Annotated in this window: 97 protein-coding genes and 2 pseudogenes; 64 read left to right on the top strand and 35 right to left on the bottom strand. The window is 68.4% G+C overall.

Annotated elements, in window-relative coordinates; translation table 11 throughout:
- The 30 genes and pseudogenes from tuf to ACFWZU_RS14190 all read left to right on the top strand — a co-directional run.
- Positions 1–182, top strand: a pseudogene (tuf, locus tag ACFWZU_RS14335) (elongation factor Tu); the annotation flags it as partial.
- A 384-nt stretch (positions 183–566) separates the two neighbouring features.
- A complete protein-coding gene (gene rpsJ, locus ACFWZU_RS14330; RefSeq protein WP_014402136.1) occupies positions 567–878 on the top strand; it encodes a 30S ribosomal protein S10 in 312 nt (103 codons plus the stop codon).
- A 20-nt stretch (positions 879–898) separates the two neighbouring features.
- Entirely contained in the window at positions 899–1,540 is a 642-nt protein-coding gene (rplC, locus tag ACFWZU_RS14325; protein ID WP_091340490.1) for a 50S ribosomal protein L3, read from the top strand.
- Positions 1,541–1,551: 11 nt separating this feature from the next.
- Complete coding sequence (gene rplD / locus ACFWZU_RS14320; protein WP_439702202.1) at positions 1,552–2,154, top strand: 50S ribosomal protein L4; 603 nt, start codon at positions 1,552–1,554, stop codon at positions 2,152–2,154.
- Positions 2,151–2,444 (top strand): 50S ribosomal protein L23, encoded by a 294-nt coding sequence (gene rplW / locus ACFWZU_RS14315; protein WP_439702201.1) that lies wholly within the window; start codon positions 2,151–2,153, stop codon positions 2,442–2,444. The genes rplD and rplW overlap by 4 nt, the downstream gene beginning before the upstream one ends.
- Before the next feature lie 20 nt (positions 2,445–2,464).
- Entirely contained in the window at positions 2,465–3,286 is an 822-nt protein-coding gene (gene rplB, locus ACFWZU_RS14310; protein WP_231324163.1) for a 50S ribosomal protein L2, read from the top strand.
- Positions 3,287–3,298: 12 nt separating this feature from the next.
- Positions 3,299–3,571, top strand: a complete 273-nt coding sequence (rpsS, locus tag ACFWZU_RS14305; protein ID WP_091340502.1) for a 30S ribosomal protein S19 — start codon at positions 3,299–3,301, stop codon at positions 3,569–3,571.
- A 1-nt stretch (position 3,572) separates the two neighbouring features.
- Positions 3,573–3,908 (top strand): 50S ribosomal protein L22, encoded by a 336-nt coding sequence (gene rplV / locus ACFWZU_RS14300; RefSeq protein ID WP_209619580.1) that lies wholly within the window; start codon positions 3,573–3,575, stop codon positions 3,906–3,908.
- 15 nt (positions 3,909–3,923) lie between these two features.
- Positions 3,924–4,673: a 30S ribosomal protein S3 gene (gene rpsC, locus ACFWZU_RS14295; RefSeq protein WP_439702200.1), complete on the top strand. Its 750-nt coding sequence runs from the start codon at positions 3,924–3,926 to the stop codon at positions 4,671–4,673.
- Between the two features lie 11 nt (positions 4,674–4,684).
- Positions 4,685–5,098, top strand: coding sequence for a 50S ribosomal protein L16 (gene rplP / locus ACFWZU_RS14290; protein ID WP_091340510.1), 414 nt, complete (start codon positions 4,685–4,687; stop codon positions 5,096–5,098).
- Positions 5,098–5,283, top strand: a complete 186-nt coding sequence (gene rpmC / locus ACFWZU_RS14285; protein WP_091340512.1) for a 50S ribosomal protein L29 — start codon at positions 5,098–5,100, stop codon at positions 5,281–5,283. Before rplP ends, rpmC begins: the two co-directional genes overlap by 1 nt.
- Before the next feature lie 12 nt (positions 5,284–5,295).
- Positions 5,296–5,556, top strand: coding sequence for a 30S ribosomal protein S17 (gene rpsQ, locus ACFWZU_RS14280; protein ID WP_439702199.1), 261 nt, complete (start codon positions 5,296–5,298; stop codon positions 5,554–5,556).
- 13 nt (positions 5,557–5,569) lie between these two features.
- Positions 5,570–5,938 (top strand): 50S ribosomal protein L14, encoded by a 369-nt coding sequence (gene rplN, locus ACFWZU_RS14275; protein ID WP_014402147.1) that lies wholly within the window; start codon positions 5,570–5,572, stop codon positions 5,936–5,938.
- 15 nt (positions 5,939–5,953) lie between these two features.
- Positions 5,954–6,268: a 50S ribosomal protein L24 gene (rplX, locus tag ACFWZU_RS14270; protein ID WP_439702198.1), complete on the top strand. Its 315-nt coding sequence runs from the start codon at positions 5,954–5,956 to the stop codon at positions 6,266–6,268.
- A 12-nt stretch (positions 6,269–6,280) separates the two neighbouring features.
- The gene (rplE, locus tag ACFWZU_RS14265) at positions 6,281–6,820 is read left to right on the top strand and encodes a 50S ribosomal protein L5 (protein ID WP_091340520.1); all 540 of its coding nucleotides are present in this window, start codon (positions 6,281–6,283) and stop codon (positions 6,818–6,820) included.
- Between the two features lie 31 nt (positions 6,821–6,851).
- A complete protein-coding gene (rpsN, locus tag ACFWZU_RS14260; protein ID WP_439702197.1) occupies positions 6,852–7,157 on the top strand; it encodes a 30S ribosomal protein S14 in 306 nt (101 codons plus the stop codon).
- A 207-nt stretch (positions 7,158–7,364) separates the two neighbouring features.
- Positions 7,365–7,760, top strand: a complete 396-nt coding sequence (gene rpsH / locus ACFWZU_RS14255) for a 30S ribosomal protein S8 (RefSeq protein ID WP_439702196.1) — start codon at positions 7,365–7,367, stop codon at positions 7,758–7,760.
- Positions 7,761–7,769: 9 nt separating this feature from the next.
- The gene (gene rplF, locus ACFWZU_RS14250) at positions 7,770–8,297 is read left to right on the top strand and encodes a 50S ribosomal protein L6 (RefSeq protein WP_439702195.1); all 528 of its coding nucleotides are present in this window, start codon (positions 7,770–7,772) and stop codon (positions 8,295–8,297) included.
- Between the two features lie 103 nt (positions 8,298–8,400).
- Positions 8,401–8,754, top strand: coding sequence for a 50S ribosomal protein L18 (gene rplR, locus ACFWZU_RS14245; RefSeq protein ID WP_439702194.1), 354 nt, complete (start codon positions 8,401–8,403; stop codon positions 8,752–8,754).
- Between the two features lie 102 nt (positions 8,755–8,856).
- Positions 8,857–9,366 (top strand): 30S ribosomal protein S5, encoded by a 510-nt coding sequence (rpsE, locus tag ACFWZU_RS14240; RefSeq protein WP_209619603.1) that lies wholly within the window; start codon positions 8,857–8,859, stop codon positions 9,364–9,366.
- On the top strand, positions 9,359–9,556 hold the full coding sequence (gene rpmD, locus ACFWZU_RS14235; protein WP_439702193.1) for a 50S ribosomal protein L30: 198 nt from the start codon (positions 9,359–9,361) through the stop codon (positions 9,554–9,556). Before rpsE ends, rpmD begins: the two co-directional genes overlap by 8 nt.
- Entirely contained in the window at positions 9,556–9,993 is a 438-nt protein-coding gene (gene rplO, locus ACFWZU_RS14230; RefSeq protein ID WP_342451969.1) for a 50S ribosomal protein L15, read from the top strand. The genes rpmD and rplO overlap by 1 nt, the downstream gene beginning before the upstream one ends.
- 4 nt (positions 9,994–9,997) lie before the next feature.
- Positions 9,998–11,323, top strand: a complete 1,326-nt coding sequence (gene secY, locus ACFWZU_RS14225; RefSeq protein WP_439702192.1) for a preprotein translocase subunit SecY — start codon at positions 9,998–10,000, stop codon at positions 11,321–11,323.
- 132 nt (positions 11,324–11,455) lie between these two features.
- Positions 11,456–11,812 (top strand): 30S ribosomal protein S13, encoded by a 357-nt coding sequence (gene rpsM / locus ACFWZU_RS14220; protein WP_017461853.1) that lies wholly within the window; start codon positions 11,456–11,458, stop codon positions 11,810–11,812.
- A 12-nt stretch (positions 11,813–11,824) separates the two neighbouring features.
- Complete coding sequence (rpsK, locus tag ACFWZU_RS14215) at positions 11,825–12,211, top strand: 30S ribosomal protein S11 (RefSeq protein WP_007513384.1); 387 nt, start codon at positions 11,825–11,827, stop codon at positions 12,209–12,211.
- A gap of 10 nt (positions 12,212–12,221) precedes the next feature.
- Positions 12,222–12,848 carry a 30S ribosomal protein S4 gene (gene rpsD / locus ACFWZU_RS14210; protein ID WP_439702191.1) on the top strand — a complete coding sequence of 209 codons (627 nt, stop codon included), beginning with the start codon at positions 12,222–12,224 and terminating at the stop codon, positions 12,846–12,848.
- A gap of 15 nt (positions 12,849–12,863) precedes the next feature.
- Positions 12,864–13,862 carry a DNA-directed RNA polymerase subunit alpha gene (locus ACFWZU_RS14205; protein ID WP_209619618.1) on the top strand — a complete coding sequence of 333 codons (999 nt, stop codon included), beginning with the start codon at positions 12,864–12,866 and terminating at the stop codon, positions 13,860–13,862.
- Positions 13,863–14,137: 275 nt separating this feature from the next.
- Positions 14,138–14,524 carry a 50S ribosomal protein L17 gene (gene rplQ, locus ACFWZU_RS14200; protein ID WP_439702190.1) on the top strand — a complete coding sequence of 129 codons (387 nt, stop codon included), beginning with the start codon at positions 14,138–14,140 and terminating at the stop codon, positions 14,522–14,524.
- A gap of 143 nt (positions 14,525–14,667) precedes the next feature.
- Positions 14,668–15,183: a disulfide bond formation protein B gene (locus ACFWZU_RS14195; RefSeq protein ID WP_439702189.1), complete on the top strand. Its 516-nt coding sequence runs from the start codon at positions 14,668–14,670 to the stop codon at positions 15,181–15,183.
- Positions 15,180–16,547, top strand: coding sequence for a class II 3-deoxy-7-phosphoheptulonate synthase (locus ACFWZU_RS14190; protein ID WP_439702188.1), 1,368 nt, complete (start codon positions 15,180–15,182; stop codon positions 16,545–16,547). The genes ACFWZU_RS14195 and ACFWZU_RS14190 overlap by 4 nt, the downstream gene beginning before the upstream one ends.
- Positions 16,548–16,556: 9 nt before the next feature.
- Here the strand turns inward: ACFWZU_RS14190 and bla are convergent, their stop codons facing one another.
- Both bla and ACFWZU_RS14180 read right to left on the bottom strand, forming a co-directional pair.
- Complete coding sequence (gene bla, locus ACFWZU_RS14185; RefSeq protein WP_439702187.1) at positions 16,557–17,450, bottom strand: subclass B3 metallo-beta-lactamase; 894 nt, start codon at positions 17,448–17,450, stop codon at positions 16,557–16,559.
- A 98-nt stretch (positions 17,451–17,548) separates the two neighbouring features.
- Positions 17,549–19,093 carry an amidase gene (locus tag ACFWZU_RS14180; RefSeq protein ID WP_439702206.1) on the bottom strand — a complete coding sequence of 515 codons (1,545 nt, stop codon included), beginning with the start codon at positions 19,091–19,093 and terminating at the stop codon, positions 17,549–17,551.
- A 180-nt stretch (positions 19,094–19,273) separates the two neighbouring features.
- Here ACFWZU_RS14180 and ACFWZU_RS14175 point away from each other — a divergent pair, with 180 nt between their 5' ends.
- Both ACFWZU_RS14175 and ACFWZU_RS14170 read left to right on the top strand, forming a co-directional pair.
- Positions 19,274–20,005 (top strand): c-type cytochrome, encoded by a 732-nt coding sequence (locus tag ACFWZU_RS14175; RefSeq protein WP_439702186.1) that lies wholly within the window; start codon positions 19,274–19,276, stop codon positions 20,003–20,005.
- Positions 20,002–21,285 carry a c-type cytochrome gene (locus tag ACFWZU_RS14170; protein ID WP_439702185.1) on the top strand — a complete coding sequence of 428 codons (1,284 nt, stop codon included), beginning with the start codon at positions 20,002–20,004 and terminating at the stop codon, positions 21,283–21,285. Before ACFWZU_RS14175 ends, ACFWZU_RS14170 begins: the two co-directional genes overlap by 4 nt.
- Positions 21,286–21,338: 53 nt before the next feature.
- Here the strand turns inward: ACFWZU_RS14170 and ACFWZU_RS14165 are convergent, their stop codons facing one another.
- Both ACFWZU_RS14165 and ACFWZU_RS14160 read right to left on the bottom strand, forming a co-directional pair.
- Positions 21,339–21,848, bottom strand: coding sequence for a mismatch-specific DNA-glycosylase (locus ACFWZU_RS14165; RefSeq protein WP_439702184.1), 510 nt, complete (start codon positions 21,846–21,848; stop codon positions 21,339–21,341).
- Positions 21,832–22,521 carry an ATP-binding protein gene (locus ACFWZU_RS14160; protein ID WP_439702183.1) on the bottom strand — a complete coding sequence of 230 codons (690 nt, stop codon included), beginning with the start codon at positions 22,519–22,521 and terminating at the stop codon, positions 21,832–21,834. Before ACFWZU_RS14160 ends, ACFWZU_RS14165 begins: the two co-directional genes overlap by 17 nt.
- A gap of 93 nt (positions 22,522–22,614) precedes the next feature.
- Between ACFWZU_RS14160 and ACFWZU_RS14155 the strand changes: the two genes are divergently transcribed.
- Positions 22,615–23,682: a mechanosensitive ion channel family protein gene (locus tag ACFWZU_RS14155; protein ID WP_439702182.1), complete on the top strand. Its 1,068-nt coding sequence runs from the start codon at positions 22,615–22,617 to the stop codon at positions 23,680–23,682.
- Between the two features lie 193 nt (positions 23,683–23,875).
- On the opposite strand, the gene ACFWZU_RS14150 is transcribed toward ACFWZU_RS14155, so the two are convergent.
- Entirely contained in the window at positions 23,876–25,225 is a 1,350-nt protein-coding gene (locus ACFWZU_RS14150; protein ID WP_439702181.1) for a sensor histidine kinase, read from the bottom strand.
- Positions 25,222–25,887, bottom strand: a complete 666-nt coding sequence (locus ACFWZU_RS14145) for a response regulator transcription factor (RefSeq protein ID WP_439702180.1) — start codon at positions 25,885–25,887, stop codon at positions 25,222–25,224. The genes ACFWZU_RS14150 and ACFWZU_RS14145 overlap by 4 nt, the downstream gene beginning before the upstream one ends.
- A gap of 140 nt (positions 25,888–26,027) precedes the next feature.
- On the opposite strand from ACFWZU_RS14145, the gene rng reads away from it, so the two are divergent.
- Together rng and ACFWZU_RS14135 are read left to right on the top strand one after the other, a co-directional pair.
- The gene (gene rng, locus ACFWZU_RS14140) at positions 26,028–27,500 is read left to right on the top strand and encodes a ribonuclease G (protein ID WP_439702179.1); all 1,473 of its coding nucleotides are present in this window, start codon (positions 26,028–26,030) and stop codon (positions 27,498–27,500) included.
- A gap of 39 nt (positions 27,501–27,539) precedes the next feature.
- Positions 27,540–31,421, top strand: a complete 3,882-nt coding sequence (locus tag ACFWZU_RS14135) for a YhdP family protein (RefSeq protein WP_439702178.1) — start codon at positions 27,540–27,542, stop codon at positions 31,419–31,421.
- Positions 31,422–31,572: 151 nt separating this feature from the next.
- Here ACFWZU_RS14135 and ACFWZU_RS14130 read toward each other — a convergent pair whose 3' ends face one another.
- Positions 31,573–32,703 carry a sterol desaturase family protein gene (locus tag ACFWZU_RS14130; protein WP_439702177.1) on the bottom strand — a complete coding sequence of 377 codons (1,131 nt, stop codon included), beginning with the start codon at positions 32,701–32,703 and terminating at the stop codon, positions 31,573–31,575.
- A 174-nt stretch (positions 32,704–32,877) separates the two neighbouring features.
- On the opposite strand from ACFWZU_RS14130, the gene tldD reads away from it, so the two are divergent.
- On the top strand, positions 32,878–34,317 hold the full coding sequence (gene tldD / locus ACFWZU_RS14125; RefSeq protein WP_439702176.1) for a metalloprotease TldD: 1,440 nt from the start codon (positions 32,878–32,880) through the stop codon (positions 34,315–34,317).
- A gap of 165 nt (positions 34,318–34,482) precedes the next feature.
- Here tldD and ACFWZU_RS14120 read toward each other — a convergent pair whose 3' ends face one another.
- From ACFWZU_RS14120 to ACFWZU_RS14110, 3 genes are all read right to left on the bottom strand, one after another.
- The gene (locus ACFWZU_RS14120) at positions 34,483–34,803 is read right to left on the bottom strand and encodes an H-NS histone family protein (protein ID WP_439702175.1); all 321 of its coding nucleotides are present in this window, start codon (positions 34,801–34,803) and stop codon (positions 34,483–34,485) included.
- A gap of 222 nt (positions 34,804–35,025) precedes the next feature.
- Positions 35,026–36,723 carry a proline--tRNA ligase gene (locus tag ACFWZU_RS14115; protein ID WP_439702174.1) on the bottom strand — a complete coding sequence of 566 codons (1,698 nt, stop codon included), beginning with the start codon at positions 36,721–36,723 and terminating at the stop codon, positions 35,026–35,028.
- A gap of 80 nt (positions 36,724–36,803) precedes the next feature.
- Positions 36,804–37,223: a DUF4124 domain-containing protein gene (locus tag ACFWZU_RS14110; protein WP_439702173.1), complete on the bottom strand. Its 420-nt coding sequence runs from the start codon at positions 37,221–37,223 to the stop codon at positions 36,804–36,806.
- Between the two features lie 123 nt (positions 37,224–37,346).
- Here ACFWZU_RS14110 and pssA point away from each other — a divergent pair, with 123 nt between their 5' ends.
- Genes pssA through rimI form a run of 3 tightly spaced genes read left to right on the top strand, consistent with a single transcriptional unit; the run spans position 37,347 to position 39,102 of the window.
- Positions 37,347–38,144, top strand: coding sequence for a CDP-diacylglycerol--serine O-phosphatidyltransferase (pssA, locus tag ACFWZU_RS14105; RefSeq protein ID WP_439702172.1), 798 nt, complete (start codon positions 37,347–37,349; stop codon positions 38,142–38,144).
- Positions 38,141–38,629, top strand: a complete 489-nt coding sequence (locus ACFWZU_RS14100) for a hypothetical protein (RefSeq protein ID WP_439702171.1) — start codon at positions 38,141–38,143, stop codon at positions 38,627–38,629. The genes pssA and ACFWZU_RS14100 overlap by 4 nt, the downstream gene beginning before the upstream one ends.
- Positions 38,629–39,102 (top strand): ribosomal protein S18-alanine N-acetyltransferase, encoded by a 474-nt coding sequence (gene rimI / locus ACFWZU_RS14095; protein WP_439702205.1) that lies wholly within the window; start codon positions 38,629–38,631, stop codon positions 39,100–39,102. Before ACFWZU_RS14100 ends, rimI begins: the two co-directional genes overlap by 1 nt.
- Before the next feature lie 78 nt (positions 39,103–39,180).
- On the opposite strand, the gene ACFWZU_RS14090 is transcribed toward rimI, so the two are convergent.
- Complete coding sequence (locus tag ACFWZU_RS14090; protein ID WP_439702170.1) at positions 39,181–42,009, bottom strand: valine--tRNA ligase; 2,829 nt, start codon at positions 42,007–42,009, stop codon at positions 39,181–39,183.
- 218 nt (positions 42,010–42,227) lie between these two features.
- Here ACFWZU_RS14090 and ACFWZU_RS14085 point away from each other — a divergent pair, with 218 nt between their 5' ends.
- From ACFWZU_RS14085 to ACFWZU_RS14075, 3 genes are read left to right on the top strand one after another with little or no spacing between them, the layout of a single operon-like run.
- Entirely contained in the window at positions 42,228–43,070 is an 843-nt protein-coding gene (locus ACFWZU_RS14085) for a DUF2167 domain-containing protein (RefSeq protein WP_439702169.1), read from the top strand.
- Position 43,071: 1 nt separating this feature from the next.
- A complete protein-coding gene (locus ACFWZU_RS14080) occupies positions 43,072–43,794 on the top strand; it encodes a hypothetical protein (RefSeq protein WP_439702168.1) in 723 nt (240 codons plus the stop codon).
- Positions 43,784–44,146, top strand: coding sequence for a J domain-containing protein (locus ACFWZU_RS14075; RefSeq protein ID WP_439702167.1), 363 nt, complete (start codon positions 43,784–43,786; stop codon positions 44,144–44,146). Before ACFWZU_RS14080 ends, ACFWZU_RS14075 begins: the two co-directional genes overlap by 11 nt.
- A 91-nt stretch (positions 44,147–44,237) precedes the next feature.
- On the opposite strand, the gene ACFWZU_RS14070 is transcribed toward ACFWZU_RS14075, so the two are convergent.
- The 6 genes from ACFWZU_RS14070 to ACFWZU_RS14045 form a co-directional block, all read right to left on the bottom strand.
- Positions 44,238–44,888, bottom strand: coding sequence for a DUF4328 domain-containing protein (locus ACFWZU_RS14070; RefSeq protein ID WP_439702166.1), 651 nt, complete (start codon positions 44,886–44,888; stop codon positions 44,238–44,240).
- A gap of 222 nt (positions 44,889–45,110) precedes the next feature.
- The gene (locus ACFWZU_RS14065; protein ID WP_439702165.1) at positions 45,111–45,461 is read right to left on the bottom strand and encodes a DUF3147 family protein; all 351 of its coding nucleotides are present in this window, start codon (positions 45,459–45,461) and stop codon (positions 45,111–45,113) included.
- A gap of 2 nt (positions 45,462–45,463) precedes the next feature.
- Positions 45,464–46,534 carry a uroporphyrinogen decarboxylase gene (hemE, locus tag ACFWZU_RS14060; protein WP_439702164.1) on the bottom strand — a complete coding sequence of 357 codons (1,071 nt, stop codon included), beginning with the start codon at positions 46,532–46,534 and terminating at the stop codon, positions 45,464–45,466.
- Between the two features lies 1 nt (position 46,535).
- Positions 46,536–46,796, bottom strand: coding sequence for a WGR domain-containing protein (locus ACFWZU_RS14055; RefSeq protein ID WP_439702163.1), 261 nt, complete (start codon positions 46,794–46,796; stop codon positions 46,536–46,538).
- Between the two features lie 150 nt (positions 46,797–46,946).
- A complete protein-coding gene (gene aroB / locus ACFWZU_RS14050; RefSeq protein ID WP_439702162.1) occupies positions 46,947–48,047 on the bottom strand; it encodes a 3-dehydroquinate synthase in 1,101 nt (366 codons plus the stop codon).
- Complete coding sequence (locus ACFWZU_RS14045) at positions 48,044–48,583, bottom strand: shikimate kinase (protein WP_439702161.1); 540 nt, start codon at positions 48,581–48,583, stop codon at positions 48,044–48,046. The genes aroB and ACFWZU_RS14045 overlap by 4 nt, the downstream gene beginning before the upstream one ends.
- Before the next feature lie 6 nt (positions 48,584–48,589).
- Here ACFWZU_RS14045 and ACFWZU_RS14040 point away from each other — a divergent pair, with 6 nt between their 5' ends.
- A complete protein-coding gene (locus ACFWZU_RS14040) occupies positions 48,590–49,435 on the top strand; it encodes an NAD-dependent epimerase/dehydratase family protein (protein ID WP_439702160.1) in 846 nt (281 codons plus the stop codon).
- A gap of 272 nt (positions 49,436–49,707) precedes the next feature.
- Here the strand turns inward: ACFWZU_RS14040 and ACFWZU_RS14035 are convergent, their stop codons facing one another.
- Entirely contained in the window at positions 49,708–50,538 is an 831-nt protein-coding gene (locus ACFWZU_RS14035; RefSeq protein WP_439702159.1) for a kinase, read from the bottom strand.
- A gap of 39 nt (positions 50,539–50,577) precedes the next feature.
- On the opposite strand from ACFWZU_RS14035, the gene pdxH reads away from it, so the two are divergent.
- The 3 genes from pdxH to ACFWZU_RS14020 are packed head-to-tail and all read left to right on the top strand — an operon-like array spanning position 50,578 to position 52,402.
- Entirely contained in the window at positions 50,578–51,165 is a 588-nt protein-coding gene (gene pdxH / locus ACFWZU_RS14030; protein ID WP_439702158.1) for a pyridoxamine 5'-phosphate oxidase, read from the top strand.
- Complete coding sequence (locus tag ACFWZU_RS14025; protein ID WP_439702157.1) at positions 51,162–51,602, top strand: secondary thiamine-phosphate synthase enzyme YjbQ; 441 nt, start codon at positions 51,162–51,164, stop codon at positions 51,600–51,602. The genes pdxH and ACFWZU_RS14025 overlap by 4 nt, the downstream gene beginning before the upstream one ends.
- Positions 51,602–52,402 carry an ABC transporter substrate-binding protein gene (locus ACFWZU_RS14020; protein ID WP_439702156.1) on the top strand — a complete coding sequence of 267 codons (801 nt, stop codon included), beginning with the start codon at positions 51,602–51,604 and terminating at the stop codon, positions 52,400–52,402. Before ACFWZU_RS14025 ends, ACFWZU_RS14020 begins: the two co-directional genes overlap by 1 nt.
- A gap of 70 nt (positions 52,403–52,472) precedes the next feature.
- On the opposite strand, the gene ACFWZU_RS14015 is transcribed toward ACFWZU_RS14020, so the two are convergent.
- Together ACFWZU_RS14015 and proC are read right to left on the bottom strand one after the other, a co-directional pair.
- Complete coding sequence (locus ACFWZU_RS14015) at positions 52,473–53,048, bottom strand: YggT family protein (protein ID WP_439702155.1); 576 nt, start codon at positions 53,046–53,048, stop codon at positions 52,473–52,475.
- Positions 53,045–53,878 (bottom strand): pyrroline-5-carboxylate reductase, encoded by an 834-nt coding sequence (proC, locus tag ACFWZU_RS14010; RefSeq protein WP_439702154.1) that lies wholly within the window; start codon positions 53,876–53,878, stop codon positions 53,045–53,047. Before proC ends, ACFWZU_RS14015 begins: the two co-directional genes overlap by 4 nt.
- 360 nt (positions 53,879–54,238) lie before the next feature.
- On the opposite strand from proC, the gene ACFWZU_RS14005 reads away from it, so the two are divergent.
- Both ACFWZU_RS14005 and ACFWZU_RS14000 read left to right on the top strand, forming a co-directional pair.
- Positions 54,239–55,276: a type IV pilus twitching motility protein PilT gene (locus ACFWZU_RS14005; RefSeq protein WP_439702153.1), complete on the top strand. Its 1,038-nt coding sequence runs from the start codon at positions 54,239–54,241 to the stop codon at positions 55,274–55,276.
- Between the two features lie 136 nt (positions 55,277–55,412).
- A complete protein-coding gene (locus tag ACFWZU_RS14000; protein WP_231351009.1) occupies positions 55,413–56,579 on the top strand; it encodes a PilT/PilU family type 4a pilus ATPase in 1,167 nt (388 codons plus the stop codon).
- A 106-nt stretch (positions 56,580–56,685) separates the two neighbouring features.
- Here the strand turns inward: ACFWZU_RS14000 and ACFWZU_RS13995 are convergent, their stop codons facing one another.
- From ACFWZU_RS13995 to gshB, 7 genes are all read right to left on the bottom strand, one after another.
- Entirely contained in the window at positions 56,686–57,069 is a 384-nt protein-coding gene (locus ACFWZU_RS13995; protein WP_301143825.1) for a BON domain-containing protein, read from the bottom strand.
- Positions 57,070–57,337: 268 nt separating this feature from the next.
- Positions 57,338–59,113: a hypothetical protein gene (locus tag ACFWZU_RS13990; RefSeq protein ID WP_439702152.1), complete on the bottom strand. Its 1,776-nt coding sequence runs from the start codon at positions 59,111–59,113 to the stop codon at positions 57,338–57,340.
- Positions 59,114–59,204: 91 nt separating this feature from the next.
- Positions 59,205–60,131 carry an aspartate carbamoyltransferase catalytic subunit gene (locus ACFWZU_RS13985; protein WP_439702204.1) on the bottom strand — a complete coding sequence of 309 codons (927 nt, stop codon included), beginning with the start codon at positions 60,129–60,131 and terminating at the stop codon, positions 59,205–59,207.
- Positions 60,132–60,185: 54 nt separating this feature from the next.
- The gene (gene ruvX, locus ACFWZU_RS13980) at positions 60,186–60,617 is read right to left on the bottom strand and encodes a Holliday junction resolvase RuvX (protein WP_439702151.1); all 432 of its coding nucleotides are present in this window, start codon (positions 60,615–60,617) and stop codon (positions 60,186–60,188) included.
- 37 nt (positions 60,618–60,654) lie between these two features.
- Positions 60,655–61,227, bottom strand: coding sequence for a YqgE/AlgH family protein (locus ACFWZU_RS13975; RefSeq protein ID WP_439702150.1), 573 nt, complete (start codon positions 61,225–61,227; stop codon positions 60,655–60,657).
- An 81-nt stretch (positions 61,228–61,308) separates the two neighbouring features.
- On the bottom strand, positions 61,309–62,175 hold the full coding sequence (locus ACFWZU_RS13970; RefSeq protein WP_439702149.1) for an energy transducer TonB: 867 nt from the start codon (positions 62,173–62,175) through the stop codon (positions 61,309–61,311).
- A complete protein-coding gene (gene gshB / locus ACFWZU_RS13965) occupies positions 62,172–63,134 on the bottom strand; it encodes a glutathione synthase (RefSeq protein ID WP_439702148.1) in 963 nt (320 codons plus the stop codon). The genes ACFWZU_RS13970 and gshB overlap by 4 nt, the downstream gene beginning before the upstream one ends.
- A gap of 378 nt (positions 63,135–63,512) precedes the next feature.
- Between gshB and pilG the strand changes: the two genes are divergently transcribed.
- From pilG to ACFWZU_RS13930, 7 genes are all read left to right on the top strand, one after another.
- Positions 63,513–63,869 (top strand): twitching motility response regulator PilG, encoded by a 357-nt coding sequence (pilG, locus tag ACFWZU_RS13960; protein WP_209620096.1) that lies wholly within the window; start codon positions 63,513–63,515, stop codon positions 63,867–63,869.
- Between the two features lie 36 nt (positions 63,870–63,905).
- Positions 63,906–64,277, top strand: a complete 372-nt coding sequence (locus tag ACFWZU_RS13955; RefSeq protein WP_091337433.1) for a response regulator — start codon at positions 63,906–63,908, stop codon at positions 64,275–64,277.
- A complete protein-coding gene (locus ACFWZU_RS13950) occupies positions 64,274–64,819 on the top strand; it encodes a chemotaxis protein CheW (RefSeq protein WP_439702147.1) in 546 nt (181 codons plus the stop codon). Before ACFWZU_RS13955 ends, ACFWZU_RS13950 begins: the two co-directional genes overlap by 4 nt.
- 118 nt (positions 64,820–64,937) lie before the next feature.
- Positions 64,938–66,968, top strand: coding sequence for a methyl-accepting chemotaxis protein (locus ACFWZU_RS13945; RefSeq protein WP_439702146.1), 2,031 nt, complete (start codon positions 64,938–64,940; stop codon positions 66,966–66,968).
- 77 nt (positions 66,969–67,045) lie between these two features.
- Positions 67,046–73,153 (top strand): Hpt domain-containing protein, encoded by a 6,108-nt coding sequence (locus ACFWZU_RS13940; protein WP_439702145.1) that lies wholly within the window; start codon positions 67,046–67,048, stop codon positions 73,151–73,153.
- Positions 73,146–74,945, top strand: coding sequence for a chemotaxis protein CheB (locus ACFWZU_RS13935; protein ID WP_439702144.1), 1,800 nt, complete (start codon positions 73,146–73,148; stop codon positions 74,943–74,945). Before ACFWZU_RS13940 ends, ACFWZU_RS13935 begins: the two co-directional genes overlap by 8 nt.
- Positions 74,942–75,433 carry a chemotaxis protein CheW gene (locus ACFWZU_RS13930; protein WP_439702143.1) on the top strand — a complete coding sequence of 164 codons (492 nt, stop codon included), beginning with the start codon at positions 74,942–74,944 and terminating at the stop codon, positions 75,431–75,433. The genes ACFWZU_RS13935 and ACFWZU_RS13930 overlap by 4 nt, the downstream gene beginning before the upstream one ends.
- A gap of 181 nt (positions 75,434–75,614) precedes the next feature.
- Here the strand turns inward: ACFWZU_RS13930 and ACFWZU_RS13925 are convergent, their stop codons facing one another.
- Together ACFWZU_RS13925 and ACFWZU_RS13920 are read right to left on the bottom strand one after the other, a co-directional pair.
- Positions 75,615–76,349, bottom strand: a complete 735-nt coding sequence (locus ACFWZU_RS13925) for a 16S rRNA (uracil(1498)-N(3))-methyltransferase (protein ID WP_439702142.1) — start codon at positions 76,347–76,349, stop codon at positions 75,615–75,617.
- A gap of 74 nt (positions 76,350–76,423) precedes the next feature.
- The gene (locus ACFWZU_RS13920; protein ID WP_439702141.1) at positions 76,424–77,803 is read right to left on the bottom strand and encodes an adenosylmethionine--8-amino-7-oxononanoate transaminase; all 1,380 of its coding nucleotides are present in this window, start codon (positions 77,801–77,803) and stop codon (positions 76,424–76,426) included.
- A gap of 49 nt (positions 77,804–77,852) precedes the next feature.
- Between ACFWZU_RS13920 and ACFWZU_RS13915 the strand changes: the two genes are divergently transcribed.
- Genes ACFWZU_RS13915 through mazG form a run of 5 tightly spaced genes read left to right on the top strand, consistent with a single transcriptional unit; the run spans position 77,853 to position 81,606 of the window.
- Positions 77,853–78,638, top strand: coding sequence for a type II secretion system protein N (locus ACFWZU_RS13915; RefSeq protein ID WP_439702140.1), 786 nt, complete (start codon positions 77,853–77,855; stop codon positions 78,636–78,638).
- Positions 78,635–79,420 carry an inositol monophosphatase family protein gene (locus ACFWZU_RS13910; RefSeq protein WP_439702139.1) on the top strand — a complete coding sequence of 262 codons (786 nt, stop codon included), beginning with the start codon at positions 78,635–78,637 and terminating at the stop codon, positions 79,418–79,420. The genes ACFWZU_RS13915 and ACFWZU_RS13910 overlap by 4 nt, the downstream gene beginning before the upstream one ends.
- A 9-nt stretch (positions 79,421–79,429) precedes the next feature.
- Complete coding sequence (gene nudE, locus ACFWZU_RS13905) at positions 79,430–79,984, top strand: ADP compounds hydrolase NudE (protein WP_439702138.1); 555 nt, start codon at positions 79,430–79,432, stop codon at positions 79,982–79,984.
- On the top strand, positions 79,981–80,805 hold the full coding sequence (cysQ, locus tag ACFWZU_RS13900) for a 3'(2'),5'-bisphosphate nucleotidase CysQ (protein WP_439702137.1): 825 nt from the start codon (positions 79,981–79,983) through the stop codon (positions 80,803–80,805). Before nudE ends, cysQ begins: the two co-directional genes overlap by 4 nt.
- Positions 80,806–80,808: 3 nt before the next feature.
- Positions 80,809–81,606, top strand: coding sequence for a nucleoside triphosphate pyrophosphohydrolase (gene mazG / locus ACFWZU_RS13895; protein ID WP_439702136.1), 798 nt, complete (start codon positions 80,809–80,811; stop codon positions 81,604–81,606).
- A 189-nt stretch (positions 81,607–81,795) separates the two neighbouring features.
- On the opposite strand, the gene ACFWZU_RS13890 is transcribed toward mazG, so the two are convergent.
- On the bottom strand, positions 81,796–82,308 hold the full coding sequence (locus tag ACFWZU_RS13890; RefSeq protein WP_439702135.1) for a hypothetical protein: 513 nt from the start codon (positions 82,306–82,308) through the stop codon (positions 81,796–81,798).
- A 117-nt stretch (positions 82,309–82,425) separates the two neighbouring features.
- Here ACFWZU_RS13890 and ACFWZU_RS13885 point away from each other — a divergent pair, with 117 nt between their 5' ends.
- Entirely contained in the window at positions 82,426–83,193 is a 768-nt protein-coding gene (locus ACFWZU_RS13885) for a GIN domain-containing protein (protein ID WP_439702134.1), read from the top strand.
- 97 nt (positions 83,194–83,290) lie between these two features.
- Here the strand turns inward: ACFWZU_RS13885 and ACFWZU_RS13880 are convergent, their stop codons facing one another.
- The 5 genes and pseudogenes from ACFWZU_RS13880 to ACFWZU_RS13860 all read right to left on the bottom strand — a co-directional run bounded on the left by ACFWZU_RS13880 (position 83,291) and on the right by ACFWZU_RS13860 (position 88,678).
- Positions 83,291–84,409 (bottom strand): SLC13 family permease, encoded by a 1,119-nt coding sequence (locus ACFWZU_RS13880; protein ID WP_439702203.1) that lies wholly within the window; start codon positions 84,407–84,409, stop codon positions 83,291–83,293.
- A gap of 18 nt (positions 84,410–84,427) precedes the next feature.
- Positions 84,428–85,013 (bottom strand): annotated as a pseudogene (locus ACFWZU_RS13875) (glutathione S-transferase family protein); the annotation flags it as partial.
- Positions 85,014–85,080: 67 nt separating this feature from the next.
- Positions 85,081–85,308, bottom strand: coding sequence for a hypothetical protein (locus ACFWZU_RS13870; protein ID WP_439702133.1), 228 nt, complete (start codon positions 85,306–85,308; stop codon positions 85,081–85,083).
- A gap of 39 nt (positions 85,309–85,347) precedes the next feature.
- Positions 85,348–87,828, bottom strand: a complete 2,481-nt coding sequence (locus tag ACFWZU_RS13865) for an ABC transporter permease (RefSeq protein WP_439702132.1) — start codon at positions 87,826–87,828, stop codon at positions 85,348–85,350.
- A gap of 145 nt (positions 87,829–87,973) precedes the next feature.
- Positions 87,974–88,678 (bottom strand): ABC transporter ATP-binding protein, encoded by a 705-nt coding sequence (locus ACFWZU_RS13860; protein ID WP_439702131.1) that lies wholly within the window; start codon positions 88,676–88,678, stop codon positions 87,974–87,976.
- Between ACFWZU_RS13860 and ACFWZU_RS13855 the strand changes: the two genes are divergently transcribed.
- The 3 genes from ACFWZU_RS13855 (at position 88,677) to ACFWZU_RS13845 (ending at position 91,144) form a co-directional block, all read left to right on the top strand.
- Positions 88,677–89,294, top strand: coding sequence for an arylesterase (locus tag ACFWZU_RS13855; protein WP_439702130.1), 618 nt, complete (start codon positions 88,677–88,679; stop codon positions 89,292–89,294). The genes ACFWZU_RS13860 and ACFWZU_RS13855 overlap by 2 nt on opposite strands.
- A 122-nt stretch (positions 89,295–89,416) precedes the next feature.
- Positions 89,417–90,142, top strand: a complete 726-nt coding sequence (locus tag ACFWZU_RS13850) for a response regulator transcription factor (RefSeq protein WP_209619864.1) — start codon at positions 89,417–89,419, stop codon at positions 90,140–90,142.
- 42 nt (positions 90,143–90,184) lie between these two features.
- Positions 90,185–91,144 carry a sensor histidine kinase gene (locus ACFWZU_RS13845; protein WP_439702129.1) on the top strand — a complete coding sequence of 320 codons (960 nt, stop codon included), beginning with the start codon at positions 90,185–90,187 and terminating at the stop codon, positions 91,142–91,144.
- Positions 91,145–91,232 lie beyond the last annotated feature (88 nt).

Below are 91,232 nucleotides of genomic sequence, written 5' to 3'. Positions count from 1 at the left end.
CCACGGACGTGACCGGCGCGGTCACGCTGCCGGAAGGCGTGGAGATGGTCATGCCGGGCGACAACATCAAGATGGTGGTGAGCCTGATCCACCCGATCGCGATGGACGAAGGCCTGCGTTTCGCCATTCGCGAAGGCGGCCGCACCGTCGGCGCCGGCGTGGTGGCCAAGGTCATCAAGTAAGGCCAGGCGGCGGTCCTCAGGGGCCGCCGCTTTTCGCCTGGGCGCCGGCAAGGCTGGCGTCTTGCGCAGATTGACTGTTATACTCGTCAGCTTGACGGCTCCGATGTTGCCTGGAGTCGATACCGCGAAATGAGGCGCAGGACGTGCTTCGAGTTCGCAGGCCGGGATGGCCCTCGCAACGCATCGATCCGTCGCAGACGACGTTCTGTTGACGTATGTGCGTTGTGCGACTTATAATTTTCTGTCTAGGCGAGCCAAATGTGCTCGCCTAGCTTTTTCGCCCGGCGCGCCCTGCGTGGCGGGTAGTTCCAAAAGGGTTGTGCGGGGCGGTGAGAAGCCACCCCGAAACAAGTATTTGTTCTTTCGATAACAGGACACGGTTTTATGGCGAACCAGAAGATTCGCATCCGCCTCAAGGCGTTCGATCATCGCCTGATCGACCGCTCGGCCAGCGAGATCGTCGAGACGGCCAAGCGCACCGGCGCTACGGTGCTCGGCCCCATCCCGCTCCCGACCAAGATCGAGCGCTACACCATCCTGGTCTCGCCGCACGTCGACAAGGACGCACGCGACCAGTACGAGACCCGTACGCACAAGCGTGTGCTCGACATCGTCGACCCCAACGACAAGACCGTGGACGCGCTCATGAAGCTTGACCTCGCCGCTGGCGTGGACGTCCAGATCAAGCTCGGCTGAGCGATAGACAGGATACGAAGATGAGTATCGGACTGGTTGGCCGCAAGTGCGGCATGAGCCGGCTCTTCACTGAAGATGGACGCTCGATTCCGGTGACGCTGATTGAAGCGACCCCGAACCGCGTCACCCAGCTGAAGACCGAAGACAACGATGGTTACACCGCGATCCAGGTCACCGCGGGCGTCAAGCGCGCCTCGCTGCTGACCCAGCCGGTGAAGGGCCACTACGCCAAGGCGAAGGTCGAGCCGGGTCGTGGCCTGTGGGAGTTCCGCGTTGCCGCCGAGGATCTCGGCAAATACAGCGTCGGTGCCGAGATCAAGGCGGACGAGATCTTCTCGGCCGGCCAGATCGTCGACGTCGCCGGCGTCTCGAAGGGCAAGGGCTTCCAGGGCACGATCAAGCGCCACAACTTCTCGATGGGCGATGCGACGCACGGTAACTCGCTGTCGCACCGCGCGCCGGGTTCGATCGGCCAGCGCCAGACGCCGGGCCGCGTGTTCCCGGGCAAGAAGATGGCCGGCCACATGGGCGCGGTGAACCGCACGCAGCAGGGTCTGGAAGTGGTCAAGGTCGACGCCGAGCGTCACCTGATCGCGGTCAAGGGCGCGGTGCCGGGTGCGACCGGCGGCGACGTCGTGATCCGCCCGACCACCAAGGGTTGAGGAGAGACGCCATGGAACTGAATGTCATTGGCGCCAAGCCGCTCAGCGTGTCCGACGAAGTGTTCGGCGCCGAGCTCAAGCAGGCCCTGATCCACCAGGTGGTGGTTGCGTACCAGGCCGGCGGTCGCGCCGGTACCAAGGCGCAGCTGTCGCGCGGTGAGATGTCGGGTACCACCAAGAAGTTCAAGAAGCAGAAGGGCGGCGGCGCCCGTCACGGCGACTACCGTGCTCCGATCTTCGTCGGCGGCGGTGTCACCTTTGCGGCCAAGCCCCGTAGCTTCGAGCAGAAGGTCAACCGCAAGGCTTACCGCGTGGCGATCCGCTCGATCCTTTCCGAGCTGAACCGCCAGGATCGCCTGAAGGTCGTCGACGGTTTCGGCATCGAGGAAGCCAAGACCAAGGCGATGGTCGCCAAGCTGGCCGAGCTGCAGGTCGGCGGCCGCGTGCTGCTGGTCTCCGAGGACGCCAACGAGGCGCTGTTCCTGGCCGCCCGCAACATCCCGTACCTGCACGTGGTTGACGTGATGGCGCTGAACCCGGTCAGCCTGGTCGGCTCCGACTACGTCGTGCTGACCGCCGAGGCCGTGAAGAAGATCGAGGAATGGCTGGCATGAGCAACGAACGCATTCTCAATACGCTGCGTGCGCCGCACATCTCCGAGAAGTCCGCGCGCCTGGCCGAGAACAACCAGTACGTATTCGTGGTCGCCCCCGAGGCGACCAAGGCCGACGTCCGCGCGGCGGTGGAACAGATGTTCGACGTCAAGGTCGAGCAGGTGAACCTCGTCAACGCCAAGGGCAAGGTCAAGTCCTTCCGTTTCCGCACTGGCAATCGCCAGGGCAAGCGCAAGGCCTATGTCCGCCTCGCCGATGGCCAGACCATCGACGTGTCGGCCAAGGCCTGAGCTCAAGGAGTTGAATTGAGATGGCACTGATCACTCACAAGCCGACCTCGCCGGGCCGCCGCGACTCCGTCAGCGTCCGCACCGAGGGCCTGCACAAGGGCGCGCCCTACGCGCCGTTGACCGAATCGCAGTCCAAGACGGGTGGCCGCAACCACTACGGTCGCATCACCACGCGTCACCGCGGTGGTGGCCACAAGCAGGCCTACCGCATCATCGACTTCAAGCGCGACAAGGAAGGCATCGCCGCCAAGGTCGAGCGCATCGAATACGATCCGAACCGCACCGCGCACATCGCGCTGCTGTGCTACGCCGATGGCGAGCGCCGCTACATCATCGCGCCGAAGGGCGTGGCGGTGGGTGATCGCCTGGTGTCCGGTTCCGACGCGCCGATCAAGGCGGGCAACAGCCTTCCGCTGCGCGCCATCCCGGTCGGTTCGACCATCCACTGCATCGAGATGAAGGCTGGCAAGGGCGCGCAGATCGCCCGCAGCGCCGGCGCCTCCGTGCAGCTGGTCGCCCGCGAGTCCGGTTACGCCACCCTGCGTCTTCGCTCTGGCGAGATGCGCCGCGTGCCCGTGGACTGCCGCGCGACCATCGGCGAAGTCGGCAACTCCGAGCACAGCCTGAAGAAGCTGGGCAAGGCCGGCGCCAAGCGCTGGAAGGGCATCCGCCCGACCGTGCGCGGCGTGGTGATGAACCCGGTCGACCATCCGCACGGTGGTGGTGAAGGCCGTACCTCCGGCGGCCGTCATCCGGTCAGCCCGTGGGGTACGCCGACCAAGGGCTACAAGACCCGCAACAACAAGCGCACGCAGCAGTTCATCGTGCGTCGTCGCAAGTAACAGGAAACGATCATGCCGCGCTCCCTAAAGAAAGGTCCGTTCATCGACCTGCACCTCGCAAAGAAGGTGGAAGCCGCCGTTTCCGCCAACAACAAGCGTCCGATCAAGACCTGGTCGCGCCGCTCGATGATCCTGCCCGAAATGGTGGGCCTGACCATCGCCATCCACAACGGTCGCCAGCACGTGCCGGTACTGATCAACGAGAACATGGTCGGGCACAAGCTCGGCGAGTTTGCGGTGACCCGTACTTTCAAGGGCCACGGCGGCGACAAGAAGGGTAAGTAAGATGAGCACCGAAGCCAAAGCGATCCTGCGCAGCGCCCGCATCTCGGCGCAGAAGGCACGCCTGGTGGCTGACCTGGTCCGCGGCATGCCCGTGGGTCGCGCCAGCGACGTGCTCCAGTTCACCAACAAGAAGGCCGCCCACCTTGTCCGCAAGGTGCTGCTCTCGGCCGTCGCCAACGCCGAGAACAACCTGGGCGCCGACGTCGACGAGCTGAAGGTCTCGCGCATCTTCGTGGACGAGGGTCCGTCGATGAAGCGCATGTTTGCCCGCGCCAAGGGTCGCGGCTCGCGCATCCTGAAGCGCACCAGCCACATCACCGTGGTCGTCGGCGAGTAAAGAGGACAGAAGACGATGGGTCATAAAGTTCATCCCACCGGTATCCGCCTCGGCATCGCCAAGGACTGGAATTCGAAGTGGTACGCCAACAAGGGCGATTACGCCCAGTACCTCGCGGCTGACCTGAAGGTCCGCGAGATGCTGCGCAAGAAGCTGGCGCAGGCCGGCATCTCCAAGATCCAGATCGAGCGTCCGGCCAAGACCGCCCGCGTGACGATCCATACCGCCCGTCCGGGCGTGGTGATCGGCAAGAAGGGCGAGGACATCGAAAAGCTGCGCAAGGAAGTCAGCGACATGATGGGCGTTCCGGCGCACATCAACGTCAATGAAGTGCGCAAGCCCGAGCTCGACGCGCAGCTGGTGGCCGAGTCGATCGCCCAGCAGCTGGAGCGCCGCATCATGTTCCGTCGCGCCATGAAGCGCGCCGTCGGCAACGCGATGCGCCTGGGCGCCCTCGGCATCAAGATCAACGTGTCCGGCCGTCTGAACGGCGCCGAGATCGCACGCTCCGAGTGGAGCCGCGAGGGCCGCGTGCCGCTGCACACTCTGCGCGCCGACATCGACTACGGTTTTGCCGAGGCGAAGACCACCTACGGCATCATCGGCATCAAGGTGTGGGTCTACAAGGGCGAGATCTTCGACCTGGCAGCAGCGTCGGCCGAGTCGAAGGACGAGCAGTCGCAGCCGCGCCGCGAAGGTGGCGAGGGTCGTCGTGAATCGCGTCGCGAGGGCGGTGAAGGCCGCCGCGAGCGGACGGCGAAGTAAGGAGAGTTGCCATGTTGCAACCGAAGCGAACCAAATACCGCAAGCAGTTCAAGGGCCGCAACGATGGCCTGGCCCAGTGCTCGAACCTCGTCAGCTTTGGCGAGTACGGCCTGAAGGCGACCACCCACGGCGCGCTGACCGCGCGCCAGATCGAGGCGGCCCGTCGTTGCATCACCCGTTTCGTCAAGCGTGGCGGCAAGCTGTGGATCCGCGTGTTCCCGGACAAGCCGATCACCAAGAAGCCCATCGAAGTGCGTATGGGCGCGGGCAAGGGCGGCGTCGAGTTCTGGGTCGCCCCGATCCAGCCGGGCCGCATGCTCTATGAAATCGAGGGTATCGACGAGGCAACGGCACGCGAGGCATTCCGCCTGGCCGCCGCCAAGCTCTCTGTGCAGACCCAATTCGTGACCCGGGCGGTGATGTGATGGCCACCAACGATCTGAACACCAAGTCGGCCGACGAGCTGAAGCAGCACCTGCTGGACCTGCGCAAGGAGCAGTTCAACCTGCGCATGCAGAAGGGCACCGGCCAGCTCAGCCAGCCGCATCAGCTGCGCCGCGTCCGGCGCGACATCGCCCGCACGAAGTTCGTGCTCGGCACGAAGAAGTAAGGGACCGCCGACATGAGCGAGAACACCAAGCAGGCGCGCACCCTCGAGGGTCGCGTCATCAGCAACAAGATGAACAAGACGGTCACCGTCCTGATCGAGCGCCAGGTGCAGCACGGCCTGCTGGGCAAGATCATCCGCCGGTCGACCAAGCTGCACGCGCAGGACGACCTGGGTGCGAACGAGGGTGACCTGGTCCGTATCACCGAGTGCCGTCCGCTGTCGAAGACCAAGCATCACCGCGTGGTCGAAATCGTCACGCGCGCGGCCGTCTGAGGAGGGTGCAGACATGATCCAGATGCAGAGCACGCTTTCCGCGGCCGACAACAGCGGCGCCAAGGAACTGATGTGCATCAAGGTGCTCGGCGGTTCGCACCGCCGTTACGCCGCGATCGGTGACGTGATCAAGGTCACCGTGAAGGATGCGATCCCGCGCGGCAAGGTGAAGAAGGGCGAGGTCTACAACGCCGTGGTGGTGCGTACCGCCAAGGGCGTGCGCCGCCCCGATGGCTCGCTGATCCGTTTCGACGGCAATGCAGCGGTGCTCCTCAACAACAAGCTCGAGCCGATCGGCACCCGTATCTTCGGGCCGGTCACGCGTGAGCTGCGCGGCGAGAAGTTCATGAAGATCGTCTCCCTCGCGCCCGAAGTGCTTTGAGCGGAGATAAGAACCATGAACCGTATCCGCAAGGGTGATCAAGTCCTCGTGATCGCCGGCAAAAACAAGGGCCAGCGCGGCGACGTGCTGCGCGTGGACGGCGACCGCGTGTTCGTCTCCAACGTGAACATCGTCAAGCGCCACACCAAGCCGAATCCGCAGGCCAACCAGGCCGGCGGCATCGTCGAGCGCGAGGCCTCGATCCACATCTCCAATGTGCAGCCGTTCAACCCCGCCACGGGCAAGGGCGAACGCGTCGGTGCCAAGTCGCTCGAGGATGGGCGCAAGGTCCGCGTGTTCCGCTCCACTGGCGAACAGCTGGACGTGTAAGGAACAAATGTCATGACGCGCCTTGAAAGCTTTTACAAAGAACAGGTCGTTCCGAAGCTCACCGAGCGTTTCGGCTACGAGAATGTGATGCAGGTTCCGCGCATCACCAAGATCACCCTGAACATGGGTGTGGGTGAGGCTGCCGGCAACAAGAAGATCCTCGAGAACGCCGTGGCGGACATGACCAAGATCGCCGGTCAGAAGCCGATCACGACCAAGGCGCGCGTGTCCGTGGCCTCGTTCAAGATCCGCGACGGCTGGCCGATCGGCTGCAAGGTCACCCTGCGTCGCGCCAACATGTGGGAATTCCTGGACCGCCTGATCAACATCTCGCTGCCGCGTACCCGCGACTTCCGCGGTGTGTCCGGTCGCGCCTTCGATGGCCGTGGCAACTACAACTTCGGCATCAAGGAACAGATCATCTTCCCGGAAATCGACTTCGACGCGATCGACGCGATGCGTGGCATGGATATCTCCATCACCACGACCGCCAAGACCGATGAAGAAGCCAAGGCGCTGCTGGAAGCCTTCAGCTTCCCGTTCCGCAACTGATCGCGCCGAACTAGAGAGCGAGAGAAACGCAATGGCAAAGACCTCGATGGTCAACCGCGACATCAAGCGGACCAAGCTCGTCAAGAAGTACGCCGCCAAGCGCGCCGAACTGAAGGCGATCGTGATCAACCCGAACGCCTCGTACGACGAGAAGATGGACGCGCAGTCCAAGCTGCAGAAGCTGCCGCGCGACGCCAGTCCGGTGCGCCAGCGCAACCGCTGCGAGCTGTCCGGCCGTCCGCGCGGCGTGTATCGCAAGTTCGGCCTGGGCCGCAACAAGCTGCGCGAAGCGACCATGCGCGGTGACGTGCCTGGTCTGCGCAAGGCCAGCTGGTAAGTAACCCAAGGCGGGCGCTCTGACGCCCGTCGCATCCCGGGCAGGCCGCCTCGGCCTGCCGGTGCTTTTTGGCACGGATGTTCGCTTGACCGGAAAAAGCTGCTATAGTCGCCCGTCTGTGTAATGCAGACAGGCGGTCAACGACCGCCTCACAACTTAGAAGATTTCCGGTTACTCGGATATCGGTGCACTCTGAAGGATGTTTTCATGAGCATGACTGATCCCATCGCCGATCTGTTTACGCGCATCCGCAATGCCCAGCTCACGGGCAAGCAGGCCGTAAGCATGCCGTCGTCGAAGCTGAAGTTGGCGATCGCCAACCTCCTCAAGAACGAGGGCTACATCCTCGACGCCAAGACTTCCGACCAGGAAGGCAAGCCGGTGCTCGAGATCAAGCTCAAGTATTTCGAAGGCCGCCCGGCCATCGAGGCCATTTCCCGTGTTTCCCGCTCCGGCCTGCGCGTCTATCGCGGCAAGGACGAGCTGCCGAAGGTGCTCGGCGGCATGGGTATCTCGATCATCTCGACTTCCGCCGGTCTGATGACCGATGCGCAGGCCCGCGCCAAGGGCCTGGGCGGCGAAGTCATCGGCCAAGTGGCGTAAGGAGTTCCCATGTCCCGCGTTGCCAAGAAACCGATCAACCTGCCCAAGGGCGTGGAACTGAAGTCCGACGCCAGCGGCATCTCCGTCAAGGGCCCGAAGGGTACGCTGTCCGTGCACGCTCTGCCGGGCGTTTCCGTGGCCGTGAATGACGGCGTTGCCAGCATCGCGCTGGCCGAAGGCGCCGACGACAAGTTCGGCGGCACCGCGCGCGCGCTGCTGGCCAACATGGTCAAGGGCGTGTCCGAGGGTTACGAGCGCAAGCTGGAGCTGGTCGGCGTGGGTTATCGCGCGTCGATGGCCGGCAAGGCCCTGAACCTGAGCCTGGGCTTCTCGCACCCGGTGGTGTTCAACGCCCCCGAAGGGATCACGCTCGAGACCCCGTCGCAGACCGAGATCCTGATCAAGGGTTCGGACAAGCAGCGCGTGGGCGAAGTTGCCGCCAAGATCCGCGCGTTCCGTCCGCCGGAGCCCTACAAGGGCAAGGGCGTGCGCTATGCCGGCGAGAAGATCACCCTGAAGGAAGCCAAGAAGGCTTAAGTACGCAGTCCCTGCGTGTGAAAGCGGCCATCCATGGCCGCACTCTTCACAAGAGCGCTGTACTGCCGAACTATCGCCGATCCGCTTTCGAGGAACCAGACAGATGAACAAGAACGAATCCCGCCTGCGCCGCGCCAAGTCCACGCGCGCCCACATCCGCAAGCTCGCCGTGGCCCGCCTGTCGGTGCATCGCACCGGCCAGCACCTGTATGCCCAGGTGTTCGACGCCTCCGGCGACAAGGTGGTGGCGGCTGCGTCCACCGTGCAGAAGTCGGTGGCCGAGGGCCTGAAGGGCACCAAGAACCTCGCTGCTGCGGCGGCGGTGGGCAAGGCGGTGGCCGAGCGTGCGCTCGCTGCCGGCGTCGAGTCCGTCGCTTTCGACCGCTCGGGCTTCCGCTATCACGGTCGCATCAAGGCTTTGGCCGATGCGGCGCGCGAGGCCGGCCTGAAGTTCTAAGGAGCCGGAGGCGGCTGCCTCCGGTCCTTGCAAGACACACAACAACAAGCGGCAAAGCCGCAAGCAAAAGTCCCGGATGGTCCGGGCACACGGAATAGAGAAATGTCTTCGAACGATCGCGAAAACTCCGACGGCCTGCTCGAGAAGCTGATCGCCGTCAACCGCGTGGCCAAGACCGTCAAGGGTGGCCGCCAGATGAGCTTCACCGCGCTGACCGTGGTCGGCGACGGCGAGGGCAAGGTCGGCTTCGGCTATGGCAAGGCGCGTGAAGTGCCGGTCGCCATCTCCAAGGCCATGGACCGCGCTCGCCGCAACATGGTGAGCATCGACCTGAACAACGGCACCCTGTGGTACGCCATCAAGGCCAACCACGGTGCTGCGCGCGTGTTCATGCAGCCGGCTGCCGAAGGTACCGGCGTGATCGCCGGCGGCGCCATGCGTGCCGTGCTGGAAGTGGTCGGCGTCAAGAACGTGCTGGCCAAGGCGGTCGGTTCGCGCAACCCGATCAACCTGGTGCGCGCCACCATCAAGGGCCTGCAGGCCATCGCCTCGCCCAAGCGCATCGCCGCCAAGCGTGGCAAGACCGTGGAAGAGGTGATGGGTAATGGCTAAGAACAACGAAACCGCCGCCACCGTGCGCGTGCGCCTGGTCAAGGGCCTGCGCGGCGTGCAGGCGCGCCACCGTCTCAGCGTCAAGGCGCTGGGCCTGAACAAGACCAACGACGTCCGTGAGCTGAAGGACAGCCCGCAGGTGCGTGGCCTGATCAACACGGTCTACTACCTGGTCCGGGTCGAGGAGTAATCATCATGCGTCTCAACGACATCAAGCCGGCTGCCGGTGCGCGCAAGACGCGCCTGCGCGTCGGTCGCGGTATCGGCTCGGGCCTGGGCAAGACTGCAGGCCGTGGCCACAAGGGTCAGCACGCCCGCGCCGGCGGCACCCACAAGTTCGGCTTCGAAGGCGGCCAGATGCCGCTGCAGCGTCGCCTGCCCAAGGTCGGCTTCCGCTCCAAGAAGAAGGCCGAAAGCCAGGAAGTGTTCCTGTACCAGCTCGCCAACCTGAAGGTGGACGTGATCGACCCGATCGCACTGCACCAGGCCGGCCTGGTGGACAGCAAGGCGAAGAAGATCAAGGTCGTCGCCAAGGGCGAAATCGGCCGTGCGGTCAAGCTCTCCGGCGTGCTCGCCACGGCCGGTGCCAAGGCGGCCATCGAGGCTGCCGGCGGCAGCGTGGAGTAAGACGGTGGCGCAAGCCCAGGGCAACGCGCTCGGCGCGCTCGGCAAGCTGACGGAACTCCGCCAGCGCATCTTCTTCGTGATTGGTGCGCTGGTCGTCTTCCGGCTCGGCTCGTTCATCCCGGTGCCGGGTGTCAACCCGGAGGCCATGACGCGGCTGATCCAGGGTGGTGGCGGCCTGTTGAACATGTTCAACATGTTCTCTGGCGGCTCGCTGCAGCGCTTCTCGGTGTTCGCGCTCGGCGTGGTGCCATACATCTCGGCCTCGATCGTGGTGCAGATGATGGGTTCGGTCGTGCCGAGCCTGCAGGCGCTGCGCAAGGAGGGCGAGGCCGGTCGTCGCACGATGACCATGTACACGCGCTTCGGTACGGTAGGACTGTCCGCGTTCCAGGCGTTCGGCATCGCCGCGGCGCTGCAGACGCAAACGGCCGCAGGTGGCGCGCCGGTGGTGTACACGCCCGGCTTCGGCTTCATCCTGGCGTCGGTCGTTGGCCTCACCGCCGGTTCGATGTTCCTGATGTGGCTGGGCGAGCAGATCACCGAGCGCGGCATCGGCAACGGTATCTCGCTGCTGATCTTCGCCGGCATCGTGGCGGGCCTGCCTGGCGCGGTGTCCAGCACTCTCGGCATGGCCAGCAATGGCGAGTTGTCGGTGCTGCGACTGATCATGGTGGTGGGCCTGGTGCTTGCGGTCACGGCGTTCGTGGTGTTCATGGAGCGCGCCCAGCGGCGCATCACCGTGAACTACGCCAGGCGCTCCGGTGGCCAGCGGGCGTACATGAACCAGACCTCGCACCTGCCGCTGAAAATCAACATGTCGGGCGTGATCCCGCCGATCTTCGCCTCGAGCCTGCTGATGTTCCCGGCGACTGCGGTGAGCTGGTTCGGTGCCGGGCACCAGTCGCGCTGGCTGCAGAGTCTGACCCAGGCCATCGCCCCGGGGCAGCCGCTGTACGAAATCATCTATGCGGTGCTGGTGATCGTGTTCGCCTTCTTCTACACGGCGATCGTCTTCAACTCGCAGGAAACGGCCGACAACCTCAAGCGGTCGGGTGCGCTGATTCCGGGCATCCGTCCGGGCCGGGCCACCGGTGAGTACATCGACGGCGTGATGACCAGGCTGACGGGCGTGGGTGCGATCTACCTGGTGCTGGTGTGCCTGGTGCCCACGTTCATGCAGAACTACTGGCACGTGCCGTTCTACTTCGGCGGCACCTCGCTGCTGATCATCGTGGTGGTGGTGATGGACTTTACCGCCCAGGTGCAGGCGCATCTGGTCAGCCATCAGTACGAAAGTCTGCTCAAGAAGGCCAACCTCCGCCGCAACTAGTGGCTGCTGGGGCGAACGGGGTTGGTCACGTTGGAAGGCAGGCGGCACGGTGCCGCGGGGCTTTCCTGTTAAGGTAATTCAGGTTAAAATTGCGCGTTTACCGCGCAAGAAACGCATCGGAGAAAGTACATCATGGCGCGCATCGCGGGTGTCAATTTGCCGGTCCAGAAGCATGTCTGGGTTGGCCTGCAGAGCATCTACGGCATCGGCCGCAGCAGGGCCAAGAAGGTCTGTGCAGATGCCGGGGTGGTTCCGACCACGCCGATCAAGTCCCTCAGCGAGGGCGAGGTGGAGAAGCTCCGCCACGAAATCGGCAAGTACGTTGTCGAAGGCGACCTGCGCCGTGAGGTGGGTATCGCGATCAAGCGCCTGATGGACCTGGGTTGCTACCGCGGCCTTCGTCACCGTCGTGGCCTGCCGGTGCGCGGTCAGCGCACGCGTACCAATGCACGCACCCGCAAGGGTCCGCGTCGCGCGATCAAGAAGTAACGGACACCAATTATGGCCAAGCCTGTCAAGACCAAGAAGAAGATCAAGCGCGTTGTCACGGATGCCGTGGCCCACGTGCAGGCCTCCTTCAACAACACCATCGTCACCATCACCGACCGCCAGGGCAATGCGCTGTCGTGGGCGACTGCCGGCGGCGCGGGTTTCCGCGGTTCGCGCAAGTCCACCCCGTTCGCTGCCCAGGTCGCTGCCGAGAAGGCTGGCCGCGCGGCTGGCGACTACGGCGTGAAGACCGTGGAAGTGCGTATCAAGGGCCCCGGCCCGGGCCGCGAGTCGGCCGTGCGTTCGCTGAACGCGCTGGGCTACAAGGTCCTCAACATCATCGACGTCACGCCGATTCCGCACAACGGCTGCCGTCCCCCCAAGAAGCGTCGAGTCTAAGGAGTAACCCATGGCCCGTTATCGTGGAGCTACCTGCAAGCTCGCCCGCCGCGAGGGTGCGGATCTCAGCCTGAAGAGCCCGGCCCGCGCGCTGGACTCCAAGTGCAAGCTGGAGAACAAGCCCGGCCAGCATGGCGCCAACAAGCGCATGCGCATGTCCGACTACGCCGTCCAGTTGCGCGAGAAGCAGAAGGTCAAGCGCATCTACGGTGTGCTCGAGCGCCAGTTCAGCAATTACTACACCAAGGCGTCGACCCTCAAGGGCAACACCGGTGAGAACCTGCTGCGCCTGCTCGAAAGCCGCCTGGACAATGTCGTGTACCGCATGGGCTTCGCGGTGACCCGCGCCCAGGCCCGCCAGCTGGTCGCCCACAAGGCGGTGCTGGTCAACGGCAAGAAGGTCAACATCCCCTCGTACCAGGTCAAGCCGGGCGACGAGGTTGCGCTGACCGAGCGCGCGCGCAACCAGCTGCGCGTGCAGGAAGCGGCGACCGTGTTCGACACCATGGACCTGCGTCCGATCTGGCTCGAAGTGGACTCCAAGAAGTTCACCGGCACCTTCAAGTCGGTGCCCGACCGCGGCGACCTGCCGTCGGACATCAACGAAGCCCTGATCGTCGAGCTGTATTCGAAGTAATTACCGGAGCCCTGCATGGCAGTTTCGTCAACTAGTGTGCTGCGGCCTCGTGGCCTCAGCGTCGAGCAGCTCGGAGCCAACCGCGCCAAGGTGGTGGTGGAGCCGCTCGAGCGTGGCTTCGGTCACACCCTGGGCAACGCGCTGCGCCGCGTGCTGCTCTCGTCGATCCCGGGCAGCGCCATCATCGAAGTCGAGATCGATGGCGTGCTGCACGAGTACACCACCCTCGAGGGTCTGCAGGAGGACGTGATCGAAGTCCTGCTCAACCTCAAGGACGTGGCCATTCGCCAGCATTCCGGCGACGAAGTCACCCTGACCCTGTCCAAGAAGGGCAAGGGCGTGGTGACGGCCGGCGACATCGTCGTCGACCACTCGGTGGAAATCGTCAACCCCGAGCACGTGATCTGTCACCTGACCAAGGACATCGCGCTCAACATGCGCCTGAAGGTGCGTCGCGGCGTCGGCTACCAGCCGGCCAGCGCGCGCCAGCATCCGGACGACGAAGCGCGTCCGATCGGCCGCCTGCAGCTCGATGCCTCCTTTGCGCCGGTGCTGCGCGTGGCGTACGAGGTCGACGCGGCGCGTGTGGAGCAGCGTACCAACCTGGACAAGCTGGTTCTCGATATCGAGACCAACGGCACTATCGGTGCCGAGGACGCGGTCCGCAAGGCCGCCGAGATCCTCAACGATCAGCTGTCGGTGTTCGGCGATTTCTCGCGCCGCGAGAGCTCCGCCGACAAGGCGGAGAAGGGCGGTTTCGATCCGCTGCTGCTGCGCCCGATCGACGACCTCGAGCTGACGGTGCGTTCGGCCAACTGCCTGAAGGCCGAGAGCATCTACTACATCGGCGACTTGGTACAGAAGACCGAAGTCGAACTGCTCAAGACCCCGAACCTCGGCAAGAAGTCGCTCACCGAGATCAAGGATGTCCTTGGCTCGCGCGGCCTGGCCCTGGGCATGAAGCTGGAGAACTGGCCGCCGCCGGGTCTCTCGCACGGCATGCAGCTGGGTTGATGTTTACGGCGGCGATCGCGAGGTCGCCGCCGGAGTTTCAGGCTGACGGTTCCCCACCGTTCCGCCAGTCGTGTTCTTGGAGCGGTCGTTTTGACTGCCCGTCGGAGGGCCGGTTTGGCCCATGCGGTCCTCGTGATCGCCATAGCAATAGACGGCCACCCATGGCCGCACTCCTCACGAGAGCCTGTTCTTAAAGGGCTCGGAACAGCGGGCAACCGCGGAAAGCCGGACACAATCGCCGGTTTTTCATAACAACAGACCGAAGAGAGTTCACCATGCGCCACCAGAAATCGGGCCGCAAGCTCAACCGCACCAGCTCGCACCGCGAAGCGATGTTCAAGAACATGGCCGCCTCGCTGATCAAGCATGAGCTGATCCGTACCACCCTGCCCAAGGCCAAGGAACTGCGCCGCGTCGCCGAGCCGCTGATCACCCTGGCCAAGGCCGACGGCGTTGCCAATCGCCGCCTCGCCTTCTCGCGCCTGCGCGACAAGGAAGCGGTCGGCAAGCTCTTTGTCGAGCTGGGCCCGCGCTACCGCGAGCGTCCCGGCGGCTACCTGCGCATCCTCAAGTGCGGCTTCCGCCCGGGCGACAACGCCCCGATGGCGTACGTCGAGCTGGTGGACCGTCCGCAGACAGCCGTCGCCGCCGACGTCGAGTAAGCGTCGCGCGTACGGGCGTCCAGACGTCCAAACGATCAACCCCGGCCGGGCCATCCGCCGGGGTTTTTCTTTTTCCGGAAGGCCTTGCTGACAGGGGCCCGGCAAGCGGGTAATGTCGGCTTTCCGCAACGCAGCACGCCGCCATGAATCCTCTGCATTGGTCGTACCGCATCAGCTTCCTCGTGGGCTTTCTCGTTTGCGTGGCGTTGCTGGGTTTCGCGCTGTACACCGAATACGCCTGGGGCCTGATTCCCTGTCCGCTGTGCATATTCCAGCGCATCGGCTTCCTGGTGATGGCGGCCTTCTTCCTCGTTGGCGCGCTGCATGCGCCGCAGCGCGGGTTGCGCTGGGTCTACACCGGCGGCGTGCTGCTGGGCGCCCTGTGGGGCATGGCCGTCGCCGGGCGGCACCTGTGGATCCAGTCGCTGCCCGCGGATCAGGTGCCCTCGTGCGGGCCGCCGCTCGATTACATGTTCGACGCCTTCCCGTTTGCGCAGGTGTTGCGCATGGTGTTCACCGGCTCGGGCGAGTGTGCCAAGGTCGAGCCGGTGCTGGGCCTGCCGATGCCCGCCTGGACCCTGCTGTGGTTCGTGCTGTTGGCGACCCTTTCGCTTGTCGCTACTTTGCGCCGCCCCACACCCGACCGGACAACGCCGTGAACGATCGATCCAACCACCTCGACTTGCCCGCCGATTGGCAGCCGGCGTCCTGGCAGCGGCGCGTGGCCCTGCAGCAACCACACTACGAAGACGCGGCGGAATTGGCGCGCGCCACTACGCAGCTGGCCGCGCTGCCGCCGCTGGTGACCTCCTGGGAGGTGCTGGCGCTCAAGCAGGCGCTGGCCGAAGCGCAGGAGGGCGAGCGCTTCCTGCTGCAGGGTGGTGATTGCGCCGAAAGCTTCGCCGACTGCACCAGCCCGGTGATCTCCAACCGGTTGAAGGTGCTGCTGCAGATGAGCCTGGTGCTCGTGCACGGCCTGAAGAGGCCGGTGCTGCGGGTAGGCCGATTCGCCGGGCAATATGCCAAACCGCGCTCGGCTGACACGGAGACCCGCGACGGCGTCACGCTGCCGAGCTTCCGTGGCGACGTGGTCAACGGCCCGGCCTTCACGGCCGAGGCACGCCGCGCGGATCCGCAGCGCCTGATCCAGGCGCACGCCCACTCGGCGCTGACCATGAATTTCGTGCGCGCGCTGATCGACGGCGGCTTCGCCGACCTGCACCACCCGGAATACTGGGACCTGGCCTGGGTGGAACATTCGCCGCTGGCGGCCGAGTACCGCCGGATGGTCGCTGCCATCGGGGACTCGCTGCGCTTTATGGAAACCCTGGCGGGACCGATCGCCAGCTTCTCGCGTGTCGACTTCTTCACCTCGCACGAGGCCCTGCTGCTGCACTACGAAGAGGCGCTGACCCGCCAGGTGCCCCGCAACCCCGGCTGGTTCAACCTTTCCACGCACTTCCCCTGGATCGGCATGCGCACGGCCGCGCTCGAGGGAGCGCACGTGGAGTACTTCCGCGGCATCCGCAATCCGGTCGCGGTCAAGGTGGGTCCCTCGGTGACGCCTGACCAGTTGCTGCCGCTGGTCGATGCGCTCAACCCGCAGGACGAGCCAGGTCGGCTCACCTTGATCCACCGCATGGGTAACGCCGCCATCGCCCGCGCGCTGCCGCCACTGCTGGAAGCGGTCAGGCGCGAGGGCCGGCGCGTGCTGTGGGTGGCCGACCCGATGCACGGCAATACCGAGAGTACGTCCAACGGCTACAAGACCCGCCGTTTCGACAACATCCGCGGCGAGCTGGACCAGGCGTTCGACATCCACGCGGCGGCCGGCACGCGGCTGGGCGGCGTGCACCTGGAACTGACCGGCGAAGACGTCACCGAGTGCATGGGCGGCGCACGTGACCTGTCCGAGACCGACCTCAAGCGCGCCTACAAGTCGATGGTCGATCCGCGACTCAACTACGAGCAGTCGCTGGAACTGGCCATGCTGATCGTGCGCAAGTCGGGCGGCATGGCCTAGGTCACCCGCTCAGCGGGGCGGCGCGCTTTCCTCGCGGATGCGCGCCTGCATGGACCGCTCGCCGAGCCCGGCGTATGCCTTGCATGCCCGGGCATCGCGCAGCGCGTCTGGCTCGCCCGCGTCGCGTTTGGCAAGGCGCTCCAGCAGGCCGCCCGCTTCGGGATGCGGCGTCATCAGGATGTCGCACGGCAGGGCGGAGAGCATCGCCAGGGCGCGTCGGAAATCGCCCAGGCGTTCAGGATGCGCCGGGTCGGTGTAGCGATAGTCGCCCGCGGCAAGCAGCGTAAGGCTGTCAGCGTAGACCATGGACAGGCAACGCGTGCCTTCGCAGGAGGTCCAGGTCCAGCTGGTGCTGCCGGGTGTATGGCCGGGTGTGGCATGTGCCTGGATCGCCAGGGGACCGACGCGCACGACGGCATCGTCGCCGATCACGCGCACATGCTCCACCTTCGGAAACAGCGGCGCGTCGCCATGCTGCGGATCGTCGACATCCTCACCGCCGTTGCGCAGCGCGCCAGCCTGGGACGCGCGGGCGGCCACCTTGGCACCGCTGTCGCGCACCAGCCTGGCGATGGCACCGGCATGGTCGCCGTGCGCATGGCTTGCGAGGATCATCCGGATGTCGCGCACGCGGAAACCGAGCGCGCGGATGTTCGCCTCGACCATCGCCGCGTTTTCCGCCAGCGTGCCGTCGATCAGCACGTGGCCCCGCGGCGAGGTGACAAGGATGGCGCTCAGACCATGGGTGCCCACGTACCAGGTATTGCCGTAGATCCGTTCCGGCGCCTGGGGCTGGCGCCAGGTGGCGCGCAACGCCGCACCTGGCGAGTGATTGTCGGCAGCGCCGGCGCCGGTCGCCAGCAGCAGGCAGAAGGGCAGGGCCAGGTGTCGGGCAAGGCGCATGCGTTGCTCCTCTCGTTGGGGAGCAACGCACGTTAATGTCCGCGGCGGGCGCCGATCTGGCCGTTTGCGGGCGCATCGGCGACGCCCGCGGACACGGGTCAATGCGCGCCCTGCGGCTTGCCGCCGACCGTGTCCAGGAAGCGCGGCGGCTGCCAGGCCTGGGCATGCTGCTCGAAGCCGTAGGCGATCGAGATCAGCGTGGGCTCGCTCCACTTCGCGCCGAACAGCACGATGCCCACCGGCAGGTCATGCGCGAAGCCGGCTGGCACGGTGATGGACGGATAGCCGGCCACTGCCGCCGGTTGCGATGCGCCGCCAACCGTCGGATCGCCGCTCACGATGTGGTCGCCGAGCACCAGGTCGGTGACGAAGGCCGGCCCCCACGACGGCGCCAGCAAGGCGTCCAGGTGGTCCTTGGCCAGTGCCGCGTCGATGCCCTCGGGGCCGGCCAGCCGCTTGGCCTTGGCCAGCGCGTCGGTGTAGTTCTTGTCGGTCAGTGGACCTTTGCCCTGCGCCTCCTCGAACAACTCCTGGCCGAACCAGGGCATTTCCTGTTCCGCGTGCGCCTTGTCGAAGGCGATCAGGTCGGTGAGCGTCCTCACCTTGAGGTTCGGCCGGGTGGCCAGGTAGGCGTTGATGTCGTGCTTGAATTCGTACACCAGCACGGTCATCTCCGGTCCGCCGAGGTCGGCCAGGTGCGGCACCGTCACCGGGTCGACGATGATCGCGCCTTGCGCCTTCATCAGCGCGATGGCCTGCGCCAGCACGCGATCGGCGTTGGGTTCGGCGCCCGCGAGCTGGCGCACCACGCCGATGCGCTTGCCCTTGAGGCCATTGGGGTCGAGGAAACGGGTGTAGTCGGTGGCGTGCTTGTCCGCTTCGGCGGTCGCCGGATCGCGCGGATCGCTGCCGGCGATCACGCTGAGCAACGCCGCAGCGTCGGCCACGCTGCGCGCCATCGGCCCGGCGGTGTCCTGGCTGTGTGCGATCGGCACGATCCCGCTGCGGCTGACCAGGCCCAGCGTGGGCTTGATGCCGACGATGCCGTTGCTGGCGGCGGGGCAGATGATCGACCCGTCCGTCTCGGTGCCGATCGCCACGGTCACCAGGCCGGCGGCCACCGCCGCGCCGGAACCGGCACTCGAACCACAGGGGTTGCGGTCGAGCACATAGGGGTTCCTGGTCTGCCCGCCACGTCCGCTCCAGCCGCTGCTGGCGTGGTTGGAGCGGAAGTTGGCCCACTCGCTCAGGTTGGTCTTGCCCAGCACCAGCGCGCCGGCCTTGCGCAACCGTTCGACCAGCCCCGCGTCGCGCGGTGCCGGCGCGTCGGCCAGCGCCAGCGAACCGGCGGTGGTGAGCATGCGGTCGCCGGTGTCGATGTTGTCCTTGAGCAGCACTGGCACACCGTAGAGCGGGCCGTGCTTGGCCTTGGCGCGACCGGCGTCGAGCGCGGCGGCGAGCTTGAGCGCGTCGGGATTGGTCTCGATCACCGAGCGCAAGGTCGGTCCGGCCTGGTCGATCTGCGCGATACGGTCGAGGAACTGCCGCGCCAGCGTGCGGCTGTCCAGCGTGCCGGCGTCCATCTGCTGCTGCAGCTGGTCGATCGAGGCCCAGGCAAGCGGCTTGACCGGTTGCGCCGCCATCGCCGGACCGGCGAGCAGCAGGGAGATGAGCAGGGCAAGTCGGGCGGGCGAGGGTTTCACGGCGGCCTCCGGTGGGTCGGTGTGCAATGGTGCATGACGGTGCGGCATGGTGTCGCGCCGGCGCAGCATATCCCTCCTGCGCGCCTGCCGCGCCTCCTGCCGCTACCTATAATCCCACGCATGAGCCTGCTTTCTTCCGTGTGCCTCGCGCCGGCACTGCTGGTCGTCGCGCTGACCGCCACCGCCGTCCGGGCCGCCGACGCGCCCAACGTGCCCGATACCCTCAAGCAGCGCATTGCCGCCTGCACCGCCTGTCACGGGGAGCACGGCGAAGGCACGCCCGAGACCGGTTTCTTCCCGCGCCTCGCCGGCAAGCCGGCGGGCTATCTCGCGCGCCAGATCCGCAATTTCCAGGACGGCCTGCGCAAGTACGCACCGATGGAATACACGGTGCGCGGCCTGACGCCCGGCTACATGCGCGAGATCGCCGGCTATTTCGCCGCGCAGCAGGTGCCTTACCAGCGCTCGCCGCTGCCGCGTGTCACGGACGAGGTCCTCAAGCGCGGTGAAGTGCTGGCTACCCAGGGCGACCCCGCGCGCAAGGTTCCCGCCTGCGCGGCCTGCCACGGCCAGCAGCTGATCGGCGTGGAACCGGACATTCCCGGCCTGGTCGGCTTGCCGTACGACTACATCAGCGCGCAGCTGGGCGCATGGCGCACGCACACGCGGGCGATGGTCGCGCCCGACTGCATGGCGACCATCGCCAGCCGCCTGAGCGACGCGGATATCACCGCCGTCTCGGCCTGGCTGGCTGCCCATGACGTGCCGGCCGACGTGCACGCCCAGCCGGCCGGCTCGGTGACGCCGCCGTTGGCCTGCGGTGTGCTCCAGGGTAAGGAGAGCTCGCGATGAAGTGGCTCCTTCGCGGCTTTTTTGCCCTGGTGGTGGTGGCCATCGCCGTGGTGGCCTGGTGGCTGGTCGCCCGGCACCATCCGGCCTTGCCGCCCGCGCAGACCACCGCGGCCCGGTTGCAGGATCCGGCGCTGATCGCCCGCGGCGCCTACCTCGCCACGGTCGGCGACTGCGCGGCCTGCCACACCGCACAGGGCGGCAAGCCCTACGCGGGCGGGCGGGCGCTGCCTACGCCGTTCGGCGAGGTGCCTGCGCCGAACCTCACGCCGGACGACGCCACGGGCCTCGGGCAATGGTCGTTCGATGCGTTCTGGCGCGCGTTGCACGAAGGCGTCGGACGCGATGGCCATGCGCTCTACCCGGCCTTCCCGTACACCTCCTACACGAAGGTCAGCCGCGAGGATGCGTTCGCACTGTTCGCCTACCTCAAGACCCTGCCGCCGGTGCGCAACCAGACGGGCGCGCCGTCGCTGCGCTTCCCCTACGACCTGCGGGCCAGCCTGGCCACATGGCGCACGCTCTATTTCCGCCCCGGCGAATTCGTGCCCGACCCGAAGCAACCGGCCGAGTGGAATCGCGGCGCCTACCTGGTCCAGGGCCTGGGCCACTGCAACGAATGTCACGTCGCGCGCGACAACCTTGGTGGCCTGCCCAGCAACGAAACGCTCACCGGGGGCCAGATTCCCGCGCAGAACTGGTACGCCCCCGACCTCAGCACGCACGCTCACGGCGGTCTGGAAGGCTGGAGCACGGACGACATCGTGACGCTGCTTCGCACCGGCCAGTCACGCAAGGGCGCCGCGTTCGGGCCGATGGCCGACGTCGTCATGCAGAGCACGCAGCACATGCGCCAGGACGACCTGCGCGCCATCGCCGTCTACCTGCAGTCGCTGCCGCCGCGCCCCGCGCCGGCGCAGGGCGGCAGCCGGGTGGACGCAACCGCGCTGCTCGACCGCGGCGCCGATCTGTACGACCGGCAGTGCAGCAGTTGCCACGGCAAGGACGGCCAGGGCGTCGCGGGCGTGTACCCGCCGCTGGCCGGCAACTCGTCGGTGATCGAGCCGACCGGCATCAACGCCATTCGTATCGTCCTGCTCGGCGGCTTCGCCCCCACCACCGCCGCCCACCCGCGCCCGTACTCGATGCCGCCGTTCGCGCAGCAGCTGAGCGACGGCGACGTCGCCGCGGTGGTGACCTACATTCGCCACGCCTGGTCGAACAACGCCGCGCCCGTGATGGAGCGCGACGTCGCCGCCTACCGGCACACGCCTGTCGAATAGCACCCGACAGGCACAGTGTTCGCGATGCATCGCGCCGCGCGAGGGGCGGGCGGCTAGTCGAGCCGGGCCTGCCTCGCCAGCACGCGCCAGGGCTCGATGTCCCAGTGGCGGCGGGCCTGGCCCGAGGGCGAGGGCAGGGCGAAGACACCGGTGGTGCCGATGCGCTCGGGCTGCGGTCCGTAGGCCTCGATCGGCCGGCCGAGCGCCGCCCGTGCGGCCGCCTTGCTGGTGAAAGCGAGCAGGCGCGGCTGGAAGCGTTCGATCTTGGCCATCATCGCCGGGACGTCGAAAGCATCGCGCGGCAGGTCGGCGTCGTTGCCGCTGTGTCGCTTGGCGAGGTCGGTCAGGCCGATGCCCAGTTCCAGCAGGTCCGGATATTCGGCCGGCGTGAAGCGGCGCGGCGTGATGCCCGCCTCGTGCAGCGCGCGCCAGAACAGGTTGCCCGGATGCGCGTAGTAGGCGCCGTCGCGCGCCGAGCGTTCCCCTGCGGCCGTCCCGCAGAACACCAGCGCCAGGCCCGGGCGCAGCAGGTCGGGCAGGATGTGCTCAGCCGGTCGGTTCATCGAGCAGGAAGTCGGTGAACTGGAAGCGCTCGTCGCGCAGCACCGACTCGCCGCGGCGCAGGCGCAGTTCGCGGGCGAACAACGGGCCGCCGCAGCTCAGCGTGTGGAACTCGCCGCGCTCTCCGCACGGGTCGACGCCGACCGGCAGGCTGTCGAGCAGCGCACCGTCGTAGGGGCGGCCGCAGTAGTCCGCCGCCAGCTGTTGCGTGTCCACGCAACACAGCAGCGCGCGATGTCCCTCGCCCACGAAGCGGCGCGACAGGGCCTGGGTGTCCTCGCCCCAGACGGGAAACACGGCGCGCCATTGCGCGCGGCCGAGCTGGCGCACGCGGTAGTCGCGCACGTCCTGCAGGAACAGGTCACCGAAGGCGCAGTGGCGGATGCCCGGCCAGCGCATCCGTGCCTCGGCCAGCGCACGCTCGTGCGCCCCTTCGTAGGCCTCGTTGCTGCCGGGCCAGTCCATCTCGACTTCAAGCAGCGGCAGGCCCAGCGCATCGGCCTGCGCGAGCAGGATGTCGCGCCGCACGCCATGCATGGCGATCCTTCCATAGGTGCGGTTGACGGTCGTCAGCAGCGCGACCACCTGCCACTGCGGATCGGCGCGCAGCCGCTGCAGGGCCATCAGGCAGTCCTTGCCGCCGCTCCAGGCGAGGAGGATGGGTGTGCCGCTCATAGGCCTACTTTACGGCAAGGCGGATGGCCGTCTGAACATTCCGACCATGACCCGCCCACGCGACGTGGACGCGCGAACCGGCAGGGTGGGCCGATGACGGAAAACCTGCTGGAGATCTGGAACGGCCAGCCCTGGATCCGCCTGGGCGTCACGGTGATCGTGGCGCTGCTGGTTGCGATCGTCGTCCACCGGCTGGTGCGCTCGCTGCTGTGGCGTGTCAGCGATGGGCACCCGATGGTGCGCGAGATGCTCAGGCAGGCGCGCTCGCCCATGGGCTGGCTGGTGCCGCTGCTGGTGCTGGTGGTGGCGCTGCATACGCGTTCCGAGGCGGACGAACTGCACATCGCCGCGTCGGCCGAGCAGATCCTGGTGATTGCCCTGATCGCCGTCGCCACCTGGCTGGGCGTGCGTTGCATCAACGCGGTCGAGTTCTTCTTTTCCCAACGCTTCCCGGTCCACACCGAGGACAACCTGCGCGCGCGGCGGGTGCTCACCCAGGCGCGCGTGCTGGGCCGCACGGCGAGCGTGCTGCTGATCCTGATCGGCCTGGCCGCGTGCCTGATGATGATCCCCGGCGTGCGCCAGATCGGCGCCAGCCTGCTCGCTTCGGCCGGCCTGGCCGGCCTGGCGGTGGGCCTGGCGGCCAAGCCGGTGCTGAGCAACCTGATCGCCGGCCTGCAGATCGCCATCACCCAACCGATCCGGCTGGACGACGTGGTGATCATCGAAGGCGAGTGGGGCCGCATCGAGGAAATAACCGGCACCTATGTGGTGGTGCGCATCTGGGACGAGCGGCGTCTGGTGGTGCCGCTGAACTGGTTCATGGAGAACCCGTTCCAGAACTGGACGCGCACCAGCTCGCAGCTGATCGGCACCGTCTACCTGTGGCTGGACTACCGCGTGCCGCTGGAACCGCTGCGCGAGGAGGTCAAGCGCCTGTGCAGGGAAGCGCCGCAGTGGGACGGACGCGTCTGCGTACTGCAGGTGACCGACGCCACCGAGCGCACGTTGCAGATCCGCGTCCTCGCCAGCTCGGCGGACTCCGGCAGCAACTTCGACCTGCGCTGCCACGTGCGCGAAGGGATGATCGCGTTCGTGCAACAGCACTATCCGGACAGCCTGCCGCGGGTTCGTGCCGAGGTGCGCGATCCGGCCGGCTGATGCCGATTGCGCTCAAGGGCGCCCGCCTGTCGACACCTTCCCCGCGTTCGCGGAGGAAGGCTCGAAAGTGTGCGGCGCCCCGTGTTCAAGCCCCCCGTACGCTGAGGGGACCCGGAAATGCAGCGTCGCGCCTCTGATCCTTCCCCCGTTGACGGGGGGAAGGTGCCCGAAGGGCGGATGGGGAAACCGTGCCTCAGCCCCACCCCAGCACGGCCGACAGCCGCCCATCCGCCAGTTCGAAGCGAACGTCCATGCCGAGCGCCTCGGCCGCTGCGTGGGCCAGCGCCAACCCGAGGCCCGCATGGCCGGCATGCGGCGGTTGCTTGCGCCAGAAGCGCTGGCCGAAACGCGCAAGGTCCGCGGGCTCCAACCCGGGCGCGGCGTTGCTGATGCGCAGGCTGTCCGTAGCCAGCCCGACCCTTACGGTGTCGCCGTCCGGCGCGTAGGCACAGGCGTTGCCGAGCAGGTTGCCCAGCACGACCTCAAGCAACGCGGGGTCGGTATGCAGGTGCGCCGGCGGCCTGCCGTCGACCACCAGCGCCAGGCCGCGCGAGGCGGCGTGCGCGCGGTGGCGGGGCAACTGGCGCTCGAGCCACGGGGCCAGTTCCAGCGGCTGGCGCTGCGGTTGTTCCAGGCCCGACTGCAGGCGGGTGAGCAGCAGCAACGCAGAAACGGTCGCTTCCAGCTCGGCGCCGATCTGGCCGATCTCGTCGAGGATCTGGCCGAGTTCCCGGCCGCTCGGGTAACGCGCCTCCACTTCCGCCAGCGCGCGCAGTTCGGCCAGCCGCGTGCGGGTCTCGTGCGCCAGGCCGCTGGCGAACTGGCGTTCGCGCGCGAGGCCCTCGTCCATCCTGGCCAGCACGTCGTTGAAGCGGGCGACCAGCGGGTCGAGCTCGCGCGTACCGCTGGCGGGCAGGCGCTGGCCGGGCGCGTGCGGACCGATGTCGCGCATGCGCTCGACCAGCGCGCGCACCGGTTTCAGGCCGCGCCGCACGATCAGCGGCACCGCCACCAGCGCGACCAGCAGCGCCAGTGCCGGGCCCAGCACGAGAATCCAGTCCAGCGTGGTCAGCAGGCGGTCGAACGCGCGACGGTCCTGCATGAACAGCAGCGCGCAGCGGCGCGTGGGCGGACGGGTGGCGGAGGGCTCCTCGAAGGCGAACATCACCGCGCCCAGCCGTCCGGCCCCGTTGCGCAGGTTGAGGAAGCGCGGTGTGGCTCCCGCCGCGGCCGGCCAGCCGGCGGGCGCGACCGGTGGCGGCGGTGTGCTGCGCTGGGGCGCCAGGCCCTGGCAGCGCAGCTCGTACCAGGCGTGTCCGCTTTCGCCGAGCAGTCCCGCGGCCGCTTGTGGCTCGCCGGCCGCCTGCTCGATCTCCACCACCGTGGTCAGGGCCTGGGCCTGGGTCAGCAGGTTTTCCCGGTACCGGCTTTCCATCGCCTGGTCGATGCGCCAGTCCATCAGCAGTCCGCCGCCGCCGAGCAGGGCCAGGCTGGTGCCCACCAGCAGCAGGGTGATGCGCGCGGCGAGCGAGGGCGGTTTCACGGGATCAGGTAGCCGGCGCCGCGGCGGGTCTCGATCAGGCCGGCCAGGCCGGCCGCGTCGAGCTTGCGGCGCAGGCCGAAGACCAGTACCTCGACGCTGCGGTCGGAAACGTCGGTGTCGCTGCCGGCGGTGCGCTCGAGGATTTCCTGGCGCGTGAAGGCGCGGCCGCGGTGGCGCAACAGCAGCCCCAGCACGGCGAACTCGCGCGGCGTAAGCGGCAGCGGCTGGCCATCCACGCTGGCTTGCTGGGCCAGCGGGTCCCACGCCAGCGTGCCCAGGGTCAGCACCACCGGCTGTGCCTGCAGCGGGCGGCGCGCCAGGGCGTGCAGGCGGGCGACCAGCTCGTCGAAGGCGAAGGGCTTGACCAGGTAGTCGTCGGCGCCGGCGTTGAGCGACTCGATGCGGTCGCCCACCTGGTCGCGGGCGGACAGCACCAGCACGCGCGGGCGACGGCCGCCCGGAGGCAGGCCGCGCAGCACGCCCAGGCCGTCCAGCCGTGGCAGCATCAGGTCCAGCACCACCAGGTCGTAGTCGTAGCTGGCCAGGAAACCCTTGGCCTCGATGCCGTCCGCCGCCGCGTCGACGGTGAAGCCGGCGCCCCGCAGGCCGTGCTGCAGGGTGGTGCGCAGGCGTTCGGAGTCTTCCACCAGCAGGAGTTTCATGGTGGCGGAGTCTACCCAGTGGGTGGCCGCCGTGCCCGTCGCGGCGGTGGCGCCGCCAAGTTGCCCGGTTCCCCGTGCGCTGGCGCATCGACAGTTTCATCGCCCACCCGCTATAAAGAGTCAGATCAACGGGGGTGGATGTGAGTGAAGAGATCCTGATCAACGTGACGCCCCGTGAGACCCGCGTCGGCGTGGTCGAGAACGGCATGCTGCAGGAGGTGCACGTCGAGCGTGCCTCCAGGCGCGGCTACGTGGGCAACGTCTACAAGGGACGCGTGCAGCGGGTGATGCCCGGCATGCAGGCCGTGTTCGTGGAGATCGGGCTGGAGCGTGCGGCGTTCCTGCACGCCTCGGACATCGTGCGCCCGCCGCTGCCCGAGGGTGCGGAGGTGCACGGCAACGGCCACACGCCCTCGATCAGCGAGCTGGTCCATGAGGGGCAGGACATCGTGGTGCAGGTGGTGAAGGACCCGATCGGGACCAAGGGCGCACGGCTGTCCACCCACCTTTCGATCCCCTCGCGTTACCTGGTGCTGCTGCCGCACGCGCGCACGCTGGGCATCTCCGCCCGCATCGAGGACGAGGCCGAGCGCGGACGCCTGAAGGACGTGCTCGGCGGCCTGATCGGCGAGAACCCGCTCGGCTACATCGTGCGCACCAACGCCGAAGGCCAGTCGGCCGAGTCGCTCGCCTTCGATGTGACCTACCTGAGCAAGGTCTGGCGCGTGGTGCAGGAGAACATCGCCAAAGCGAAGGTCGGCGAGCGCGTCTACGAGGAGCTCTCGCTGCCGCTGCGCAGCCTGCGCGACATGCTCACCGACGACATCGAGAAGGTGCGCGTCGATTCGCGCGAGACGCACGAGAAGGTCGTCAAGTTCGTGCACAAGTTCATGCCGAGCCTTGACGATCGCATCGAGCACTACACCGGCGAGCGGCCGATCTTCGACCTCTACGGCGTGGAGGACGAGATCCAGCGCGCGATGAAGAAGGAGGTGCCGCTCAAATCCGGCGGTTACCTGATCGTCGACCAGACCGAGGCGATGACGACGATCGACGTCAACACCGGCGGCTACCTGGGCACGCGCAACCTGGAAGAAACGGTCTACCGCACCAATCTGGAGGCCGCGCAGGCGGCGGCGCGTCAACTGCGGCTGCGCAACCTGGGCGGCATCATCATCATCGACTTCATCGACATGAACGATGACGAGCACAAGCGCCAGGTGATCCGCATGCTCGAGAAGGGCCTGGCGCGCGACCACGCCAAGACCACGGTCTACCCGATGTCCGCGCTCGGGCTGGTGGAAATGACCCGCAAGCGCACCACCGAAAGCCTGGAGCGGCAGTTGTGCGAGCCGTGCCCGGCCTGCGGCGGGCGCGGCACGATCAAGACCGCCGAGACGGTCACCTATGAGATCTTCCGCGAGATCACCCGCGCGGTGCGCCAGTTCAACGCCGAAAAGCTGCTCGTGATGGCCAGTCCCAAGGTCGTCTCGCGCATCCTCGAAGAGGAGTCGGCGGCGGTGGCCGAACTGGAGGAGTTCATCTCCAAGAGCATACGCTTCCAGCCGGAAGAGCATTACTCGCAGGAACAGTTCGATGTGGTCTTGCTGTAAGCGAAGGATTGCCCGCAGCGCCGGCCGGGACGGAACGAGGTGAACGCGCGCTGGCGACAGCGCCTGCACCTGGCACTGCGCGCCCTCGGCTGGGGCGCCGGCATCGTGGTGGTCACGCTGGCCGTGCTGGTGGCGCTGGCGCAATTGCTGCTGCCGCTGCTGGCGCGCCATCCGCAGTGGGTGGCCGCGCAGCTTTCCGAACGCCTGCACCGGCCGGTGAGTTTCGCCTCGATGGAGGGCCACTGGCGTGGCTCCGGCCCGCTGTTCGTGATGCGCGACGTCACCGTGGGCCCCGGGCCAGGGGGCGGCAGTCCGCTGCACCTGCCCGAGTCGGAGCTGAAGATCGATTTCGGCGCCTGGCTGCTGCCCTCGCGGCACATGCTCGACCTGCGCGCGCGGGGACTGGAACTGGACCTGAGCCACGACGCGCAGGGCCGCTGGCACGTCAACGGTATCGGCGGGCCCGATGGCGGTGCGCGGCAGGATTTCTCGATGGGGCCGGTTTCGCTGGGCGTCTGGCTTCGCGACCTGCGATTGATCGTCACCGACGAGACCAGCGGGCATCGCTACGCCGTGCGCGCCGACCAGTTACGGCTGAGCCGGCAAGGCAGCCGCGTGCGCTTCGGCGTGCTGTTGCAGCGTGAGGGCGCCCGCGGCCAATGGCACGGCGCCGGCAGCTTCCGCGAAGACGGCAGCGAAGGCCGGCTATGGCTGGCCGGCGACCGGATCGACCTGCGCACGCTGCTCGGAGACGTGGCGATGGACGGCTATGTAGCCAAACGCGGCACCGGCAGTCTTGCCGCCTGGCTGGACTGGAAGGACCGCAAGGTCGTGCGCGCCACCTTGCGCTTCGAACTTGCCGATCTTGCCGTCGCCGGCCCCGCGGGAACCGCCAGCGTGCCGGCGCTGCGGGGCCTTGCCGGCATCAGCCGGAGCGCCGACGGTTACCAGCTGCGCTATGCCGACGCCCAGGGCGGAGCGCTGGCGCTGGCGCTGCACGAACCGGACGGCGCCGTGCGCGTGGGCGTGGCGGCACGCGATCTGGACCTTGCGCCGCTGCTGCCGTGGCTGGCGCTCAAGCCCGGCCTGGCCCCGTCGCTGGGCGCCTGGCTCGGTAGCGGGCATCCGCACGTCCTGCTCGAACGGATCGCCCTGCAATGGTCGCGTGCCCAGGGCGTGCAGGGCCTGCAGGCGTCGTTCTCGAAAGCCGGCATCGATGCCGCCGGCAAGCTGCCCGGCATCAGCCGGCTCGCCGGCACCCTACGCGGCGATGCGCAGGGCTTCTCGCTGGAACTGCCGCCGCAGGCCACCGTGGTCGACCTCACCCCAGGCTTCCGCACGCCGTTCCTCATGCCACGGCTGGCTGGCACCATCGCCGCCTGGCATGCCGACGGGGCCTGGCGCATCGGCGTGGACCCGCTGGCGTTCCAGGGCCAGGGGTTTGCCGGCAGCGCGCGCGGCACCATCGCTTTGCCGGACGACGGCGGGCGTCCTTTCCTGGACTTCTTCGCGCACGTCGACCAGGCGCAGGTGACCGCCGCCAAGCAGTTCTGGCCGCTCGGCTCCATGTCGCCGCACGCCATCGAGTGGCTCGACCGCGCGCTGGTCGCCGGTACGGTGGACGAGGGCGACCTGGTGGTACGCGGCAGCCTGGCCGACTGGCCGTTCCACCACAACGAAGGCCGCTTCGAGGCTCACGCGCGGATCAGCGGGTTGACCTTCGACTACGGCGAGGGCTGGCCGCAGGCCACCGGCTTGTCGGTCGAGGCGAGCTTCGTCGACAACGGCATGCTGGCCCAGGCCCAGGGTGGCGAGTCGCTGGGAGTGAAGGTCGATCGCGCGGTCGCCCTGATCCCCGACTTCTCCGATACGACGGTCGATCTCAACGTTCAGGGCAACGGCAGCGGCGCCAGCCTGATCAAGTTCCTGCGGCAGAGCCCGATCGCACGCGACCAGGCCGACACGCTGGCCAAGCTGCGCCTCGGCGGCAGCGCCGCGTTCGGCTTCCACTTGTCGTTGCCGCTGAAGGACACCCGGGCGATGCGACTGGATGGCGATGCGCAACTGACGGGCATGGACGTGGATGCGCCCGAGTGGAAGCTGGAGCTGGACAAGCTCGCCGGACCGGTCAGCTTCGATGCCCACGGCGTGCATGCCGGTCCGCTGGCTGGCAGCTTCCGCGGCCAGCCCTCGTCGCTGGACCTTGCGATCGCCGATGCGACCGGCCGGCCCGACACCGAGCTCTCGGCGCGCCTGCAGGGGCGCTATGCGATCGCCGAGCTGGTGCAGGGCTTCCCGCAACTCCAATGGCTGGGCAAGGCAGCCGAAGGGCGCAGCACCTACACGCTCGGCTTCGACATCACCCGCGGCGGCGGCGGTTCGGTGCAGACACTGAGCGCCGACAGCACGCTCGCCGGCACCGCGCTGACATTGCCGGTGCCGTTGTCCAAGCCGGCCGACGCCGTGCTGCCATTGCACCTGACCCTGGGCGTGCCGGTGGAGAACGGCCGGCTCGACGTGGCGCTGGGCGACGTGATGCGCGCGCGTTTTCGCCTGCCGGCGGGCGACACGCAGCCGCTGGCCGCGGCGATCGCCTTCGGGACCGCGATGCCCGACAGCCTGCCCGACAAGGGCCTGCGCATCCGCGGCCATGCCACCGCGCTCGATGTGTCCGGCTGGGTGCAGCACGCGGTCGCCGGCAGCGGCAGCGACGGTCCCGGGCTGGAGAGCATCGATGCGCAGGCCGACCGTGCGCTCGTGTTCGAGCACGACTTCCCCGACATGCACATCAAGGCCATGCCCGGCACCGACGGCCTGGCCATCGACGTGGACAGTCCCGCGCTCGCCGGCCATGTCGACGTGCCGGGCGCCGACCTGCGCAAGCGCGGCATCACCGCGCGCCTGCAGCGGCTGTACTGGCCGCAGGCGGCGCCCCCGCCCACCGGCAAGCCTGTGGCGGTGCCCGCCAAAGGCGTCGAAACCCCCGCGCCCGCCGCGACCGCACAGGCGGCGACCGGGCCTGCCGCGGACCCGGCCGCCACGGGCATCGATCCGTCCTCGCTGCCGCCCTTCCACCTGTGGATCGGCGACCTGCGCCTGGGCACCGCCCGACTCGGCGAGGCGCGGCTGGAAACCTGGCCGACCGCGCAGGGCATGCATATCGACCAGCTGCGCGCACTGTCCCGGAGCGTGCAATTGAACGCCGGCGGCGACTGGAACGGCACCGCCCAGGCCAGCCACACGCACATGCGCATCGACTTCGCCGCGCAGAACCTGGGCAGCATGCTCACCGCCTTCGGCTACGAGGGCCTGTTCAGCGGCGGCAAGACCCATGCGGTGCTCGATGCCAGCTGGCCCGGCGCACCCACCTCATTTGCGCTGGCGAACATGGATGGCACGCTCGCCGTGGACGTCAGCCATGGCCGCATCCCGGAGGTGGCGCCGGGCGTGGGCCGCCTGTTCGGCCTGGTCTCGGTGGCGGAGCTGCCGCGACGGCTCACGCTCGACTTCGGTGATGTGTTCGGCAAGGGGCTCGCGTTCGATTCGATCAAGGGCGACTTCCGCTTCGCCGACGGCAACGCCTCGACCGACAACCTGAAGATTCGCGGCCCGGCCGCCGATATCGACATCCACGGCCGCACCGGCCTCCGCGCGCGCGACTACGATCAGCAGGTCTACGTGGTGCCGCACGTGGGCAACAGCCTGCCGGTGGTCGGTGCGGTCGTCGCCGGGCCGGTCGGCGCGGCGGCCGGCTTTGCCGTGCAGGGGCTGCTCGGCAAGGGACTGAACAAGGCCGCCAGCGCGCGCTACCACGTCACCGGCAGCTGGGACAAACCGGTGTTCACGCTGGTCGAGAAGCACGAGGCGCAGCCTGCGCCAGCCGCTTCGGCGCCGGCACCGGCGGCAAGCGCGGGGCGCTGAAACCGGCGTCGTCGCAAGACTGCCCCATCCGCCTGCCGGCACCTTCCCCCGCGTTCGCAGGGGAGGGCTCGATCCCTCGCCTTTGAGCCTTCCCCCGTTGACGGGGGAATGTGCCCGAAGGGCGGATGGAGGTTGCCTTGCGGGGACCGGCCTACTTCCGCCGAAACGGAAACAGCTGCTGCCGCAGGAACCCGTCGGGCATGTAGTCGCCCACCACGCCATACTTCTCCGGAAATACCCGGGGCGATTTCACCGCGGTGCCGAACAGGTGGTCGAGGAACGCGTAGTGCGCCGCATAGTTGCGGTCGATCGCCTCCTCGTCCGAGGCGTGGTGCCAGTGGTGGAAGTCGGGCGTCACCAGCAGGTACTTCAGCGGCCCCCACGGCAGGTGCACATTGGCGTGGTTGAACACCGCCTGGAATCCGACGATGAGGATGTAGCCGTTCATCACGGTCTCGGAGAAGCCGAGGATGTACAGCGGCGCCAGCACACACACCCGGGTGGCCACCAGCTCCAGCATGTGCTGGCGGGAGCCGGCCAGCCAGTCCATCGTCCTGACGCTGTGGTGCACGGCATGGAAGCGCCACAGGAACGGCACCTCGTGGTATGCGCGGTGCGTCCAGTACTGCGCCAAGTCCGCCACCAGCACGCACAGGAGCAGTTGCGGCACGAACGGGATGTGCTGCACGGCCTGCTGGAAGCCGCTGCTGACCAGCCAGCCGAACAGGTGGTGCAGCAGGAAGTTCACGCTCAGCAGCGCCAGGCCGACAATGAAGTGGTTGACCGCGAAGTGTTTGAGGTCCGTCTGCCATTCAGCGCGGAACAGCGTCTGTCCCTTGTACAGCGGGAACAGCTTCTCGATCACCACGAACACCAGCGTCGAGCCGAGCAGGTCCAGGATGAACCAGTCCAGCCCGATGTAAGGCGTGTGGTCGGGAAAGTTGCCCACCGGCACGCGCGAGCCGCCCAGCGCAGTAGCGGCAAGCACGAGCGCAAAGGCCACGAGGTTGAGGTTGCGCTGGCGTCCCAGCACCAGATTCCCCAGAGACATGCCGCCGGCGGCCAGCAGCGCCACCAGCAACACCTGGCGCATGACGTCGACCGAGTACTTGTGCCGCAGGTCCGGGGTGGTCAGGTACTGCGGGAAATGGAAGGCCAGCACCGCCAGCAGGGCGAGGAAGCCCAACGACAGGGCAGTCACGCTGCTGAGCTTGCCCGCGCCCGGGCGCAGGGCGCCGTGGCGTTGCAGCAGGTCGCGGGTTTCCTCGAGGGGCGCCTTCACGGCGTTGTCCAGCAGCCCCCGGGTAAGCCCTTGCCTGGTTCCCCTGCGCATGGTTCGCCTCTCCCTGGATATTGCCCCGCATGGTAGCGGCAGCCGGACACGGCGTGCTTTAAAGGATCGCTTGCGACCCCATGTGGGATAGTTACCCCTTTCGCTTCAAGGTTGCCGGCTCCCATGGATTCGCTCATCGCCCACGTCGAAAACAAGTTGCTGGCCCCCGGCGGCCTGGCCACCACCGACCTCGAGCGCGTGTTCGCGCAGCTGATGGGGCCGGGCATCGACGCGGCGGACCTCTACTTCCAGCATTCGCGCAGCGAGTCGTGGCTGCTGGAGGAGGGCATCGTCAAGGACGGCAGCCATTCGATCGAGCAGGGCGTCGGCGTGCGCGCCATCAGCGGCGAGAAGACCGGGTTTGCCTACTCCGACGAAATCGTGCTGCCGCAATTGCTGGACGCATCCAAAGCCGCGCGCGCAATCGCCCAGGGCGGGCAGGGTGCCGGCAAGCCGCTGGCGCTCAACGGCGCGCGGCAGCTCTACCCGGCGCTCGATCCGGTCGAGAGCCTGCCCAACGCGGACAAGATCGCGCTGTTGCGCGAGGTGGACGCCTACGCGCGTTCGCGCGACCCGCGCGTGCGGCAGGTGATCGTGAGCCTGGCCGCGACCATGGACACCGTGCTGGTGGCTGGCGCCGATGGCACCCTGGCGGCGGACGTGCGCCCGCTGGTGCGCCTGAACGTGCAGGTGATCGCCGAGTCCGGCGGCCGGCGCGAGCAGGGCAGCGCCGGCGGCGGCGGTCGCTACGGCTACCGCGAACTGATCGAGAACGGCCGCGCCCTGGCGTTCGCCGACGAGGCGGTCCGCCAGGCGCTGGTCAACCTCGATTCGGTGGATGCGCCAGCCGGCCAGATGACGGTGGTGCTGGGCCCCGGCTGGCCCGGCGTGCTGCTGCACGAGGCGATCGGCCACGGCCTGGAAGGCGACTTCAACCGCAAGGGCAGCTCCGCCTTCGCCGGCCGCCTCGGCCAGCGCGTGGCAGCCCCGGGCGTTACCGTGGTCGACGACGGCACGCTGCCCAACCGCCGTGGCTCGCTGAGCGTGGACGACGAGGGCACGCCGACCGAATGCACCACGCTGATCGAGGACGGCATCCTGGTCGGCTACATGCAGGACAAGTTGAACGCGCGCCTGATGGGCATGAAGCCCACCGGCAACGGCCGCCGCGAGTCGTTCGCGCAGCTGCCGATGCCGCGCATGACCAACACCTACATGCGCGCCGGCTCGCACGATCCGGCCGAGATCATCGGCTCGGTCAAGCGCGGGCTCTACGCCGTCAACTTCGGCGGCGGCCAGGTTGACATCACCAGCGGCAAGTTCGTGTTTTCCGCCAGTGAGGCGTACCTGATCGAGGACGGCAAGCTCACCGCCCCGGTCAAGGGCGCCACCCTGATCGGCGCCGGCCCGGAGGTGCTCACGCGCGTGTCCATGATCGGCAACGACCTGAAGCTCGACGAAGGCATCGGCGTGTGCGGCAAGGATGGCCAGAGCGTGCCGGTGGGCGTGGGCCAGCCGACGCTGAAGATCGACGGCATGACCGTGGGCGGCACGGCCGCCTAACAACCGTTTTGCGCGCACCGGCTGACGGCCTGTCCCTGCGCAGCGCCGAAGTGGGAGGTGCCGGGCAGTACCGCGCCCGCGCCTCTCCTGCTGAGAGAGGCTGAAGGGAAGCAAAAAAAACACCGGCGCAAGGCCGGTGTCTTTTATTGCGTTGGCAACGAGCAATCAGATCGCCAGATCCTTTTCCTTCTTGCCGGCCTTCAGCGCATCGTTGAACCAGCGCGGGCGCTTGCCGCGGCCGGACCAGGTCTGTTCCGGATTGCCCGGATTGCGGTACTTCGGCGCCACCGTACCGGTGCTGCGGCGGGCTTTGCGGGTGCCACCGAAAACATCCTCCATGGAGAAGCCCTCGGCCTTGACCATGGCATGGATCTTCTCGCGCAGCTTGGCGACCTTCTCCTTGCGCAGCTCGGTCTGGCGCACCTGCGCCTTGGTGATCAGTTCATTGAGCTGGTTGTGATTGAGGTTCTTGATGTCGACTGCCATGCGTGGGCTCCCGGTAAGTCTTCGATTATGTGTTTTTGCCTCTCGTCATTGAGAGCGGTGCTTCCTGTCCGGAGGCATTCTCGCCCAATGGCGGGGCCGATTGCAAAACGGTCGATTATTCCGTGGCGGGGAATAATGCGAGCCACCGCATAAAATCGACCGGTCGTATTGCCAAACTCGACTGCATAGAAATTACCGTCCAACGGCAACCGCCACTTACTTTCACGCGACCAGCGTGAACAATTCGTCCTCGGTAATGGCCCGGTTTTCCGATTCGGAGCGGCGACGGTATTCGAGCGTACCGGCAGCCAGCCCACGCTCGCTCACCACCACCCGGTGCGGAATGCCGATCAATTCCAGGTCGGCAAACATCTGACCGGGTCGCAGCCCGCGGTCGTCCAGTACCGCTTCGATACCGCGTTCCTCGAGTTTCCGGTACAGGTTTTCGGCCGCCTCGCGCACGTCGGGCAGGTTCTTGGGATTGATGATGCAAACTGCCACGCGCCAGGGCGCCATGGTTTCGGGCCAGATAATCCCCGCCTCGTCGTGGGACTGTTCGATCGCCGCGGCGACGATGCGGCTGACGCCGATGCCGTAGCAACCCATCAGCATCACCTGGGCCTTGCCCTGGTCATCGAGCACGGTAGCGCCGAGCGCCTGGGCGTATTTCTGGCCGAGCTGGAAAATGTGGCCGACCTCGATGCCGCGCGCCAGGCGCAGCGTGCCGTGGCCATCGGGCGAGGGATCGCCCTCGACCACCTGGCGGATATCTTCCACGCGGGTCATGCGCGCATCGCGTTCCCAGTTGGCACCGGTGTAATGGGTGCCATCGGCATTGCCGCCGCAGACGAAATCGGCGAGCACCGCCGCACTGCGATCGACGATGACGGGAATCGTCTCCGGCAGGCCGACCGGGCCGATGAAACCCGGGCGCGCGCCGGTTGCGGCGAGAATGTCTTCCTCGGAAGCCAGCACCGGCTCGTCCGTCAATTCGGCCAGCTTCCCGGCCTTGACCTCGTTGAGGTCGTGATCGCCGCGCAGGCACAAAGCGACCAGGCCCTCGCGTCCGCGCAGGAGCAGGGTCTTGATGCACTGCCGCGGCGAAACGCCCAGGAAGGCGCTGACCTCGGCGATGGTTTTCTGCGTCGGCGTATCCACGCGCTTGAGCGATGCCTGCGGAGCCGGGCGCTGGATGGCGGGCGCGAGCGCTTCGGCCTTTTCGATATTGGCGGCGTAATCGGAACCGTCGGAAAACGCGATCGCATCCTCGCCCGAATCGGCCAGCACCTGGAATTCGTGGCTGGCGTTGCCGCCGATCGCGCCGGTGTCCGCCTGCACCGCGCGGAACGAAAGGCCGAGCCGCTCGAAAATGCGCGAATAGGCCTGGTACATCGCGGCGTAGGTGTCGCCTAGCGATTCGGGCGACAGATGGAACGAATAGGCGTCCTTCATCAGGAACTCGCGCGCGCGCATCACGCCGAAGCGCGGGCGGATTTCATCACGGAACTTGGTCTGGATCTGGTAGAAATTGACGGGCAGCTGCTTGTAGCTCTTCAGCTCGTTGCGCGCGAAATCGGTAATGACTTCCTCGTGGGTCGGGCCGAAACAGAATTCCTGTTCCTTGCGATCCCGGATCTTGAGCAACTGGCCACCGAACTTCTCCCAGCGGCCGGTTTCCTCCCACAGCTCCTTCGGCTGCACCGCGGGCATCAGCAACTCGATCGCACCGGCACGGTTCATTTCCTGGCGCACCACGTTCTCGACCTTGCGCAGCACGCGCAGGCCCAGCGGCGTCCAGGTGTAGAGGCCCGAGGCGAGCTTGCGGATCATGCCGGCGCGCAGCATCAGCCGATGGCTGGCGATTTCGGCGTCGGCGGGGACTTCCTTGACGGTGGCCAGGTGGAATTGGCTGAGGCGCATGGCGGGTATTCCGGGGGTAAAGAGGCCGATTATACGTGGCCACCCCCGGCTTACGCGTCATGGACGCCGGTGCAAAGCCCTTACTGGCTGCAGAACTGCTGGTACTGCTGTTCGGCCAGGGCGATCTGCTGGCTGCGCTCAGTTTCGTCCAGCGGGACCGACTTGCCGCCCTGTTCGAGCACGACGCCCTCCTTGCCTTTGAGCAGGTCAAGATTGGCCTTGAGGGAGGTGCAGAGCTTGGCGCGGTTCTCCGGCGTATTGGGCAGCCCGCCGGTGCCCTCCGGGGCGGGCTTCGCGGCAGTGGCGTCGGGTTTGGCGGCAGGCGCGGGCGCGGCCGGTTGCTCCATGCCGTTGGTATCGATGCGCTTGTACTGGGTGCCCTGGGGCGGCGGGGTTTCGGAGTAGTGCACGGTGCCGTGGGAATCGGTCCACTTGTACACCTGCGCGGCGACCGCGGGTGCGAGCAGCAGCAACACGAGGGCGAGGGGCAGGCGGCGCATGGGATTCTCCAGGGGCATGGGGCCCCGGCACTAGTTAACACTCCGCAAGGCCGGACTCAAGCATGCCGGGGCCGTTGACGGGCGATGGTTTACACTCTCGCGCATTCCGTCACGGATCGTTGCATGAGCGAGAACACGCCAGTCCGCACGCCCCGCCACCGGGGCATTTACCTGCTGCCGAACCTGTTCACGACGGCGGCCATGTTCGCCGGCTACTACGCGGTGGTGGCGAGCATAGGGCATCGTTTCACGGAAGCCGCGATCGCGGTCTTCGTGGCGGCGCTGCTGGATGGCATGGACGGTCGCGTGGCGCGCCTGACCGGCACGCAGAGCGAATTCGGCGTGCAGTATGACTCGCTCTCGGACCTGGTCAGCTTCGGGCTGGCGCCCTCCCTGGTGATGTACAACTGGTCGCTGTCCTCGCTGCGCGAGTTCGGCCCGGTGTGGGGCAAGATCGGCTGGGCCGCCGCCTTCCTCTACGCCGCCTGCGGCGCGCTGCGCCTGGCCCGCTTCAACACCCAGGTCGGGGTGATCGACAAGCGCTACTTCCAGGGCCTGGCCAGCCCCGCGGCCGCGGCGGTGTGCATGTCCTTCGTATGGAGCGTGGAGAAATTCCGTGCCGAGGGATGGGCGGTCACCGGTCCGCAACTGTGTTTCGTCACGCTGGTGGTGGCGGTTGTGGTGGGCCTGTTGATGGTCAGCCGCTTCCGTTACTACAGCTTCAAGTCGTTGCCGATGGGCGAGCGCGACCGCGTGCCGTTCCTGTGGGTGCTGGTCGCGGTGCTTATCCTGGTGCCGTTCCTCATCGATCCGCCCCGGGTGTTGTTCGTGGTGTTCACGCTGTACCTCCTGTCCGGCCCGGCGGTGACCCTGTGGGGCCGTGCCGCGCATCGCCGGCGGATCCGTCGCGCCAGGCCATGACTGCCACGCCGGCCCACCGCGGAACTCTTGCGCGCCGCACGCGGGTGCTGCGCGTACTGGGCGTAACGCCCTTGGTGCGGCGCGCGGCCGCTGCGCCGGAGCCCGATAGCGCGACCGAACCGGCGGCCGCACCGCTCGTCCCGGCCGCCTCCTGCGTCGTGCTGTTGCCGGACGGTTGCGGCGCCCGCGAACTGGACCTGCTCGGGCGCGCACTGGCCGCCTATGGTCCGGAGCTGGCGCGCGCCGGGCGCATCCTGGTCAAGGACGGACGCCCCACTGCCCCCGTGCCGCCGGTGCGCGCCTACCTGGTGTTCGGCCAGGCGCAGGCGCACGCGCTGGGGCGCGAGTTGCCCGCGGCGGTGATGAACAGGGCGCAGATCGTGCTGGCCGACGAGCCGAACGAGGTGCTCGCGGGCGGGGCCGGCAAGCGCCGGCTGTGGACCGCGCTGCGCCAGTTGCGGCGTGCGCTGGCGGAAGGTGCGTGATGGTCGCGGTGGCGCGCCCGCGCATCGAGATACGCGCGATGCGCCGCGAGGACGTCGCCGCGGTCAGTGCGCTGGAGAACGCGTCCTATGACTTTCCCTGGTCGGCCGGAATCTTCGGCGACTGCCTGAAGGCAGGACATCCGTGCTGGGTCCTCTGTTGCGAGGGCGCAGTGGCGGGCTACGGCATCCTCTCGGTGGCCGCCGGCGAGGCGCACGTGCTGAATCTTTGCATCGGCCCCCAGTGGCGCGGGCGCGGTCTGGGCCGGCACCTGCTCGGCCGGCTGCTCGACGTGGCGCGCTGGAGCGGTGCCGAGCGGGTGTTCCTGGAGGTGCGCCCGTCCAATCCGGTCGCGCAGGAGCTCTACGCCTCGGTCGGTTTCAAGGAAATCGGCCGACGCCCGCGCTACTACCCGGCCAAGGGCGGCCGCGAGGATGCGATCGTGATGGCGCTGGACAGGGACGGCTCGCCCTGACGCCCCTTCTGTAGGAGCGCACCTGTGCGCGACCAGGATCCCGGTCGCGCACAGGTGCGCTCCTGCAACCGGCGTCCCTCAGCCGAGTTTGCGCGCCTGTTCCCGCAACGCTTCGAGCTGGGTACCCCAATCCACGATGCGCTGGCGCTCCTGCGCCACCACCTCGGCCGGCGCGTTGGCCACGAAGCTGGCGTTGCCCAGCTTGCCCTCGCACTTCCTGATCTCGCCCTCGATGCGTGCGATTTCCTTGGCGAGGCGCGCCTTCTCCGCGGTGAGGTCGATCAACCCGGCCAGCGGAATCAGCACGCGCAGGCTGCCGACCACCGCCGCTGCCGCAGCCGGTTCACCGGCGCCCGGCTCGATCCACTGCGGCGCGTCGGTGCGCGCGAGGAAGGCGATCTGCGCGGCGAACTTGGCCACGCGCGAGCGATCGCCCGCGTCGCCATCGGCGAACAGCAGCGGAATGGTCTTGCCGGGCGCGATGTTCATTTCCGAGCGGATGCGGCGGATGCCCGAAAGCACCGACTTCGCCCACTCGATCTCGGCGCTTGCAGCCTCGTCCGCCGGCAGTTCGGCGGCCTTCGGCCACGGTCGCTCCATGATGCTCGACGCGCCGATGCCCAGCCGGGGCGCCACCGCCTGCCAGATCTCTTCGGTGATGAACGGAATGACCGGATGCAGCGCGCGCAGCACGGTCTCAAGCACCACCAGCAACGTGTGGCGCGTGGATGCGGCGGCCTGCGCGTCGTCGCCGTTGAGCGCCGGCTTGGACAGCTCGAGGAACCAGTCGCAGTACTCGTTCCACACGAACTCGTAGAGTGCCTGCGCCAGCAGGTCGAAGCGGTAGGTGGCGAAGTGCTCCTCGACTTCGGTCAGCGTCTGCTTGACGCGGGTGAGAATCCAGCGTTCGGCCTCGGTGGCCGGCCATCCCGCGGGCGCCGGAACCTCGCCCTCAGGCAAATTCATCAACACGAAGCGCGCGGCATTCCACAGCTTGTTGCAGAACGCCTTGTAACCTTCGGCACGCTTGATGTCGAAGTTGATCGTGCGGCTGTAGCTGGCCAGCGCGGCGAAGGTGAAGCGCAGCGCATCGGTGCCGATCGAAGGAATGCCCTGCGGATAGTCCTTGCGGATGCGCTTCTCGACCTTCTCGCGCACCTGCGGGATCAGCAGCGAACGGGTGGACTTCTCCACCAGCGGTTCCAGCGCATTGCCGTCGATCAGATCCAGCGGGTCCAGCGTATTGCCCTTGGACTTGGACATCTTCTGGCCTTCGGCATCGCGCACGATGGCGTTGATGTAGACCTCGCGGAAGGGCACCTGTCTGGTGAAGTACAGGGTCGCCATCACCATGCGCGCGACCCAGAAGAAGATGATGTCGAAGCCGGTGACCAGCACCGCGCTGGGCAGGAACAGTTTGTCCTGCTCCCAATCGGCGACCACCTCGCCGCGCTCGTTCCTTACCGGCCCCTGCATCGGCCAGCCCAGCGTGGAGAAGGGCCATAGCGCGGAGGAGAACCAGGTGTCGAGCACGTCCTCGTCCTGGCGCAACGCGCCAACCACCTCGGTGGTGGCATGCCGCCGCGCGTCCTGCTCGTCTTCGCCAACGAAGATGTTCCCGGCTTCGTCGTACCAGGCGGGGATGCGATGGCCCCACCAGAGCTGGCGGCTGATGCACCAGTCCTGGATGTTGTCCAGCCACTGCGTGTAGGTGCTGGTCCAGTTCTCCGGCACGAAGCGGATTGCGCCCGAACGCACGGCCTCGAGCGCCGGTTCGGTGATCGCCGTGCGCCCGCCCGGGCGGCCATCGGCGAGCACCTCGGAGGTGAGGTCGACGAACCACTGGTCGGTCAGCATCGGCTCGATCACCGCATCCGAGCGCTGGCTCACCGGCACCTGCAGCTTGTGCGGCCTGGTCTCGACCAGCAGGCCGGTAGCTTCCAGGTCGGCCAGCACCGCCTTGCGCGCTTCGTAGCGGTCCAGCCCGCGGTATTTCTCCGGCGCGTTGTCGTTGACCTTCGCGTCGAGCGTGAAGATGTTGATCGGCTCCAGCCTGTGGCGCTGGCCGATGGCGTAGTCGTTGAAGTCGTGTGCCGGGGTGATCTTCACGCAGCCGGTGCCGAACTCGCGATCGACGTAGTCGTCGGCGATCACCGGGATTTCCCGGCCGGTCAGCGGCAGGTGCAGCTTCGCGCCGATCAGGTGTGCGTAGCGCTCGTCTTCCGGATGCACCGCGACCGCGACGTCGCCCAGCATGGTTTCAGGGCGCGTGGTGGCGACCACCACCGAGCCCGCGCCATCGGCGGTCATGTAGCGGATCGACCACATGTGGCCGTCGCGCTCGACGTTGTTCACTTCCAGGTCCGACACCGCCGTGCCCAGCGCCGGGTCCCAGTTCACCAGCCGGTTGCCGCGGTAGATCAGCCCGTCGCGGTACCACTGGACGAAAACCTTGCGCACCGCGGCCGAGAGCCCCTCGTCCATCGTGAAGCGCTCGCGCGACCAGTCGGCGGCCACGCCCAGGCGGCGCATCTGGTTGGTGATGGTCGAGCCGGATTCCTCCTTCCACTGCCACACGCGCTCGACGAACGGCTCGCGGCCCAGGTCGTGGCGGCTTTTGCCATCGGCGGCAAGCTGGTTCTCGACGATCTTCTGGGTGGCGATGCCGGCGTGGTCGGTGCCGACCTGCCACAGCGTGTTCATACCGCGCATGCGCTGGTAGCGGATCAGCATGTCCATCACGGTCTGCTGGAACGCGTGGCCCATGTGCAGCGTGCCGGTCACGTTCGGCGGCGGCAGCAGGATGCAGTAGGGCTCGCCCTGGCCGGTGGGCCGGAACGCGCCGCGCTTCTCCCAGTGCGCGTACCACTTCGATTCGATCTGGCCGGGTTCGAAACTCTTTTCCATCGGAGGCTCGCCATGGGCGCGCCGGGCGCGCGCGGGTAAAGGGAAGGCTGAACGGATCATTGTAAGGGGCCGGCGCGAGCGGCCCAAGCGCGCGGTGATCCGGGTGCTGCGCAAGTGCCGCGCGTTTGGTTAAGCTCGCGCACGGCAGGGGCAGGATGCCTGGTCGCCTCCTGCGCAGGGGAACGCATCATCCGGTCAGGCATGACACAGGGGGCTTTATGAAAGGGATACGCGCGGCAGTCGCGGGACTGCTGCTTCTCCTTGCCGCTACACGCAGTCATGGCCAGCAGAGTCCGGTCGCCCAGCTGCCCTGGCAGATGGGGCCGACCAAGGTGGAGGTCGGCAGCCACGCGACGCTCGACGTGCCCGAGGGTTACGCCTTCCTCGACGCGAAGGCTACCGAGCGCTTCAACGAGATGATGCACAACCTGCCCGATCCGACGCCGACCTACACGCTGGCGCCGACCGACCTGAACTGGGTCGCGATGTTCTCCTACGAGGACATCGGCTATGTGAAGGACAACGAGGACCTCGACGCCGACGCCATCCTGAGCTCGGTCAGGGAGGGCACCGACGCGGGCAACCGCGAGCGCGCGAAACGCGGTTGGGCCCAGTTGCACATCACCGGCTGGGGCCTGAAGCCCCGGTACGACCCGCAGATCAAGTCGCTGGCGTGGGCGATCCGGGCCAGCAGTTCGCAAAGCAACGAAGAGGTGGTGAACTACAACACCCGCCTGCTGGGCCGTTTCGGCGTGATGGACGTGGTGGTCATCACCGACGCGGACAAGCTGGCTGGCGCCGTGGCCGACTTCAAGAACAAGCTGCCCGGCTTCGACTTCGTTCCGGGCGAGACCTATGCCGAATACCGTTCCGGCGACCGCGTGGCGGAGTACGGCCTGGCTGCGCTGATCACCGGCGGCGCCGCCGCCGTGGCGGCCAAGAAGGGCCTGTTCACCGTCATCGGCGGGTTCCTGGCGGCTGCCTGGAAGTTCGTGGTGGCGGGATTCCTTGCCCTGGGTGCCTGGTTCAAGTCGCTGTTCAAGCGCAAGCAAGGCGCCTGAGATGGATCTGGGACTGCCCGCGCTGCTGGGCGGGATCGTGCTGATGTATCTGTACGATTCCGCCTTGCTGCTCTACCACGACGAGATCGCCTTCGAGACCCGCCGGGGAGGCATCGTGGCCGGCGGGCTGGTCCTCGCGCTGGGCGGGCGCCTGTTGTTCGTGCCCAATCCACTGACGCCGCACCGGCCGCTGTACCGGTTGAGCTGGCTCGCGACCGCGCCGGAGGCGGGCGGTGGTGCGGCAAGCCTGCGGCGCCTGGCAGGGCGATCGTCCGTGCTCGCGCCGTGGTGCCTGTGGTTGCTTGCGCTGTTCTTCATCGGGCTGCCGGCATGCCTGTGGTTGTCGGGCACGAATGCCGCCTTGCTGGCCTGGCTGGTGGCCATGTACGTCTCCATCCTCGCCGCGCTCGGGATGGCCGCCACCCAGCGTCGACGACTCGCGCTGACGAACCGGCAGCTGTGGTCGCTGGCGCGCGACGCGCTGCTCTGCCCGCCCTTTGCGCTCAACCTGCTCCGCAAGATCAGCCTGGAGCACGGCCGTCGCCTGGACCTGCGCGCGGTGCTATCGGACACGGCCAGCGCGGGCGCATCCGTGGCCCTGGCCGGCGTGGTGCACTCGCGCATCGCCACCAGCCTCACCTTCGCCGAGGTGGGAGGCGACCAGGAAGGCGCGTTGCGCGGGGCGATGGCGTTCTACGGGAGATTGGCCGGCGATGCGGGCTGAATGGGTCGTGGTGTTGCTGGGACTGATCGTGGGCTATTGCCTGGTGAGCTTCTTCATGTCGCGCGCAAGGGAGTCCGGCGCGTCCGCACGCCAGCCGTCCGGCGGCCCCGGGCAAGGACCGGTCTGGAGCGATGAGCGCCCCGGAGCCGACGCGCAGCGGTGGTTCGACGTGCTCGGCGTTTCCGAGTCGGCCAGCCGCGAGGAGATCGAGCAGGGTTATCGCCTGCGCATGGGCCAGTACCACCCCGACAAGGTGGCGAGGCTGGGCGAGGACATCCAGCGCCTGGCCGAGAAGCGGGCGAAGGAAATCAACGTCGCTTACGACCAGGCGATGCGCCGCTTCCCGCGATGATCGCGCCGCCCAACCCGTCGGTTGGGCGGTGATCATCGGCCAGCTCGCCCCTGGCCGGGCGCGAGCCAGGGGCGGTGTCACGGGTAGGCGGTCAGACCACGAAGGCGTCGGCCAGCGAGGACGCCTGCATCGACGGAGTTGCCTGCTGTTGCTCATGCTGCTCCATCTGCATGCGCGTCACGCGCGTCACGACCAGCAGGAACAGCGCCGCCGCGCACAGGTTCAGGCCCTGTCCGCCGATCAGCAGCCACTGCTGGGTGTGCAGCCCCTCGAACGTGTGCTCGGGCTTGAGGTACTGCGTGACGAACCAGTACGACAGGTTGCCGGCAATCCAGCACACCCACCACGCCCTCAGCAGCGACGGCGTCCCGAGCTTTTGCCAGCGCGCCGGCGCCTGGGAGCCCAGCCAGATCTGCGTCATCGCGCGCAGCGGCCGCACCAGGTTCATGACCGGCACCGCATACCAGCCGACCGCCCAGCCGGGCGAGTCGTCCAAACCCCGGGCTCCCAGCGCCCGTACGTTGCAGGCGACCCGGTACACCCAGCAGCCGGCCCAGATGTAGCAGGCCAGCATGAGCACCAGTTGCAGGCGGAACAGGTTCAACTGCAGCCAGCCGGCCCCCGCCAGCTTGTCCTGCAGCGCCGCGGTGATTCCGCTGTCGATGCCCTGCTGGAGCAGTTGCAGCCCGTAGGCCATCACGCCCAGGACCGCCAGCGTGAGCAGGACGAAGGCCCCGACCACGCCCCGGACCCCATTGCCGAGCGAGTTCGGAGAGCGGAAGACGTGTTGCCCCGATGAGGCCGAAGATTCGCTCGTGACCGAGCCCGGCGCACTGAAAGGATTGACTCGCGACATAACGGCACCCCCATGCCTTTTTGCCGACCGGCCAGTCGCCGGCAGCCCGACTATGCGCCTGAGGTATGGACAGGGCAAGCGGGGGTGTGGTAGCCGGAAATCGGGGGGTTAGAGCAGTTCGATCCCGAACCGGCGCACCGCCAGCGCGAACAGGCCGAAGCAGGCCACCGTGATGAGGGCGCAGGCCAGCAGGGTGAACCAGAAGCCCAGCCGCGGCAGCAGGGCGGGGAAGACCAGGAACATCGGCAGCGTGGGCAGCACGTACCAGAAGGTGTACCAAGCGTGGTTGGCGATCTTCTGTGCTGGCTGGTGCTCCAGGTAGAGCCAGATCAGCGCCAGCAGCGTCACCATCGGCAGCGCGCCGAGCAGGCCGCCCAGCCGGTCGCTGCGCTTGGCGGCCTCGGAGACGAGTACCACCACCGCGGCGGTGACCAGGTATTTGGTGATCAGCCAGGCCATGCTCAGCCAGTCCGCAACTGGCGGCCGTAGGCATGCACCTCGTCGACCAGCACCTTGACGTGTTGCGGTTCGACCTCCGGCGTGATGCCGTGGCCGAGGTTGAAGACATGGCCCGGGTGGTTGCCGTAGCTGTCCATAACGGCGCGAGCCTCGCGGCGGATGACCTCCGGGTTCGAACGCAGTACGGCCGGGTCGAGGTTGCCCTGCAGGGCAACCTTGCCTGCCACCGCGCGCCGCGCATCAGCGAGGTCGATGGTCCAGTCCACGCCCAGTGCCGCGCAACCGGAACCGGCCATTTCGGCCAGGTGCAGGTGCGCGCCCTTGGAGAACAGGATCACCGGCAGCTCGCGGGCGACCGGATCCGCCTTCAGCGCCGCCACCACCTGGCTCATGTATCGCAGCGAAAACTCGCGGAACGGGGCCGGGCCGAGCAGGCCGCCCCAGGTGTCGAAGACCATCAAGGCCTGCGCGCCGGCGGCAGCCTGCGCCAGGAGGTAGGCCGCGACCGAGCGCGCCAGCGTGTCGAGCAGCTGGTGGGCGAGCTTGGGCGCGTTCCAGCACATCGCCTTGAGCGTGGCGAAGTCGCGTGAGCCGTGGCCTTCGACCATGTAGCAGGCGAGCGTCCACGGGCTGCCGGAGAAACCGATCAGCGGCACGCGCCCGTGGAGTTCGCGGCGGATCAGCCGAACCGCGTCCATCACGTAACGCAGCTCGCCGTCCATGTCGGGCACCGCCAGCGCCGAAATGTCGGCGGCAGTGCGCACGGGACGGGCGAACTGCGGGCCCTCGCCCTGCGCGAAGGACAGGCCGAGGCCCATCGCGTCCGGGATGGTGAGGATGTCCGAGAAAAGGATTGCCGCGTCGAGATCGAAGCGCTCCAGCGGCTGCAGCGTCACTTCGCAGGCGAACTCGGGGTTCTGCGCCAGGCCCATGAAGCTGCCGGCGCGCTCGCGCGTGGCACGGTACTCGGGCAGGTAGCGGCCGGCCTGGCGCATGACCCAGATCGGCGTGGTGTCGGTGGGCTCCCGGCGCAGGGCGCGCAGGAAGCGGTCGTTCTTCAGCGGAGCGGTCATGTCAGCGTCCGTGCGGGCCGTCCAGGCCCTGGGCGAACATCACGCGGAAGCCGCGCTTCAACTGCGCGTCGCGCGTCTTCTCGAACGCCGCGATGGCCTCGTCGCGCTCGAGAAACTGCTCGCGCTTGAGCGTGGCCTTGCCGCCCTGCGTGCCGCTTTCGCGGTACAGCGTCCAGCCGCCCAGCAGATCCTGCTCGAGCACGATCTGCACGTAGCGCGGCGCCTCGGCGGAGGCGGGCATGGTTTGCAGGTAGAGGCGCATGGTGTCCGTGATGGTGCGGCAAGGGCGCCGCAAGCGCGACATTCTAAAAGGCCGCGGCCATGCTGGCGAGCGTCCACGCCTTGCAGGAGCCCGCTTGCGGGCGATGTTCCTGGTCTGCTGGAACGAAGCGCATCGCCCGCAAGCGTGCCTCTACCGGTGGCGGGCGGCATCGTCAAGGGTGGCCAGCACGGTGTTTTCGGCGACGCCGCCGACGATTTCCGCCCGCCCGATGCCGCGCCACAGGATCAACCGAAGCGTGCCGGCGGTGTTCTTCTTGTCCAGCCGCATCAGCGCAAGCAACCGCTGCGCGTCGGAATCGCCCGGCAGCGCGACGGGCAGGCCCAGACGCTCGAGCAGTCGCCGCAGACGCGCGGTATCGGCGGCGTCGCTCATGCCCAACCGCTCGGAAAGGCGGGCGGCCAGCAACATGCCGATGGCGACCGCCTCGCCATGCAGAAGCGCGGTGTACTGGCCGGCGGTTTCCAGCGCGTGGCCGAAGGTATGGCCAAGGTTCAGTAGCGCGCGTTCGCCCTGCTCGGTCTCGTCGCGCGCGACCACGCCCGCCTTGTACCGGACCTTTCGCGCGATGGCTTCCACCAGCGTGGCGTCGTGGCGGCCGGCGAGGGCGTCGGCGTTCGCCTCCAGCCAGGCGAAGAAACCCGCGTCGCCGATCGCCGCCCCTTTCACCACCTCAGCCAGCCCCGCGCGGTATTCGCGGTCGGGCAGGGTAGCCAGGGTGCCGATGTCGGCGACCACCGCGCGCGGCTGGTGGAAGGCCCCGGCCAGGTTCTTGCCGGCAGGAAGGTTCACGCCGGTCTTGCCGCCGACCGAGGAGTCGACCATCGCCAGCAACGTGGTCGGCATCTGGATGAAGTCGATGCCGCGCATCCAGCAGGCCGCGGCGAAACCGGCCAGGTCGCCGACCACGCCGCCGCCCAGCGCGATCACGCAGGCGTCGCGGGTGGCCCCCAGCGCGGCGAGCGCCTCCAGCGCGCGACCGACATTGCCGAAGGTCTTGTGTGCCTCGCCGTCCTCGAGCAGGAAGTGCGACCAGCGCAGGCCTTCGAGTCCCTGCGCGACGCGATCGAGATAAAGCGGCGCCACGGTGGTGTTGCTGACCACCAGGGCATGGCGGCCGCGCAAATGCGCACGCCAGCGGGCGTGGTCGCCGAGCAGGCCACGGCCGATGTACACCGCGTAGCGCCGCGCGCCGAGCGCGACCTCGATCGTCTGGATGTCGGTTTCGTTCATGCCGCCTGTTGCCGTTGCCAGTGCTGGTCGAGCAGCGCGACGCAGCGCTCGCTCGCAGTCGCCACGCCTTCGTGTTCGCCGGGCAGGCGCAGGTCGGCAATCTCGCGGTAGAGCGGGCCACGGACGTGCGCCATCGCGTCGAGCTTGCCGCGGCGGTCTTCGCCCGCCAGCAGCGGGCGCCTGGTATCGCGGGCCAGGCGTTCGAGTTGCTGTTCCACCGTGGTGTCCAGCCACAGCACGAAGCCGCGTTCGGCGAGGCGATGGCGATTGGCCGGGTCCAGCACGGCGCCGGCGCCGGTGGCCAGCAACACGCCGGCGCGCGCGCTGAGCGCATCGAGCAGCGCGCTTTCGCGCTGGCGGAAGCCCGCCTCGCCCTCGATCTCGAACACGCAACGCACATCCACGCCGCAGTGGCGCTCGATCTCCTGGTCCAGATCCAGGAACGGCAGGCCATAATGCGCGGCGAGGCGTCGACCGATCGACGTCTTGCCGGCACCGGTCGGGCCGATCAGGAACAGGTTGCAGGAGGGGTTCATCCGCGCATGCTAGCAACCACGGACGAACGCGTCTTGCTGGCCGGCTGTGGCGACGTGGGGCTGCGCGTGGCTCGCCAACTGCGCGCGCAGGGGCACGAGGTGCATGCCCTGCGTCGGCGTCCTCCGGCGGACAGCGACGACGGAATCCACTGGCTCGCCGGCGACCTCGCCGCGCCCGCCACGCTGGATGCACTCCCCGGCGGCGTCACCCGGCTGGTCTACCTGCCGGCGCCCGACGCACGCGAGCGGGCCGCGTATGAAGCGGTCTTCCTGACCGGGTTGCGCGCCCTGCTTGCGGCGCTCGACCAGACAACGTTGCGGCGTGTGCTGTTCGTCTCCTCCAGCGCGGTCTACGGCGACCATGCCGGCGGCTGGGTGGACGAGGACACGCCTGCCCGTCCACCGGGCTTCAACGGCAGCGTGCTGCTGGAGGCGGAGCGATGGCTTGCGGACGTGCCGGTCCAGTCCACCGTACTGCGGCTGGCCGGTCTGTACGGGCCGGGACGGCTCCAGCTGATCGAGCGCCTGCGGGCGGGGCTGGCACGCGTGCCGCGGGAGCAGGCGCACTGGGCCAACCGCATCCACGTCGACGATGCGGCATCCGCCATCGCCCATCTGCTGTTATTGCCCGACGCCGACCCGCTTTACCTGGGCGTGGACGACACGCCGCTACCCCTGGACGTCCTGTACGACCACCTGGCCGGACTGGTGGGCGCACCGCCTCCGCCCGACGGTCCGGCGCCGGCCGGGGTGGGCAGCAAGCGGCTCAGCAACGCGCGGCTGCGGGCAAGCGGGTTCGTGCCCCGCTGGCCGGATGCGCGGTCGGGCTATGCGGCGCTGCTGGCGATGTGATGGCTTGCCTTCCTCCTCCCCCAGGAGAGGTCGAGGTGGGAGACCTGGGTCCGCGGGGAAACGAGGGAAACCACCGCTCTGGCGTTGGTTCGTCGCAAGAGCGGCCTCTTACCCCAACCCTCTCCCCCGAAGGGGACAAGGAGTGAGGCGGCACGGCAATGCAGCCTCCTGTCCCCTCCGGGGAGAGGACCGGGGTGAGGGGCCGGCGCTCGCGGAGAAAGGTGCGCAAGCATGGCTTCATCCCGACGTCCCTGGCGGGGAGCCGGTGATCATCAGGCGTGGGCGAGGCCGGTGACGTGGCGCTCGTCGTCATACTCCACCACGCTGTCGGCCAGCGCGGGCAGGGTGGCCAGCGCGTGGCGGCTGAGGCGTTCGAAGTGCGCGAGGAAACGCACCATGGCTTCGGCGTCCATCGCCAAGGGTGCCTTGCGTGCCAGCAGCGCTTCTTCCTGTTCGCCACGCCAGCGACGCACGACATCCCAGCTCGGCGCCTGCAGCACGATCAGCGCATCGAGCTTGCGCCACAGCGGCTGGTAGGCGCGCAGCTGCTTGTTCACCCAATGACGCCAGCGGCCGTCCGGGTCGTCGTCGCGTTCGAGCGCGTTGACCGGCGTCTCCAGCGCCGCCTGCAACTGTGGTCGCAGGCCCAGCGCCCAGCCTTCCAGGATCACCAGCTTCGGCGGGCGCGCGACCTTGGGCCAGCGCGAGGGCGGCACGCGGGTATCGCGGCCCTTGTCGAAGCGCGGCCAGGTCACCGGCAGCTTCTCCGAAGCCTGCGGCAGGGCGGCCAGCACCGAGAGCAGCAACTCGATCTCGTGCGTGCCGGGCACGCCGCGCGTGCGCAGCAGCGGATGCACCTCGCGCGCCAGTGTCTCGCGCTCGCTGCGCGGGTAGTAGAAGTCGTCCAGCGTGAGCACGTCGGTCGGCCAGCCGCGGGCTTCGGCCTCGGCCTTCATCACCCGCGCCAGCGTGCTTTTGCCACTGCCCTGCAGGCCGGAGAGGCCGAGGATGTAGGGGCGGCGTGAACGCGCAATGCGGCCGGCATAGTGATCCAGAAGGTGGCCGGCGAGGGCGACGTTCTGCGTGCTAGCATCGTTGGTCATCCGCGCATGATGGCGCGGCGCCGCCACGATGCAAGAGTCATGCTCAAACGCGAGATCCTGGACACCTTCCGCAGCCTGCTCGACGAGGCCACCACCGGCGGCGACCCCGAACCCACCGCGATGAACCTGGCGACGGCCGATGCGGCCGGCCGGGTCAGCTCGCGTATCGTGCTGCTCAAGGGTGCCGACGAGCGCGGCTTTCGCTTCTTCACCAACTACGAAAGCGACAAGGGCGTCCAGCTCGATGCGCATCCGCAGGTCGCGCTGTGCTTCCACTGGAAGCAACTGCGCCAGGGCGTGCAGGTACGCATCGAAGGCGCGGCGCGCAAGCTGCTGGCGGAGGAGTCGGACGCCTATTTCGCCAGCCGTGCGCGCGGCAGCCAGATCGGCGCCTGGGCGTCGCTGCAGTCGCAGACGTTGCCGGATCGCGAGACCTTCGAGCAGCGCTTCGCGCGTTGCGAGAAGGAATACGACGGCCGCGACGTGCCGCGCCCGCCGCACTGGGGCGGCTTCGTGGTCGAGCCGGACATGATCGAGTTCTGGTACGGCGCGCAATTCCGCCTGCACGAGCGCGTGCGCTGGAGCCGCCACGGCCAGACCTGGACCAGCCGGCTGCTCTATCCGTGAGCCACGCCCAGCCCGCGCCGCACGTTGCCCAGAGTGGCTTCGTCGTGCACACGCGCGGCCGCGGATTCTGCGAGATCACCGGCAAGGTGGCCGAGGCGATCGCCGCCAGTCACATACAGACCGGGATCGCCAATGTCTTCGTCCTGCACACCAGCTGCTCGCTGCTGATCTGCGAGAACGCCGACCCGACCGTGCGCGACGACCTGGAGCGCTGGTTCGCGCGCGCCGTTCCCGACGGTGAACCGCTGTTCGAGCACGACGCCGAAGGCCCGGACGACATGCCTGCCCACGTGCGCTCGATCCTTACCGGCGTGAGCCTCACCGTGCCGGTCCACGGCGGCAGGCCGCAGCTGGGCACCTGGCAGGGCGTCTATATGTGGGAGCACCGGCGGGAGCCGCACCAGCGCCGGGTTTCAGTGACCGTGCTGGGCCATTGATGGACGGCTTCCCGCAGCGCATCGTCTGCCTGACCGAGGAACCGACCGAGGTGCTCTACGCCCTCGGCGAGGAGCACCGCATCGTCGGCATTTCCGGGTTCACCGTGCGGCCGGCGCGGGCGCGCAAGGAGAAGCCCAAGGTCTCGGCGTTCACCAGTGCGAAGATCGGCGAGATCCTGAAGCTGCAGCCGGACCTGGCGATCGGCTTTTCCGACATTCAGGCGGATATCGCGCGCGAGCTGGTCAAGGCGGGCGTGGAGGTATGGATCAGCAACCACCGCAGCGTGGAAGGCATCCTCGCCTATATCCGCCGCCTGGGCGCCATGGTCGGCGCCCACGAAAAGGCCGAAGCCTACGCGCGGCGTGCGGAGGCCCACCTGGCACGAGTCCGTGCAGCGGCCGCGGCGCTACCGAAGCGACCGAAGGTCTACTTCGAGGAATGGGACGAACCGCTCATTACCGGGATCCGCTGGGTGGCCGAGCTGATCGGTATCGCCGGGGGCGAGGACGCGTTTCCGGAGCTGGCGCGGGAGCCGCTGGCGAAACAGCGCATCCTGGCCGATGGCACGGAGGTCGTGCGCCGCGCGCCGGACATCATCCTGGGTTCCTGGTGCGGCAAGCGGTTCCGACCACAGCGGGTAGCGGCGCGGCCGGGCTGGGACGCGATTCCGGCGGTGCGCGACGGTGAGCTGCACGAAGTGAAGTCGCCGATCATCCTGCAGCCGGGACCCGCCGCGCTGTTCGATGGGCTGGACGAAATGCACCGCATCATCGCAGCCTGGGCTAACCGCGCCGTGTAGGAGCGCGCCTGTGCGCGACCGTGCACATCGCGGTCGCGCACAGGTGCGTTCCTGCAGTGGAACTCGACGCCTAGAACCCGCGCGCCAGCTGGTTGCCCCAGTCGAACAGCGGCGCCGCGACGAGGATGCGGGCGAGCAGCAGGCCGATCATCACCACCGCCGGCGAGAAGTCGAGCATGCCCACCACCAGCTTGCCGCGCAGCGGCTTGAGCAGCGGGTCGACGATGCCTTCCACCAGCCGAAGCACGGGGTGGTAGGTGTCCGCGGCGAACATGCTGAGCAGCGACCAGCCGAACACCAGCACCAGGTAGAACAGCAGCACGAAGTCGAGCAGGTCGGCCAGTGCGAGCACCAGCAGCCCGGCCACGTGCGGCAGCGCCCCGACCAGGGCGAACAGCACCACGCGCTTGACCAGCATCACCAGGTAGCACACCAGCAGGGCGGCCAGGTTGAGGCGGCGCCAGTTCGGCAGCACGCGACGGATCGGGGCAAGCACCGGGTTGGTGTAGCGGTAGACGAACTGGCTGATCGGGTTGCGGAAGTCGGCCCGCCCCGCTTCGGCCAGCAGCCGCAGTACGAACAGCGTCGCCACGACATCGAAGGCGATTTCAAGCAGCAGCGAGAGCGCGTTCAGCAGGTAGATCACGGGCGTGGCTCCTTGGCGTCCAGTTCGGCGGCCAGTTCGGCCCCACGGCGGGTGGCGGCGGCCACGGCGTGGGCGGCGATGCGCGGAAGGCCGTCGGCGGCGAAGCTTTCCAGCGCGGCCTGGGTGGTGCCGTTGGGCGAGGTTACCCGGCGGCGCAGCTCGCCCGGCGCTTCACCGCTCTCGACCAGCATGCGGCCAGCACCCAGGCAGGTCTGCGCGGCCAGCGCACGGGCGCTCTCGCGCGGCAGGCCCTGCGCCACCGCGGCATCCTCCAGCGCCTCGACCAGTGCGAAGAAGTAGGCCGGGCCCGAGCCGGACAGCCCGGTCACCGTGTCCATCAGCGCTTCATCGTCAATCCATCGCGTCATGCCGACCGCGTCGAGGATGTGCTGCGCCTGTGCCTTCTGCGGCGGGCTGACCCTGGCGTTGGCGCACAGGCCGGTCGCGCCGGCGCCGATCAGCGAGGGCGTGTTGGGCATGCAGCGCACGATCGGCAAATGGGCGCCGAACCAGCGTTCGAGCTGGTCCAGTCGCACGCCGGCGGCGATCGAGATCACCAGCGGACGCTGGCGCTGCAGCACGTCGCGCAGCTCCGCCTGCAGCGCCGGCATGATCTGCGGCTTGACCGCCAGCAGCAGGATCTCCGCGTCCTCGGCGGCCAGCCGGTTTTCGGCGAAGGTCGCCACGCCGAACTCGCGGGCGAGCGCCTCGCGCGCCTGCGCCTGCGGCTCGGCCACGCGGATGGACGAGGCCGAGGCGCCGGTCTTGAGCAGGCCGCCGATCAGGCTGCGCGCCATGTTGCCGCCGCCGATGAAGGCAAGTCGTGTCATGCCGGTCCCTTGGGTTGTGGGGCCCGATACCTTAACCCGAAGCGGCCGGCGGGCGGGTGACAAGGGCCACCCAACACCCAGGGGGCGCACCTGTACGCGACCGCCATGTCCGGTCGAGCGCAGGAAAGGCGCTCCCGCGGCGGACAAGCGAACCGGCGGGAAGCCATCGCAGTTTCCGCATCCGGAGGCGCCAACCCACTGGTCGCAAAGCCATTCGCGCGAGTAGTATCGGCTCGTTGCGAGGGGGTTGTCGGATGGCCGGTTCGAAGGCGACGGAGCGCGTGCGCGAGCGCGCGACCGGGCGGTCCCCTGCGCAGTACCGCTATTCATCCAGACGAACGTTTTAAGGGGAAACGCCCGATGGACATCGCCGAACTGTTGGCCTTTTCGGTCAAGAACAAGGCCTCGGACCTGCATCTTTCGGCCGGCCTGCCGCCGATGATCCGCGTGGACGGCGACGTGCGTCGCATCAACATCCCGCCGCTGGAACACAAGCAGGTCCACTCGCTGATCTACGACATCATGTCGGACAAGCAACGGCGCGACTACGAGGAGTTCTACGAGACCGATTTCTCCTTCGAGATCCCCGGCCTGGCGCGCTTCCGTGTCAATGCGTTCAACCAGAACCGTGGCGCCGGTGCGGTGTTCCGTACGATTCCGTCCGAAGTGCTGACGCTGGAAGACCTCGGTGCGCCGCGCATCTTCCGCGAACTGATCGAGCAGCCGCAGGGCCTGATCCTGGTCACCGGCCCGACCGGCTCGGGCAAATCCACCACGCTGGCGGCGATGGTGGACCACATCAACAAGAACGAATACGGGCACATGCTCACGGTCGAGGATCCGATCGAGTTCGTGCACACCTCGCAGAAGTGCCTGGTCAACCAGCGCGAGGTACACCGCGACACGCACGGCTTCAACGAGGCGCTGCGCTCGGCGCTGCGCGAAGATCCCGATTACATCCTGGTCGGCGAGCTGCGCGACCTGGAAACCATCCGCCTGGCGCTGACCGCCGCGGAAACCGGCCACCTTGTGTTCGGCACCCTGCACACCAGTTCGGCGGCCAAGACCATCGACCGCATCATCGACGTGTTCCCGTCCGGCGAAAAGCCGATGGTGCGTTCGATGCTTTCGGAATCCCTGCGTGCGGTGATCTCGCAGACGCTGCTGAAAAAGGTCGGCGGCGGGCGTATCGCGGCGCACGAGATCATGGTCGGCATCCCTGCCATCCGCAACCTGATCCGCGAGGACAAGGTCGCGCAGATGTACTCGTCCATCCAGACCGGCCAGCAGTACGGCATGCAGACGCTCGATCAGAACCTCCAGGACCTGGTCAAGCGCGGTCTGGTCGCGCGGCAGGAAGCGATCGGCTATGCCAAGAACAAGGACGTCTTCAAGTAAGACCAGGAATGGTGGATCGGGATCGGGAATCGCAAGCCCGTTCCCGGTCTCCCGGTGTGGCTCGCTCGGTGGATGACCGAGGGTGTGCTTCTGACGATCCCCGATTAACGAATTCCCGATTCCCGGACATCAAGCCATGAGCGATTTCGATTTCACCTCCTTCCTCAAGCTGATGGTGCACAAGAAGGCATCGGACCTGTTCGTCACCGCCGGCGTCGCGCCATCGATGAAACTGCAGGGTCGCATCGTGCCGATCACGCAGAGCCCGCTGTCGGTGCAGCAGGCGCGCGACATGGTGCTCAACATCATGACGCCGGCGCAGCGCGAGGAGTTCGAGAAGACCCACGAGTGCCAGTTCGCGATCTCCGCGCAGGGCGTGGGGCGTTTCCGCGTGTCGTGCTTCTACCAGCGCAACTGCGTGGGCATGGTGTTGCGCCGGATCGAATCGAAGATCCCCACCTTCGAGGAGCTGACGCTGCCGCCGGTACTGAAGACGCTGTCGATGACCAAGCGCGGCATCATCATCTTCGTTGGCGCCACGGGTTCGGGCAAGTCGACCTCGCTCGCCGCGATGGTCGGCTACCGCAACCAGAACTCGACCGGCCACATCATCACCATCGAGGACCCGATCGAGTACGTGCACAAGCACGAAGGCTGCATCATCACCCAGCGCGAGATCGGCATCGACACCGACAACTGGGACAACGCGCTGAAGAACACCCTGCGCCAGGCGCCCGACGTGATCCTGATCGGCGAGGTACGTACCCGCGAGACGATGGAGTACGCGATCAACTTCTCCGAAACCGGCCACCTGTGCCTTTGCACGCTGCACGCGAACAACGCCAACCAGGCGATCGACCGCATCCTGCACTTCTTCCCGGAGGACCGGCGCCAGCAGCTTTTCATGGACCTGTCGCTCAACCTCAAGGGCATCGTGGCGCAGCAGCTGATTCCCACGCCGGACGGCAAGGCGCGCCGCGTGGCGGTCGAAGTACTGTTGGGCACGCCGCTGGTGCAGGACTACATCCGCCAGGGCGAGATCCACAAGATCAAGGAAGTCATGAAGGACTCGGTCAATCTGGGCATGCGCACGTTCGACCAGAGCCTGGTCGAGCTCTACCACGCCGGCGAGATCAGCTACGAGGATGCCCTGCGCCACGCCGACAGCTCCAACGAGGTGCGCCTGCGCATCAAGCTGGCCCAGGGCGGCGACGCGCATACGCTGTCGCAGGGGCTGGAGGGCGTCGAGCTGGAGGAGACACGCGACAACAACCAGTTCGGCGGCGGCATGCTGCGGCGCTGACGGGCATCGAGAGTCGTCGCGACCGCCCGTCGTCCCGCAGAGGGACAGAAAAAAAGGAGCCCGAGGGCTCCTTTTTTGTTTGCCGCACGCGGGCGGCAGGGCAGCTTTACGGCGTATCGGCGCCCGCTGTCACGGTCAGGGCCGTGGCGTCGACGCTCTTCACGCCCTTGACGCTGTGTGCCACCTGGATGGCCTTGTTCTTGTCCATGTTGCTGGCCACCGTGCCGGTAAGCCGCACCATGCCGTCGTGGGTGTCCACCGAGATCTTGCTGGCGGGGATTTCGGACGTGGTCGCGAATTCGGACTTCACCTTGGTGGTGATCCAGGCATCGTCCACCTTGCCCGGGACGGTCTGGTTGCTGGACTGCATGCTGCCGCTGGACTGCGCGTCGGCGTCCTGTGCGAGGGCCTGCGCGAACGGCACGGCGGCCAACGCAGCGGTCAGGCCGGCGGCGATGAAGGCTCGATGGAACGCGGAATGGGTACGCATGGCACTCTCCTTCGGGTGACTGTCGCAACACGATGCGTTTGCACCGTGGAAACCATGGCAACAGGGCCGCCGTGAACAGGTTGTACGTCCGGCGCTTCGCCGTTCAGTGGCAATTACCGTTGTGAACGGCTGGCTGAAAGGAAGGTTGGGGCGGTGCGAAAGGAGGGTGAGCTGTCCGTTGTGCGCCCGGGTCGCGTGCGCTGCGTGGAAGCCGGAAAGCAGGCGGGGCGCCCCTGAAGGCGCCCCGCGCGGCAAGCCCAGTGCGGGCTTACTTGAGCGTGGTCTGGCTGCTGATCACCAGGCCGTCGCCGTCGACGTGTGCTTCGCCGTCCATCGATTCGATGCGCGCGGCCTGCGCACGCATGGCTTCGAACTGCGCCTTGGTGCGCGCCTCGGTGGCGGCCTTGTCGGCCGGGTCCTCCGCATTGGCGGCATCATCCTTGCCCAGCGCCGCCGCTGCCGAGGCCAGGGTGTCGGCCTTCTGCTGCATCAGGTTGACCCAGTCCAGGTACATCTGGCCATTCAGGTGCATGCGCAGCATCTGCCCCGCGTTGCCGATCGGTGCCTTGAGCGCGTCGGCAAGCTTGCTGTCCTCCCCCGCGCCGATGCCGAGCCCCAGGCTCTTGGGGCCCATCGCCAGCCAGGCCGGCTGGTGGAACATGTTGGCCAGGGTGGGCGGCAGTGCCACCGGCTTGCCATCGGCAGTGAGCTTCAGCTGCGCCAGGGCGGGAGTCATCATCTGGCCCATCGCAAGCAGACCGGCCGGGTTGCTGGTGCCAAGCACCAGTCGGCCCGTGAACTGCGGCATGGCATTGGCCTGGCCCGGCGTGAAGCTGTCCAGCGAAAGTCCCAGGCCCAGCAGGTCGCCGAACGGCGGGATGGCCGCCTGCTGCATGCTCTGACCGAGCTTGGCGAAGGTGTCGTTGAGGTCGGTCAGTGCGGGGCAGGTGAACGGCTTGGCCGCCACCGCGTCGGCCTGCGCGGTCCAGAACGCACGCACCTGCGCGACCGGTAGGCCCAGGAAGAACTCGAACGGCGAGGTCGCCTGCGTGGCGCCGAGCCCCGGCAGGTCGACCTTCAGCCCGCTGAAGGCCTGGGTGATGTCGCTGGCCAGCGAAACGTCCCAGCGCATGTCCTGGTGCTTGGCCTCGAGCCGGGTGTAGCCGAAGCTCAGCGCCGGCACGCGGCTGGCGAGGCGCGTGGCATCGGCCTGGCAGCTGGGCGGGATCTGCAGCTGGTTGGCCACCGGCTCGCCGGTCTTGGCCGACTCGGCCTGTGCGCGGGCCTTGAGCAGGGCGTTGAACAGCGGGTCCTTGCCGCTGGCGGCGAGCGGCAGGGCGCGGCTCAGGTCGAGTTCGCCCACGGCCCACTTCTCGTAGCCCTTGGCCTTGGCCAGCTTGGCCAGCCGGCCGTCGTCCTGCAGGTTCCGGGCTGGGCGATCCAGGCCCAGCGCCTGGCGCAGCAGCGACTGGGAGGCGTCGGCCGGCAGGATCGCGGCCACCGCCTGCTTTCCTACCACGGCCAGGATCAACTGGGTGCCCGTGGCGCCCGAAACGTGGCGCCGATAGCTCTGCTTGTCGAGGTTGGCGACGTCGAGTTTCTTGCCATAGGCGGTTTCCAGCCGGCCCACGAAGGCCTCGAACGCGTCGGTGTCGGTGAGCTGGAAGCGCAGCACCGGCGCCAGGCCAACGCCGTAGAGCGCGGAGTAGCCCTTGAGGTCCAGGCCGGCGCCCTGCGCGAACGACTCGACCGACTTGCCGTCCAGTTCCTTGGCGAACGCACGCAGCAGGTTGGCGGTGTCCGGGTCCTTCGCGGCCGTTTCGTCCGCGGCGGCACGCAACTGGGTCACTTCGGCCGGCATCTGGGCATCGGCCTGGGCCAGCAGGGCGGCGCGGGTGTCGTCGTCGAGCACGTCAAGGTTGGCCACCACGTAGGGCGTGTCCGCCGGCACGAAGGCCAGCGGGGCGTCCTTGTCCTTGTGTCCACATGCCGCCAGCAACAGGCCAGCCAAAGCCAGCGCGAGGGTGCGCTTCGTCGATCGCATGATTCGGTTCCCTGAAAAAAAGAAGAAAGGCGCGGCCATTATGCCGCGCCCTCGGTGTGGGCCGCCTGTGCCTGCCGTCGGGGGGGCGGTCTCAGCGGGCGAGCAGTTCGCCCAGCACCGCCATGCGCACGAACACGCCGTTGCCGACCTGTTCGAGGATCTTCGACTGGGCGCCATCGGCCACCTCCGAAGCGATCTCCACGCCGCGGTTGATCGGCCCCGGGTGCATGACCAGGCAACCCTTGGCGGCGAGCGCCAGGCGGCGGGTGTCCAGGCCGTAGCGGGCGAAGTAGGCCGCCTCGTCGGGAAGCTCGGTGGCGCTCATGCGTTCCTTCTGCAGGCGCAGCATGATCGCCACGTCGGCGCCGGCGATCGCCTCGTCGAAGTGTTCGACGAACACGCAGCGCGGGAACTCTTCGGGTGCAGGCATCAGCGGCGCAGGGCCGCACAGGCGGATCTCGCGCACGCCCATGGCGGTAAGCGCGTGCACGTCCGAGCGCGCTACACGCGAGTGCTTGATGTCACCGCAGATCACCACCGCCAGGTTCTCGAAATCCGGACGGTGCTCGCGGATGGTCATCACGTCGAGCAGGCCCTGGGTGGGATGGGCGCGGTTGCCGTCGCCGGCGTTGATCACCGACACGCCGCTCATCGCGTGGCGCACCAGTTCCTCCGGCGTGCCGGAGTTCTTGTGGCGCACCACGATGGCGTCCAGGTGCATCGCTTCCAGCGTGTGCAGCGTGTCGAACAGCTCCTCGCCCTTGGCGGTCGAGGAGAAGCCGATGTCGAAGTTGATCACGTCGGCGCCGAGCCGGCGCGCGGCCAGTTCGAACGAGGTGCGCGTGCGGGTGGAGGGCTCGAAGAACAGGTTGAGCACCGTGCGCCCGTTGAGCAGGTCCAGCTTGCGGGTGCCGTGGGCGCAGGCGTCGCGCATGGACAGGGCGCGGTCGAGCAGGCGTTCGATGCAGGCGCGCGGCAGGTTTTCCAGCGTGGTCAGATGGCGCAGGCGGGTGCCCATGGCGTGCGGTTCGAAAGCGCGGGAAGGGATGAACATGCGATGGCCTGGCTCAAGCTAGTGGGAGGCGGAGGCGGCGGCAAGCCAGCGTTCGAGGATCACCGCGGCGGCTTCCGCGTCGATGTTGGCCGCGTCGCTGCGGCGCTTGGTGCCGGCGGCGCGCGCGTCGGCGAAGCGCTGCGCGGCTTCCTGCGAGCTGTACTGTTCGTCCACCAGCGCGACCGGCCCCTGGTAGCGCTCGCGCAGGTGTTCGGCGAAGCGGCGGGCGAGCCGGGTGGCCGGCTGCACGGTGCCGTCGAGCGCCAGCGGCAGGCCGACGACCAGCGTGTCCGGCTGCCATTGCCTGTGCAGGTCGTCCAGCTGATTCCAGTCCGGTCCGCTGTCCCGGACGGGCACCACGGCCAGGGCACGGGCACTTGCGGTGATGGTATTGCCGACGGCCACCCCGATCAGCTTGCTGCCGACATCGAAGCCCAGCACGCAACTCATGCGCGGCGGTCCGTGCCGTCGATCGCCCGCCAGGCCCTCACGCGTGGCCTGCGTAGCCGGGAAGCTGCAGCGGATCGACACCGACCAGGCCGGCGGCGGCGCTCCAGCGCTCCTCCAGCGGCGTGTGGAACATCACCCGCTCGTTCGCTTCGGCGGTGAGCCAGCTGTTGTCCTTCAGCTCCTGCTCCAGCTGGCCGGCGCTCCAGCCGGCGTAACCCAGCGCCATCAGGGCGTCGTTGGGACCCTCCCCGGCCGCCATGGCGACCAGGATGTCGCGCGAGGTCGTCACCGACCATTCGGCGTTGATGCGGTAACTCGATTCCCAGTGCCCGTGCTCGCGGTGCAGCACGAAGCCGCGTTCCTGCTGCACCGGGCCGCCGATCAGCACCGGGCGGTCAGCCAGTTCCAGATCACTGCAGTCGAGCTTGAGCTGCGCCAGCACGTCGCCGAGCCGGTATTCGGAAAGCCGGTTCACCAGCAGGCCGACCGCGCCGTCCTCGTCGTGCTGGCACAGGAAAGCCACGCTGCGCGAAAACGGCGGCTCGGCCAGGCTGGGCATGGCGATCAGGAAATGTCCGGCGAGAGTCTGCAGGTTGGGGACGGCGCTCATGCGGCCATTGTAATGCGGAGGCGGGCATCCGTTGTAACGCGCGCGATGTGAAGCGGCCGCGTTGGGCCGGAGGCCAGCGCTTCAGCGATGGCGAAGCGTGTCGTCCGCGCCGAACTCCCACACCCGGTCGATGTAGAGGATGGTCGTGCCCTGCTTGTCCTGCGGCCACGGCGGGAACGGTGCCGACAGATGCACGATGCGCTTGGCCGCCTCGTCCAGCAGGGGCGAGCCGGAGCTTCGGATGATCTGGATCTCGGCGATGCTGCCGTCGCGGTTCAGGCCCACGCTGACCTCGAGGTCGCCGTGGATGTGCTCGCGCCTGGCCTCGTCCGGATAGTTGAGGTTGCCGATGCGCTCGACGCGCTTGAACCAGCCGTGGAGATAGGCCGCGTACATGCCTTCGGCGGTGTTGGCGGACAGGAACTTTTTCACCGGCCGCTTGGCATAGCGCTTGACCTTGCGGTCCCGTTCGGCGGTCAGCCGGGCTGCTTCCTGCCGGAGCTGCTCGAGGTCCGAAGGCGGCTGGTCGGTTTCCGGCCGGGCCTTGCTGGCCGTGTCGCTCGCCACCTTGTGCCGGCTGTTGCCGATGGTGGTCACCAGGCGGTCCGGCGTGGCTTGCTGGGCCTGCCGGTGCTGCTCCTGCCGGGGCACGGGGGCGACGCCGTTGCCCGGCACCGGCAGCAGGCCCGACAACCGCTCGGTCGGACGGCCGATCTCGTCGCTGTTGCCGCCGCCGCGATTGTTGGCCTGCGCCAGGAAGTCGGCCTGGTCGGGCGCTTCGCGGTTGGCCACGTCGACCAGGGTCACGTCCAGCGTCGGCAGGCTCGGTTTCGGCTTGACGAAATGGAAAGTCAGGCCGAGCACCAGCACGCCGTGCAGCAACAGGGAAAACAGGAAAGTCGCCCCGATCGGATCCGGGGTATCGGGGCGGCGGGCGGTGGCACTCACGCGGGGACGTTCTCGATCGCGTCGAACAGCAGTCCGGCGATATTAAGCCCGAACTGCGCGTCCAGTTCGCGCACACACGTCGGGGATGTGACGTTGATCTCGGTGAGGTAGTCGCCGATCACGTCCAGGCCGACGAAGCGCAGGCCACGGCGGCGCAGTTCGGGGCCCACCTGTGCGGCGATCCAGCGGTCGCGCTCGCTGAGCGGCACGCCGACGCCGCGTCCGCCGGCAGCCAGGTTGCCGCGGAACTCGTCGCCCTGCGGGATCCGCGCCAGTGCGTAGGGCACCGGTTCGCCGTCGACCAGCAGGACCCGCTTGTCCCCGGCGCTGATCTGCGGGATGAACTTCTGGGCGACGGTGAACTGCCGGCCCTCGCCGTGGGAATCGCCACCGACCAGCGTTTCGAGCATAGAGTTGAGGTTGGGATCGCCGGTTCGGACCCGGAAGATGCCGCGCCCGCCCATGCCGTCCAGCGGCTTGAGCACGACCTCGCCGTGCTCGGCGACAAAGCGGCGCAGCTCCGCGGGGTCGCGCGCCACCAGAGTGGGCGCCATGCACTGCGGAAAATGCAGCGCGAAGACCTTCTCGTTGCAGTCGCGTAGCGCGCGCGGGTCGTTGACGACCTGGACGCCGTCGCGCTGGGCTGCCTCCAGCACCATGGTGTCGTAGATGAACTGGGCGTCGACCGGTGGATCCTTGCGCATCAGCACGACGTCGATCCCGCGCAGCTCCCGCCATTGTTCCTGGCCCAGTTCGTACCAGCCTGCGGGATCGTCGCGGACGGACAGAGGCGTGAGCCGCGCGTGCGCGACGCCGTCGCGCAGCGCCAGGTCGCCCTGCTCCATGTAGAAGAGGGCATGCCCGCGTCGCTGGGCCTCCAGCAGCATGGCGAAGGTGGTGTCCTTGGCAATCTTGATGGCACGGATGGGATCCATCAGCACGGCGACCGAAAGCGGCATGAAACATGCTCCATGGCAGGGGAGGGCGACGCCGGGGAAGGGCGGGTGGCGGCGCGGCAGGTCTGGATGGTCGCCGAGGGGGCGCAATGCGGCAAGTTCTGACGCGCTCGCTCAAGAACTGACGCGTTTGCCGATACTGACCTTCAGCCGGCGCCACGCCTTGATTTTTGCTTGACGCCGCTTCTGTCAGGCGGTAAACAGCAACGCATCGAGTGCGTTGCCGGCAATCGGAACGCAACCACAGAACAAGTTGCGGTTTTTTTTGCACACTGGTCGGCATCCGCCCGGCCCGTGTGCCTTACCTGAGCCTCGGGCGGGCACCAGGGGGGTTGAGTGAACTTGAATACGAGCGACAACGGCTTGTCCGGTCTGAAGGTCATGGTGATCGATGACTCCAAGACCATCCGGCGCACGGCCGAAACCCTGCTCAAGAAGGAAGGCTGCGAGGTCCTCACGGCCGTCGACGGCTTCGAGGCGCTGGCGAAGATCTCCGACCAGAAGCCGGCGATCATCTTCGTCGACATCATGATGCCCCGCCTGGACGGCTACCAGACCTGCGCGCTGATCAAGAACAACCCGCAGTTCCGCGCCACGCCGGTGATCATGCTGAGCTCCAAGGACGGCCTCTTCGACAAGGCGCGCGGCCGCATCGTCGGCGCCGAGCAATACCTGACCAAGCCGTTCACCCGCGACGAACTGCTTGGGGCCATCCATCGTCACGTCAGCACGGTCTGAAAAACCACTGACTGCAGCGTCTTATAGGGGAGACCTGTGGCAAAGATTCTCATCATCGACGACTCACCGACCGACGTGCGCGTGTTCACCACGCTGCTCGAGAAGGCCGGCTACGCGGTCGCCGCCGTCAGCACCGCCGAGGAAGGCATCGAGCGCGTCCGCGCCGAGCTGCCGGACCTGGTCATCATGGACGTCATCATGCCCGGCATGAATGGCTTCCAGGCCACCCGCACGCTCACGCGCGACCCGGTCACCTCGAACGTGCCGATCGTGATGATCACCACCAAGTCGATGGAAACCGATCGCGTCTGGGGCCTGCGCCAGGGCGCGCGCGCGTTCATCACCAAGCCGGTCAACGAGAAAGAGCTGCTGACCTGCATCAACGACCTGTTGCCGAGCGCGGCATGAGCGAGAGCGCCAACCTCACGCCGTTCGAGATCCTGGCCCGCTACGAGCGGCTGTCGCTGGCGCACGCACAGGACGTGCAGGACCGGATGGAGGCGCCGGGCCTGTGGCGCGGCATCGGCTACCGCGTCGGTTCGCGCCTCTTCGTCAGCGCGATCGACGAGATCAACGAACTGCTGGCGGTGCCCGTGCTGACCCCGGTGCCGCTGACCCAGCCCTGGCTGATGGGTGTCGCCAACGTGCGCGGCAACCTGGTGCCGGTGATCGATTTCAATCGCTTCCTGTTCGGCGAGCGCACCCAGCCGACCGAGCGCACGCGCCTGCTGATCGTCCGCCAGGGCGGCGGCAGCGTCGCGCTGATGGTCGATGAGGTGTTCGGCCAGCGCACGGTAGACGAGGAGCAGCGCCGCGAATCCATCGCCGAGGAGGATCCGCGCCTGACCCGCTTCGTCGGGGAGCGGGTGGCGGTGGGCGAGCAGCGGCTGGGCGTTTTCAGCATGAACCGGCTCGTGCGCGCGCCGGATTTCCGCCAGGCAGCGGCCTGAACGGAGCGATATGTAGGGCCGGTGCCGCGCGTGGCCGGATACCAGGGGCGAGAGGTCCCGCCAGCGCAGCGCGGTCGAAGCGCGGCCCGGCAGGATGGAAGACGGACGAGGTGTAACGATGAGCACTACAGGGGGCATCGGCAAGGAACGGGGCTATACGGGCCTCATCGTCCTGCTGCTGATCGCGATCGGTTTCGCGGCGCTGGACTTCTTCCTGCTGAACCAGAAGAACGGCGAGGACCGCCAGGCGAGCGCGCTGACCACGCAGATCCAGGTGCTGTCGCAGCAGACCGCCAAGTACGCCCTCGAGGCTTCCGACGGCAACGTCGACTCCTTCAAGGAGCTCGAGAGCACCCGCAACGCGATCGACGCGGCGGTGCAGAAGCTGGCCAAGGGCGACCCCAAGGGCGGCATGGAGGCCTACGGCGACAACAACGCCACGCCGGCCGGCCGCAGCGTGACCGCACTGGTCAACGCGTGGGGTCAGCTTGACGGCGACATCCGGAAGATCCTGTCGAACAAGGCGGTCGTGCTGGATTCGGCCCAGCGCGCGGACAAGCTCTCGCAGCAGATGCCGCTGCTCAACTCGAGCATGGATCAGGTCACCAACATCCTGCAGCAGCGCAACGGCAGCGCCGAGCAGATGCTCGGCTCCTCGCGCCAGATGCTGCTGGCCGACCGAATGGTCCGCCGCGTGCAGGAGGTGCTGCAGGGCGGCGATTCCGCACAGGCCGCGGCCGACGGCCTGGCCCGCGACGCGCAGCTGTACGGCACCGTGCTCAAGGGCCTGACCGACGGCAACGCCGATGCCGGCGTCAAGGCGATGGGCGATGCCAACGCGCGCAAGATCCTCACCGACATGCAGGAGAACTGGGCGGCGCTCGCCGAGCCGATCGCCAAGCTCGTCTCCGCTGCCGCGCCGATCGCCGACGTGAAGAACGCCGGTAACCAGGCATCCCTGGATTCGCAGAACGTGCTGCTGCGCGCCAACGAACTGTCCGATCAGATCGGCAAGCTGCCGTTCCGCCGGCTGTTCCCGAACGTGTGGTGGGGCGTGCTGGGCGCTGCCGGTGCGGTGGCCTTCGCGCTGCTGCTGGTGGTCACCCTGGTGCGCGACCAGCGCAAGCGCTTCCAGGATTCGACCGAGCTGAACCAGCGCAACCAGGAGGCGATCATGCGCCTGCTGGACGAAATGGGATCGCTGGCCGAAGGCGACCTGACCGTAAAGACCACGGTATCGGAAGACATCACCGGCGCCATCGCGGACTCGGTGAACTACGCCATCGACGAGCTGCGCACCCTGGTGACCACGATCAACGAGACCTCCGAGCAGGTGTCTTCGTCGGCGCAGGAAACCCAGACCACCGCGCGCCACCTGGCCGATGCGGCGCAGAGCCAGGCGGCCCGTATCTCCACGGCGACCTCGGCGATCAACCAGATCGCCAGCCTGATGGACAACGTATCGAAGGATTCGGCCGAGTCGGCCGACGTGGCCGAGCGCTCGGTGCAGATCGCCTCGCGCGGCGCCGAAGTGGTGCGCGAGACGATCTCGGGCATGGACTCGATCCGCGACCAGATCCAGGAAACCTCCAAGCGCATCAAGCGCCTGGGCGAGTCCTCGCAGGAAATCGGCTCGATCGTGGAACTGATCAACGACATTGCCGAGCAAACCAACATCCTGGCGTTGAACGCGGCCATCCAGGCGGCCTCGGCCGGCGAGGCGGGCCGCGGTTTCGCGGTGGTGGCGGACGAAGTGCAGCGCCTGGCGGAACGCTCCGCCAGCGCGACCAAGCGAATCGAGACGCTGGTGCAGACCATTCAGTCCGACACCAACGAGGCCGTCAGCTCGATGGAGCAGACGACGTCCGAGGTGGTCGCCGGTGCCCGGCTGGCCGAGGACGCCGGCAGCGCACTGGGCGACATCGAGCGCGTGTCGCACGATCTGTCGGCGCTGATTCAGAACATCTCCACTGCGGCGCGTCAGCAGTCCGCGGCGGCGACCGACATTTCGCAGTCGATGAACGCGATCCAGGAAATCACTTCGCAGACCTCGCAGGGCGCGAGCCAGACGGCCGACTCGATCGGCTACCTGGCCCAGCTCGCCAGCGACCTGCGGCGCTCGGTGGCGCACTTCAAGCTGCCGGGTTGATCAACGTTTACCGACAGAGGGCAACCTCGAACGGTTGTGCGATGCGTGCGTAGCGCGCAGCCGCTCAAGAGGGGCGCATGAGACTTCAAGACCACATCGATTTCACCACCCTGCAGTGGGTCAAGCCGGAGCTCGACGAGACCCTGGCACGGGCCCGCGAGGCGCTGGAGTCCTACGTAGAGAACCCGGGCAAGCGCGAGGTCATGCGCGTCTGCGTGGATCATCTGCATCAGGTACAGGGCACTCTTCGCATGGTCGAGCTCTACGGCGCCGCGATGGTCGCCGAAGAGATGGAGACGCTGGCGATCTGCCTGCTGGAGGACCACATCCGCCAGCGCGATGACGCCTTCGGCGCGCTGATGCGCGGTCTGATGCAGCTGCCCGACTATCTCGAACGTCTTTCCGGCGGCCATCGCGACGTGCCGGTGGTGTTGTTGCCGCTGCTCAACGATCTGCGCGCAAGCCGCGACCAGCAGGCGCTGTCCGAAGCGGCGCTGTTCAACCCCAACCTGGAACAGGCGCTGCCGGTGCAGGCGCCCGGTGCGCAGGGCGAGGTCGACGTGGCCGCCCAGCGCAGCGCGATCACCACGCTGCGACTGCGTTTCCAGCAGCAGTTGCTGGCCTGGTTCCGTGGCCAGAACGCGCCGCAACAGTTGCTCGGCATGCGCGAGACCCTGCTGGGCATCGCCGGTCGCTGCTGGACCATACCGGGTCGTCGCCTGTGGTGGATCGCCGCCGGCGTGTTGGAGGGTCTGGAGCAAGGCGTGCTCAAGAGCCACGCGGCCGAGATCCGCCAGTTGATCGGCAAGGTCGACCGCAACATCCGCCAACTCGTCGAACAGGGCGAAGCCAGCCTGCGCGGCGGCGATGCCGACGAGCTTGCGAGCAAACTGCTCTTCATCGTGGCGCAGGCCCGTCAGACCAGCCCCCAGATGGCGCTGCTGAAACAGACCTACCGCCTGGACAGCCTGCTGCCCGACGCCGCAGAACTCGAACACGCGCGCGGCTCGATGGCTGGCCACAACCGTGCCCTGCTCGATTCGGTGTCCAAGGCACTGAAGGAAGACCTGCTGCGCGTGAAGGAAGCGCTCGACCTGTTCCTGCGCCAGAGCGATGGCGATCCCGCGCAACTGGCCGCGCAGGGCGAGGTGCTCGAGCGGGTCGGCGACACCCTGGGCATGCTGGCGCTGGCCGTGCCGCGCCGGGTGGTCAACGAACAGCGCCGCGTGCTGGAAGAGATCGCGCACAAGGTGCGTGCGCCGGAAGAGGGCGTACTGCTCGACGTCGCCGGCGCGCTGCTGTACGTCGAATCCTCGCTGGACGACCACATCGAGAGCCTGGGCGCCGAGGAAAGCCTGGCCGGCGAAACGCTGCCGGTCGAGGGCGAGGCGACTCCCGCGCTGCCGCGCAGCGAAGCCCGCAGCATTCTCGCCTCGCTCATGCAGGAGGCGATCGCCAACGCCGCCAAGGTGAAGGACGCCATCGTCGCCTTCGTCGAGGCTGGCTGGGACCATGCCCAGCTGCATGGCACGCCGGCACTGATGGACGAAGTGGCTGGCGCCATGCGCATGCTGTCCGCGCCACGTCCGTCCGAGCTGGCCGAAGGCATCGGCCGCTTCATCGGCAACGAAATGCTGGTGGACCGGCGCGTGCCGGGCAGCGCGCAGATGGACCACCTGGCCGACGCACTGGCCGCGCTGGAGTATTACCTCGAAGCCGCCCGCGAACATCGCGGCGGGCTGGAGCACATCCTCGACGTGGCCGAGCACAGCCTCGGTTCGCTGGGCTACTGGCCGCTGCCCGCCGCGCGCGCGGCGATGGCCTACGAGGCGCCCGCACCGGTCGCCGTCGCCGAGGAGCCGTCCGAGCCGGCACTGTCCGAACCGGTCAGCATGGCTGACGGTCGTGGTCTGGACGACCTGATGGTCGGCAGCAGCGAGCCGCTGCAGCCCAGCACGCACGAATTGGCCGGCCTGCGCCTGGCCCAGACCGAGCCGCTCACCGTCTCGCCGACTGCCGGCGAGGAGGGCGACTGGATCGAGATCGAGGAAGAAATCGTCGAGGAAGTGCCGGTCGCCGACGCGCTGGCCGGCAACGCCGGTTTCCAGCTCGGTACCGAGGGCATCGACGACGACATCCGCGAGATTTTCCTGGAGGAAATGCAGGAGGAGATCGACAACCTGCGCGGCGCCGAGCAGGCCTGGCTGGCCGATCCGGCGCAGCTTGCCGCGATCACCCCGATCCGTCGCTCCTTCCATACGCTCAAGGGCTCTGGCCGCCTCGTGGGCGCCAGCGTGCTCGGCGAGTTTGCCTGGAAGGTCGAGAACATGCTCAACCGCGTGCTGGATGCCACCATCCAGCCGCACGAGGGTGTGCAGGCCCTGGTCAGTGCCGCCATCGGCGCCTTGCCGCAGTTGCTTGCCGCGCTCAAGGGCGAGGGCACCCCCACGGCCCCGCTGGCGGCGATCATGGCCACGGCCGATCGGCTGGCCGCGGGCGAAATGGCGCAGATCAGCGACCATGCACCGGCCGCCACGGAAACCGTGCGCCGCATGGTGCGCCGTCGCGTGCCGCGCCTGGATGCGGCCGTCGAGGCCGTGCCGGCCGCTGCTCATACCGACCACACCGCGGCAACCCAGGTTCCGGTCGAACCGGCCCAGCCGGTCGAGGCGATCGCGCTGCCGGTGATGCCGCCGGTCGACCCGGTGCTGCTGGAAATACTGCGCAGCGAAGTGGCCCAATACCTGCAGGCGATCCGTGGTGCGCTTGCCCGCGCCGATGGCGAGCTGCGCATCGACGACGCCCTGCTGCGCGCGGTGCACACGCTGCACGGCGCCATCGCGATGGTGGACATCCCGCTGCTGACGCAGTTGCTGTCCCCGCTCGAAAGCCTGCTCAAGCGCCTGCGCGCGGCCAGCCTGCCGCTGTCGGAAGAAGGCACCCGCCTGCTCGCGCAGTCCGCCGACGTGGTCGACCACGTGATGGCTCAGTTCGATGCGGCCGATCCCCAGCTGCCCACGGTGGATGCGCTTACGGCCCGGCTGATCGAGCTTCGCGACAGCCAGCCCGAGCCGAAGGTCGCGCACGTGCTGTTCGACCCGCACGCTGAAGACCTGCCGACCGAGCTTCCGGACGACGCCGTCGCCGCCGCGCTCGAGGCTGGCCTGGGCGATGCGCTGGGCGAACCGGTCGCCGCAGACGCTTGCGATGAACCGGGCGAACACGACGAACACGATGCCTACGCGGGCGAGTTGCTGGCTGCGCTCGATGCCTTCGACCTGGATGCTGCCGAAGCCATCGGCGGCGAGGGCCTGTCGGTCGATGCCGGTCACGCGGAGGATGAACAGAGCCTCGCCGCGCTGCTGGACAGCCTGTTGAGCGAGCCGGCCGATGGCCAGCCGCTGGCGACGCAAGCGGATGTCGCAGCGACGGACGAGGGCGAAGCCGGCCTGGACGAAGCCCTGGATCTGACGCTGGAAGCTGGCGCACTGGAACCGGAGCTGGAGGCCTCTGACGAAGCGGACGCCGAGCTGGACGCCACGCTGCTGCGGTCCGAGCCGACGGATGTGCCGGACGAGTCCGTCGAGGCGGGTGTCGCCCCTGCCGGCGAGGACGCCGTCGAGGGCGGGGAGTCGCCGCTGGCGGAGACCACCGGGGATGAGGTTGCCGAACAGATCGTCGCGGCCGTTGGTGCCGAGGCGGCGGATGCACCCGTCACCGCCGGGGTCGACGCCGAAGCCGACGAAAGCCAGCCGACCGAGCCGGCGTTCGAACCGTTCGTGCCGCTCGTCGTGGAGAGCACGCCCGTGCAGCCATGGGTCGGCCAGATCGACCCGGACCTGCTCGAGATCTTCACCGAGGAAGCCAACGAACTGCTCGACCACGCCGACGGCCTGCTGGCCGAGTGGCGCGCCGAGCCGAGCGAGACGGCGCACGCCGCCGGTCTCCAGCGCGACCTGCACACTCTCAAGGGCGGAGCCCGCATCGCCGGCCTGGTGCCGGTGGGCGACCTGACCCACGCCATCGAGACCCTGCTCGAAAAGCCGGTGGCCGAGCGCGATACGGCGCAACTGATCGGCGGCCTCGAGGCCGGCTTCGATGCCCTTCACTCGCTGGTCAAGCGCGTCTCCCTCGGTCAGTCGATCGAGTACCCGCAGGCGTTGATCGATCGTCTGCTGGCCATGGTCGGCGAGGAAGCGCTGTCCGACGAAGGTCACGACACCGGGCCGGCCATGGCGCCTTCCGCCAGGCTGCCGGCCGCGCCGCTGCCGGAGTTGCTGCCCGACCTGCTGCCCGAGCGCGAGGAAGAAGAGGTTCGTTCCACCCAGGAACAGATCCGCGTCCGCGCGGAACTGCTGGACAACCTGGTGAACCATGCAGGCGAGGTCGCGATCTACCGCTCGCGCCTTGAGCAGCAGGTCGCCGGCTACCGTTTCAACCTGGTCGAGCTCGACCAGACCGTGCAGCGTCTGCGCAGCCAGCTGCGCATGCTGGAAATCGAAACCGAAGCGCAAATCATCGCGCGCTTCCAGCGCGAGCACCGCGAGGCGGGCATCGGCGTGTTCGACCCGCTCGAGCTCGACCGCTTCTCGCAGCTGCAGCAGTACTCGCGTGCGCTGGCCGAATCGGTATCCGACCTTGTCTCGATCCAGAACATGCTGGACGAGCTCACCCGCCAGTCCGAAACCCTGCTGATCCAGCAGTCGCGCGTCAGCGCCGAACTGCAGGACGGCCTGTTGCGCACCCGCATGCTGCCGTTCGACACGATGGTGCCGAACCTGCGCCGCACGCTGCGCCAGGCTGCGCAGGAAGAAGGCAAGAGTGCCCAGCTGTACGTCGAGGGCGCCCACGGCGAAATGGACCGCAACCTGCTCGACCGCATCAAGGCGCCGTTCGAGCACATGCTGCGCAACGCCATCGCGCACGGCATCGAATCGCCGGCCGACCGCCGCAAGGCAGGCAAGCCGACCGAAGGCGCGGTACGCATCCGCGTCGCCCGCGAAGCCACCGAGGTGGTGGTGCGCGTCAGCGACGACGGCCGCGGCCTGGATCGCGAGGCGATCCGCGCCCGCGCGATCGAACGTGGCCTGCTGCGTGCCGATTCGCGCCCCAGCGACGACCAGTTGCTCGGCCTGATCACCCAGACCGGGTTCTCCACCGCCAGTCACGTCACCCAGCTCGCCGGCCGCGGCGTGGGCATGGACGTGGTGGCCAACGAGATCAAGCAGCTGGGCGGTTCGCTCGCGATCGAGTCGCAGCAGGGCCAGGGCACCACCTTCATCCTGCGCCTGCCGTTCACCCTCGCGGTGACCCAGGCCATCGTGGTACGCATCGGGGAGGCGACCTTCGCCATCCCGATGACCTCGGTGCAGGGCGTGGCGCGGATCAGCCCGGACGACCTGGGTGCACGCCTGGGCGATGCCAACCCGACGTTCGAGTACAACGGCGATGGCTATGGCATCCACGACCTGGCCGATCTGCTCGGCCTGCAGCCGAACCCGGTGATCGAGGAAGAGCAGCTTCCGCTGCTGCTCACCCGCGCCGGCGACCTGCGCGCCGCGATCCGCATCGACGCGGTGATCGGCTCGCGCGAGATCGTGGTCAAGTCGGTCGGCCCGCAGGTCAGCTCGGTGCCGGGCGTGCTCGGCGCGACCATCATGGGCGACGGCTCGGTGCTGATCATTCTCGACCTGCCGCCGCTGGTCCGCCACGGCATCGCCCGTCGCGAGCAGCGCCTTGCCGACGGCCTGAGTGCGGTGGCCTCGCCGTTGATCGAAGAGCAGCGCGCCAAGCCGCTGGTCATGGTGGTGGACGATTCGATCACCATGCGCAAGGTCACCGGCCGCGTGCTGGAACGCCACGACTACGAGGTGTTCACCGCGAAGGACGGCGTCGACGCACTGGAGAAACTGCACGACCGCGTGCCGGACATGATGCTGCTCGACATCGAGATGCCGCGCATGGACGGTTACGAGCTGGCGACGCAGATGAAGGCGGACCCGCGCCTGCGCGAGGTGCCGATCATCATGATCACCTCGCGCACCGGCGACAAACATCGCCAGCGCGCCTTCGACATCGGCGTCGATCGCTACCTCGGCAAGCCTTACCAGGAAGCCGAACTGCTGGCGCAGATCGCCGAAGTGCTCGAGCAGCGCGCCATGGCGATGGAGGCAGTCCATGGCTGAGGCGGTACCGGCAGTCGCGCTGCTGTTCGACGACGCGGGTCTGGGTGAACAGTTGCGCAGCGCCCTGCAGGAACGCGGTGCGCGGATCGTGCACGAGGGGCCATTGAACGGTCTGAGCCGTGACCTGCTCTCTTCGGTCGAGGCCGACGTGCTGGTAGTCAACCTCGACGACGAGGACGACAGCGCGCTCGATCGCCTGGACGAAGCGCTCGAAGGCGACCGCCCGCGCGTGGTCTTCAATGACGCCCAGGCAAGCCGCCGGCTGGAAGGCTGGGACCGCGCGCGCTGGGCCCGTCACCTGGCGATGAAGGTGTTGGCCATCGGCGACGCCGATCCGCCGCGCCCACCGGCGCCGGCGGACGCTGCCAACGAAAGTCCAGCCAACGCGGCGGTGGCCGAACCGGAGCCGACGGATGCCGCGGTACACGGCCTGGACGAGCCGCAGGTGGACGAGGAGGCGCGCCAGGCGGCCGTATCGGAAACGCTCGCGGCCGAACTGGAGGCCTTGCTCGCTTCCGACGCACCCGCGGCGGAAGGCGACGATTTCGGCGCGGGCCTCAACTATGCCGCCGGGGAAGGCGGGGAACTGCATGACGGCGACTTTGGTGCCGCCTTTCCTGCAGAATCCGATGCCCGTGCCCGGGAAGGCGACCAGCTGGCCGCCTCGCCGATCGAGGCGGTCGACGAACCCCGTCCGCTCGCGGCGACGGAGTTCTCGCTGATCGATGAAAACCAGGCGGCCGCCGCGCACATCGACGCCAGTGTCCCGGCGCAAGCGCAGGCGCACGCCAGCTTCCAGCTCGACCATCTCGAGCTGGCGCCGATCGGCGAAGAAGCGGCTCCCGCCGCTGTTCGCACGGTGACCGAACCGGTCCCCGCGGCACGCCTTTCCGACAGCTGGACGTTGCTCGACGGCGACGCACCCGCGCCTGCCCCGGCAGCCCCGGTCGAGCACGCGGCGCCAGCCGAGTTCGGCATTGAAAAGGTCAGTGCAGTCGACTATCTCGCCCCCGATGCCGAAGCCGCCGGGCAGGTGAGCCCGGGCGAGTTCGGGATCGAAAAAGTCAGCGCGCTCGACTATCTGGCCCCCGAGGCCGACGAGGGGGCCTCGCCCGTCCTTCCGGGTCTGAGCCTGGAGCTGGTTTCGCTCGAGGAGGCCATCGCCCCGCAGGACTTCGCCCCTGCGCACGAAATGGTGCTCGAAGCGCCCGCCAGCGCACTGCCGCGGCTGGTGGTGCTCGGCGCCACCACCGAAAGCACCGCGTCGGTCGGCGAATTCCTTGCCGCGTTGCCCGCCGGCCTGCGCGCCACCGTGCTGCATACCCAGCATCTGGCCGGCCGTCCGGCCGATGGCCTGGTCGAATATTTCACTTCGCAGTGCGCGCTGCCGGTGCGACTGGCCGAAGCGGGCCTGCGCGCCGGCACGGGCGAGATCCTCGTGGTCCCCTCAGACCGCCAGGTGACCGTGCGTCGCGACGGTTCGGTCGAACTGCAGCCGATCGAGGCGGGTGCGGCGCACGCGCCGTCGATCGATGCGAGCCTGACGCAGGCCGCCGAGGCCTTCGGTCGTGATGTGATCGCCATCGTGTTCGCTGGCCGATCGACCGACGCGGTGGCCGGTTGTCAGGCCGTGCACGACCGCGGTGGCCAGGTCTGGGTCGAAGCCAGCGGTGGCCAGCACGCGTCCGACATGGTCAGCGGCGTGCTGGCCGAAAATCTGTCCCATCATGCCGGCACGCCCCGCGAACTGGCGGCGCGCCTGGCCGAGTACTCCCCGGAAGGTCAGCCATGAGCGAACAACCCCTGCCGCGCGAAATCCGCTGCGTGCTGGTGCCGGTGGGGCAGCTGCGCCTGTTGCTGCCCAATGCCACCGTCGCCGAAGTGATCACCCTGCCGACCCCCGAACCGGTCGAGGGCGCCCCCGAGTGGTTGCTCGGCCGCATCGCCTGGCGCGGCTGGCGCGTGCCACTGGTGTCCTTCACCAAGCTTGCCGGCGCACCCGAAGGCGATGCCGACCTGGCCGTTCGCGTGGCAGTGCTCAAGGCGTTGGGCAACAACGCCCGGCTGCCGTTCGTTGCGGTCGTGACGCAGGGCTTCCCGCGCCTGACCACGCTCAACGCCGAGCTCATCATTCCCACGCACGACGGCGCGCCGTTGCCGGCTGGCGTGAAGGCCCAGGTGCTGGTGCGCGACGACATCGCGGTCATCCCTGATCTGGAAGGCATCGAGGCGGAACTGGCCGCGCTGCTGAGCCTGGACGAGCAGGCCGGCGCCGCCTGAGCGGGTACGCCACGCGAGCGAAACCATTGCGCTGAGGGTCGCCGCAAGCCAGGTCGAAGCGTCCGCCCAGGCACGCGATCACCCTCCGGCCGAACTGCCTCATGGGCGGGTGTGACTTCGGGCGGAAGGTGAACGCCGGGGTCCGGGGCTGTCCGTTCCGCGCCGGATTGCAGAGCCGCGCCTAGATATCTCCGTGCAACGCCTGCAGCGCCGCCAGGGCTGCGAGCCCTGCCGTTTCGGTGCGCAGGATGCGAGGCCCGAGCCGCAGCCCGGCAAAGCCGGCGCCCGTGAGGCTGGCCACGTCGCGCTCGCCGAGCCCGCCTTCCGGACCCACGACCAGCAGGCCGCCGGCCGGCCCAAAGGCAAGCCCGCGTGGCGCCTGGTCGCCTTCGGGCAGCAGCGCCAGGCGCAGGGCGCCGTCCTGCGGCAGGGAGGCGAGCCAGGCTTCGATCGACTGCGTCGGCAGGATCAGCGGCAACCGGGCGCGACCGCTTTGCTCGCAGGCGCTGGCAGCGACAGCGCGCCAGTGGGCCAGACGCTTTTCCGCACGCGCAGGATCGAGGCGGACTTCCGAGCGCTCGGTCAGCAGCGGCACGATGCGGGCCACGCCCAGCTCGGTGGCCTTCTGGACAATCAGGTCCATCTTCTCGCCACGCGCCACGCCCTGGGCCAGCGTGAGCGGCAGCGGCGATTCGTTGGCGATCGCCTGCCGGTCGTCGATGCGCACGCGCACGTCGCGCTTGCCCGCCTGGATGATGACCGCCGCGTAGTCATGGCCGTCACCGTTGAACAGCACCAGCGGCGCGCCTTCGCCCAACCGCAGCACGCGTGCCACGTGCTCCCCCGCCTGGGGCGGAAGGCTCAGTTCGGTGGCGGGAGCAAGCGGCTCGTCGACGTGGATGCGGATCGTGCGCATGAAGGTTCCTGGCAGTAGGCGGCTCGCACAGGCGCGTTCACGGCGCCCGCCCGCGGTTTTCGCACATGGATGTTTTATGCCACCGCGCGCTCGATGCCGGCGACCGCAACGTCCACCAGGTGGTCGATGTCCCCCGTCGTCACGACATACGGCGGCATGAAATACACCACATTGCCGAGCGGCCGCAGCAGCGCCTGGTTCTCGAGCCCGTGCAGGTAGACGCGCATGCCGCGTCGTTCGTTCGATGGCCAGGGCCTGCGCGTCCGCTTGTCGGCGACCAGCTCGACCGCCGCGATCATGCCGGTCTGGCGTACGTCGGCCACATGCGGGTGATCGCGCAGGGGCGCGAGCCGCCGCGCGAGGTGTGCGGCCAGCGCACGGTTGCGCTCCAGCACCGGTTCGTCGCGGAAGATCGCCAGCGTCTCCAGCGCCACGCGGCAAGCCAGCGGATTGCCGGTGTAGCTGTGCGAATGCAGGAAGGCCTTGCCGGCGCTGTATTCGGCGTAGAAGGCCGCGTACACCGGCTCGGTCGTGAGCACCGCCGCCAGCGGCAACGTGCCGCCGGTCAATCCCTTGGACTGGCACATGAAGTCCGGCGCCACGCCAGCCTGCTCGCAGGCGAACAGCGTCCCGGTGCGGCCGAAACCCACCGCGATCTCGTCGGCGATGAAATGCACGTCGAACTCGTCGCACAGGCGGCGCAGGCCTGCCAGGTAATCGGGGTGGTACATGCGCATGCCGCCGGCGCACTGCACCAGTGGCTCGACGATCACCGCGCACGTTTCGTGGGCGTGGCGTTCGAGCAGGGCGCGCAGTTCTTCCAACCGGCGGGCGGCAATCTGTGCCGGCGTTTCCCCCGGCTCCCCTTCGTAGGCGTCCGGCGAGGGCGCCAGAATCGGCGTCAGCAGCAAGGGTGCGTAAGTCTTGCGATACAGCGCCACGTCACTGACCGACAACGCGCCCAGGGTCTCGCCGTGGTAGCTGCCGGTCAGCGCGATGAAGCGGGTCTTCTCGCCATGTCCCTGGTTGAGCCAGTAGTGGAAGCTCATCTTCAGCGCCACCTCGACGGCAGCGGAGCCGATGTCGGCGTAGAAGACGCGCGTCAGCCCCTGCGGCGCGACGCGGACGAGTTCCTCGGCCAACCGGATCGCGGGCTCATGGGTGAAGCCGGCGAAGATCACGTGCTCCAGCCGCTGCGCCTGGTCGGCCAGCGCCGCGGCCAGGCGCGGGTTGGCGTGGCCGAAGATATTGGTCCACCACGAGCTGACGCCGTCCAGGTAACGGCGACCGTCGGCATCGAACAGCCAGGCGCCTTCGCCGCGCACGATGGGCACCAGCGGGATGCTTTCGTGGTCGTGCATCTGCGTGCAGGGGTGCCACACGTGTTTGAGGTCCCGCGCGGCCAGCGCGGCGTTGCCGGCGACGGCCGGCGCGTCGGGGGAGGGTGCGTCCATCCCGCTATGATCGGCGTTGCGGCGTGGCCGCTCAAGCTCAAGGACCGAAGTGAAACGCTCGCGCCGCGCCTGGCTGATCGTCGCCACCCTGTTGCTGCTCGCCATCCTGCTGGTGCTGTTGCTGCCGGCACGCTGGGCGGCTCCGTTCGTGCAGTCGCGCCTGCACGGCCTTGAGTTCGATGGCGTGCATGGGCTGGTCTGGAACGGTGGGGCGCAGCAAGTGCGCGGCCTGGACGGCCGTCCGCTGGGGCAACTGCAGTGGCGGCTTTCGCGCGCCCTGCTGTGGGGGCGGCTGGATCTGCAACTGGATTTTTCCGGTCCGAGGCTCACCGGCAGCGGTCATCTGCAACGCGACAGCAGCGGTCGACCGCTGTGGACCGACGTGTCGTTGCGAGCCGACCTGGGGGCCTGGGCGCCGCGATTCGATTCCTCGCTGGGCACACCGCACGGCAGCCTGACCATGCGGCTGCAGCGGGCCGTACTGCAGGCGAACTGGCCGATCGAACTCGAGGGGCGCATGCAGTGGCGCAATGCCTCCATGCAGACCCGCACCCCGCAAGCCGTCGCGCTGGGCGACCTGGCCATGGACCTGCATGGTTCGAACGGCGTGCTGACCGGCCAGTTGCACGACCAGGGCAACGGGCCGCTGCGTGCCGACGGCCAATGGCAGGCCAGTCCGCTGGGCTGGCGCCTCGACCTGCTGCTGCAACCGCGGACCGCTGATCCGGTGCTGCGCCACTGGCTGGCGCGCCTGGGCCGGCCGGGTGCCGATGGCACCCTTCGTCTTCATCGCCGCGGCGGGCTCGCCGCCGCCACGCCGGAAACCGCGCCATGAGCTACGACCCCGAGCATGTCCTGTCCGCCGCGCGCGAAGCGGCCGCCGCCGCGGCCGACATCATCCGCCACTACTGGAACCGCGGCGTGGCGGTCGAATGGAAGGCCGATGCCACGCCGGTGACCGTGGCCGATCGCGAAGCCGAACAGGCAATTCGCGCGGTGCTCGCCCGGGCGCTGCCGCAGGCGGCAATCTACGGGGAGGAATACGGCCTGGAAGGCGCGCGCGACGGCTTGCTATGGCTGGTCGACCCACTCGACGGCACCAAGAGCTTCGTCCGCCGCACGCCGTTCTTTTCAACCCAGATCGCGTTGATGGATCGGGGCGAACTGGTGCTCGGCGTCTCCAGTGCGCCGATCTACGGCGAGACGATGTGGGCTCGACGCGGTGACGGGACCTGGTTCGAAGGCGAACGCGTGCGGGTCGCACCCGCCGGCACGCTGGCACAGGCGTCGCTTTCCATCGGCAACGTGAAATCGCTCACGGCCGGCGCGCGCTGGGACGCCCTCGGCGCGCTGATCCGCGACAGCAACCGTATCCGCGGCTATGGGGACTTCTGCCACTACCACCTGCTCGCCCGGGGCAGCCTGGATCTGGTGATCGAGTCCGACGTGAACATCCTCGATGTCGCCGCGCTGGCGGTGATCGTGCGCGAGGCCGGTGGATTATTCACCGATCTGGAAGGCCGGCCGCCGGGCCTGGAAACCACCAGCGTGCTGGCCGGCGTGCCGGGGATCCACGCCCTGGCGCTTGCACGCTTGCATCATGAAACCGCGGGCTAGAATGTCCTGATGCGCAAGCCACCGATCATCCATGCCACCCGCGAATGCGTCGACAGCCGCTTCCTGCGGGTCGAACAGCTCGACCTTGAATTCTCCAACGGCGAGAAGCGCACCTACGAACGCCTGCGCGCCAGTGGCCTGGGCGCGGTGATCATCGTTCCGATGCTCGACGACGACACGGTGCTGCTGATCCGCGAATACGGCGCCGGCGTGGGCCGCTACGAGCTCTCGCTGCCCAAGGGCCGGCTCGACCAGGACGAGACCGCCGAACAGGGCGCCAACCGCGAGCTCAAGGAAGAAATCGGATACGGCGCGAACCGCCTGAAGATCCTGCACAACCTGTCGCTCTCGCCCGGCTACATGACCCACATGGCGCACGTGGTGCTGGCACAGGATCTCTACCCCGAACGCCTGCCCGGCGACGAACCCGAGGAGTTGGACGTGGTCCCATGGAAGCTTTCCGAACTGCACACCCTTGTCGGCCGTGACGACGTGACCGAAGGCCGCTCGATCGCCGCGTTGTTCATGGCGCGGGAGTATCTGGCCGGGCGGTTCCAGCCATGAGCGCGGTCGCACCGGAAACCGGCCTGCTGGCCGACGTGAGTGCCATCGCGCGCGAGGCGGGCAATGCCATCCTCGCCATCTACCGCGACGAGTTCGCCGTGGAGCACAAGGACGACAAGTCGCCGCTTACCGCCGCGGACCTTGCCGCCCAGCGCGTCATCGCCGCCGGTCTGGCACGCATCGCACCGGACGTCCCCGTGTTGTCGGAGGAAGCCCGCGCCGCGCCGTGGGAAATGCGCCAGACATGGTCGCGCTACTGGCTGGTCGATCCGCTCGACGGCACCCGCGAGTTCGTCAAGCGCAACGGCGAATTCACCGTCAATATCGCGCTGATCGAAGACCACCGCCCGGTGCTCGGCGTGGTGCTGGCGCCGGTCACCGGCGAGCTGTACGCCGCCGCCGATGGCCAGGGTGCCTGGCTGCAGCAGCACGCCAACGGCCAATGGCAACCGATCGGCACGCGTGCACTGGCGGCTCCCGCAGTGGTCGCGGGCAGCCGCTCGCACGGCAGCGACACGCACGATTTCCTCGATGCGCTGCTGGGCACGCCCTACCAGCCGTTCCCGATGGGCTCCTCGCTGAAGTTCTGCCTGATCGCCCGCGCGGTGGCCGACCTTTACCTGCGGCTGGGCCCGACCAGCGAATGGGATACGGCGGCGGCGCAGTGCGTGCTGGAACAGGCCGGCGGCGCCGTGCTGGACCTGGCCGGCGAACCGTTGCGGTACAACACGAAAGACTCCGTGCTCAACCCGGAATTCCTCGCCGTGGGCGATCGCGCGGTCGAGTGGAAGGCGCGGCTGGGCAAGGCAAGGCCCGCCTGATCCATGGCGGGTCGCTACACGCTCGACGACCTGCTCGCGATCATGGCGCGCCTGCGTGATCCCGAGCGGGGCTGCCCCTGGGACGTGCAGCAGGACTTCGCCACGATCGCGCCCTACACCCTGGAGGAAGCCTACGAAGTCGCCGACGCGATCGATCGCGGCGACTTCGACGACCTGCGTGAGGAACTGGGCGACCTGCTGCTGCAGGTGGTGTTCCACGCGCAGATGGCGAGCGAGCGTGGCCTGTTCGACTTCGGCGACGTCGCCCACGGGATCGCCGACAAGATGCGCCGCCGCCACCCGCATGTCTTCGGCGAGGAACGCTACGAGGATGCCGAGGCACAGACGCGCGCCTGGGAGGCCATCAAGGCGGCCGAGCGCGCCGAACGCGGGCATGCGCACGATGCCAGCGCGCTTGCCGGGATCTCGCGCGGCCTGCCCGAGTGGAAACGCGCGGCCAAGCTGCAGCAGCGCGCCGCCGGCGTGGGCTTCGAGTGGCGCGAGCCGGGCCCCGTGCTCGACAAGCTGAGCGAGGAGGTGGACGAGGTGCGCGCCGAGTTCGCCGCCGGTGCCGATCCGGAACGCCTGGAGGACGAACTGGGCGACGTGCTGTTCGTCACCGCCAACCTGGCGCGCCACGCCGGCGTCGATTTCTCGCGCGCCCTGCGCCGCGCCAACGCGAAGTTCGAGCGACGCTTCCGCCAGATGGAAGCGCTTGCCGCCGCGGAAGGCCGCCCGCTGGCCGAGCGAAGCCTGCAGGAGCAGGAAGCACTCTGGCAGCAGGCCAAGCGCGCCGAGTGACGCCAGCGGGCCGTTACGGCTGGCGCCAGAACGCTCTCCCTCGGAGAGAAGGTTGGCGTGGCGGCCGGAGTCGCTGCAAGCTCCAGCAGCGCAAGTAGAAGGCCATTCCTGTTTCCACACGAATGGCCTTCCATCAGGGGCCGCCCCGCTCAGGGTGAGCTGAAGCCCACCTTGCGAGCCAGAGCGGCTTCAGCGTGCCGCTGGCGTCTTCGTTTTTTGCTGCTGCCACTGCGCGCGCATGCGCTCGCGCTCGGCGCGCATCTTCGCCTCGTTGGCGAGGTTCTCGGATAGGCTCTTGCGCAGCGTGGCGATCGCCTGGTCGACGTTGGCCGGTTGCGCCTGCAGGCGGGCGAGGTGGTGGTACGCGTAGGTGCGCAGGTGCGGGTCCTGCGACTTGCCCAGTACCTCGTTATAGATGCCGGCCAGCTCTTTCTCGCGCCCGGCCGTGCGGTAGAGCCGCTCCAGCGCGTGCAGATCGGCCATGGCACCCATGCCGGGGCCGTGCTCCATGCGCATGCGGTGCATGTGCTCGCCCATGCCGGGAACATGCTCCCTGTGCATGCGCATGCCTTTGTCCATGGGCGCCGGGGCCGGCAGGGTATGGGCCTGCGCCGCCGGTGCGGGCGGCGCATCCTGCGAGAGGGCCACGGGGCTGGCCAGCAGCACGGCGAGGGCGGGGACGAGCAGCTTGCGGTAGGCCATGGGAGGGCACTCCATCGGGTGATGCCTCGAAAAACGCGGTCCGATGCGAGGCGTTGACGCAACCCTTTGCGCGTCCCGCGCATCTTAGGGACGTCCTCGACCCGCCGCGGAGTTCCCATGCGTCCCATCCTTGCTTCCCTGCTGCTGCTCGTGCCGTTGGCCGGCCACGCGGCCGACCGCTGTGCCTTCGAGGCGCCACGCAACCTGAGCGTCGACCTGTCCGGCGTGCGCGCCGTGCAGATCGAGGTACACAGCTTCGACCTGCACGTGACCGGCCGGTCCGGCGCCGGCAAGCTCGACGTGCGCGGCCGCGCCTGTGCATCCGATCGCGACATGCTCGACCAGTTGGTGATCACACAGCGCCGCGAAGGTGATCAGCTGATCCTCGGGCTCGGCAACGGGCGTGGCTTCGGCTGGTTCGGCAACGGCGATGCGGGCCTCGACGTGACGGTCGAGCTTCCAGCCAGCCTGCCGTTGACGGTCGACGTGGGTTCGGGCGACGCCGAAGTCAGCGGCGTCGGCCAGCTCGAGAGCCACGTGGGCTCCGGTGACCTCAACGTGCGCAACGTGGCAGGTCGCTTCGCCACCAGCGTGGGCTCGGGCGACGTCGAAGCGCACGACGTCGGCAGCCTGGAGGCCGGCTCGGTCGGCTCCGGCGATCTCACCGTCAGTGGCGTGGGCGGCGACGCGCGCGTGGGCAGCATCGGCTCCGGCGACGTGAACCTGCGCGACGTGCGCGGCAGCGTGCATGCCGACACGCTGGGCTCGGGCGATCTGGACGTCGATGGCGTGGGCGGCGACCTCAGCCTCGGTGCCAAGGGCAGCGGCGACGTCAGCCACAGCAACGTCAAGGGCAAGGTGGACGTGCCACGCGACGACGACTGACCCGCCGCACCGCAAGGTGGCCTCAGCCCACCGCTCGCCTCGCTGCAGGCACCGGTGGTGGGCTGAAGGCCGCTCTAATGCCCTGGCATGCCAGCCATCAGCCCAACCACCGCCACGCCAGGTAAACCAGCGGGGCGCTCACCAGCAGGAACGGCACCGACACGCGATGCAGCGCGCGCAGCCCGTGTGGCTGGCGCGCCAGCCGCAGGGCGATCAGGTTCGCCAGCGAGCCGATCGCCAGCCCGAAGCCGCCCACGTTCACTGCAACCGCCAGCGCAATGGGGTCCTGCGCGCGATCCAGCAGCAATACGGTCGCCGGCACATTGCTGATCAGCTGCGAGGCCAGGATGCCCCCCAGGTAGAGCGTGAGCGGCTGGCCGAAGTCCAGGCGATCGAGCGCGGCGTCCACCAGGGGCAGTTCGGCCAGGTGGCCCAGTCCGAGGAAGATCGCGGCGAAGGTGAGCAGCAGTAACCAGTCCACACGCGCCAGGCTGCGCGGCGCGGTGAGAGCGAATACCAGTAGCAGCGCCGCCGCGCCGAGGGCCGCGTGCCCGTATTCCATCAGCACCACCATCGCCGCCAACGCGACCGCCGAGAGCGTTGCCAGCCCACGTGCCACCGCCTGGCGATCGAGCGCCTGCGGTGCCAGCGCGACCCGCTCGCGCGGCAGCCAGATCCAGGTCAGCGCCGCCACCAGCGCGAACATCACCGCGGCTGCCGGCAGCATGGCCGAGGCGAAGCCGAGAAACGGCAACTGCCCGTGCTGCCACAACAGCAGGTTCTGCGGATTGCCGATCGGGCTCAGCGTCGAGCCCGCGTTCACCGCCAGCGCTTCCAGCACCACCATGCGCAGCACCGGGAGGTTCGACAGGGCGCCGATGGCCACCGTCAGCGGGACCAGCACGAACAGGCTGACATCGTTGGTGAGGACCATCGACAGCAGCGCCGTGGCGGTCACCAGCAGCAAGCCCAGGCCGCGCAGCGAGTGCGCGCGCGCGGCGAACAGTGCGGCGGCGTGCTGCACCAGCGCGCTGTCGCGGATGCCCTGGATGGCGATCAGCAGCCCGGCCAGCCCGGCCAGCGTCGGACCCTGCAGCCAGCGCCGCCAGGCGGCGACGGGCTGCGGATCGACCAGCGCCAGCACCAGCGTGAGCAGGGCGAAGGCGAGCAGCAGCCACTCGGACTTCAGCCGTTCCAGCCAGCGGCGCGCGCTCATCGGTTCGAGCGGCCTACCGCTTGGCCGTGCACGCACCAGGTCGGCCAGGCGCTTCAACGCCGGCCAACCGGTCGCCGGGCGCGGCATGTTGCGCGACCAGCGCATCAGCATGGTCAGCAGCAGGTCGGCGCCCGAAAAGCGCTCGCCGAGCGCTGGCAGCGGCTGTACGAGGTCGAAGGCCTGACCGAGTGGGCAGGTACGGACCGTGTGCGGCCAGATGGGCATCGAGCAGGTCCCACACGCCCTCGATCCGACGCTGCAGGGCCGCGCGCACGGCCGGCGTGTCGTCCAGTTCGTGCGGGTAGAACCAGAAACGGTAGGCGGACATCAGCGTGTTGCTGAGATAGACGATCCACTGGTACCACGCGGCCCGCTCAGGCGTGCCTGGCGGCGGGGCGAGCGATGACTCCGGGTGCCGCTCGGCCAGCAGCATCAGCAGCGCGGCCGACTCGCTCAGTGGCTTGCCGTCGACCACCAGCGTGGGCACCACGCCGCGCGGGTTGAGCTTGAGGTAGGCGGGGTCGTGTTGCGCCCTGGCGTCCAGGTCGACCAGCCTGAGCTCGTGCGGCGCGCCGGTTTCGAGCAGCGCCAGGTGCACCACCATGCTGGCGGTGCCGGGGGCGTAGTAGAGGGTGTACACGGCGTTCTCCGGGCCGGGTGCTGAGGGCGGCTCAGCGGTGCTGTTCGGGGGCCTTGCGCTTGCGCGCGCTGATGCGGGCCGCACTGAGCGAAGTGCCCAGGCCGGCGCCCATCGCGATGCCGACCCCGATGCCCAGCGCCAGGTTGTGAAGCGCGAGGCCGAGCGCCACGCCGATGGTAAGGCCGGAGCCCACCCCGATGCTGGTTCCCGTTGCCACCGTGCGGCGGTCCTGGTCGGGTGAGGGCTTCTGCTCGGTCATCGGGGTTCCTCCCGTTCAAAGCATCAGTCTGGATTCCCTTCACTGCTCCCGCAATAGCCGCATGGGCGAGGTGCGCGTGACCCGGCGCGTGCCCGCCAGGCCCAGCAGCATGATCACCACCGCGGCCACCAGGGCGGCGGCGATCAACGGCCAAACGGGCGGTACGAAGCCGTCCAGGCGGAACACCGCCCGACCCAGCCACCAGCCCGCAACGGCCGCACCCAGGGCCGCCGTGAGGCCGGCGATCAGGCCGAGCATGGCGAATTCGCAGGCCGCCGCCAGCCGCAGCTGGCCGCGCCGTGCGCCCAGTGTGCGCAGCAGTGCGGCCTCGTGCCGGCGCTCGGCCGCGCTGGTGGCAAGCGCCGCGGCCAGCACCAGCGCGCCGGCCAGCAGGCTGAAGCCGAGCACCCAGCGCACCGCGCCGCCCACCTGCGCGACGATTTCGCGCACGCGGTCGAGGAGTGCATCGACATCGACCAGGCTCAGGTTGCTGTAGTCGCGCGACAGCCGCGCCAGCGCCTGGGCATGTCCGCGTGGAAGGTAAAAGCTGGCCAGCCAGGTGTGCGGCAGTTCGCTCGCGTGCGCCGGGTCCAGCAGCAGGAAGAAATTCACCCGGAACGAGCTCCAGTCGACCTCGCGCACGCTGCCGACGTTCGCCTCCAGCGAGCCTTCGCCGACATCGAAGCGCATGCGGTCGCCCGGCTTGAGGCCGAACATGTCACGCCACATCGTGTCGATCGAGACCTCCGCGCGCGGCGGATCCGCTCCGGCCCAGCGGCCGGCGACAACCCGGTTGGACGGCGGCAGCGTGCCTGTCCAGGACAGGCGCAGCTGGCGGTCGACCCATTCCCTGGCGCGCGGGTCGGCGAAGTGCAGCTGGTCCACCGGCTTGCCGTTGATCGCGGTGAGCTTGCCCACCGCCAGCGGCAGCATGTTGAGCCCCTGCGCGCCCAGTTGCGCCAGGCGCCCGGTGAAGTCCGCCCGCTGGTCGTCCTGCAGGTTGAGCACGAACCAGTTGGGCGTGTCCGGTGGCAGCTCGCGGCGCCAGCCTTCCAGCAGCGCGGGCGCGACCACTGCGAGCAGCAACAACGCGACCAGGCCGAGGCTCAGCGCTGTCGCCTGCACCGTGCTCAGGCCGCGCCGTCGCGCCAGCGCGGCCAGGCCCAGCCGGAGGGCCGGATGCGCGCCCGGAGCAATGCGCCGCGCGAACCAGAGCAGCACCAGCGCGAGCAGGGCGGCGAGCAACGCCACGCCAGACAGGCTGACGGCCAGGATGCCGGCCAGTTTCGCCGAACCGCTCTGGGTCCAGATCAGCGCCAGGGCGACCAGCACCGGCACCAGGTAGAGCGCATCCACGCGGCGCACGCGCCGTCCCATGCTCGCCCGGAACACGGCCACCGGCGGCACCTCCGCCAGCCGTGCCAGCGGCGGCAGTGCGAAGCCGGCCAGCACGGCAAGGCCCATCGCGGCGGCAGCCAGGGCCGGCAGCAGGGGCATCGAAGTGGGCACGTGCACGAATGTCGCGCCCGCCAGCCGCCAGGCGCCCTCGGCCAGGCCCCAGGACAACACCACGCCGAGCAGCGCCGACGGCAGCGCGAGCGCCCCGAGGGTCGACAGCAGCAGGGCGAACACGCGGGCGCGGGCGGTCCCCAGGGCGCGGAGCAGGGCGATCTCCGGGGTCTTGCGGCGGGCGTAGCGCTGCGCCGCCAGCGCGATCGCCACGCCGGCCAGCAGCGCCGAGAGCAGGGCGGTCAGGCGCAGGAACGCGCCGGCGCGATCGAACGCGTTGCGCATGCGTTGCTGGGTCTGCTCGGGCGTCACCAGCTCCGCGCCCTGCGGCAGGGGATGGCCCTTGACCCAGGCGAGCCAGCGGCCGACGCCGGCGGGCGTCCCGGCGACGAGCAGGCGATGGCGTGCGCGGCTGCCTTCGCCGAGCAGCCCGGCGCGCTGCGCGTCGGCCAGGTTCATCAACGCGCGTGGGGCGAGGGCCACCAGCTGGCCACCGTCGGGCTGGCTGACCAGCTCGGCCGCGACGGTGAGTTCCTGGCCGCCCACCTGCACGCGGTCGCCCACGTCAAGGCCGAGCGCCACCAGTGCGCGATGGTCCAGGTACACCGTGCCGGGGGCCGGTCCGTGGCCGGCGGCGGAGGCGCCATGCGTGGACAGTTCCAGCGTTCCGCGCAGCGGCCAGGCGCCATCGACCGCATCGACATCGAGCAACTGGCCGCGTTCGCCGGCGAAGGCGACGCTGGGGAAGCCGGCGCTGCGGGTGACCGCCAGGCCGCGCTGTCGGGCTTCGCCGGCATAGTCCGGCGGCAGCGCCTGCGGGGCGGACAGGCCGGCGTCGCCGCCGATCAGCTCCGCGGCGCTGGCGAGCAGGCCGCGCTCGACACGGCTGGCAAGCGTGGCCACCACGCCCAGCGCCACGACGGCGAGCAGCAGCGAGGCGGCCAGCGTGCGCAGTTCGGGCAGGTGCCATTCGCGGCGCAGGGTACGCAAGGCAAGGCGCAGCAGCTTCATGCGGTGGTCCTGCGTGGGATGTGCTCCTCCCCCTGCATGCAGGGGGAGGTCGGGAGGGGTTGTTCCATCTCGCGGCGGCGCGTGACCCCTCCCCAGCCCTCCCCTGCGTGCAGGGGAGGGGTCAAATTGCGGCGAGGCCTCTGCATCATGCTTCGGTTCCCTTCGCAGCCGGCGCGGCGACGCGGCCCTCGATCAACTCCACGCCCCGGCTGCAACGCGCGGCCAGCTGTGCGTCATGGGTCACCAGGACCAGCGTGGTGCGGTGGTCGCGGTTGAGCGCGAACAACAGGTCGGCCACATGCCGCCCGGTGCGCTGGTCCAGGTTGCCGGTCGGCTCGTCGGCAAACAGCACCCGCGGGCCATGCACGAAGGCGCGAGCGATCGCCACCCGCTGCTGCTCGCCACCGGAGAGCTGCGCGGGATAGTGGCGCCGGCGCGCGTGCAGGCCGACCGCGTCGAGCGCCTCGTTCGCACGCGCGCGCGCGTCGTCGCGGCCTTCCAGTTCGAGCGGCAGCATCACGTTCTCTTCCGCGGTGAGCGCCGGAAGCAGGTGGAAGGACTGGAACACGAAACCGACCAGCCGCCGGCGCAGGTCCGCGCGCGCCTCCTCGTCCATGGCCTGCAACGCATGGCCCTGCAGGTGGATGGCGCCGGCGCTGGGCACGTCCAGGCCGGCCAGCAGGCCGAGCAGGGTGGTCTTGCCCGAGCCGGACGCGCCGACGATGGCGAAGCTCTCGCCCGCATGCACCGCGAGGCTGACGCCGGCCAGGATGTCGAGCCTTCCCTCGGGCCCGCGGACGGTCTTGCTAACATCGCGGGCCTCCAGAAGCGGTTGGGAAGGTTCGCTCATGCGTCGACTCCTCGGATGGCTGGCCGTGCTGTGGATGGGATGGAGCGGGGCCGCGCTGGCGGCCGCGCCGAAAACCGTGCTCGTGCTGGGCGATTCGCTGTCGGCCGCGCACAACATCGCCGCGGACCAGGGCTGGGTGCATCTGCTGGAAGTACGTCTCGGCAAGATGGAGCCGCCCTGGCGCGTGGTCAATGCCAGCATCAGCGGCGAGACCACGCTGAGCGGGCGGCACCACCTGCCGGCGTTGCTGGCGAGGTACAAGCCGGACGTGCTCATACTCGAACTCGGTGGCAACGACGGCCTGCGCGGCCTTCCGCTGGATGCGATGAAGGACAACCTCGCGGCCATGATCGACATGGCCCGGCAGGCACACGCCAGGGTGTTGCTGGTCGGCATCGAGCTGCCGGTGAACTACGGCCCGCGCTACCGCGATGCCCTGCGCGGCGTATACGCCGACCTCGCGCGCAGCAAACGCACGGCGCTGGTGCCTTTCCTGCTGGAAAAAGTGGCGCTTGACCCGTCGCTGATGCAGGCCGATGGTCTGCATCCCACCGCCGCGGGCGAGCCGGCCGTGTTTGCCACCGTATGGGCGCAACTGGCACCGTTGCTGCAGTGAGCGGCGGGGCTCCGGAATGGGCGCCGGAACACGTTCTGAATCACGCCTTAAAAATTTCACGTTGCTGTCACCCGTCGGATCGTTAGCTCTTCACATTTGTGAACACCACCAACGGAGGGACCATGAGCCTGCGCGACGAACAGTCCGGCTTGATCCTGCTAGTCGAGGACAACCGGCAAATTGCTGAAATGGTTGGAGAATTCCTGGAGCGCCGGGGATATTCGGTGGACTACGCGGCCGACGGCGTCAGCGGCCTGCACCTGGCCGTATCCAACAGCTACGACGTCATCGTGCTGGACCTGATGCTGCCGGGCATGGATGGCCTGGATGTGTGCCGCAAGCTGCGCAAGGACGCCAAGAAGTCCACGCCAGTGCTGATGCTCACCGCGCGCGACACGCTCGAGGACAAGCTGATCGGGCTGGAGGCCGGCGCGGACGACTACCTGGTCAAGCCGTTCGAGGTGCGCGAACTCGAAGCGCGCCTGCGTGCGCTGATCCGCCGTGATCGCCGCCAGGTTTCCTCCGAGGTGCTCACCGTCGGCGACATGACGCTGGACACCGCCACGCTGCGGCTGACCCGCGGCGGCCAGGAGCTGACCGTCTCGCCGATCGGCCTGAAGCTGCTGGCGATCCTGATGCGCGAATCGCCACGCGTGGTGAGCCGCCGCGACATCGAACGGGAGATCTGGGGCGACACGCTGCCCGACTCCGACACGCTGCGCTCGCACCTTTACAACCTGCGCCGCGTGATCGACAAACCGTTCGACCGACCGTTGCTGCACACGATCCATTCGGCCGGCTACCGCCTGGCCGACCTGGAAACCGAAGTGGCGACGGCCACCGCCTGATCGAGCGGGGTGAGCATCGCAACAACAGGTATGGACAGGGGATTGCCACGGAAGCAGGGTGAGGGTCGAAGCCAGGCCGGCGCGTTCCATCGCCGGCTTGCGCTGATCTTCGGCCTGCATCTGCTTGGGGTGATCGTCTGCGTCATGCTGGGCGTCTACAACGTCGCGCCGCTGGTGGCGGTAGTCGTGCTGCTTGCGATCATCAGCGCGCTGGCGTGGCTGGCGGCACGTCGCCAGTGGCGGCCGGTCGGCCGGCTCGCGCGCGTGATCGACAGCTGGGACGACGAGCCCGACGTCGACGCGCTGGCGCCCACGCACCTGTCCGACCAGACCGACGCCGACCTGGTCACGCTTGCGCGCGGCCTGCACGGCTTTGCCACGCGCATTGCCGGCTACAACCAGCGCGAGCGCAACTTCACCCGTGATGCCAGCCACGAGCTGCGCAGTCCGTTGACGGTGATCAAGATGTCCGCCGACATGCTCTCGGACGAATCGGAGCTCAGCAAGTTCGGCGTGCGCTCGGTCAAGCGCATCCAGCGGGCCACGCGCGAGATGGAAGCGTTGATCGAGGCGCTGCTGATCCTGGCCCGAGAGTCGGACCTGGGCGCCGGCGAAGAGGAGTTCGTCGTCAATGACGTGCTGCATAAGGGCATGGATGACCTGCAGCAGATGCTCGAAGGCCGGGCGGTCGACCTCAGGATCGAGGAGCCGGCGCGGTTTGCGCTGCGTGCCTCGCCGCGGGTGTTCATGGTGTTGTGCTGGCAGCTGATCCGTAACGCCAGCCAGCAGGCCGATCACGGCAGTATCGTGATCACGGTGCTGCCTGGCGCCGTGGCCGTTTCCAACCGGGTGGACGAAGCGCCGGCGATCGACCGGCACGGCTTCGAGCTGGCGATCGCCCAGCGCATCAGCGAGCGCTTCCATTGGCCGCTGGAACTGCAGACCCGCGACGGCTGCGAACACATCGCGAGCATCCGCTTTCCCGAAACGCTGCCTGCCTGAGCCGGGAGTCCCTACAGAGGGATTCCGGGCCTTCCAATGTAGGAGCGCCCTTGGGCGCGACCGGGATGGTGGTCGCGCCCAAGGGCGC

Source organism: Frateuria sp. GZRR33 (genome assembly GCF_051900425.1).
Taxonomy (GTDB): Bacteria; Pseudomonadota; Gammaproteobacteria; order Xanthomonadales; family Rhodanobacteraceae; genus Frateuria_A.
This window is presented reverse-complemented; position numbering and strand designations above follow the sequence as displayed.

What these genes read in the sequence shown, in the direction of transcription:
- rpsJ (WP_014402136.1), top strand. Translation starts at nt 567, where the DNA reads ATGGCGAACCAGAAGATTCGCATCCGCCTCAAGGCGTTCGATCATCGC.
- rplC (WP_091340490.1), top strand. Translation starts at nt 899, where the DNA reads ATGAGTATCGGACTGGTTGGCCGCAAGTGCGGCATGAGCCGGCTCTTC.
- rplD (WP_439702202.1), top strand. Translation starts at nt 1,552, where the DNA reads ATGGAACTGAATGTCATTGGCGCCAAGCCGCTCAGCGTGTCCGACGAA.
- rplW (WP_439702201.1), top strand. Translation starts at nt 2,151, where the DNA reads ATGAGCAACGAACGCATTCTCAATACGCTGCGTGCGCCGCACATCTCC.
- rplB (WP_231324163.1), top strand. Translation starts at nt 2,465, where the DNA reads ATGGCACTGATCACTCACAAGCCGACCTCGCCGGGCCGCCGCGACTCC.
- rpsS (WP_091340502.1), top strand. Translation starts at nt 3,299, where the DNA reads ATGCCGCGCTCCCTAAAGAAAGGTCCGTTCATCGACCTGCACCTCGCA.
- rplV (WP_209619580.1), top strand. Translation starts at nt 3,573, where the DNA reads ATGAGCACCGAAGCCAAAGCGATCCTGCGCAGCGCCCGCATCTCGGCG.
- rpsC (WP_439702200.1), top strand. Translation starts at nt 3,924, where the DNA reads ATGGGTCATAAAGTTCATCCCACCGGTATCCGCCTCGGCATCGCCAAG.
- rplP (WP_091340510.1), top strand. Translation starts at nt 4,685, where the DNA reads ATGTTGCAACCGAAGCGAACCAAATACCGCAAGCAGTTCAAGGGCCGC.
- rpmC (WP_091340512.1), top strand. Translation starts at nt 5,098, where the DNA reads ATGGCCACCAACGATCTGAACACCAAGTCGGCCGACGAGCTGAAGCAG.
- rpsQ (WP_439702199.1), top strand. Translation starts at nt 5,296, where the DNA reads ATGAGCGAGAACACCAAGCAGGCGCGCACCCTCGAGGGTCGCGTCATC.
- rplN (WP_014402147.1), top strand. Translation starts at nt 5,570, where the DNA reads ATGATCCAGATGCAGAGCACGCTTTCCGCGGCCGACAACAGCGGCGCC.
- rplX (WP_439702198.1), top strand. Translation starts at nt 5,954, where the DNA reads ATGAACCGTATCCGCAAGGGTGATCAAGTCCTCGTGATCGCCGGCAAA.
- rplE (WP_091340520.1), top strand. Translation starts at nt 6,281, where the DNA reads ATGACGCGCCTTGAAAGCTTTTACAAAGAACAGGTCGTTCCGAAGCTC.
- rpsN (WP_439702197.1), top strand. Translation starts at nt 6,852, where the DNA reads ATGGCAAAGACCTCGATGGTCAACCGCGACATCAAGCGGACCAAGCTC.
- rpsH (WP_439702196.1), top strand. Translation starts at nt 7,365, where the DNA reads ATGAGCATGACTGATCCCATCGCCGATCTGTTTACGCGCATCCGCAAT.
- rplF (WP_439702195.1), top strand. Translation starts at nt 7,770, where the DNA reads ATGTCCCGCGTTGCCAAGAAACCGATCAACCTGCCCAAGGGCGTGGAA.
- rplR (WP_439702194.1), top strand. Translation starts at nt 8,401, where the DNA reads ATGAACAAGAACGAATCCCGCCTGCGCCGCGCCAAGTCCACGCGCGCC.
- rpsE (WP_209619603.1), top strand. Translation starts at nt 8,857, where the DNA reads ATGTCTTCGAACGATCGCGAAAACTCCGACGGCCTGCTCGAGAAGCTG.
- rpmD (WP_439702193.1), top strand. Translation starts at nt 9,359, where the DNA reads ATGGCTAAGAACAACGAAACCGCCGCCACCGTGCGCGTGCGCCTGGTC.
- rpsM (WP_017461853.1), top strand. Translation starts at nt 11,456, where the DNA reads ATGGCGCGCATCGCGGGTGTCAATTTGCCGGTCCAGAAGCATGTCTGG.
- rpsK (WP_007513384.1), top strand. Translation starts at nt 11,825, where the DNA reads ATGGCCAAGCCTGTCAAGACCAAGAAGAAGATCAAGCGCGTTGTCACG.
- rpsD (WP_439702191.1), top strand. Translation starts at nt 12,222, where the DNA reads ATGGCCCGTTATCGTGGAGCTACCTGCAAGCTCGCCCGCCGCGAGGGT.
- ACFWZU_RS14205 (WP_209619618.1), top strand. Translation starts at nt 12,864, where the DNA reads ATGGCAGTTTCGTCAACTAGTGTGCTGCGGCCTCGTGGCCTCAGCGTC.
- rplQ (WP_439702190.1), top strand. Translation starts at nt 14,138, where the DNA reads ATGCGCCACCAGAAATCGGGCCGCAAGCTCAACCGCACCAGCTCGCAC.
- ACFWZU_RS14195 (WP_439702189.1), top strand. Translation starts at nt 14,668, where the DNA reads ATGAATCCTCTGCATTGGTCGTACCGCATCAGCTTCCTCGTGGGCTTT.
- bla (WP_439702187.1), bottom strand. Translation starts at nt 17,450, where the DNA reads ATGCGCCTTGCCCGACACCTGGCCCTGCCCTTCTGCCTGCTGCTGGCG.
- ACFWZU_RS14180 (WP_439702206.1), bottom strand. Translation starts at nt 19,093, where the DNA reads ATGGCGGCGCAACCGGTCAAGCCGCTTGCCTGGGCCTCGATCGACCAG.
- ACFWZU_RS14175 (WP_439702186.1), top strand. Translation starts at nt 19,274, where the DNA reads ATGAGCCTGCTTTCTTCCGTGTGCCTCGCGCCGGCACTGCTGGTCGTC.
- ACFWZU_RS14170 (WP_439702185.1), top strand. Translation starts at nt 20,002, where the DNA reads ATGAAGTGGCTCCTTCGCGGCTTTTTTGCCCTGGTGGTGGTGGCCATC.
- ACFWZU_RS14165 (WP_439702184.1), bottom strand. Translation starts at nt 21,848, where the DNA reads ATGAACCGACCGGCTGAGCACATCCTGCCCGACCTGCTGCGCCCGGGC.
- ACFWZU_RS14160 (WP_439702183.1), bottom strand. Translation starts at nt 22,521, where the DNA reads ATGAGCGGCACACCCATCCTCCTCGCCTGGAGCGGCGGCAAGGACTGC.
- ACFWZU_RS14155 (WP_439702182.1), top strand. Translation starts at nt 22,615, where the DNA reads ATGACGGAAAACCTGCTGGAGATCTGGAACGGCCAGCCCTGGATCCGC.
- ACFWZU_RS14145 (WP_439702180.1), bottom strand. Translation starts at nt 25,887, where the DNA reads ATGAAACTCCTGCTGGTGGAAGACTCCGAACGCCTGCGCACCACCCTG.
- tldD (WP_439702176.1), top strand. Translation starts at nt 32,878, where the DNA reads ATGGATTCGCTCATCGCCCACGTCGAAAACAAGTTGCTGGCCCCCGGC.
- ACFWZU_RS14120 (WP_439702175.1), bottom strand. Translation starts at nt 34,803, where the DNA reads ATGGCAGTCGACATCAAGAACCTCAATCACAACCAGCTCAATGAACTG.
- ACFWZU_RS14115 (WP_439702174.1), bottom strand. Translation starts at nt 36,723, where the DNA reads ATGCGCCTCAGCCAATTCCACCTGGCCACCGTCAAGGAAGTCCCCGCC.
- ACFWZU_RS14110 (WP_439702173.1), bottom strand. Translation starts at nt 37,223, where the DNA reads ATGCGCCGCCTGCCCCTCGCCCTCGTGTTGCTGCTGCTCGCACCCGCG.
- pssA (WP_439702172.1), top strand. Translation starts at nt 37,347, where the DNA reads ATGAGCGAGAACACGCCAGTCCGCACGCCCCGCCACCGGGGCATTTAC.
- ACFWZU_RS14100 (WP_439702171.1), top strand. Translation starts at nt 38,141, where the DNA reads ATGACTGCCACGCCGGCCCACCGCGGAACTCTTGCGCGCCGCACGCGG.
- rimI (WP_439702205.1), top strand. Translation starts at nt 38,629, where the DNA reads ATGGTCGCGGTGGCGCGCCCGCGCATCGAGATACGCGCGATGCGCCGC.
- ACFWZU_RS14090 (WP_439702170.1), bottom strand. Translation starts at nt 42,009, where the DNA reads ATGGAAAAGAGTTTCGAACCCGGCCAGATCGAATCGAAGTGGTACGCG.
- ACFWZU_RS14085 (WP_439702169.1), top strand. Translation starts at nt 42,228, where the DNA reads ATGAAAGGGATACGCGCGGCAGTCGCGGGACTGCTGCTTCTCCTTGCC.
- ACFWZU_RS14080 (WP_439702168.1), top strand. Translation starts at nt 43,072, where the DNA reads ATGGATCTGGGACTGCCCGCGCTGCTGGGCGGGATCGTGCTGATGTAT.
- ACFWZU_RS14075 (WP_439702167.1), top strand. Translation starts at nt 43,784, where the DNA reads ATGCGGGCTGAATGGGTCGTGGTGTTGCTGGGACTGATCGTGGGCTAT.
- ACFWZU_RS14065 (WP_439702165.1), bottom strand. Translation starts at nt 45,461, where the DNA reads ATGGCCTGGCTGATCACCAAATACCTGGTCACCGCCGCGGTGGTGGTA.
- hemE (WP_439702164.1), bottom strand. Translation starts at nt 46,534, where the DNA reads ATGACCGCTCCGCTGAAGAACGACCGCTTCCTGCGCGCCCTGCGCCGG.
- ACFWZU_RS14055 (WP_439702163.1), bottom strand. Translation starts at nt 46,796, where the DNA reads ATGCGCCTCTACCTGCAAACCATGCCCGCCTCCGCCGAGGCGCCGCGC.
- aroB (WP_439702162.1), bottom strand. Translation starts at nt 48,047, where the DNA reads ATGAACGAAACCGACATCCAGACGATCGAGGTCGCGCTCGGCGCGCGG.
- ACFWZU_RS14045 (WP_439702161.1), bottom strand. Translation starts at nt 48,583, where the DNA reads ATGAACCCCTCCTGCAACCTGTTCCTGATCGGCCCGACCGGTGCCGGC.
- ACFWZU_RS14040 (WP_439702160.1), top strand. Translation starts at nt 48,590, where the DNA reads ATGCTAGCAACCACGGACGAACGCGTCTTGCTGGCCGGCTGTGGCGAC.
- ACFWZU_RS14035 (WP_439702159.1), bottom strand. Translation starts at nt 50,538, where the DNA reads ATGACCAACGATGCTAGCACGCAGAACGTCGCCCTCGCCGGCCACCTT.
- pdxH (WP_439702158.1), top strand. Translation starts at nt 50,578, where the DNA reads ATGCTCAAACGCGAGATCCTGGACACCTTCCGCAGCCTGCTCGACGAG.
- ACFWZU_RS14020 (WP_439702156.1), top strand. Translation starts at nt 51,602, where the DNA reads ATGGACGGCTTCCCGCAGCGCATCGTCTGCCTGACCGAGGAACCGACC.
- proC (WP_439702154.1), bottom strand. Translation starts at nt 53,878, where the DNA reads ATGACACGACTTGCCTTCATCGGCGGCGGCAACATGGCGCGCAGCCTG.
- ACFWZU_RS14005 (WP_439702153.1), top strand. Translation starts at nt 54,239, where the DNA reads ATGGACATCGCCGAACTGTTGGCCTTTTCGGTCAAGAACAAGGCCTCG.
- ACFWZU_RS14000 (WP_231351009.1), top strand. Translation starts at nt 55,413, where the DNA reads ATGAGCGATTTCGATTTCACCTCCTTCCTCAAGCTGATGGTGCACAAG.
- ACFWZU_RS13995 (WP_301143825.1), bottom strand. Translation starts at nt 57,069, where the DNA reads ATGCGTACCCATTCCGCGTTCCATCGAGCCTTCATCGCCGCCGGCCTG.
- ACFWZU_RS13990 (WP_439702152.1), bottom strand. Translation starts at nt 59,113, where the DNA reads ATGCGATCGACGAAGCGCACCCTCGCGCTGGCTTTGGCTGGCCTGTTG.
- ACFWZU_RS13985 (WP_439702204.1), bottom strand. Translation starts at nt 60,131, where the DNA reads ATGGGCACCCGCCTGCGCCATCTGACCACGCTGGAAAACCTGCCGCGC.
- ruvX (WP_439702151.1), bottom strand. Translation starts at nt 60,617, where the DNA reads ATGAGTTGCGTGCTGGGCTTCGATGTCGGCAGCAAGCTGATCGGGGTG.
- ACFWZU_RS13975 (WP_439702150.1), bottom strand. Translation starts at nt 61,227, where the DNA reads ATGAGCGCCGTCCCCAACCTGCAGACTCTCGCCGGACATTTCCTGATC.
- gshB (WP_439702148.1), bottom strand. Translation starts at nt 63,134, where the DNA reads ATGCCGCTTTCGGTCGCCGTGCTGATGGATCCCATCCGTGCCATCAAG.
- pilG (WP_209620096.1), top strand. Translation starts at nt 63,513, where the DNA reads ATGGTGATCGATGACTCCAAGACCATCCGGCGCACGGCCGAAACCCTG.
- ACFWZU_RS13950 (WP_439702147.1), top strand. Translation starts at nt 64,274, where the DNA reads ATGAGCGAGAGCGCCAACCTCACGCCGTTCGAGATCCTGGCCCGCTAC.
- ACFWZU_RS13945 (WP_439702146.1), top strand. Translation starts at nt 64,938, where the DNA reads ATGAGCACTACAGGGGGCATCGGCAAGGAACGGGGCTATACGGGCCTC.
- ACFWZU_RS13940 (WP_439702145.1), top strand. Translation starts at nt 67,046, where the DNA reads ATGAGACTTCAAGACCACATCGATTTCACCACCCTGCAGTGGGTCAAG.
- ACFWZU_RS13935 (WP_439702144.1), top strand. Translation starts at nt 73,146, where the DNA reads ATGGCTGAGGCGGTACCGGCAGTCGCGCTGCTGTTCGACGACGCGGGT.
- ACFWZU_RS13930 (WP_439702143.1), top strand. Translation starts at nt 74,942, where the DNA reads ATGAGCGAACAACCCCTGCCGCGCGAAATCCGCTGCGTGCTGGTGCCG.
- ACFWZU_RS13925 (WP_439702142.1), bottom strand. Translation starts at nt 76,349, where the DNA reads ATGCGCACGATCCGCATCCACGTCGACGAGCCGCTTGCTCCCGCCACC.
- ACFWZU_RS13920 (WP_439702141.1), bottom strand. Translation starts at nt 77,803, where the DNA reads ATGGACGCACCCTCCCCCGACGCGCCGGCCGTCGCCGGCAACGCCGCG.
- ACFWZU_RS13910 (WP_439702139.1), top strand. Translation starts at nt 78,635, where the DNA reads ATGAGCTACGACCCCGAGCATGTCCTGTCCGCCGCGCGCGAAGCGGCC.
- nudE (WP_439702138.1), top strand. Translation starts at nt 79,430, where the DNA reads ATGCGCAAGCCACCGATCATCCATGCCACCCGCGAATGCGTCGACAGC.
- cysQ (WP_439702137.1), top strand. Translation starts at nt 79,981, where the DNA reads ATGAGCGCGGTCGCACCGGAAACCGGCCTGCTGGCCGACGTGAGTGCC.
- mazG (WP_439702136.1), top strand. Translation starts at nt 80,809, where the DNA reads ATGGCGGGTCGCTACACGCTCGACGACCTGCTCGCGATCATGGCGCGC.
- ACFWZU_RS13890 (WP_439702135.1), bottom strand. Translation starts at nt 82,308, where the DNA reads ATGGCCTACCGCAAGCTGCTCGTCCCCGCCCTCGCCGTGCTGCTGGCC.
- ACFWZU_RS13885 (WP_439702134.1), top strand. Translation starts at nt 82,426, where the DNA reads ATGCGTCCCATCCTTGCTTCCCTGCTGCTGCTCGTGCCGTTGGCCGGC.
- ACFWZU_RS13880 (WP_439702203.1), bottom strand. Translation starts at nt 84,409, where the DNA reads ATGAGCGCGCGCCGCTGGCTGGAACGGCTGAAGTCCGAGTGGCTGCTG.
- ACFWZU_RS13870 (WP_439702133.1), bottom strand. Translation starts at nt 85,308, where the DNA reads ATGACCGAGCAGAAGCCCTCACCCGACCAGGACCGCCGCACGGTGGCA.
- ACFWZU_RS13865 (WP_439702132.1), bottom strand. Translation starts at nt 87,828, where the DNA reads ATGAAGCTGCTGCGCCTTGCCTTGCGTACCCTGCGCCGCGAATGGCAC.
- ACFWZU_RS13855 (WP_439702130.1), top strand. Translation starts at nt 88,677, where the DNA reads ATGCGTCGACTCCTCGGATGGCTGGCCGTGCTGTGGATGGGATGGAGC.
- ACFWZU_RS13860 (WP_439702131.1), bottom strand. Translation starts at nt 88,678, where the DNA reads ATGAGCGAACCTTCCCAACCGCTTCTGGAGGCCCGCGATGTTAGCAAG.
- ACFWZU_RS13850 (WP_209619864.1), top strand. Translation starts at nt 89,417, where the DNA reads ATGAGCCTGCGCGACGAACAGTCCGGCTTGATCCTGCTAGTCGAGGAC.